This is a genomic window from Kitasatospora sp. NPDC087271, assembly GCF_044744605.1.
In the GTDB taxonomy this organism is placed as follows: Bacteria; Actinomycetota; Actinomycetes; order Streptomycetales; family Streptomycetaceae; genus Kitasatospora.
The window spans coordinates 172,416-285,191 of record NZ_JBIUYQ010000001.1 but is presented as its reverse complement, the minus strand read 5'-3'; the positions used below and the strand labels follow the sequence as shown (position 1 = coordinate 285,191).

100 protein-coding genes, 1 pseudogene and 1 riboswitch (2 of these 102 running past the window's edge) are annotated in these 112,776 nt (G+C 73.3%); of the genes and pseudogenes, 63 read left to right on the top strand and 38 right to left on the bottom strand.

Going from position 1 to position 112,776, the window contains the following annotated elements; all coding sequences use genetic code 11:
- The 3 genes in view from ACIO9K_RS01225 to ACIO9K_RS01215 are tightly spaced (each overlapping or abutting the next) and all read right to left on the bottom strand, a layout consistent with a single transcriptional unit that may run on beyond the window.
- Positions 1 to 656 carry the 5' portion of an ABC transporter ATP-binding protein gene (locus ACIO9K_RS01225; RefSeq protein ID WP_363579374.1) on the bottom strand. Its footprint begins 187 nt before the window's first position, so only the first 656 of its 843 coding nucleotides appear in the window; it begins with the start codon at positions 654 to 656; the stop codon falls past the left edge of the window.
- Complete coding sequence (locus ACIO9K_RS01220) at positions 656 to 1,690, bottom strand: FecCD family ABC transporter permease (RefSeq protein WP_400325863.1); 1,035 nt, start codon at positions 1,688 to 1,690, stop codon at positions 656 to 658. Before ACIO9K_RS01220 ends, ACIO9K_RS01225 begins: the two co-directional genes overlap by 1 nt.
- Entirely contained in the window at positions 1,687 to 2,652 is a 966-nt protein-coding gene (locus ACIO9K_RS01215; protein WP_400326624.1) for a FecCD family ABC transporter permease, read from the bottom strand. The genes ACIO9K_RS01220 and ACIO9K_RS01215 overlap by 4 nt, the downstream gene beginning before the upstream one ends.
- Before the next feature lie 299 nt (positions 2,653 to 2,951).
- Between ACIO9K_RS01215 and ACIO9K_RS01210 the strand changes: the two genes are divergently transcribed.
- The gene (locus ACIO9K_RS01210) at positions 2,952 to 3,752 is read left to right on the top strand and encodes a (2Fe-2S)-binding protein (RefSeq protein ID WP_363579372.1); all 801 of its coding nucleotides are present in this window, start codon (positions 2,952 to 2,954) and stop codon (positions 3,750 to 3,752) included.
- Between the two features lie 101 nt (positions 3,753 to 3,853).
- Complete coding sequence (locus tag ACIO9K_RS01205; protein WP_400325859.1) at positions 3,854 to 4,255, top strand: VOC family protein; 402 nt, start codon at positions 3,854 to 3,856, stop codon at positions 4,253 to 4,255.
- Here ACIO9K_RS01205 and ACIO9K_RS01200 read toward each other — a convergent pair.
- The gene (locus tag ACIO9K_RS01200) at positions 4,216 to 4,590 is read right to left on the bottom strand and encodes a DUF6191 domain-containing protein (RefSeq protein ID WP_363579368.1); all 375 of its coding nucleotides are present in this window, start codon (positions 4,588 to 4,590) and stop codon (positions 4,216 to 4,218) included. The genes ACIO9K_RS01205 and ACIO9K_RS01200 overlap by 40 nt on opposite strands.
- A 105-nt stretch (positions 4,591 to 4,695) precedes the next feature.
- Here ACIO9K_RS01200 and ACIO9K_RS01195 point away from each other — a divergent pair, with 105 nt between their 5' ends.
- The 5 genes from ACIO9K_RS01195 to ACIO9K_RS01175 all read left to right on the top strand — a co-directional run bounded on the left by ACIO9K_RS01195 (position 4,696) and on the right by ACIO9K_RS01175 (position 11,836).
- On the top strand, positions 4,696 to 5,454 hold the full coding sequence (locus ACIO9K_RS01195) for a dienelactone hydrolase family protein (RefSeq protein ID WP_363616653.1): 759 nt from the start codon (positions 4,696 to 4,698) through the stop codon (positions 5,452 to 5,454).
- A 436-nt stretch (positions 5,455 to 5,890) separates the two neighbouring features.
- The gene (locus tag ACIO9K_RS01190) at positions 5,891 to 6,760 is read left to right on the top strand and encodes an alpha/beta fold hydrolase (RefSeq protein WP_400325855.1); all 870 of its coding nucleotides are present in this window, start codon (positions 5,891 to 5,893) and stop codon (positions 6,758 to 6,760) included.
- A 115-nt stretch (positions 6,761 to 6,875) separates the two neighbouring features.
- A complete protein-coding gene (locus tag ACIO9K_RS01185) occupies positions 6,876 to 9,029 on the top strand; it encodes a protein kinase (RefSeq protein ID WP_400325852.1) in 2,154 nt (717 codons plus the stop codon).
- Positions 9,026 to 9,328, top strand: a complete 303-nt coding sequence (locus tag ACIO9K_RS01180; protein ID WP_363616659.1) for a glutaredoxin domain-containing protein — start codon at positions 9,026 to 9,028, stop codon at positions 9,326 to 9,328. Before ACIO9K_RS01185 ends, ACIO9K_RS01180 begins: the two co-directional genes overlap by 4 nt.
- An 870-nt stretch (positions 9,329 to 10,198) precedes the next feature.
- Entirely contained in the window at positions 10,199 to 11,836 is a 1,638-nt protein-coding gene (locus ACIO9K_RS01175; RefSeq protein ID WP_363579358.1) for a M4 family metallopeptidase, read from the top strand.
- 94 nt (positions 11,837 to 11,930) lie between these two features.
- On the opposite strand, the gene ACIO9K_RS01170 is transcribed toward ACIO9K_RS01175, so the two are convergent.
- Genes ACIO9K_RS01170 through ACIO9K_RS01160 form a run of 3 tightly spaced genes read right to left on the bottom strand, consistent with a single transcriptional unit; the run spans position 11,931 to position 14,315 of the window.
- The gene (locus ACIO9K_RS01170) at positions 11,931 to 12,440 is read right to left on the bottom strand and encodes a hypothetical protein (RefSeq protein WP_400325847.1); all 510 of its coding nucleotides are present in this window, start codon (positions 12,438 to 12,440) and stop codon (positions 11,931 to 11,933) included.
- A gap of 13 nt (positions 12,441 to 12,453) precedes the next feature.
- Complete coding sequence (locus ACIO9K_RS01165; protein ID WP_400325844.1) at positions 12,454 to 13,467, bottom strand: ABC transporter substrate-binding protein; 1,014 nt, start codon at positions 13,465 to 13,467, stop codon at positions 12,454 to 12,456.
- A gap of 59 nt (positions 13,468 to 13,526) precedes the next feature.
- Positions 13,527 to 14,315 (bottom strand): MerR family transcriptional regulator, encoded by a 789-nt coding sequence (locus ACIO9K_RS01160; protein ID WP_400325841.1) that lies wholly within the window; start codon positions 14,313 to 14,315, stop codon positions 13,527 to 13,529.
- Between the two features lie 357 nt (positions 14,316 to 14,672).
- On the opposite strand from ACIO9K_RS01160, the gene ACIO9K_RS01155 reads away from it, so the two are divergent.
- From ACIO9K_RS01155 to ACIO9K_RS01145, 3 genes are read left to right on the top strand one after another with little or no spacing between them, the layout of a single operon-like run.
- A complete protein-coding gene (locus ACIO9K_RS01155) occupies positions 14,673 to 16,235 on the top strand; it encodes a flavin-containing monooxygenase (RefSeq protein WP_400325838.1) in 1,563 nt (520 codons plus the stop codon).
- Positions 16,232 to 17,245 carry an alpha/beta fold hydrolase gene (locus tag ACIO9K_RS01150; RefSeq protein ID WP_400325835.1) on the top strand — a complete coding sequence of 338 codons (1,014 nt, stop codon included), beginning with the start codon at positions 16,232 to 16,234 and terminating at the stop codon, positions 17,243 to 17,245. Before ACIO9K_RS01155 ends, ACIO9K_RS01150 begins: the two co-directional genes overlap by 4 nt.
- Positions 17,242 to 18,147, top strand: coding sequence for an SDR family oxidoreductase (locus tag ACIO9K_RS01145; protein WP_400325832.1), 906 nt, complete (start codon positions 17,242 to 17,244; stop codon positions 18,145 to 18,147). The genes ACIO9K_RS01150 and ACIO9K_RS01145 overlap by 4 nt, the downstream gene beginning before the upstream one ends.
- Positions 18,148 to 18,272: 125 nt before the next feature.
- On the opposite strand, the gene ACIO9K_RS01140 is transcribed toward ACIO9K_RS01145, so the two are convergent.
- Positions 18,273 to 19,712 carry a PLP-dependent aminotransferase family protein gene (locus ACIO9K_RS01140; protein ID WP_400325829.1) on the bottom strand — a complete coding sequence of 480 codons (1,440 nt, stop codon included), beginning with the start codon at positions 19,710 to 19,712 and terminating at the stop codon, positions 18,273 to 18,275.
- Positions 19,713 to 19,915: 203 nt separating this feature from the next.
- On the opposite strand from ACIO9K_RS01140, the gene ACIO9K_RS01135 reads away from it, so the two are divergent.
- A complete protein-coding gene (locus tag ACIO9K_RS01135; RefSeq protein WP_400326621.1) occupies positions 19,916 to 20,512 on the top strand; it encodes a LysE family translocator in 597 nt (198 codons plus the stop codon).
- 100 nt (positions 20,513 to 20,612) lie between these two features.
- Here ACIO9K_RS01135 and ACIO9K_RS01130 read toward each other — a convergent pair whose 3' ends face one another.
- The 3 genes from ACIO9K_RS01130 to ACIO9K_RS01120 all read right to left on the bottom strand — a co-directional run bounded on the left by ACIO9K_RS01130 (position 20,613) and on the right by ACIO9K_RS01120 (position 22,956).
- A complete protein-coding gene (locus ACIO9K_RS01130) occupies positions 20,613 to 21,626 on the bottom strand; it encodes a serine hydrolase domain-containing protein (protein WP_400325826.1) in 1,014 nt (337 codons plus the stop codon).
- A complete protein-coding gene (locus ACIO9K_RS01125; RefSeq protein ID WP_400326618.1) occupies positions 21,623 to 22,375 on the bottom strand; it encodes a DUF6895 family protein in 753 nt (250 codons plus the stop codon). Before ACIO9K_RS01125 ends, ACIO9K_RS01130 begins: the two co-directional genes overlap by 4 nt.
- A gap of 353 nt (positions 22,376 to 22,728) precedes the next feature.
- Positions 22,729 to 22,956 (bottom strand): hypothetical protein, encoded by a 228-nt coding sequence (locus ACIO9K_RS01120; protein WP_400325823.1) that lies wholly within the window; start codon positions 22,954 to 22,956, stop codon positions 22,729 to 22,731.
- 155 nt (positions 22,957 to 23,111) lie between these two features.
- Here ACIO9K_RS01120 and ACIO9K_RS01115 point away from each other — a divergent pair, with 155 nt between their 5' ends.
- Entirely contained in the window at positions 23,112 to 23,885 is a 774-nt protein-coding gene (locus tag ACIO9K_RS01115) for an SDR family oxidoreductase (RefSeq protein WP_363579335.1), read from the top strand.
- A 151-nt stretch (positions 23,886 to 24,036) separates the two neighbouring features.
- Entirely contained in the window at positions 24,037 to 25,878 is a 1,842-nt protein-coding gene (locus ACIO9K_RS01110; protein WP_400325820.1) for an ABC transporter ATP-binding protein, read from the top strand.
- Between the two features lie 92 nt (positions 25,879 to 25,970).
- Here the strand turns inward: ACIO9K_RS01110 and ACIO9K_RS01105 are convergent, their stop codons facing one another.
- Positions 25,971 to 26,639 (bottom strand): lysophospholipid acyltransferase family protein, encoded by a 669-nt coding sequence (locus ACIO9K_RS01105; RefSeq protein WP_363579331.1) that lies wholly within the window; start codon positions 26,637 to 26,639, stop codon positions 25,971 to 25,973.
- 174 nt (positions 26,640 to 26,813) lie between these two features.
- Here ACIO9K_RS01105 and ACIO9K_RS01100 point away from each other — a divergent pair, with 174 nt between their 5' ends.
- The gene (locus tag ACIO9K_RS01100; protein ID WP_363579329.1) at positions 26,814 to 27,026 is read left to right on the top strand and encodes an EF-hand domain-containing protein; all 213 of its coding nucleotides are present in this window, start codon (positions 26,814 to 26,816) and stop codon (positions 27,024 to 27,026) included.
- A 118-nt stretch (positions 27,027 to 27,144) separates the two neighbouring features.
- Here ACIO9K_RS01100 and ACIO9K_RS01095 read toward each other — a convergent pair whose 3' ends face one another.
- Entirely contained in the window at positions 27,145 to 29,355 is a 2,211-nt protein-coding gene (locus ACIO9K_RS01095; protein ID WP_400325815.1) for a CDP-glycerol glycerophosphotransferase family protein, read from the bottom strand.
- Between the two features lie 798 nt (positions 29,356 to 30,153).
- On the opposite strand from ACIO9K_RS01095, the gene ACIO9K_RS01090 reads away from it, so the two are divergent.
- On the top strand, positions 30,154 to 30,420 hold the full coding sequence (locus tag ACIO9K_RS01090) for a hypothetical protein (protein WP_063349971.1): 267 nt from the start codon (positions 30,154 to 30,156) through the stop codon (positions 30,418 to 30,420).
- A gap of 241 nt (positions 30,421 to 30,661) precedes the next feature.
- A complete protein-coding gene (locus tag ACIO9K_RS01085) occupies positions 30,662 to 31,108 on the top strand; it encodes a YjbQ family protein (protein WP_350875241.1) in 447 nt (148 codons plus the stop codon).
- Between the two features lie 57 nt (positions 31,109 to 31,165).
- Here ACIO9K_RS01085 and ACIO9K_RS01080 read toward each other — a convergent pair whose 3' ends face one another.
- The gene (locus tag ACIO9K_RS01080; protein ID WP_363616685.1) at positions 31,166 to 31,756 is read right to left on the bottom strand and encodes a DUF1990 domain-containing protein; all 591 of its coding nucleotides are present in this window, start codon (positions 31,754 to 31,756) and stop codon (positions 31,166 to 31,168) included.
- Between the two features lie 138 nt (positions 31,757 to 31,894).
- On the opposite strand from ACIO9K_RS01080, the gene ACIO9K_RS01075 reads away from it, so the two are divergent.
- Entirely contained in the window at positions 31,895 to 32,113 is a 219-nt protein-coding gene (locus tag ACIO9K_RS01075) for a hypothetical protein (RefSeq protein ID WP_400325810.1), read from the top strand.
- Positions 32,114 to 32,246: 133 nt separating this feature from the next.
- On the opposite strand, the gene ACIO9K_RS01070 is transcribed toward ACIO9K_RS01075, so the two are convergent.
- Positions 32,247 to 35,300, bottom strand: coding sequence for an AAA family ATPase (locus ACIO9K_RS01070; RefSeq protein WP_400325807.1), 3,054 nt, complete (start codon positions 35,298 to 35,300; stop codon positions 32,247 to 32,249).
- Positions 35,297 to 36,466 carry an exonuclease SbcCD subunit D gene (locus ACIO9K_RS01065; RefSeq protein ID WP_363616691.1) on the bottom strand — a complete coding sequence of 390 codons (1,170 nt, stop codon included), beginning with the start codon at positions 36,464 to 36,466 and terminating at the stop codon, positions 35,297 to 35,299. The genes ACIO9K_RS01070 and ACIO9K_RS01065 overlap by 4 nt, the downstream gene beginning before the upstream one ends.
- Before the next feature lie 494 nt (positions 36,467 to 36,960).
- Here ACIO9K_RS01065 and ACIO9K_RS01060 point away from each other — a divergent pair, with 494 nt between their 5' ends.
- From ACIO9K_RS01060 to ACIO9K_RS01050, 3 genes are all read left to right on the top strand, one after another.
- Positions 36,961 to 37,845, top strand: coding sequence for a hypothetical protein (locus ACIO9K_RS01060; RefSeq protein WP_400325804.1), 885 nt, complete (start codon positions 36,961 to 36,963; stop codon positions 37,843 to 37,845).
- 205 nt (positions 37,846 to 38,050) lie between these two features.
- Entirely contained in the window at positions 38,051 to 38,749 is a 699-nt protein-coding gene (locus ACIO9K_RS01055) for a hypothetical protein (protein ID WP_363616695.1), read from the top strand.
- 516 nt (positions 38,750 to 39,265) lie between these two features.
- Complete coding sequence (locus ACIO9K_RS01050; RefSeq protein WP_400325800.1) at positions 39,266 to 40,063, top strand: SGNH/GDSL hydrolase family protein; 798 nt, start codon at positions 39,266 to 39,268, stop codon at positions 40,061 to 40,063.
- A 108-nt stretch (positions 40,064 to 40,171) separates the two neighbouring features.
- Here the strand turns inward: ACIO9K_RS01050 and ACIO9K_RS01045 are convergent, their stop codons facing one another.
- Positions 40,172 to 41,062, bottom strand: coding sequence for a nitroreductase/quinone reductase family protein (locus tag ACIO9K_RS01045; RefSeq protein WP_400325797.1), 891 nt, complete (start codon positions 41,060 to 41,062; stop codon positions 40,172 to 40,174).
- Positions 41,063 to 41,350: 288 nt separating this feature from the next.
- On the opposite strand from ACIO9K_RS01045, the gene ACIO9K_RS01040 reads away from it, so the two are divergent.
- Positions 41,351 to 41,737, top strand: coding sequence for a hypothetical protein (locus tag ACIO9K_RS01040; RefSeq protein WP_400325794.1), 387 nt, complete (start codon positions 41,351 to 41,353; stop codon positions 41,735 to 41,737).
- Between the two features lie 82 nt (positions 41,738 to 41,819).
- On the opposite strand, the gene ACIO9K_RS01035 is transcribed toward ACIO9K_RS01040, so the two are convergent.
- The gene (locus tag ACIO9K_RS01035; RefSeq protein ID WP_400326615.1) at positions 41,820 to 43,010 is read right to left on the bottom strand and encodes a polysaccharide deacetylase family protein; all 1,191 of its coding nucleotides are present in this window, start codon (positions 43,008 to 43,010) and stop codon (positions 41,820 to 41,822) included.
- Positions 43,011 to 43,268: 258 nt separating this feature from the next.
- Positions 43,269 to 45,167: an AMP-dependent synthetase/ligase gene (locus ACIO9K_RS01030; RefSeq protein WP_400325791.1), complete on the bottom strand. Its 1,899-nt coding sequence runs from the start codon at positions 45,165 to 45,167 to the stop codon at positions 43,269 to 43,271.
- A 536-nt stretch (positions 45,168 to 45,703) separates the two neighbouring features.
- Between ACIO9K_RS01030 and ACIO9K_RS01025 the strand changes: the two genes are divergently transcribed.
- The 5 genes from ACIO9K_RS01025 (at position 45,704) to ACIO9K_RS01005 (ending at position 51,923) form a co-directional block, all read left to right on the top strand.
- Entirely contained in the window at positions 45,704 to 48,580 is a 2,877-nt protein-coding gene (locus ACIO9K_RS01025; RefSeq protein ID WP_400325788.1) for a nitrate- and nitrite sensing domain-containing protein, read from the top strand.
- Positions 48,577 to 48,996 (top strand): roadblock/LC7 domain-containing protein, encoded by a 420-nt coding sequence (locus ACIO9K_RS01020; protein ID WP_063349983.1) that lies wholly within the window; start codon positions 48,577 to 48,579, stop codon positions 48,994 to 48,996. The genes ACIO9K_RS01025 and ACIO9K_RS01020 overlap by 4 nt, the downstream gene beginning before the upstream one ends.
- Before the next feature lie 8 nt (positions 48,997 to 49,004).
- A complete protein-coding gene (locus ACIO9K_RS01015; protein ID WP_363616705.1) occupies positions 49,005 to 49,526 on the top strand; it encodes a DUF742 domain-containing protein in 522 nt (173 codons plus the stop codon).
- A gap of 130 nt (positions 49,527 to 49,656) precedes the next feature.
- A complete protein-coding gene (locus tag ACIO9K_RS01010; protein WP_400326612.1) occupies positions 49,657 to 50,205 on the top strand; it encodes a GTP-binding protein in 549 nt (182 codons plus the stop codon).
- 887 nt (positions 50,206 to 51,092) lie between these two features.
- Positions 51,093 to 51,923 carry a winged helix-turn-helix domain-containing protein gene (locus tag ACIO9K_RS01005; RefSeq protein WP_400325783.1) on the top strand — a complete coding sequence of 277 codons (831 nt, stop codon included), beginning with the start codon at positions 51,093 to 51,095 and terminating at the stop codon, positions 51,921 to 51,923.
- An 81-nt stretch (positions 51,924 to 52,004) separates the two neighbouring features.
- Here the strand turns inward: ACIO9K_RS01005 and ACIO9K_RS01000 are convergent, their stop codons facing one another.
- Positions 52,005 to 52,787, bottom strand: a complete 783-nt coding sequence (locus ACIO9K_RS01000; RefSeq protein ID WP_363579304.1) for an IclR family transcriptional regulator — start codon at positions 52,785 to 52,787, stop codon at positions 52,005 to 52,007.
- Positions 52,788 to 53,282: 495 nt separating this feature from the next.
- On the opposite strand from ACIO9K_RS01000, the gene ACIO9K_RS00995 reads away from it, so the two are divergent.
- The 6 genes from ACIO9K_RS00995 to ACIO9K_RS00970 all read left to right on the top strand — a co-directional run bounded on the left by ACIO9K_RS00995 (position 53,283) and on the right by ACIO9K_RS00970 (position 59,131).
- A complete protein-coding gene (locus ACIO9K_RS00995) occupies positions 53,283 to 54,317 on the top strand; it encodes an ABC transporter substrate-binding protein (RefSeq protein ID WP_400325779.1) in 1,035 nt (344 codons plus the stop codon).
- Between the two features lie 112 nt (positions 54,318 to 54,429).
- Complete coding sequence (locus tag ACIO9K_RS00990) at positions 54,430 to 55,458, top strand: NrtA/SsuA/CpmA family ABC transporter substrate-binding protein (protein WP_363579300.1); 1,029 nt, start codon at positions 54,430 to 54,432, stop codon at positions 55,456 to 55,458.
- A complete protein-coding gene (locus ACIO9K_RS00985; protein WP_400325776.1) occupies positions 55,455 to 56,321 on the top strand; it encodes an ABC transporter permease in 867 nt (288 codons plus the stop codon). Before ACIO9K_RS00990 ends, ACIO9K_RS00985 begins: the two co-directional genes overlap by 4 nt.
- Complete coding sequence (locus ACIO9K_RS00980) at positions 56,318 to 57,085, top strand: ABC transporter ATP-binding protein (protein ID WP_400325773.1); 768 nt, start codon at positions 56,318 to 56,320, stop codon at positions 57,083 to 57,085. Before ACIO9K_RS00985 ends, ACIO9K_RS00980 begins: the two co-directional genes overlap by 4 nt.
- Positions 57,086 to 57,148: 63 nt before the next feature.
- Positions 57,149 to 58,054 carry an ABC transporter substrate-binding protein gene (locus tag ACIO9K_RS00975; RefSeq protein ID WP_400325771.1) on the top strand — a complete coding sequence of 302 codons (906 nt, stop codon included), beginning with the start codon at positions 57,149 to 57,151 and terminating at the stop codon, positions 58,052 to 58,054.
- Between the two features lie 3 nt (positions 58,055 to 58,057).
- Entirely contained in the window at positions 58,058 to 59,131 is a 1,074-nt protein-coding gene (locus ACIO9K_RS00970) for an LLM class flavin-dependent oxidoreductase (RefSeq protein ID WP_363616719.1), read from the top strand.
- Between the two features lie 107 nt (positions 59,132 to 59,238).
- Here ACIO9K_RS00970 and ACIO9K_RS00965 read toward each other — a convergent pair whose 3' ends face one another.
- On the bottom strand, positions 59,239 to 60,228 hold the full coding sequence (locus ACIO9K_RS00965) for an aldo/keto reductase (RefSeq protein ID WP_363579290.1): 990 nt from the start codon (positions 60,226 to 60,228) through the stop codon (positions 59,239 to 59,241).
- A 383-nt stretch (positions 60,229 to 60,611) separates the two neighbouring features.
- Between ACIO9K_RS00965 and ACIO9K_RS00960 the strand changes: the two genes are divergently transcribed.
- The 6 genes from ACIO9K_RS00960 (at position 60,612) to ACIO9K_RS00935 (ending at position 65,384) form a co-directional block, all read left to right on the top strand.
- A complete protein-coding gene (locus ACIO9K_RS00960) occupies positions 60,612 to 61,631 on the top strand; it encodes an LLM class flavin-dependent oxidoreductase (protein WP_400325767.1) in 1,020 nt (339 codons plus the stop codon).
- A gap of 270 nt (positions 61,632 to 61,901) precedes the next feature.
- The gene (locus ACIO9K_RS00955; RefSeq protein ID WP_400325764.1) at positions 61,902 to 62,468 is read left to right on the top strand and encodes a TetR/AcrR family transcriptional regulator; all 567 of its coding nucleotides are present in this window, start codon (positions 61,902 to 61,904) and stop codon (positions 62,466 to 62,468) included.
- A 126-nt stretch (positions 62,469 to 62,594) separates the two neighbouring features.
- Positions 62,595 to 63,233 carry a DUF4865 family protein gene (locus tag ACIO9K_RS00950; RefSeq protein WP_400325761.1) on the top strand — a complete coding sequence of 213 codons (639 nt, stop codon included), beginning with the start codon at positions 62,595 to 62,597 and terminating at the stop codon, positions 63,231 to 63,233.
- A 17-nt stretch (positions 63,234 to 63,250) separates the two neighbouring features.
- Positions 63,251 to 63,790, top strand: a complete 540-nt coding sequence (locus tag ACIO9K_RS00945) for a carboxymuconolactone decarboxylase family protein (protein WP_400325758.1) — start codon at positions 63,251 to 63,253, stop codon at positions 63,788 to 63,790.
- A complete protein-coding gene (locus ACIO9K_RS00940; protein WP_400325755.1) occupies positions 63,787 to 64,761 on the top strand; it encodes a phosphotriesterase in 975 nt (324 codons plus the stop codon). Before ACIO9K_RS00945 ends, ACIO9K_RS00940 begins: the two co-directional genes overlap by 4 nt.
- A 95-nt stretch (positions 64,762 to 64,856) precedes the next feature.
- On the top strand, positions 64,857 to 65,384 hold the full coding sequence (locus ACIO9K_RS00935) for a GNAT family N-acetyltransferase (RefSeq protein WP_400325752.1): 528 nt from the start codon (positions 64,857 to 64,859) through the stop codon (positions 65,382 to 65,384).
- Positions 65,385 to 65,764: 380 nt separating this feature from the next.
- Here the strand turns inward: ACIO9K_RS00935 and ACIO9K_RS00930 are convergent, their stop codons facing one another.
- A complete protein-coding gene (locus tag ACIO9K_RS00930) occupies positions 65,765 to 66,529 on the bottom strand; it encodes an SDR family NAD(P)-dependent oxidoreductase (protein WP_400325749.1) in 765 nt (254 codons plus the stop codon).
- A 142-nt stretch (positions 66,530 to 66,671) separates the two neighbouring features.
- Between ACIO9K_RS00930 and ACIO9K_RS00925 the strand changes: the two genes are divergently transcribed.
- Together ACIO9K_RS00925 and ACIO9K_RS00920 are read left to right on the top strand one after the other, a co-directional pair.
- Positions 66,672 to 67,292 carry a TetR family transcriptional regulator gene (locus ACIO9K_RS00925; RefSeq protein WP_400325746.1) on the top strand — a complete coding sequence of 207 codons (621 nt, stop codon included), beginning with the start codon at positions 66,672 to 66,674 and terminating at the stop codon, positions 67,290 to 67,292.
- Between the two features lie 232 nt (positions 67,293 to 67,524).
- Complete coding sequence (locus ACIO9K_RS00920; protein ID WP_363616739.1) at positions 67,525 to 68,667, top strand: alpha/beta hydrolase-fold protein; 1,143 nt, start codon at positions 67,525 to 67,527, stop codon at positions 68,665 to 68,667.
- A 93-nt stretch (positions 68,668 to 68,760) separates the two neighbouring features.
- Here the strand turns inward: ACIO9K_RS00920 and ACIO9K_RS00915 are convergent, their stop codons facing one another.
- Positions 68,761 to 69,090 carry a MoaF-related domain-containing protein gene (locus tag ACIO9K_RS00915; protein WP_063349998.1) on the bottom strand — a complete coding sequence of 110 codons (330 nt, stop codon included), beginning with the start codon at positions 69,088 to 69,090 and terminating at the stop codon, positions 68,761 to 68,763.
- Between the two features lie 209 nt (positions 69,091 to 69,299).
- Here ACIO9K_RS00915 and ACIO9K_RS00910 point away from each other — a divergent pair, with 209 nt between their 5' ends.
- Both ACIO9K_RS00910 and ACIO9K_RS00905 read left to right on the top strand, forming a co-directional pair.
- Positions 69,300 to 70,658 carry an esterase/lipase family protein gene (locus ACIO9K_RS00910; RefSeq protein WP_400325742.1) on the top strand — a complete coding sequence of 453 codons (1,359 nt, stop codon included), beginning with the start codon at positions 69,300 to 69,302 and terminating at the stop codon, positions 70,656 to 70,658.
- A gap of 266 nt (positions 70,659 to 70,924) precedes the next feature.
- Positions 70,925 to 71,091: riboswitch (cyclic di-AMP (ydaO/yuaA leader) on the top strand.
- A 2-nt stretch (positions 71,092 to 71,093) separates the two neighbouring features.
- Complete coding sequence (locus ACIO9K_RS00905; RefSeq protein WP_400325739.1) at positions 71,094 to 72,404, top strand: hypothetical protein; 1,311 nt, start codon at positions 71,094 to 71,096, stop codon at positions 72,402 to 72,404.
- A 19-nt stretch (positions 72,405 to 72,423) separates the two neighbouring features.
- Here ACIO9K_RS00905 and ACIO9K_RS00900 read toward each other — a convergent pair whose 3' ends face one another.
- The gene (locus tag ACIO9K_RS00900) at positions 72,424 to 73,059 is read right to left on the bottom strand and encodes a hypothetical protein (RefSeq protein ID WP_400325736.1); all 636 of its coding nucleotides are present in this window, start codon (positions 73,057 to 73,059) and stop codon (positions 72,424 to 72,426) included.
- 184 nt (positions 73,060 to 73,243) lie between these two features.
- Positions 73,244 to 74,041: an IclR family transcriptional regulator gene (locus ACIO9K_RS00895; RefSeq protein WP_363579268.1), complete on the bottom strand. Its 798-nt coding sequence runs from the start codon at positions 74,039 to 74,041 to the stop codon at positions 73,244 to 73,246.
- A 188-nt stretch (positions 74,042 to 74,229) separates the two neighbouring features.
- On the opposite strand from ACIO9K_RS00895, the gene aceB reads away from it, so the two are divergent.
- Together aceB and ACIO9K_RS00885 are read left to right on the top strand one after the other, a co-directional pair.
- Positions 74,230 to 75,882 (top strand): malate synthase A, encoded by a 1,653-nt coding sequence (gene aceB / locus ACIO9K_RS00890; RefSeq protein WP_400325732.1) that lies wholly within the window; start codon positions 74,230 to 74,232, stop codon positions 75,880 to 75,882.
- 154 nt (positions 75,883 to 76,036) lie between these two features.
- Positions 76,037 to 76,423: a gamma-glutamylcyclotransferase gene (locus ACIO9K_RS00885; RefSeq protein ID WP_363579264.1), complete on the top strand. Its 387-nt coding sequence runs from the start codon at positions 76,037 to 76,039 to the stop codon at positions 76,421 to 76,423.
- A 287-nt stretch (positions 76,424 to 76,710) separates the two neighbouring features.
- Here ACIO9K_RS00885 and ACIO9K_RS00880 read toward each other — a convergent pair whose 3' ends face one another.
- The 7 genes from ACIO9K_RS00880 to ACIO9K_RS00850 all read right to left on the bottom strand — a co-directional run bounded on the left by ACIO9K_RS00880 (position 76,711) and on the right by ACIO9K_RS00850 (position 82,672).
- Positions 76,711 to 78,096, bottom strand: a complete 1,386-nt coding sequence (locus tag ACIO9K_RS00880; protein ID WP_400325729.1) for an 8-oxoguanine deaminase — start codon at positions 78,094 to 78,096, stop codon at positions 76,711 to 76,713.
- A gap of 68 nt (positions 78,097 to 78,164) precedes the next feature.
- On the bottom strand, positions 78,165 to 79,628 hold the full coding sequence (locus ACIO9K_RS00875; protein ID WP_400325726.1) for a nucleobase:cation symporter-2 family protein: 1,464 nt from the start codon (positions 79,626 to 79,628) through the stop codon (positions 78,165 to 78,167).
- A gap of 274 nt (positions 79,629 to 79,902) precedes the next feature.
- The gene (pucL, locus tag ACIO9K_RS00870) at positions 79,903 to 80,823 is read right to left on the bottom strand and encodes a factor-independent urate hydroxylase (RefSeq protein ID WP_350875324.1); all 921 of its coding nucleotides are present in this window, start codon (positions 80,821 to 80,823) and stop codon (positions 79,903 to 79,905) included.
- 32 nt (positions 80,824 to 80,855) lie between these two features.
- Positions 80,856 to 81,191, bottom strand: coding sequence for a hydroxyisourate hydrolase (gene uraH / locus ACIO9K_RS00865; protein WP_363579258.1), 336 nt, complete (start codon positions 81,189 to 81,191; stop codon positions 80,856 to 80,858).
- 104 nt (positions 81,192 to 81,295) lie between these two features.
- Positions 81,296 to 81,799 (bottom strand): 2-oxo-4-hydroxy-4-carboxy-5-ureidoimidazoline decarboxylase, encoded by a 504-nt coding sequence (gene uraD, locus ACIO9K_RS00860; RefSeq protein WP_363616751.1) that lies wholly within the window; start codon positions 81,797 to 81,799, stop codon positions 81,296 to 81,298.
- A gap of 250 nt (positions 81,800 to 82,049) precedes the next feature.
- Positions 82,050 to 82,430: a helix-turn-helix domain-containing protein gene (locus tag ACIO9K_RS00855; RefSeq protein ID WP_363579254.1), complete on the bottom strand. Its 381-nt coding sequence runs from the start codon at positions 82,428 to 82,430 to the stop codon at positions 82,050 to 82,052.
- The gene (locus ACIO9K_RS00850) at positions 82,427 to 82,672 is read right to left on the bottom strand and encodes a thiamine-binding protein (RefSeq protein ID WP_079136014.1); all 246 of its coding nucleotides are present in this window, start codon (positions 82,670 to 82,672) and stop codon (positions 82,427 to 82,429) included. Before ACIO9K_RS00850 ends, ACIO9K_RS00855 begins: the two co-directional genes overlap by 4 nt.
- A gap of 224 nt (positions 82,673 to 82,896) precedes the next feature.
- Here ACIO9K_RS00850 and ACIO9K_RS00845 point away from each other — a divergent pair, with 224 nt between their 5' ends.
- From ACIO9K_RS00845 to ACIO9K_RS00785, 13 genes and pseudogenes are all read left to right on the top strand, one after another.
- On the top strand, positions 82,897 to 83,742 hold the full coding sequence (locus ACIO9K_RS00845) for a TIM barrel protein (RefSeq protein ID WP_363579252.1): 846 nt from the start codon (positions 82,897 to 82,899) through the stop codon (positions 83,740 to 83,742).
- A gap of 131 nt (positions 83,743 to 83,873) precedes the next feature.
- Positions 83,874 to 84,761 (top strand): 2-hydroxy-3-oxopropionate reductase, encoded by an 888-nt coding sequence (locus ACIO9K_RS00840; protein WP_400325719.1) that lies wholly within the window; start codon positions 83,874 to 83,876, stop codon positions 84,759 to 84,761.
- A gap of 424 nt (positions 84,762 to 85,185) precedes the next feature.
- Positions 85,186 to 86,328, top strand: coding sequence for a glycerate kinase (locus tag ACIO9K_RS00835; protein ID WP_363616755.1), 1,143 nt, complete (start codon positions 85,186 to 85,188; stop codon positions 86,326 to 86,328).
- 197 nt (positions 86,329 to 86,525) lie between these two features.
- A complete protein-coding gene (gene allB, locus ACIO9K_RS00830; RefSeq protein WP_400325706.1) occupies positions 86,526 to 87,923 on the top strand; it encodes an allantoinase AllB in 1,398 nt (465 codons plus the stop codon).
- Positions 87,924 to 87,932: 9 nt separating this feature from the next.
- Positions 87,933 to 88,979: pseudogene (gene alc, locus ACIO9K_RS00825) on the top strand (allantoicase); the annotation flags it as partial.
- A 315-nt stretch (positions 88,980 to 89,294) separates the two neighbouring features.
- Positions 89,295 to 90,755: a catalase gene (locus tag ACIO9K_RS00820; protein WP_363616761.1), complete on the top strand. Its 1,461-nt coding sequence runs from the start codon at positions 89,295 to 89,297 to the stop codon at positions 90,753 to 90,755.
- Between the two features lie 329 nt (positions 90,756 to 91,084).
- On the top strand, positions 91,085 to 91,864 hold the full coding sequence (locus ACIO9K_RS00815; RefSeq protein ID WP_400325683.1) for an IclR family transcriptional regulator: 780 nt from the start codon (positions 91,085 to 91,087) through the stop codon (positions 91,862 to 91,864).
- A gap of 276 nt (positions 91,865 to 92,140) precedes the next feature.
- On the top strand, positions 92,141 to 93,058 hold the full coding sequence (locus ACIO9K_RS00810) for a metal-dependent hydrolase (RefSeq protein WP_363616763.1): 918 nt from the start codon (positions 92,141 to 92,143) through the stop codon (positions 93,056 to 93,058).
- Positions 93,059 to 93,181: 123 nt separating this feature from the next.
- Positions 93,182 to 94,267: a PDR/VanB family oxidoreductase gene (locus ACIO9K_RS00805; RefSeq protein ID WP_363616765.1), complete on the top strand. Its 1,086-nt coding sequence runs from the start codon at positions 93,182 to 93,184 to the stop codon at positions 94,265 to 94,267.
- 27 nt (positions 94,268 to 94,294) lie between these two features.
- Positions 94,295 to 95,158: a M24 family metallopeptidase gene (locus ACIO9K_RS00800; RefSeq protein ID WP_363616767.1), complete on the top strand. Its 864-nt coding sequence runs from the start codon at positions 94,295 to 94,297 to the stop codon at positions 95,156 to 95,158.
- Positions 95,155 to 96,966, top strand: a complete 1,812-nt coding sequence (locus tag ACIO9K_RS00795; RefSeq protein ID WP_400325678.1) for an SDR family oxidoreductase — start codon at positions 95,155 to 95,157, stop codon at positions 96,964 to 96,966. Before ACIO9K_RS00800 ends, ACIO9K_RS00795 begins: the two co-directional genes overlap by 4 nt.
- 74 nt (positions 96,967 to 97,040) lie before the next feature.
- A complete protein-coding gene (locus ACIO9K_RS00790) occupies positions 97,041 to 97,379 on the top strand; it encodes a PIN domain nuclease (RefSeq protein ID WP_363616771.1) in 339 nt (112 codons plus the stop codon).
- Positions 97,380 to 97,413: 34 nt separating this feature from the next.
- Positions 97,414 to 98,034 carry a LysE family translocator gene (locus ACIO9K_RS00785; RefSeq protein WP_350875353.1) on the top strand — a complete coding sequence of 207 codons (621 nt, stop codon included), beginning with the start codon at positions 97,414 to 97,416 and terminating at the stop codon, positions 98,032 to 98,034.
- 9 nt (positions 98,035 to 98,043) lie between these two features.
- Here the strand turns inward: ACIO9K_RS00785 and ACIO9K_RS00780 are convergent, their stop codons facing one another.
- From ACIO9K_RS00780 to ACIO9K_RS00760, 5 genes are all read right to left on the bottom strand, one after another.
- Positions 98,044 to 99,300 carry an XdhC/CoxI family protein gene (locus ACIO9K_RS00780; RefSeq protein ID WP_363616774.1) on the bottom strand — a complete coding sequence of 419 codons (1,257 nt, stop codon included), beginning with the start codon at positions 99,298 to 99,300 and terminating at the stop codon, positions 98,044 to 98,046.
- 116 nt (positions 99,301 to 99,416) lie between these two features.
- Complete coding sequence (locus tag ACIO9K_RS00775) at positions 99,417 to 100,883, bottom strand: NCS2 family permease (RefSeq protein ID WP_400325674.1); 1,467 nt, start codon at positions 100,881 to 100,883, stop codon at positions 99,417 to 99,419.
- A 383-nt stretch (positions 100,884 to 101,266) separates the two neighbouring features.
- Entirely contained in the window at positions 101,267 to 103,636 is a 2,370-nt protein-coding gene (gene pucD / locus ACIO9K_RS00770) for a xanthine dehydrogenase subunit D (RefSeq protein ID WP_363616776.1), read from the bottom strand.
- On the bottom strand, positions 103,633 to 104,121 hold the full coding sequence (locus ACIO9K_RS00765; RefSeq protein WP_350875362.1) for a (2Fe-2S)-binding protein: 489 nt from the start codon (positions 104,119 to 104,121) through the stop codon (positions 103,633 to 103,635). The genes pucD and ACIO9K_RS00765 overlap by 4 nt, the downstream gene beginning before the upstream one ends.
- Positions 104,118 to 105,005 (bottom strand): FAD binding domain-containing protein, encoded by an 888-nt coding sequence (locus tag ACIO9K_RS00760; protein WP_363616778.1) that lies wholly within the window; start codon positions 105,003 to 105,005, stop codon positions 104,118 to 104,120. Before ACIO9K_RS00760 ends, ACIO9K_RS00765 begins: the two co-directional genes overlap by 4 nt.
- Positions 105,006 to 105,455: 450 nt before the next feature.
- Here ACIO9K_RS00760 and ACIO9K_RS00755 point away from each other — a divergent pair, with 450 nt between their 5' ends.
- Positions 105,456 to 107,048: a PucR family transcriptional regulator gene (locus ACIO9K_RS00755; protein WP_363616780.1), complete on the top strand. Its 1,593-nt coding sequence runs from the start codon at positions 105,456 to 105,458 to the stop codon at positions 107,046 to 107,048.
- Positions 107,049 to 107,152: 104 nt separating this feature from the next.
- On the opposite strand, the gene ACIO9K_RS00750 is transcribed toward ACIO9K_RS00755, so the two are convergent.
- Positions 107,153 to 108,298, bottom strand: coding sequence for an alpha/beta hydrolase-fold protein (locus ACIO9K_RS00750; protein WP_363616782.1), 1,146 nt, complete (start codon positions 108,296 to 108,298; stop codon positions 107,153 to 107,155).
- A 312-nt stretch (positions 108,299 to 108,610) separates the two neighbouring features.
- Between ACIO9K_RS00750 and ACIO9K_RS00745 the strand changes: the two genes are divergently transcribed.
- From ACIO9K_RS00745 to ggt, 5 genes are all read left to right on the top strand, one after another.
- Positions 108,611 to 109,630 carry a substrate-binding domain-containing protein gene (locus ACIO9K_RS00745; protein WP_400325669.1) on the top strand — a complete coding sequence of 340 codons (1,020 nt, stop codon included), beginning with the start codon at positions 108,611 to 108,613 and terminating at the stop codon, positions 109,628 to 109,630.
- Positions 109,627 to 110,658, top strand: coding sequence for an ABC transporter permease (locus tag ACIO9K_RS00740; RefSeq protein ID WP_363616784.1), 1,032 nt, complete (start codon positions 109,627 to 109,629; stop codon positions 110,656 to 110,658). The genes ACIO9K_RS00745 and ACIO9K_RS00740 overlap by 4 nt, the downstream gene beginning before the upstream one ends.
- Complete coding sequence (locus ACIO9K_RS00735) at positions 110,655 to 111,515, top strand: ATP-binding cassette domain-containing protein (RefSeq protein ID WP_400325665.1); 861 nt, start codon at positions 110,655 to 110,657, stop codon at positions 111,513 to 111,515. The genes ACIO9K_RS00740 and ACIO9K_RS00735 overlap by 4 nt, the downstream gene beginning before the upstream one ends.
- A 2-nt stretch (positions 111,516 to 111,517) precedes the next feature.
- Complete coding sequence (locus ACIO9K_RS00730) at positions 111,518 to 112,624, top strand: ROK family glucokinase (RefSeq protein WP_400325662.1); 1,107 nt, start codon at positions 111,518 to 111,520, stop codon at positions 112,622 to 112,624.
- A 114-nt stretch (positions 112,625 to 112,738) separates the two neighbouring features.
- On the top strand, positions 112,739 to 112,776 hold the start of the coding sequence (gene ggt, locus ACIO9K_RS00725) for a gamma-glutamyltransferase (RefSeq protein WP_363616788.1). The gene runs 1,756 nt beyond the window's last position; only the first 38 of its 1,794 coding nucleotides appear in the window; it begins with the start codon at positions 112,739 to 112,741; its stop codon lies off the right edge, out of view.

Genomic DNA, 112,776 nt, shown 5'->3' with positions numbered 1-112,776 from the left:
TACCGGGCGGCCTGCCCGAGGTCGTGCAGCACCATGACGACGGTGCGTCCGGCCTCGGCGTGCAGGTCGGCGACCAGGTCGAGGACGTCGAGCTGGTGGCGCAGGTCGAGGAAGGTGGTCGGCTCGTCGAGCAGCAGCAGTTCGGTGTCCTGGGCGAGTGCGAGCGCGATCCAGGCGCGTTGGCGCTGCCCGCCGGAGAGCCGGTCGACCTGCTGCTCGCGCAGTTCGGCGGTGCCGGTCCGGGCGAGGGCGTCCTCGACGGCGGCCTGGTCGGTCTTGGACCACGGGCTGAGCATCCGCTGGTGCGGGTACCGGCCGAGCCGTACCAGCGCCTCGACGGTGATCGCCTCGGGGGTGACGGGCTGCTGCGGCAGCAGGCCCATCCGCTTGGCGAGGGCCCGGGCGGACATCCGGTGGATGTCGGAGCCGTCCAGGGTGACGGTGCCGGCGGCGGGGTCGAGCAGCCGGACCAGTCCGCGCAGCAGGGTCGACTTGCCGCAGGCGTTGGGCCCGACGATGGCGGTGACGGCGCCGCCGGGCAGTTCGAGGTCGAGCCCGTCGACGATCGTGCGGTCGCCGTAGCGCAGGTCGAGGCCGTGCGCGGCGAGCCGGTTGGCGGTGGTGGTGACGGACTCGACGGTCGTCGTGGGCGTCATCAGTTGCTCCTCTGGGGAGGCCGGCCCTGGCGGATCATCAGCGCCAGGAGCCAGGGCGCGCCGAGCGTGGCGGTGACGGCACCGACCGGCAGGCCGTGGACGGGGATCACGTGGAGCACGAGGAGGTCGGCGGACAGCAGCAGGACGGCGCCGGTGAGCGCGGTGAGTCCGAGCGTGCCGAGGGTGGGCGGCCCGGCGAGCAGCCGGACCAGGTGCGGTACGGCGAGCGCGACGAACGCGACCGGGCCGGTGAGGGCGGCGGCCAGCGAGGCGAGGGTGATGCCGAGCAGCAGCAGCCAGAGCCGGTCCCGGCCGGGGTTGAGGCCGAGGCCGCCGGCCGAGTCGTCGCCGAGGTCGAGGACCGCGATCCGCCGCTGGCAGAGCAGTACGGCCAGGGCGGTCAGCGTGATGGCGGTGCCGCCGATCCACACCTCGGTCCAGTTGCGGCCGTAGAGCGAGCCGGTGGTCCACTGCATCGCGGAGGAGGCCAGCTCGGCCGGGAACCGTACGATCATCAGGTTCACGGCGGCGGCGAGGCCCTGCTGCACCGCCAGGCCGACCAGCACCAGCCGGGTGACGGCCATCTTCGACCGCCAGGCGAGGCCGCCGAGCAGCAGCGCCGCCAGCAGTCCGCCGCCGAGCGCGGCCAGCGGGATCAGCTGCTGGGAGGCGCCGGTGGCGAGCATCAGCACCGCGCCGAAGGACGCGCCGCCGGTGACACCGATGGTGTCGGGGGAGGCCAGCGGGTTGCGGAAGAGCCGCTGGAGCATCGAGCCGGCCATCGCCAGCCCGGCCCCGGCGATCAGCGCCGACACCACCCTGGGCGCCCGGAACTGCTGCACCACCAGGACGTTTCCGGGTTCGCCCTGCCCGACCAGGGCGCGCAGCGCGTCCCATCCGGACAGGCTCACCTGTCCGGTGCCGAGCGCGACGCCGGTCAGCACCACCAGGACGACGGCGGCCAGCGCCGACCACGCGGCGGTGCGGGCCCGGCGGCGGGCGAGCGTGCCGACGGGTACGGCGAGCGCGGTCACCGGGCCACCTTCCGGGCCAGTACGGCGAGAAGCGGCGCGCCGAGGAAGGCGGTCACGATGCCGACCTCGATCTCGGAGGGGCGCACCACGAGCCGTCCGAGCACGTCGGCGGCGAGCAGCAGCAGCGGACCGGCGATCAGGCAGCCCGGCAGCAGCCAGCGGTGGTCGTTGCCGAGCAGCGGGCGGACCAGGTGCGGCGCGGCCAGTCCGATGAACGCCACCGGCCCGGCGACGGCCACCGCACTGCCCGCGAGCAGGACGACGGCCAGCCCTCCGGCCAGTCGGATCCGGGCCACCGGCACGCCGAGCGACTGGGCGGTCTCGTCGCCGAGGGCCAGCGCGTTGAGGGCGGGCGAGATCGCGAACGCGCCCAGCAGGCCGAGCATCAGGAACGGCAGCACGGGGGTGAGGGTGTCCAGCTGCCGCCCGCCGATCGAGCCGGCCAACCAGAACCGGGCCTCGTCCAGGGTGCGGTGACTGGCCAGCATCAGCGCGGAGGTCCAGGAGGTGAGCACCACGGTGAGCACGGTGCCGCCGAGCGCGAGCCGGACCGGGTCGAGGTCGCCGCCGCGCCGGGACATCGCGTACGCGGCGACCGCGGCGACGGCCGCCCCGGCGAAGGCGAACCAGACGTACTCGACGGGCCGGGTGAGGTCCAGCGCGTAGATCGCGGCGACCACGGCGAGACTCGCGCCGGCGTTGACGCCGAGGGTGACCGGGGAGGCAAGCGGGTTGCGGGTGACGCCCTGGGCGACCGCCCCGGCGACGCCGAGCGCAGCCCCGACGGCCAGTCCGATCACCGTTCGCGGCAGGCGAAGGCCCGTCACCACATCGGCGTCGCCGCCGTGGGCGGCCCCGGTGAGCGCGTCGGCCACGGTGGACAGCGGGATGGATCGGGAGCCGAGCGCGAGGCTCAGCGCGGCGCACAGCACGAGCGCGCCCACACCGGCGACCAGCAGCAGGGGCCGCTGGACCGCAGACGATCGAGGCGTCGCCGGGGCCGTGGTGGCCGGCGGGTCGGTTCTCAACACGAGTCGACATCTTAGGTTAGGTTTGCCTAAGTTCGTCAATCTCGGGTCGTCTGATCCGATGTCGGACCGTTCGCCGCAACGTCACCCCGCCCAGGTGTCGCGGGTGTCGCCCCGCCCACGTGTCGCGGGTGTCGCGCCACCCGGCCCGGCCCCGGGTGGTGCACTCCCTGGGGCATTGTAAGGTGAGCCTCACCTTATTCGATCATGCGGAGTCGATCCACGGAGCGCCGATGATCCCCGGAACACCCCTGCCCGTCGCGCCGACGTCCACCCTGCCCGGCGACTACCGGCGCCTGCGCGAGCTCTGCCCGGTGCTGGAGCTGCGCCTGCTCGGCGCCGACGAACCCGACCCCCGTGCCGCCGACGGCTGGTACTCGGGGGCCGAACTCGCCGCCGACGAACGGGCCCTGGCCGCCGTTCTGGCCGGCGAGGAGGAGCGCATCGCCGCCGAACACGGCCGTGCCCCCCGCCCGCACGTCACCGCCTCCAGACTGCTGCACCACTACGTCTGGTCCGCGTGCCTGCTCATCGCGGGCCCCTGGCACCTCGCCCGGAAAGTCCCCCTCGTCGACCCCGCCGACCTCTGGCTGCACGCCCCCACCGGGGACCTCGCGCTGCGCCCGCGCGGCCACGTCACCCTCCCCGGCGACGACGAACTCCGCGCCGAACTGCGGGCCGCCGTGGTCGCCCACGTCGAGCCGGTGCTCGCTGCCTTCGCCGCCCCCAGCCGGCGCCGCGACCGCGCGCTCTGGGGCATGGTGACGGACGACCTCGCCTCCGCCGTCTGGTACCTCGGCCGGATGCTCGGCGAGGAGGACGCCGCGGTCGTCGCCGCCGGGGCGGTGCTGCCCGGCGGCACCCTCCCGCTGCCCGGCGCCGCCGACTTCCGCCGCCTGCACACCCCCGACGGGCGCGGCCACCACACCCGTACCCGGCTCGGCTGCTGCCTCTACTACGCCGTCAAGCCCGAGGCCGCCGCCTGCCTGACCTGCCCGCGCACCGGCGACGAGGAACGGCTGCGCCGGTTCTGAGGGGTCCGTCCGCGGATCGCCGGCGGGGATCGTCGACGGGATCGTGCGGGGGAACCGTCGGGGACGGTTCGCTGTCAGTGGCATCGGCTAGGGTCGCGGCCATGATCGATTCGACGACGCGGGTTCGCATCGCCCGGCCCTCGCGCGACCTCGCGGCGGCCGAGCGCTTCTACGTCGGCGGCCTCGGCCTCGACGTGCTGTGGCGCACCACCGAGCGGGTGCCCGGCGAGCACGACCTGCTGATGGTCGGTCCGCCCGGCGGATCCTGGCACTTCGAACTCACCCACGACCCGGAGAACCCGCTGGAGCCCACCCCGACGGTCGACGACCTGTTCGTCGTCTACCTCGGTGCGCCGGTGGACGACGCCCTGGTCGCCCGGCTGGAGGCCGCCGGCGGTACCCCGGTCCGGGCCCACAATCCCTACTGGGAGGAGTTCGGCGTGACGATATCCGACCCGGACGGCTACCGGCTGGTGCTCTGCTCCCGTGGCTGGGGAGCCTGACCGCCTGTCCGACCCCGTTCGGTCTCGCCGCCCGCCCCGTCCCTGCCGCGCAGCACCGCCACGCCCCGGTCCAGGTCCACGCCGAAGTGCGGCGGCGCTCCGACCTGGGCGTCGTCCCGCAGCGTCAGTTGTTCCCGCCGCTGTTCGACCTGTACCCGCTTGCCCGGGCTGAACAGCGCCTGCAACTCCTCCAGGCCGCCGCCCAGGCCCACCCCGGTGCTCCCGCCGCCGCGCCGCCAACGCCCCGACGACTCGCCCCGGATCTGCCACGCGATCAGGAGCATCAGCCCGATCACCGCCGCCGCCACGCACGCCACGTCTACGATCACACCCATGTACGCCCAACGCCGGGCGGCCGCACCCGCGTTCCCCGAGGGCGCCGCGCCGGTGGCGGCGTCCACCCGCTACCCTGCCGCGCGAACCGAAGGAGACTTCTCACCATGACCGTGCGCGGAACCACCGTGGACATCCCGACGGCGGACGGCACCGCCGATGCCTACCTCGCCCGTCCCGACGACGGGCGGGCCCACCCCGGCGTCATCCTCTATATGGATGCCTTCGGGCTCCGACCCCAGCTGAAGGACATGGCCGACCGGCTCGCCCGGGCCGGGTACGCCGTGCTGGTCCCCAACGCCTACTACCGGAACGGCCGCGCGCCGGTCGTCGAACTGCCGCCGCTGATCGACCTGGAGAAGGACCCGGCGATCTTCAAGCAGATCGGCCCGCTGCTCGCCACCCTCACCCCCGAGGTGACCGCCCGCGACGCGGACGCCTACCTGCGCTGGCTCGCCGAGTCCCCGCTCGTCGAGGACGGCCCGGTCGGCCTCACCGGCTACTGCCGCGGCGCGGTGCTCGCCCTGCGGACGGCCGCCAGCCACCCCGACCGGATCGCGGCCATGGCCGGTTTCCACGGCGGCAGCCTCGCCACCGAGGCGCCGGACAGTCCGCACCTGGGCGCCTCCCGGATCACCGCCGAGGTGTACTTCGGCCACGCCGACGAGGATCCGTCCATGCCCGCCGAGCAGATCGAACGGCTCGCCGGGGCCCTCGCCGCCGCCGGTGTCCGCCACCGGGAGGAGGTCTACCAGGGCGCCCCGCACGGCTACACCCAGGCCGACACCACCCGCTACGACGCCGTCGCCGACGCGCGCCACTGGGAGGCGCTGCTCGACCTGTTCAAGCGGACCCTGTCGGCCTGAGCCGCCGGAGGGCCGGGGCGGCCAGCGACGCCGCCCCGGCCTGGGCCGTGCGGGCGCGGGCCGGTGACGGCCTCACGCCACAGCACCTCCTCTTCGTCCTCCGGTCACACAACGGACGCGAGGTGTTCGGGCTTGCGTGGAGCCGGGCCGTCATGGTCTGGTGCCTGAAAGCGAGTCCGGGCCCGGCCGGGGGCCGACCCGCCGGGCGTCGGGGAGGCGCCCGGGACTCGTGGCAGTGGTGAGCAACGAACCCGCGTCACCCGGTACCACAGGCCGGGACCGGGCGGACGGATCCAGGGGGGAACCGAACGTGCAGAAGACGGAGAACAGGCAGAACGCGCAGGAACCGTGGGGCACGCGGGACACGCAGGGCGCACGGGGCATGGGGGGCGTAGAGGTAGTACGGGGCACCCGGGGCACGCGGGGCACGCGGGACGTGCAGGACGCCATCGCGCAGGCGCTGGCCGAGAGCGTCCCCGACGGGCTCCGGCAGGGCGAACTCGACCGTGGCGGGCGGGCATTGCGCTGGGTGGAGGCGGGGCACGGCGGCCCGCCGGTGGTCCTGCTCGCGGGCTGCGGCACTTCGTCGCTGACCTGGGCGCCGGTGCTGTCCGAACTGGCCGCGCACAGCCGGGTCGTGGCGTACGACCGGGCCGGGCTCGGTGCCAGTGACCCCGCTCCCGTCTCCGGTCCTTCGCTGGAGTCCCCGACCGGGGACCTGGCTGCCCTGGTGGAGCACCTCGGCGCCGGCCCGGCCATCCTGGTCGGGCACAGCTGGGGCGGCCAGCTGGCCCAACTCCTCGCCTGGCGGCACCCGGAACTGGTGGCCGGCCTGGTCCTGGTGGATCCGGCGCACGAGGAGTTCCAGCCACCGGCCATCCGCGCGGCCGAGGCCGTCCTGTTGCGGGTGGGGCTGCTCCGGGCGGCCATGACGCCCGCCGCACGCCGTGCCGGGGGAGCCGTCGCGAGGGCCGAGGCGGCCGTCGAGGCGCATCGCCACCAGCGGCGGACCATCCTCGACGAGAACCGGCTGACGGTCCTCGCGGTCTCCGAGATCCGGCGGCGGCGCGCGGCCGCGCGGCTGCCCGACGTGCCGGTGACGGTGCTGAGCGCGACCGACGGCCTGCCGGGGGCGATGCGCGCCCGCTGGACCGTCCTCCAGTCACACGTCGTCGCCGGCGCGGCCAAGGGGTCGCACATCGTGGTGCGCGGCGCCGGCCACCACGTCCACGCCGACCACCCGCAGGCCGTCGCCGCTGCCGTTCTGGAGGTGGTCGAGCACGCCCGGCAGGGCCGGGACAGCTGACGGCGGCGGCCCTCAACGCCTCGCCGGACAGCGCCTGCTGACCGTTCGACCCCCTCTGGCACACTGGGGGCCGAACGGCCCGCTGGGGAGGGTCATGACACATGGGGGCGGGAGTATGAGGGGTCCGGGCGCCGTGCTCGGCGGGCGGTACACGCTGGTCGAGCGGATCGGCGGCGGGGGGATGGGTACGGTCTGGCGGGCCGACGACACGGTGCTGGCGCGACCGGTGGCCGTCAAGATCCTGCACTCGGCGCTGTTCGAGGACGACACCTTCATCCAGCGCTTCCGCCGGGAGGCCCAGCTGGTCGCCGCGATCGACCACCCGGCCGTCGTGGACGTCCACGACTACGGTGAGAGCGGCGGCGGTGCCGAGGGCCGGGAGGGCGGCGAGGGCGGTGACGCCGGGGACCGCTGCGCCTACATCGTCATGGAGCTGGTCGACGGCCGGCCGTTGGACCGGGTGCTCGCAGAGGAGGGCCCGATGCCTCCCGAGCGCGCCCTCGGTCTGGTCGCCGCCGCGCTGGACGGCCTGCACGCCGCCCACCGCCGGGAGATCGTGCACCGGGACATCAAGCCGTCCAACCTGATGGTGCGCACGGACGGCCGGGTGACCATCACCGACTTCGGCATCGCCCGGGCGATCGCCAGTACCAAGATCACCGCCTCGCACGCGATCGTCGGCACCGCCCTCTACATGGCCCCCGAACAGGCCGAGGGCACGGGCACCGGGCCGGCCTCCGACCTCTACTCGATCGGCGTGGTCTGCTTCGAACTGCTCACCGGGAAGCCGCCGTTCGTCGGCGAGAGCGTGTTGGAGGTCGCGCTCAAGCACGTCCGCCAGCCGGCGCCGGAGCTGCCGGGGGCCTTCCCCGCGGCGGTCCGCGAGCTGGTCGCGAAGGCACTGGAGAAGAAGCCGGAGGACCGGTTCGCCGACGCCGCCGAGATGGCGGCCGCGGCCCGGGCGGCGATCGGTGCGAAGGACGCGGGCGCTGCGGCGGGTGCGGCCGGCGCCCCGGCCGACACCGGGACGGTCGACCTCAGGGCGGCGGCCGGGGGAGCGGCTGCGGGTGAAGGGGCCGGGGGTGGGGTGGCCGGGGGTGCCGGCGTGGCGAAGGCCGGTGCCCTGGTGCCGGTCGCGGACGGTGCCGACCAGCCCGCGTCGGGCGAGCGCCCGGCGTCGGGTGGCCCCGTGCCGGACGAGGACGAGGTCGCCAAGGTGGGGCCGCAGCCGGTGACCGAGCCGGGCAAGCGCCGGTCGCGGCGCGCACTGCTGGTGCCGGTGATCGTCCCCGTGGTCATCTCGATGGGCACGGCGACCGTCCTGCTGGTGGACCGCGGCCCCGGCCGGTCGGACGCGGCCGAGCCGCCCGCCGCCCAGCCGACCGTCGTCGTGACGGCCCCGGTGACCCCGGGCACGGGCACCCCGGCGGCCCCGGCCACGACTCCGCCCGCCACGCCGACACCCTCCGACACCCCGGTCGCGGCCCCGGCCGCCGACCAGCAGCCGAGCACCCCGAACCAGCCGGGCGCGCCCGTCCCGGCCCCCGCGCCGGGCGGCAACGGAGGCGCGGCTGGCCGGGGCACCGGCGCGGGCACGGCGGGCGGCGGCAACACGGCCGGTGGCGGCGGCGCTTCGGGCGGTTCCGCGGGCGGCTCCGGCGGCGGGGCTTCGGGCGGCCAGTCCAACCAGTCCGGCGGCGGGGGCGGCACCGCCAACCAGCCCGCCAACCCCAATCCCAATCCCAACCCGCAGCCCCCGGCCCAGAACGCGGCCGGTGGCTCCCCCGCCGGGGGCGGCTCCCCGTCCGGCGGCGGTTCGCCCTCGGGCGGCGGCAACCCGCCGGCTCCGCAGGCCCCCACCCGGCCGCCGTCGTGCGGCGGCACCTCCTGGACCACCATCGTCAACGTGAAGGACGGTCGCCCGATCGGGATGGCCCGCGACGAACTGAGCGGCGACAACCCGATCGTGGTCGGCGGTGCGTCCCAGTACGGCTGGGTGCGGGCGACCAACCCCGGCTCCTGGATCAGTCTCAACGCCTGCAACAGCGGCGGGCCGCTGCTCGTCCAGACCATGGACGGCAAGGTCACCCTGAGCGGAGGCTTGAGTTTCCTGACCAACTGGACGGTGCGCAGCGGGTCCTCCCAGGGCTCCTACACGCTGGCCGACTACCAGAACCAGCGCTGCATGACCGACAACGGCCCCGGGAACGCGGTCACCATGGTGACCTGCACCCCCGGCAACACGGCCCAGGAATGGCGGTTCCAGTGACAGCGACCGGCGGAGCCGACGACGGTGTGGTCCTCTACTGGCGGCCGCTGTGCACGTTCTGCATGAACCTGCGCCTGGCGCTGCTCTTCACCCGCCTGCGCTACAGCCGGCGGTTCACCATGGTGAACATCTGGAAGGACCCGGACGCCGCCGCCTTCGTCCGCTCGGTCGCGGACGGCAACGAGACCGTGCCGACCGTCACCGTGGCGGGGCGACCGATGGTGAACCCGTCGATCCGCCAACTGCTCGCCGCAGTGCGGGAGTACGCGCCGGACGTGCTCCCGGGGAGGCCTCGCTGACCGGTCCGGGCGAGGAGTGGTACCCCTTCGCTCTCCCGCTCCAGATCCCGATCCCGCCGTTGCCGTTGCCGTTGCCGTTTCGGCTGTCGCTGTCGCTGTCGCTGTCGCTGTCGCTGTCGCTGCCGCTGCCGCTTCTGCGACCGGACGGGCCCGGCGCGGGCGGCGGTTGAGCGCAAGTGCCGACCCGGCCCGGGTGTCCGTACGGGCAGGTCGCCCGGGGGCCGGGGCGGGCGAGCGGGGCGCGGCGGGAACCGGGCGTCATCACAGATGCCGGTGGAGGAGGGTCCGTTGTGGAGCGCGGGGTCTCCCCGGCTCCGGTGCGCCCCCAGGTGTCGCGCCCAACTCGCCGACTGCGCTGAGGAGTCGGGCGAACACGAGGTCCGGTGGCGCTAGCAGATGACCCGGCGGCGGGCAAGGGCGGCAGGTGGCGGGACCTCGCCAAGCGGATGTCAAGATTCCGTATTGGAAGTTCTACAGGGATGTAAAAGTCGATTCCGGCCCGCTCGGCTTCGCGCGCCGAATCGACGTTCGACGGTCGATCGGACATCGGTGCAGGCGGTCGGGCGTGGTTCGGGTGGGAACCCACTGCAAGGCGCGGTGAATTGCCCCGTTTTGCCCACCACTTGAGGGATCTGGCGAGCTGGCGGGACCTGGCCAATCGCTGAAGTAGACCTGTCAATTCACCTGCTGGATTGTCATGCTTCTGGACAGCCCCGGCGGTAGCCCCCACCCCCACCCCTTGGTGGCTCGCCGCTCGACCGCCCGGGGTTTCAGCACGTCAGCGCCCATTTCCGCCCCACAGGTGCCGACCCCGGCCCCCGGAACGCGGCGCGACCGCGTCCACACGCGGTTTCCCGGAAGGACTCGCACGTGAAGCGAAAGCTCGCAGCTGTCGCCGTACTGTCGGCCACCGCCCTGCTGACCGGTGTGATCCAGGTGAGCACCGCCGCCCAGGCCAGCCCCGTCGCCGGCCTCCAAGCCCAAGCCGACCACCAGCACGCGGCCGTGCTCGCGCTGGCCGGCGGCCAGTCCGGCCCGCTCGCCAAGGCCCTCGCCCTCGGCGAGAAGGAGCGGCTCGTCGCCAAGGACGCCGTGGTGGACAAGGACGGCACCCGGCACCTGCGCTTCGAGCGCACCTACGCCGGCCTGCCGGTGCTCGGCGGCGACCTGGTCGTCCACCAGAAGGCCAACGGCTCGGTCAAGTCGGTCGACAAGGCGGTCTCCGCCAAGCTCGCGCTGCCGAGCCTGACCCCGCAGATCCCGGCCGACCAGGCCGCCACGCAGGCCACCGGTGCGGTCAAGGCCACCGTCGGGGTCACCCTCGACGCCGACGAGTCCCCGCTGGCCGACGTGCACCAGACCGGCAAGGCCGAGCTGGTCGTCTGGGCGACCGACGGCAACCCGCGCCTGGCCTACCGGACCACCGTCGAGGGCGTGCGCGCCGACGGCACCCCGAGCAACCAGGTGCTCGTCACCGACGCCGCCACCGGCAAGGTGCTGTCCACCCACGAGAAGATCCAGACCGCCGCCGGCACCGGCAAGGGCGTCTTCGTCGGCCAGGTGCCGCTCACCACCGCGCAGAGCGGCTCCAGCTACTCGCTGAAGGACGACAGCCGCGGCGGCCAGTCCACCAGCGACATGAGCAACGGAACCGCCGGCAACGGCTCGCTGTTCGCCAACACCTCCAACAACTTCGGCGACGGCACCGCCTCCAACCGCGAATCCGCCGCCGTGGACGCCCAGTTCGGCGCGGCCACCACGTGGGACTTCTACAAGAGCACCTTCGGCCGCAACGGCATCCGCAACGACGGTGTCGGCGCCGCGAGCCGCGTCCACTACGGCTCCAACTACGTCAACGCCTTCTGGGACGACAGCTGCTTCTGCATGTCCTACGGCGACGGCAACGGCGACGCCGCCCCGCTCACCGAGATCGACGTGGCCGGCCACGAGATGAGCCACGGCGTCACCGCCGCCACGGCGAACCTCAACTACTCGGGTGAGTCCGGAGGCCTCAACGAGGCCACCTCCGACATCATGGGCACGATGGTCGAGTGGTACGCCAACCTGCCCTCCAACCCGCCGAACTACTGGATCGGCGAGCTGATCAACCTGAACGGCAACGGCACCCCGCTGCGCTACATGGACCAGCCCAGCAAGGACGGCCAGTCCGCCGACTCCTGGTCCGCCGGCGTGGGCAACCTCGACGTGCACTACTCGTCGGGCGTGGCCAACCACTTCTTCTACCTGCTGTCGGAGGGCAGCGGCGCGAAGAGCATCAACGGGTTCGACTACAACAGTCCGACGGCCGACGGCTCCTCGCTCGCGGGCATCGGCCGGGACAAGGCCGCGCAGATCTGGTACCGCGCGCTGACCGTCTACTTCACCTCCACCACCGACTACGCGGGCGCCCGGGCGGGCACCCTCAGCGCGGCGGCGGACCTGTACGGCAACGGCAGCGCCGAGTACAACGCGGTCGCGGCCACCTGGACGGCGGTCAACGTCAACTGACGACCGCCTGAGTGGGCCCTGCCGAACCGTGGGTGCCGGCGGGCGGGGCCGCACGGCGGGGGCGACGGTGTGCGGACCACCGTCGCCCCCGCCGTCATGTGCGCGGGGCGTGGCGCGCGGGCTCAGCGATGCGGGGTTGGACGCCGGAACCGTCAGTCCCACCGTCAGTCCCACCGACGGTCGGAGCGGTCGGAGCGGTCGGAGCGGTCGGAGCGGTCGGAGCGGTCGGAGCTGTCGGAGTGCGGCGGCGGTAGCGCTGTTCGGTCGCGGTGCACGCGGCGAGCAGCAAGGCCGCCGCCGCGGCCGCGGTGATCGCGAACGGCACGGCGGGCGCGAAGTGCGTGGTCGCCCAGCCGCCCAGGAAGGTGCCGGCCGATTGCGCCAGGATCAGCGCGCTGACCAGCGCCGCCATCGCCTCGCCCAGCCGGACGGCCGGCACCGTCCGCTCGACCAGGCCGAACATCGTGATCATCTGCGGTGCGACCGCCACCCCGAGGAGGCCCACGGCAGCGGTCGGGCTCCACGGGCTCCCGGTGGAGACGAGCAGGACGCTGGAGGCGGCGAACAGCAGTGCCATCCCGGCCAGCAGCAGGACGGAGGGCACGGTGAGCAGCCGCTCAGGGCGCGAGGTCCTTCCGGATCTGGTCCAGGATCAGGCCGGCTCCGGTGTAGCCGATCCCGAGCATCCACAGGCTGTCGTCGACCCGGAACACCCGGCCGGTGCGGACGGCGTCCAGGCTCTTCCACAGCGCGCCATCGGTGATCCTGCCCTGGTCGGACTTGGCCGCGTCCCCGTAGACCGAGTAGAAGATGACGTCGGCCGCCGCCTGGTCCACCTGCTCGGGGCTGATCTCGACCGAGAACCCGGGCTTGTCCTGGTTGGCGGGCCGGCCGAGCCCGAGGTCCTTGAACAGCGAGCCGACGAAGGTGTCGTTGAGGTACAGCCTGGTCGGTGCGCCGGCTAGGAAACGAGCCATCTCGACCCGGGTGGCGGCGGCCTTGGCCGGGCCGCCGAGTGCGGTGACGAGGTCCCGCGCCTTCGCCCGGTACGCCGTGTCGGCCGCTTCGGCTTCGGCCTGCCGGCCCGTCGCCTCGGCGTGCAACCGGACGTTCTCCTTCCAGCTGGGCCCGGTGGTCTTGGACAGCACGGTCGGCGCGATCTTCGCCAGTTCGTCGTACCGCTTGTCGTCGCGCACCTGGTTGCTCAGGATGAGGTCCGGCCGCAGCGCCGCGATCGCCTCCAGGTTGGGCTGCCCGATGGCGCCGACGGCCTTCGTCGTGGCCAGCCGTTCGGCGGGCAGGTAGGAGGGGAAGGGAGCGCCCTCGGTGACGGTGGTCGCGCCGACCGGCGTGAGCCCGAGGGTGACCACCGAGTCCAGCGCGTCGGTGTCGAGCGCCACCACCCGGGCGGCCCGGGCCGGTACGGTGCTCTCGCCGCGAGCGTGCCGGACGGTCCGGGGGCCGGCCCCGCTGGACCCGCCGGAACCGCCCGGCGCGCCGGGCTCACCGGTCGCGCCGGTCGAACCGGCGGACGGTGCCGGGGAGTTCGGTCCGCAGGCGGCGAGCGCGAGGCCCGGGGTGAGCCCGGCGGCGAGGCCGAGCGCGGCGCGGCGACTGAGGGGTCTGGGCATCGGCGGTTCCTCCAACGGGTGGGCAGGGCGCGGGAATCCCTGCCCTCCCGTCGGAGGGGTTACGCCTCGGTGTCGTTCTCCCGTCGCTGGCGCAGCAGTTCGTCGTACTCGGCGGGCACCCGCCGGTCCATCGCGAGGGCGAACTGCGCGTCGACGACCGTACGGGCCAGCGGCCGCACCCGCAGGATGCGTTCGGTGAGCCGGGCCGCCTCGCCGGGCGGCAGCGGGGCGTCGGCGGCGAGGGCGCCGAGCAGGTGCTCGCCGACCACGTCGATGAAGATCTCGGCGATGGCTTCCACGTGCTCCTGGGTGCGCCGGCTGGCGTCCAGCACCACGGAGAGCGGTACGCCCTCGGCGACGAGTGCGGTGGTGGCGTCCATCAGGCGGCGGCTGATGTGGGTGATCCCGTCGTCGTCGATCGTGATGTAGCCCTGGGCGATCGACTCGGCGGTGTTCTCCTCGGTGAGCTGGTCGTTGAAGACGGTCCTGAGTTCGTCCCAGTCCAGGCGCACCGGGGTCTCGTCCGACCAGGGGGCGACGATCGCGGCCTCCAGCCCGATCAGCTCGGCGACGTCCCGCCCGCTCTCGCCGGCGCCGATCAGTTCGGCGATGCCGCCCAGGGTGTGGCCGCGGTCCAGCAGTTCGCCGATCATCCGCAGTCGGGCCAGATGCTCCTCGCTGTACCAGGCGATCCGGCCCTCCTTGCGGGGCGGCTGGAGCAGTTTGCGCTCGCGGTAGAAGCGCAGCGTCCGGCTGGTGATGCCGGCCGCCTCGGCCAGTTCCTCCACCCGGTACTCGCGTTTTCCGTCACCCGCAGCAGCTCTGACCTTGTCCACGGCGATCAGCATAGGTCCGTCACCTCCGAAGGCTCCCGGAATCCGGGTGGCCGCGCTTCTTCCATCCGGTGTCAGCAAGGGCTACCCTGCCAATCATGCCAGTAATTACTGGCGCGATTAGCGGGGCTCCGACGCCGGTCGTCGGGGAGCCCGAGGCAGTGCGCACAGCACCATGCGGAGCAGCACCAGAGCGACACCGCGGCTTCACCCGGGCGCATCAGGGCAACATCAGGGCAGCGCCAGGGCGGTACGAGAGCAGTCGAGCACGGCACGAGCACGGCGTCGTCGGCGCGCCAGGAGGCGCGGCACGAGCGGGCGCCACGGTACGGCAGCGCGAAGATCATCGCCCCACCCTCAGGAGGAGGCCGCATGGCATCCAGCAGCAAGCGCCCCCGCTCCGGCACGTCCGGTGCCCCCGCGGCGGACGAGGCCGTCCCGCACGTGCGGGTGGCGGTGATCGGCTCCGGCTTCGGCGGTCTCGGCGCCGCGGTCCGGCTGCGCCGCGCCGGGATCACCGACTTCGTCGTCCTGGAGCGCGCGGACTCGGTCGGCGGCACCTGGCGCGACAACAGCTACCCCGGCTGCGCCTGCGACGTGCCCTCGCATCTCTACTCCTTCTCCTTCGCGCCCAACCCCGCGTGGCCGCGGAGCTTCTCCGGCCAGCCGGACATCCGCGCCTACCTGGAGAAGGTCGCCACCGTCTTCGGCCTCCGCCCGCACCTTCGGTTCAACACCGAAGTGCTGGAAGCGCGTTGGGAGGCCGAGCAGGTCCGCTGGCGGATCACCACCTCGGCCGGTCAGTGGACCGCGGACGCGGTGGTCTCCGCCGCCGGACCACTGGCGGACCCGCAGATCCCCGACCTGCCGGGGCTCGGCGCCTTCCCCGGCAAGGTGTTCCACTCCTCCCGCTGGGACCACGACTACGACCTGACCGGCAAGCGGGTCGCGATCGTCGGCACCGGAGCCTCCGCCGCCCAGATCATCCCGTCGATCCAGCCGAAGGTCGGCAGGTTGACGGTCTTCCAGCGCACGCCCGCCTGGGTCCTGCCGCGCCGGGACCGCGAGATCAGCCAGCTGGAGAAGTGGCTGCACGACCGAGTGCCGGTCACCGGGAAGATCCGCCGCGGCACCCTGTTCGCCCTCCGAGAGCTCCAGGTGGACGCCTTCGTGCGCCGCCCGGGCATGCTGCGCGTGGTCCAGCAACTCGCCGAACGCCACCTCGCCCAGGGCGTTCCCGACCCGGCCCTGCGCGCCAAGCTGACCCCGGACTACCGGATCGGCTGCAAGCGCATCCTGCTCAGCAACACCTACTACCCGGCGCTCGCCGCGGCCAACACCGAGGTCGTCGCCTCCGGCCTGCGCGAACTGCGCGGCTCCACCCTGGTCGCCGCCGACGGCAGCGAGCACGAGGTCGACGCCATCGTCTTCGGCACCGGCTTCCACGTCACCGACATGCCCATCGGGGCCCGGGTGTTCGGCGCCAACGGCACCAGCCTGGCGGAGGAGTGGAAGGACGGCATGGAGGCGCTGCGCGGCTCGGCGGTGCACGGCTTCCCGAACCTGTTCTTCGTGATCGGCCCCAACACCGGCCTCGGCAACAGCTCGATGATCCTGATGATCGAGTCCCAACTGAACTACCTGATCGACGCGTTGACCACGCTCGAATCGATCGGTGCCACCGCGATGCAGCCCACCGCCCGGGCCCAGCGGCAGTGGAACCTCGAACTCCAGCACCGGATGGACCGCACCGTCTGGACCACCGGCGGCTGCCGCAGCTGGTACCTGGATCCGAACGGCAAGAACACCGTGCTCTGGCCCGGCTCCACCACCGCGTTCCGCCGAGCCACCCGCAAGGTCGACCTCGGCGAGTACGAACTGATCATGCGCGCTGGCCAGGACGCCGCCCGTACCGCGCAGGAGGTGTCCGCATGAACGCCGCCGAGCTGCCCGCCGAGTACGTCCCGCCCGTTCCCGTCGAGGAGTTGAGCATCCGATCGGCGGACGGGATCCGGCTGCACGTCGAGGTCCACGGCCAACCCGGGGCGCCGACCGTCGTGCTCGCCCACGGCTGGACCTGCTCAACCGCCTTCTGGGCTCCGGTGATTCGCCAACTCGCCGACCGCTACCGAGTGGTGGCCTACGACCAGCGCGGCCATGGGCACAGCGAGATCCCGCCGAGCCGGGTCCGCTACTCCACCCGGGCACTGGCCGAGGACCTCTCCGCCGTCCTCGCCCGGACCGTCCCGGCGGGGGAGAAGGCCGTGCTCGCCGGGCACAGCATGGGTGGGATGACCATCATGGCCGCCGGTGGCCGCCCCGAGATCGCCGACCGGACCGCCGCCGCCGTCCTGGTCTCCACCGGGCCGGGGGAGCTGGTGGCCGAACTCGCCGTGCTGCCCGAGGCGGTGCGTTCCCCGGGGCTGCGCCGCTTTCTGAACCGCCTGCTGCTGCGCTCCCGGCTGCCGCTCGGGCCGGTCTCGCCGGTCAGCCGTGTCGCGCTCAAGTACGCGACCATGGGCCCGGGTTCGTCCGCCGGGCAGGTGGAGGCGACGGCCCGGATCGTGCACGCCTGCCCGACCGCCGTACGCGCCAACTGGGCGGGCGTCCTCGACCGCCTGGACGTCCGCGTCGGACTCGCCCGGCTCGCCGTACCGACCGCGGTCGTGGTCGGCACCGCGGACCGGTTGACCCCACCGGTGCACGCGCACCGGATCGTCGCCGAACTCGTAGACCCACAAGGGCTGTTGCTGCTTCCTGGGGTCGGGCACATGGCGCCGCTGGAGCGGCCGGTGGAGGTCGCGGCCGAGATCCACCGCTTGGCCGCCGCGTACCTGTCTGCCGCGCCCGCTTCCGTCTCCGCTCCTGCCGACTCCGCTCCTGCCCCCTCCACCTCCGCCTCCTCCGCCTCTGCGCCCGTCTCCGAGAGGACCGCCGCCGCATGAACGCCATCCCGCCGTTGTCCGCGCAGGTCGTCGTCGTCACCGGGGCCGCCCGCGGGGTCGGGGCTTCGCTCGCCCGCACGCTCGCCCGGCGCGGGGCTAAGGTCGCCCTCCTGGGGCTGGAGCCGGACGAGCTCAAGGCCGTCGCGGCGCAGTGCGGCGCGGCCGCGACCAGTTGGGAGGTGGACGTCACCGACCTCGACGCGCTCGGCGACGCCGCCCGTCGGATCAAGGAGCACTACGGCCGGATCGACACCGTGGTCGCCAACGCCGGCATCGCCATCGGCGGGCCGGTGGCGGACAGCGATCACCGGGCGTTCAGCCGGGTGATCGAGGTCAACCTGCTCGGCAGCGTCGCCACGGCCAGGGCATTCCTGCCCGCCCTCGCCGAGAGCCGGGGCTACCTGCTGCAGATCGCCTCGCTCGCCGCGCTCACTCCCGCGCCGCTGATGAGCGCGTACTGCGCCAGCAAGTCCGGGGTGGAGGCCTTCGCCCACTCGCTCCGCGCCGAGGTCGCCTACCAGGGGGTCAAGGTCGGCGTGGGATACCTGAGTTGGACCGACACCGACATGGTGCGCGGCGCCGACGAGGACGCCGTGCTCAAGCAGATGCGCACCAGGCTGCCGTGGCCGGCCAACAAGACCTACCCGCTGGAGCCCGCAGTGGAGCGGATCGTCGCCGGCATCGCCCGGAGGTCCGCCCACGTCTACGCGCAGGCCTGGCTGCGCGGCATGCAGCCGGTCCGCTGGCTGCTGCCGAGCCTGATCGCGGCGGTCGGCTCCCGCGACGTCGCCCGGATCGCGCCCCAGCTCGCCGCCACGGCCGCCTCCCGGTTGCGTGCCGTCGGCGCCGGCGGAGCTGCGGACACGGCGGTGCGGGGCGGCCGAAGCGGCGCCGTCGACTGACGGCCGTCGACTGACAACTGACAACTGACAGATTTCAACTGACGGATAACAGATAACAGATTTCAACAGCTGTTATCTGTTATCCGTCAGTTGTCCGTCGGTCCGCCTGGCCGCCCGGCCGCCCGTCACTCCATCCACTCCTCCGCCGTCCCCCGCGCGATCCGCGCCAGCGTCTCCAGCGCTCGCGTCAGCACGGGCAGCGGCGGCGAGGCCAGGGCGACCCGGACGGCGGACGGGGAACGCCGGGGGTCGGCGGCGAACGCCGCCGCGGGTGTGACGGCGATGCCCGCCCGCGCCGCCGCCGCGACGAACGTCTCCGCCCGCCAGGCCGCCGGCAGCTCCCACCACAGGTAGTACGAGCAGGGGTCGGCCCGGATGTCCTGCCCCGCCAGCACCTCGCGCGCCAGCAGCTGACGCGCGACGGCGTCGGCGCGCTTGGCTGCCGCGACCTCGGCCACGGTGCCGTCCCCGATCCAGCGCACGGCCGCCTCCAGGGCGAACCCGCTGGGCGTCCAGCCACCCGAGCGCAGTGCGCCCGCGATCCGCTCGCGCAGCGCGGCGGGGACGACCGCGAACCCGGTGGTCAGCCCGGGCGCGAGCCGCTTGGAGAGGCTGTCGACGAGGACGGTGCGTTCCGGTGCGAGGCTGGCGAGGGCGGTCAGCTCCGGGCGGAGGAAGGACCAGATCGCGTCCTCGACGACCGGCAGGTCGAGGCGGCGCAGCTCCTCGGCGAGGGCGGCCGTCCGCTCGTACGGCAGGCTCCCGCCGAGCGGGTTCTGCAGCCTCGGCTGGACGTAGACGGCGCGCAGCGGCGCGGCCCGGTGGGCGGTGGCCACGGCGTCGGGCAGCAGCCCGTGCTCGTCGACGGCCAGTGGCACGAGTGTGATGCCCAGCCGCTGGGTGACGGCCTTGACCACCGGGTAGGTCAGCGCCTCCACCCCCAGCCGGTAGCCGGGCGGCACCAGCGCGGACAGCGTCGCGGCGATGGCCTGCCGGCCGTTGCCCGCGAACAGCAATTCCTCCCCGGCGATCTCCGGGTTGACCTCCTGATCCCCGCCCGAAGGGCCCCCGCCCGACAGGTCCCCGCCCGACCGGACACCGTCCATCCGATCCCCACCCGTCCGGCGTTCGTCCGACAGCAGTGCCGCGAACGCCTGCCGGGCCGCACCCGTCCCGGCCGCGCCCACCGGTGCGAGCGCGGCACCCAGCGCGTCGGCCCGGAGCAGCGGCGCCAGTCCGGTGGCCAGCAGTCCGGCCTGCTCGGGGGCGGCGGGGTAGTTGAGTTCCAGGTCCACCGGTGCGCCGGCCGGTTCGGCGAGTGCCACCTGCCCGCCGGTTGCCCCGCCGCCGGCCCCCTGCCCGGCCCGGACGAAGGTGCCGCGCCCGACCTCCCCGGTGGTCAGTCCGCGCCGGGTCAGTTCCCGGTAGACGCGCCCGGCCGTGGAGTTGGCGATGCCCCGGCTGCGGGCGAAGGCACGCTGGGTGGGCAGTTGCCGGCCCGGTCGCAGCCGCCCGTCGGTGATGGCGCCGGCGATCTCGTCGGCGATCCGGCGGTAGTCGTCCATCGGGGGACCCCTCCACACGAGTTGACGGCATTGCATGGCATCGCACCGGTATTGCACCGAGTGCAAAGTCATCATTGCATTGAGATCGACGCCGGGCCTAGCCTCCTCGCATGGAAGCACTGACCTCCACCGCTCCCGCCGCATCCGCCCTGTCCGCTGTGGGCGGGCACGCCGTACTCGGGATCGCCGCCGTGGCGCTCGGGATGGTGCTGACACCGGGGCCCAACATGATCTACCTGGTCTCCCGGTCGATCGCCCAGGGCCGCCGCGCCGGGCTGCTGTCGCTGATCGGGGTGGCGGCCGGCTTCCTGGTCTACCTGGCCGCGGTGACGGCGGGCGTGGCCGCCGTGTTCTCGGTGGTGCCCGCCCTCTACACCGCGATCAAGCTGGCCGGCGCCGGCTACCTGCTGTGGCTGGCCTGGAAGGCCGTCCGTCCGGGCGGTACGGCGGTGTTCGCCCCGCAGCAGCTGCCGCCGGATCCGCCGCGCCGGCTGTTCGCGATGGGCTTTCTGACCTGCCTGCTCAACCCCAAGATCGCCATCATGTACATCTCGCTGCTGCCCCAGTTCGTGGCGCCCGAGCGCGGTCACGTCGCGGTGCAGAGCCTGGTGCTGGGGCTGACCCAGATCGTGGTGGCGGTCACCGTCAACGGGCTGATCGCGGTGAGCGCGGGAGGCATCGCGTCCTTCCTCAACCGCCGTCCCGCCTGGCTGCGGATCCAGCGCTACGCGATGGGGACGGTCCTCGGCGGCCTCGCCGTCCACCTCGCCGCCGACCGCGCCAAAGCCGTGGCAGCCTAGGCCCGTCGCCTCGGCCCGCAGTGCCGCAGTGCCGCAGTGCCGCAGTGCCGCGATGCCGCAATGCCGCGATGCCGCAGCGCCGCACTCCCCAGATCGGGTCCTAAGCCGCCCGTAGCACCTCGTACGCCGCCTGTAGGAAACGCCCGTCCAGCGCCGGCCCGGTGTTGGCCAGGGCCGCCACCGCGGCCGACGCCTGGGGCGAGAACCCGACGAAGGCGGTGAACCCCCGGGTCGCCCCGGCGTGGAAGTACAGGTCGCGCCCGCCCGGGCGGCGGTGGTTCCACACCAGGCACAGCTCGTCCGTCGAGCGCGGCAGCCGCAGCCGCGGCCGCTGGACCTCGCGCAGCGCGGCCGCCAGCTCGCCGTGGCCACCGCCGAGATGCGCCCTCAGGTAGCGCAACAGGTCGGCCCCGCTCGCCCGGAGCGCGCCGGCCCCCGGCAGTCCGGGGATGTGCCAGGGCGGCAGTTCCTGCCCGCGCCGGTACCCGACCGCCCGCCCCGGCGGGTCCGCCGTACAGGTGGTGGCACCGAGGCCCAGCGGTCGGAGGACCCGTTCGGCGAGCAGTTCCCCATAGGGCGAGCCGCCCGTCTCGGCGAGCACCCGACCGAGCAGCGCGACGCCGTAGTTGGAGTACCGGTACCGGCTGCCGGGCCTGCACCGTACGGTGGTTCGGGCCACCCCGGCCCTCAACTGCTCGTCCCCGAACGCGACGTACGGATTGGTGAACCAGGTCGGCACGGCGCGCGCGGCCAGTCCGGGCGGCAGCCGGGGCAGGCCCGAGGTGTGGGTGGCCAGGTGCAGCAGCCGGATCGGCTCGGGGGAGCGGACGGTCACCGGGCGCCAGCAGTCCGGCAGACGGCGTTCCACCGTGTCGTCCAGGGAGACGTCTCCGCGCGCGGCCATCTGTGCCAGCAACAGCGCGGTGAAGGTCTTGCTGACCGAACCGAGTTCGAAGACGGTGTCCGGCGAGCACGCGGCCGTCCGCCCGTGCCCGAGCCGCCCGTGGCAGCGCACCTCCTCCGCGTCCCCGCGCGTGACGGCGACCGTGACGGCGCTGGCGTACGGCCCGGCCGCGCGCACCACCTCCGCGACCGCCGGGCCAAGCCCGTTCACGCGACCGCCGTGGTGGCCCCGAGCGCCCGGGCGAGCGTGATGCCACCGGCCACCACCGCGACGACGGCGGTGTGCTGGTGGTCCTGGAACGCCTGCTCGCGGTCCTCGTCGACCGGTTCGGCGTCGCGCGGCAGCAGGCCGTCCTCGTGCTGGACGGCGGCCAGCGCGTCCCAGCCCTGCCGCCCGGTGGCCGGCTCACCGATGCACGCGTCGACCGCGAGGAGTTCGGCGGCGAGGTCCCACTGGCCGATCTCCAGCCAGATGTCGAGCCAGGCCGGCAGCCAGTCGCGCACGTGGTCGCGCATCGGCTCCGGCAGGCCGTCCGGGCGGGCGCCCCAGTCCGTGAGGTGGAAGACGGTGTGGGTGATGTCGTAGCCGGTCGTCCAGTTGACGGCCCACGGCTCGGGCGTGGCGCCCAGCCAGGTGCCGGCGGCGAGTGCGGCCCAGTCCGGCTGGTGGGCGAGCCCGATGACCCGTCGGGCGTTGGCGACCCCCAGACGCCGGTTGGGGTGGATCTCCTCGGCGTGCGTGGCCCGCAACCGGCTGAGCGAATCGAGCAGTTCCTCCAGCGCCGGGTGGCGGTAGCCGGCCCGGGCGAAGTGGGCGTAGGTCTCCAGCGGGTCGGTCATGGTGAAGTGGCGCAGCTGCCGCTCGTACAGCAGGTCGCCCTCGCGCAGTTGCGCCCAGGCGCGGTCGAGCAGCTCGCGTGCGGTGCGGGCCTCGGTGGGCCCGGTGACGCCGTCGCGCAGGATCAGCGAAGCGGCCAGCGCGCCACCCGTTCGACGGCTGCGGCGTACTCGTCGCGCAGTGGCGTCTCGGCGAAGGGCATCGGTGGTGTTCCTCCTGGTCGGGGAGCCCCCGGCGGGCGGCCTCGCGGGCGTGGGTTCGCGCGGAAGGGCTCACGGGCGCGAGTTCACGCGGACGGGCTCACGAGCGTGGGCTCACGAGCGCGGGTTCGCGCGGACGGTTCACGAACTCGGGCTCACGAGCCCTCGTCAGGCCCGCCGAGGAGCCGGGGAAGGGGTGGGCCGGTCCACGTCGGTGGACCGGCCCCGCGATCGGGCCGCCCGGCTACCGGGTCGGTGATCGGGTCGCCCGGCTGCTAGCGGGTCGACTTCTCCTTCGGCGGCTTCGGCGACAGCAACAGCGCCAGCAGCAGGAGTCCGAGGGCTTCGGGCGAGTACGTGGGCGCGTCGGACACGACGGCCTCGTCCTCCACCATCAGGCTCGCGAGTGTGTCCGTCTCGGCGCGCGTCGCGGTCGTCGCGGTCGTCGCGGTCGTGGCGGTCGGCGTGGTCGTGGCCTTGTGGGTCCGGCAGTGAGTAAGCATCAGAAGTGCCTCCTCAGTTGAGCGTCACCGCCCGTTCGGGCGATGCCCCCGTCCGAACGGTACGGGTGCGGCCCGGTACCTGCATCCGCAGATGGCCGGCAGGGATAGTCCGTTCGGAGTGGGCGCGGCCGCGGTGAGTCGGTACCGTCGGGGGCATGACCACAGCCTTGATCACCGGCGCGACCGCCGGCATCGGAGCCGCGTTCGCCCGCCGGCTCGCCCGCAGCGGCTACCAGCTCGTCCTGGTGGCCCGGGACACCGGGCGCCTGGAGCGTGCGAGCGCCGACCTGCACGCCGAGCACGGAATCGAGGTGGAGGTGCTGACCGCCGACCTCGCCACCGACGAGGGCATCGCGGCCGTCGAGGCCCGGCTCGCCGACTCCGCCCGCCCGGTGGACCTGCTCGTCAACAACGCCGGTTTCGGCAACAAGGGCGCGTTCGGGACCGTCCCGCTCCAGGACGAGCTGGACATGCTGAAGGTGCACATCGAGGCGATCCTGCGGCTGACCACGGCGGCCCTGCCGGGGATGCGCGAGCGCGGTCGCGGCGCGGTCGTGAACGTCGCCTCGGTGGCGGCGTTCCTGCCGCGCGGCACGTACGGGGCGAGCAAGGCGTGGGTGGTGAGTTTCACCCAGGGCGTGCTGCGCGACCTCGGTGGCACCGGGGTGCGGATGATGGCGCTGTGCCCGGGCTTCACCCGCACCGAGTTCCACCAGCGGGCCGGCATGGGCACCGGCAACATCCCGGCCTGGTCCTGGCTCTCGGCCGAGCGGGTGGTGGCGGAGGCGATGCGCGACCTGGCCCGGGGCCGCTCGTTGTCCGTGCCGGGCAAGCGCTACAAGGCGGTGGTGGCCCTCGCCCGCCTGTTGCCCTCCGGTCGGCTGGGCGGCCTGTCCTCGAAGGCGGCGCGCAGCTACCGGACGAACTGACGCGGTCGGGGCAGCCGGAGCGGTCGGACGGTAGGCCGGGCGGTCGCGGCGCCGTGGGAATAGATCCAGCCTCACTATTAGCTAGTCTAACTATGAGCTATTCTCGCTATGCTGGCGGCCGTCCGACCGCCCCACCCACGGAGGTTTGCCCTTGAGACCCACCACCATCAACTGGACCCCGCCCGAACGCGCCCAGGGCGAGCCCCGCCCGCCGGCCCAGTGGCGGCGCATCCTCGGCCTCTTCCGCCCGTACACGGGCCGCCTCACCGTCGTCGGGCTGCTGGTGGCCGCCTCCGCCGTGGTGTCGGTGGTCTCGCCGTTCCTGCTCAAGGCGGTCCTGGACACCGCGATCCCGCAGGGCCGCACCGGGCTGCTCAGCCTGCTCGCGCTCGGCATGGTTCTCGCGGCCGTGGTGAACAGCATCTTCAACGTCCTCCAGACGCTGATCTCCACCACCGTCGGCCAGCGCGTCATGCACGACCTGCGCACCGCCGTCTACAGCCACCTGCAACGGCAGTCGCTGGCGTTCTTCACCCGCACCCGCACCGGCGAGGTGCAGTCCCGGATCGCCAACGACATCGGCGGCATGCAGTCCACCGTGACGTCCACCGCGACCAGCCTGGTCTCCAACTTCACCGCGGTGATCGCCTCCGTGGTCGCCATGGTCGCGCTCGACTGGCGGCTCACCGTCGTCTCGCTGCTGCTGCTCCCGCTGTTCGTCTGGATCAGCCGGCGGGTCGGCAACGAGCGCAAGAAGATCACCACCGAGCGGCAGAAGCAGCTGGCCGCGATGAGTTCGGCGGTCCAGGAGTCGCTGTCGGTCAGCGGCATCCTGCTCGGCCGCACGATGGGCCGTTCCGACTCGCTCGCCCGTGAGTTCACCGGGCAGTCCGACCAGTTGGCCGACCTCGAAGTGCGGGCCAGCATGGCCGGGCGCTGGCGGATGAACACCATCCAGATCGTCATGGCCGCGATGCCCGCGGTCATCTACTGGGCGGCGGGGCTGTCCGCGGCGGGCGGCGCGCCGATCGTCTCGGTCGGCACCCTGGTCGCCTTCGTCACCCTCCAGCAGGGCCTGTTCCGCCCGACCGTCAGCCTGCTCTCCACCGGCGTGGACGTGCAGACCTCGCTCGCGCTCTTCCAGCGCATCTTCGAGTACCTCGACCTGCCGGTGGAGATCGCCGAGCCGCCGAAGCCGCGGAGCCTGACCGACATCCGCGGCGAGGTCCGCTTCGAGGACGTCGACTTCCGCTACGACCCCGCGCAGGAGCGGCCGACGCTCTCCGGGGTCGAACTCAAGGTCCCGGCCGGGAGCTCGCTGGCCGTGGTCGGTGAGACGGGCTCCGGCAAGACCACGCTCAGCTACCTCGTCCCGCGTCTGTACGACGTCACCGGCGGCCGGGTCACCATCGACGGCGTGGACGTGCGCGAACTGTCCTTCGACACGCTGGCCCGCGCGGTCGGCGTGGTCTCCCAGGAGACCTACCTCTTCCACGCCTCGGTCGCCGAGAACCTGCGCTTCGCCAAGCCGGAGGCCACCGACGCCGAACTGGTCGAAGCCGCCCGGGCCGCGCAGGTCCACGAGACCATCGCCGCCCTGCCGGACGGCTACGACACCCTGGTCGGCGAGCGCGGCTACCGCTTCTCCGGCGGCGAGAAGCAGCGCCTCGCGCTCGCCCGGACGATCCTGCGCAACCCGCCGGTGCTGATCCTCGACGAGGCCACCAGCGCGCTCGACAACCGCACCGAGCAGGCCGTCCAGCAGGCCGTGGACACCCTGGCCGCCGGCCGCACCACCATCACCATCGCGCACCGGCTCTCCACCGTCCGGGGCGCCGACCAGATCGCCGTCCTCGACCACGGTGAGGTGGTCGAACTCGGCACCCATGACGAACTGGTGGAGCTGGACGGCCGCTACGCGGCACTGCTGCGCCGGGAGGCGCCGGAGCCGGCCGCCGTCGTACCGGGGCCGGCCGCGCTCGGACACGTGTGAGCGCCCGAGCGGGTGCGGCGCGACGTGATGTGGCGGGGTGTGACGTAGCGAGGTGTGGCGGGGTGTGATGCGGCGCGGCGCGCGGCCGGGGCCTACGCGGCCTTCGGCGCCTCGTTGTAGCTCTCCGCGACCTCCTGGCCGGAGAGCCGCTGGATCGCCGCCATCACCTCGTCGGTCACCTGCCGACGGGCCTTCAGCGAGCGGGCCTGCCCGTGCAGCTCGTCGAAGTGCAGCGGCTCGCCGAACCGGACGGTCACCTTCTTGATCCGCGGCACCCGCTTGCCGACCGGCAGGATCTGCTCCGGCCCCTCCAGCGCCACCGGCACCACCGGTACGCCCGCGGTCAGCGCCAGCCAGGCGACGCCCGTCTTGCCCCGGTAGAGCCGGCCGTCCAGCGACCGGGTGCCCTCGGGGTAGATGCCGAAGGCCTTGCCGTCCTCCAGGATCTCCAGCGCCGACTCCAGCGAGGCCTGAGCGGAACGGTAGGTGCCGCGCTCGACCGGCACCGCGCCGATCGCCTCGAAGAAGTCCTTGGAGAGCCGGCCCTTGAGCCCCGTTCCGGTGAAGTACTCGGCCTTGGCGAGGAAGTGGACCCGGCGCGGGGCGGTGAGCGGGATCACCACGCTGTCGATGAAGGACAGGTGGTTGCTGGCCAGGATGACCCCGCCCTTGCGCGGCACGTTCTCGATGCCCTCGATGGTCGGCCGCCAGATGCCGCGTGAGACGGGTTTCAGCACCAGCCTGGTGGCGAGATCGAGCATGGTCCCTCCCTGGACGAACGATCGCCCGGGAGGAGCCCGGGCCTGCAATCAGATCCGCAGACTACGACAACCACCCCCGCGGCCGTCCACTCCCGGCGACCGTGGCGCGCACCACGGCCGGGTAGGGTACGCCCGTCCGAACAGAGCACGACCCCGCAGTACCAGGAGGGCACGATGGAGACCACCGAGGCGATCAAGGCCATGTTCGACCGTTTCGACAAGAACGGCGACGGCAAGATCACTCCGGCCGAATACGCGCTGGTCGCGAACGAGATGGGCGACCACGACGTGACGCTGTCGATGGCCGAGGCCCTGATCCACGCCATGGACACCCACCACCAGGGCTTCCTGACCTTCGACGAGTTCCTGGCCGCCCGCCAGCGCTGAGCGTGCCGACGGGTCCGGTCGCCGTACCGGCGGCGCCGGGCCCGGTGCGACACGGCTCCTCAGGGCTCCTCAGGGCTTGTCAGGGCTTGTCAGGGCTCCGGGAGCGCCGCGGAACGCCTCAGGACTCCACCGGGAACACCCGGCGCACCACCCGCTCCGCCGCCCCGCCGTCGTCCCACGGGCAGAACCGCGCCCGGAAGCGCGCCCGCGCGGCCGGCTCCGGATCGCCCGCCAGCAGCGCCTTCGCCAGCCCGTCCGGGTCCACCGTGACGGCCCCCGGCGGCTGCTCGAACAGGTCGAAGTAGACGCCGCGCACCCGCTGGTACTCCTCCCAGTCCGGCGCGAAGATCACGACCGGCCGGTCCAGCACCGCGTAGTCGAACATCATCGACGAGTAGTCCGTCACCAGCGCGTCCGCCGCGAGGTAGAGGTCCTCCACGGTCGGGTGGGCCGAGACGTCGACGATCGCGGCCGAACCCTCGCCCGCCGCCAGGTCGCCCGGGCCGCCGGTGTGGAAGTAGTGCGTGCGCACCAGCAGGGTGAAGTCCGGGCCCAGCCGCCGGGCCAGCTCCCGGACGTCCAGCAGCGGCACGTAGCCGCCCTGGTCGCCGCGGTGGGTCGGGGCGTACAGCACGGCCGTGGTGTCCGGCCGCAGCCCGAACCGCTCGCGCACGGCCCGCACTTCGTCCGGTGTGGTGTTGGCCAGCCGGTCGTTGCGCGGGTAGCCGGTGTCCAGCATCTCGTACCGGCCGGGGAAGGCGCGGGTGAAGTGCTCGCTGGTGTGCGGGTTAGAGGAGACCAGGAAGTCCCAGCGGTCGACGGCCTCCTGGAGCCGGTCGAAGTCCATCCCCTCGGCGGCTTCGGGGCGTTCGCGCAGGTCCATGCCCATCGCCTTGAGCGGGGTGCCGTGTTGGGTCTGCACGTGCACGGTGCCCGCCCGCTTCGCCATCGTGCGCGGGAAGTTGACGTTGTTGACGAAGTACTTGGCGGTCGCCATCGCCTTGAGGTAGGCCGGGGTGTTGACGATCACGTACGGCACGCCGGGCGGCATGGCCGCGGCCTGCTTGCGGTTCTCCACCACCCACACGCCCCGGATCTGCGGCGCCAGCTCCCTGGCCTTCTCGTAGATCGCCGCCGGGCTGCACGCGTAACCCCGGTGCCAGTACGCCGCGTAGACCGCCAGGTGCTCGTCCAGCGGCAGCCGGCGGAAGGCGTTGTACGCGGTGAACCGGGCGCCGCTGCGCACGCCCTTCTTCACGGCCGGGGCCACCGCCCGTGCCCCGCGCTTGAGTTCGCGCGGCAACTGCCCGGTGCGGCGCAGCTCCGCGTACGCGATCCGGGCGCCGCGCGCGGCCAGCCGGTACTGCACTCCGCGCACGCCGCCGGGGTAGCGGTAGCCGGTCGGGCGGTGCCGGGCGAAGTGCCGGGCGATCTGGCGGAAGAAGTCCTTGCGCCGGTCGGCGGGGACCAGTCCGGGGGTGTCGTAGACGTTCAGCGCCTGCCGGACGGTCCGGTCGAAGACCAGGGTGCGCAGCGCGTCGGGGACGGGCCGGCCGGGGCGGTCCGGGCGGTCCAGGAAGGCGAAGATCGCGTCGTACTGGGCGAACACGTCGGCGTGCTTGGGGGAGGCGGTGGCGGTGATCGCGCCGTCCCGGCCGCGCCGGTAGAAGTAGCAGGGGCGGTCGAGGTAGCGCAGCCGCTCGGCGGCCAGTAGCGCGGGGTAGGTGACCGAGATGTCCTCGTAGTAGCCGCGGCCGAAGGAGACGCCGAGGCCCTCCAGGAAGGCGCGGCGGAACACCTTGTTCCAGACCGACATCACGGTCTGGAACAGCGCCGGGTGCTCGGCCAGCGTGCACCCCTCGACCAGCGGGGAGTCGGCCAGCACGTGGCGCCAGGGGTTCGGCTCGGTCCCGCCGTCCGGGTAGACGTGGGTGAAGCCGGTGAGCAGGACGTCGGCGGGCGCCCCGGTCCCGCGCTGCCGCTCCTGCTCCCGCTCCAGTTCGTCCAGGATCGCGCCCACCGTCCGCTCGGGCAGCCAGTCGTCGCTGTCCACGAACCAGACGTACTCGCCGCGCACCTGCGCCAAGGCGGCGGTGCGGGCGCCGCCGAGGCCCTGGTTCTCGGTGAGGTGCAGGACCCGAAGTCGGGGGTCGCGGGCCGCGTAGGCGTCCAGGATCGCGCCGGAGCCGTCGGGGGAGAGGTCGTCGACCGCGATCACCTCGAAACGGGACTCCGTGGCGGGGGTGTCGCCGAGGATCGAGTCGAGGCAGCGCGGCAGGAACCGCTCCACGCCGTGGACCGGGAGCACGATGCTGAGGAGGAGGGGCACGCTGGCCGAGTCTACCGATCCACCGGGTGCGACCTGCGGGGACGTCCGGCCGGAGTGATCGGCCGAGGTGACCGGCCGGGCTGACCGGTGCCGTGGAGCCGTGGCCACGGTCGGCCCTGGGCCCGGAACCGCCGGTGCCGGGCCCTGAACGGGGCGGCACCGGCAGCCTGGCGGCGACCCGGCCGACCCTCTACGGCCGGCCGCCTTTCCGGGCACCTCGCGAGCCTGGCCACCGCAGCGTCGAGGCGGCCGGGCAGTGGCTCGCGGGAGCCGGAGTTCTTCATCACTCGAACACGCACCCGGGTGCGATGCGGGCGCGCACGTGTTCTCACAGATATTGCTTGGAGGATTGCCGGGAGTCAATCCCTCGAATGTGTTCACTTCATGAAGCCTGGAGGTGTCGACCGGTCGCTTTGTCGACGGCCCCGGCTGTCCCCTATATCCACCGCAGCATCCGCGTCGTGTCCACCGCCGCATCCCTCATGGCTCTCGGGCGGTCCGGCGGGCCGCCCGCGGGACCGCCGGCAGGACCGTCCGCACGGACGCGTGCGGGGTCGCGTGCGCCCGGCGTGCGCCGCGGGGCCGGGCGCCGGGCCCATGCCCCGGGTACTGCTGACAGATGGCCGGTCGTGCACCATCATTGATGCCTAGTCGTGATCGGCCTGGTGGCCCCTGGTGCATCGTCAGTTGACGCCGCACGATACGGTGGCACAACACCAAGGACGGTTGCGCGAAGGCCGTCCATCGCGGATAGTCTTCGCCTCACGGCCCTGGCGCCTCGTAGGGGTGGGAAAACTGATGGAACACATGCAAGTGCGGACTCGGCCCCGCGTGCCGGCGATCCAGTGCGGTGTCGGCACGACCGGCCGTCGGATCGACCGACACCTGGCCGTGCTCGGCGCGCCCGCGCTCCCGGCGGTGGACACCGCCGAGGCGCTCGGGTTGATAAGGGAGCTGACGCCGCGCGGCGCGGACGCCCCGACGGCCAAGCGTCGTCACGCGCGGATCTCGCTGCTGACGCCACTGCGCCGGCTGCGGCGAAGCCTCTTCGGCGGGCGCGGCTAGCACCCGTCGGCTCGGGGCCCACGGCTCCGCGGCCCGGGGCCTCCCGGGCCACCCGATGCGGATCGGGACCCCGACCCGGCGGACCACACGGACCGTCGGGTCTTCGGCGTACCCGGCTCCGGGACCGCCTCGGCTGGGCCGGTGTGGTCTAAACCTTTCACCCTAGTGCACCTCGCCGCCCCCACAGGCGGAGTCGGCGAGGTGCTGCGCGAGGCCCGCCGAGGTGGGTCAGGATGGCGCCATGGCGGACAACATCCACTCCACCCACCAGGGCCTCTTCCAGACCACCACCTTCGAGATCACCACCGGCAGCCGAGAGGTCGCGCTCGACATCACCGACCGCTGTGCCGCGTTCCTCACCGAACGGGCCGCCGGCCGCGACGGCCTGCTCAACGTCTTCGTCCCGCACGCCACCGCCGGAATCGCCGTCCTGGAGACCGGATCCGGCAGCGACGACGACTTCCTCGCCACCCTGCGCGAACTGCTCCCCGCCGACGACCGCTGGCGCCACCGGCACGGCAGCCCCGGCCACGGCCGGGACCACGTGGTACCCGGCCTGGTCGCCCCGCACGCCACCCTGCCGGTGATCGGCGGCCAGCTGGCGCTCGGCATCTGGCAGTCCGTGGTGCTGATCGACACCAACGGTGACAATCCACGCCGGACCGTGCGGCTCTCCTTCTTCGGCTGATCCGGCTCCCTCGGCCGACACTCCTTCGGCCAGGACTTCTTCGGCTGACTCGACGCCCTACTCGACGGCGGGACCGGCCGGGCCCGCGGGCCCGGCCGGCTCGGCCACGGCGGCGGCCACCGCGGCCAGGTAGCGCTCGATCGCCAGGTGCTGGCAGAGCAGCGCGACCGGCCGGCCCAGCCGCGCGTACCAGGCGGTCAGCCGGGAGAACGCCGACACCTCGAACCACACCTCGCCGGCGGCGTCCATGGACACCAGGAACGCCTCTTCGCCGCACTCCGGGTGCCCGGGGAGCGTGCCGTACGCGAAGCCGATCCGGTCCGGCTCCTCGACCGTCCACACCACCCGGCACGGGATCACCAGCCGGGGCCACCGGCCGCCCGGCAGGCTCAGCCGCAGCAGCACCGTCGATCCCGGCTCGGCCGGCGCGTGCGGGTACACGGCGAAGCCGGTGCCCAGCTGGCTTCCCCAGCCGAGCACGTACCGCCCGGCCCGGGCCAGCACCTGCGGCCCGCGGCCCAGGTGCACCCGCCGCCGCAGGTGCGCGTAGCCGTCCGGCAGCGGGCCGCCGCGGGTGGCGCCGACCTCGGGGTAGGAGGGCGCGGTGGCGCGGGCGGCGAGCAGGCGCCGCTGGAGGTCGGTGGCCATGCGGTCACCGTAGCCGGGCGTCGCGGGCCCGCCGCCGGCGGGTCGCCCGGGGGCGGGGGCGGGGCGGCCTGGCGCTCGGGTCGGGCTCGGGCCGGCGGCGCCTTGCGGCGGGGGCCGGGGGCGGAGTAGGAAGGCGGCATGAGCGACAGCGCGAGGAACGAGGACACGGCGGTCTGCGAGTTCGCCCCCGACGGCGGGGTGCAGGCGGCGCTGGTGCGCGATCCGGCGTCGACCGGGCCGCGGGCCGACTGCGTCCTGTGCGGGGAGCCGACCGAACTGCCCGCCGACCACCCGGGTAGCACGCTCTGCCCGGTCTGCACCTGGCAGCAGGCCCAGCGGGTGGCCTGTTCGGGCTGATGCGACGCATCGTGCCCTAGCCGTGATGCCACCGGCTTGACAGTGCCCGCAAGCCGTTGACCTGCGGCGATGCTGGGCCCAGAAGGTACCGGAAGGCCGCCTCAGGACCGCTGGCAGTGCCCCTGAGCGGTCCCTAGGCGTCCTCCCGCCCGGCCAGGGCCAGGGTCGAGCCGCGTCGCCCCTTGCGGACCAGGAGCTGGGCGGGGATGCGGGTGCGCAGGTCGGCGACGTGGCTGACGATGCCGACCGCCCGGTCGCGTTCGCGCAGGCCGTCGAGGACGTCCATCACCTCCTCCAGGGACTGCTCGTCGAGCGTGCCGAAGCCCTCGTCGATGAACAGGGTGTCCAGCGGCATGCCGCCGGCCTCGTCGGTGACCACGTCGGCCAGGCCCAGGGCCAGGGCGAGGGAGGCGAAGAAGCTCTCGCCCCCGGAGAGCGTCGCGGTGTCCCGCTCGGTGCCCGTCCAGGCGTCGACCACCCGCAGGGCCAGGCCCGAGCGCTTGTTGCCTGTGCCCCGGTCGTCGCTGTGCACCAGGGTGTAGCGACCGCCGGACATCCGGACCAGCCGGTCGCTGGCCGCCGCCGCGACCTGCTCCAGGCGGGCCGCCAGGACGTAGGACTCCAGGCGCATCCGGAGCCGGTTCTCGGTGGAGGTGCCGGCGGCCAGCGCCGCGAGCCGGTTGATCCGCCCGTACCGGGCCAGCGCCGGGGCCAGCTCGGCTGCGAGGTCCGCCAGTTGCCGACCGATCGAGGCCAGTGCCGCGCACCGTTCGGCGGCCGCCGAACGGGCGGCGTGGGCCCGGCCCAGCCGGTCGGTGGCGGCGTCGAGCGCGGCCGCGGCGGCGGACAGGTCGACCGGCGGACGGGCCGCGGCCTCGGCCAGATCGGGCAGCGCGAGTTCGTGCCGGACGGCGGCGGACTCCGTTCGGTGCCGCTCCAGCCGGGCCGCCAGCCGCTCGCGCTCCGCGCGGGGGAGCAGTACGGCGAGGGCCTCCTCGGGGCTCGGGAAGCCCGCTGCGGCGGCGGCCTCGGCGAGCTCGTCCTCGGCGTCCCCGAGCCGGGCCAGCGTCTGCGCGCAGGCCCGCGAGGCCTCGGCCACGGCGGCGACCCGCTCGACCAGCCGCTCCAGCGCGGCCGCCCGCGCGGCGACGGAGGCCGCCTCGCCCCGGGCCGCGGCCACCCGCGCGGCGAGTTCGTGCTGCTCGTGCTGGAGCGCCTGGAGCCGGTCGGTACGGACGGCGGCGCGCTCCCGGGCTTCGCGCAGCTCGGCGAGCCGGCGGTCCTGGTCGGCCGACAAGCGGGCGATCTCCTGCTCGACCCGGCCGAGCGCCTCTGCCGAGTGCAGCGCCTCGCGGTGCTCGCGGTCCAGCTCGGCGAGGGCCTGCGCGAGCGCGTCGGCACCCTCCGGCCCGGCCGCGCCGGTGGCGGTCGCCTCGCGGACCCGCAGCGCGGTGAGGGCCTGGTCCGCTGCCGTCCAGGCCTGTTCGGCGACGGCCTGGGCCCGGCGGGCACGCTCCTCGTCGTCGGCGCCGACCCGGCCGTCGGCGGTCTCGGCGGGTGCCGGGTGTTCGGGCGAGCCGCAGACCCGGCACGCCTCGCCCGCGCGCAGTTGCTCGGCCAGCTCGGCGGCCATGCCCGCCAGCCGCCGCTCGCGCAGGCCGAGGCCGTACTCGCGGGCGTCCAGCGCGGCGGTGCGCAGGGCGGCAGCGCGCGGCTCGGCGGCGGCGATCTCGGCCCGCAGGCCGTCGCGCTCCCGGGCGGCGTCCAGGCGGGTGCTCAACTCGACCCGTCGTCCGTCGAGTTGCTCGACCAGCGCGCCCGCCGACCGGGCCCGGTTCTGCTCCTCCTGGAGGCCGCCGAGCCGCTCGTCATACTCGGCCAGCCAGTCCTCGGCCTCCTCGGCGAGCTCGTCGGCCCGCCGGCGCTCCTCGTCCAGGCTCCGCTGCTCGCGGGCGAGTTCGGCGCAGCGCCGCTCCTCCGCCCCGGCGGCCTCCAGCCGGACCAGCCCGGCCCGCAGGCCCCGTTCGGCCTCGGCCAGCTCGGCGGCCCCCGCTTCGGCCAACGCCGGGCCCCCGGCGGCCGCGCCGCCCGCGCCGCCGTCGCCGGCCAGCACCTCGCGGTGCCGGCGCTCGGCCTCCCGGGCCCGCCGGTGCGCCTCGGCCGCGCCCTCGTGCAGCCGCAGCGCGGACTCCACCCCGACGGCCGCCTGCGCCGCCGCCAGCCGCCGGCCGTCCCGGGCCGCCTCGGGCTCGAACGCGGCCAGCCGGTCGGCCTGGAGCAGCGCCTGCCGGTGGCGGTGCTGCCGCCCGGCCAGCTCCTCGGCGGCCGCGCGCTCGCCCTGGGCGGCGCGTTGCGCCTCCTCGGCGCCCGCCAGCGCCTCCCCGGCGACGGTGAACTGTTCGGCTGCGCCGCTGCGCAGGATCGCCGCCCAGCCGAGCACCCCGGCGGTCAGGTCGGCGGCGTCCTCCTCGGCCGGCACCCAGCCCTCGGCGGGCTCGGCGCCGGGGCCGGCCGCCTGCTCGGCCTTGCTGGCGAGATCCCGCAGGCGGCGCCGGCCGGCCTGGACGGCGGCCTCCTGGACGCGCCGCTGCTCCGCGAGCCACCCCTCGACGTGCTGGAACCGCTCGGTGTCGAACAGGCGCCGCAGCAGCTTGCCGCGCTCCTCCGAGTCGCCCTTGAGGAAGCGGGCGAAGTCGCCCTGCGGCAGCAGCACCACCTGGCAGAACTGCTCCCGGTTCATGCCGATCAGCCGGTGGATCTCCTCCCCGGCCTCCTGGTGCGACTTGCTCACCGCCCGCCAGCCGGGCGTGCCGTCCCCCGCGTCGGCGGCCCACTCGCGCAGCAGGGTCTGCGGCCGCTCGACGGTGGTGCCGGTGCCGACCTTCTTCGGCCGCCGCTGCTCCGGCAGCCGGGTGATCTGCAGCCGCCGCCCGCCGAGCGTCAGCTCCAGCCGGACCTCGGTCAGCCTGCGCGCCTCGGCGTGGTCGCTGCGCAGCCGGTTGGCCCGCCGGGTGCCGGGGACGTCGCCGTAGAGGGCGAAGCAGACCGCGTCCAGCACGCTGCTCTTGCCCGCGCCCGTGGCGCCGCGCAGCAGGAACAGGCCGCCGGCGGCGAGCGCGTCGAAGTCGACGCTCTCGCTGCCCGCGAACGGGCCGAACGCGCTGACGGTGAGCCGGTGCAGCCTCATCGGGGCAGGTCCGCCTTCCGGTCGGTGGTCTCCCGGACGCTCTCGAACCCGGCGCGCAGCCAGCCCAGCTCGTCCGGTTCCGGCTCGGCACCCGGGCGCACGTGCCGCAGGAAGCCCTCCGCGATCTCCAGGTCGGCCCGGCCGCTGACCCGGGCCGCGTACGACCGGGAGGGCTCGGCCTCGCTCTCCTCGGGGTCGAAGAGCAGCTGGAGGGTGTGCGGGAAGCGGCGGCGCAGCTTCTCCATCGGCTCGCTCGGGCGGGCCGCGTCGGTGAGCGTCGCCTGCACCCAGGCCTGCTCGTACGGCGCGTACTCGTCCTTGGTGAGCAGCGCGTCGAGGCTGTCGCGCAGGGTGGCGAGCGGGCGCGGGCGCGGGCAGTCGACGCGCTCGGCGGCGACCGAGCCGTCGGCCGCGAGGTCGACCAGCCACATGGTCTTGCGCTGGTCCACCTCGGAGAAGGAGTAGGCGAGCGGCGAGCCGCTGTAGCGCAGGTGCGGGGCCAGGGTCTGGCAGCCGTGCAGGTGGCCGAGCGCGGCGTAGTGCACGCCGTCGAAGACGGAGGCGGGCACCGAGGCGACGCCGCCGACCGCGATGTCCCGCTCGCTGTCGCTCGCCGTGCCGCCGGTGACGAAGGCGTGCGCCAGCACCACCGCGCGGGTGCCGGCCGGGCGGGCCGCGAGATCGGCCCGGACCTGGTCCATCGCCGCGCCGAGCACCGCCGCGTGCCCGCCGCGCTCCAGCCCGAACCGCTCGCGCACCAGCGTCGGCTCCAGGTACGGCAGCCCGTAGACCGCCACCGGCCCGTGCTCGTCCGCCAGCAGCACCGGGGCGGCGCACTCGCCCGGGTCGGTGCGCAGGTGGATGCCCGCCCGGCCGATCAGCCCGGCGCCGACGCCGAGGCGGCGGGCCGAGTCGTGGTTGCCGCTGATGAACACCGTCGGCACGCCCAGCCCGGCCAGCCGGTGCAGCACGTCGTCGAACAGGGCGACCGCGTCCAGGCCCGGCAGCGCCCGGTCGTACACGTCCCCGGCGACGAGCACGGCGTCCACGCGCTCGGCCCGGACCACGTCCACCAGGTGGTCCAGGAACGCGCGCTGGGCGTCGTGCAGGCTCTCCCGGTGGAAGGAGCGGCCCAGATGCCAGTCGGAGGTATGCAGCAGTCGCATGGTTCCCGACCTTAACGTCCGGTACTGACAGTCCCGTCCGGATCAGGAGACCGGAGGGTCTCGGGAGATGCGCGTTCGATTACTCGGGGTGGATTGTCAGTGGCTCTGTGTATGTTCCTCGACGTCGGCGGTTCCGGGGTCGGGGCCGTCGGCGGTGTCCGGTGCTGGGCTAGTCGGTGGGAGGAACCATGCGGGTGTGGTCGTCGGGTCGTGAGGGCTCCGGGGTTGCGGAGCGTTGTGCGGGGCGTTGTGGTGGCCCCAGGGGTTCCGAGTGTTCCGGGTGTTCCGGGGCCGTGGATGTCTTCGGGCGGTCGCGGGTCCGCCGGCGGGTGCTGCTGCGCGCCGGGCGGCGGGCCGGGGCGGACGGTGGTCCGGGTGCTCCCGGTGGGGCCCGGCCGTCCGGTGGTGACCGCCCGCCGGGAGGGCGTGCGGGCGGGGCAGGTGTGCGGGGGCGCCGCGGCGGGCGGGCCCGGGGTGCTCCGCCGCCGCAGCCGGTGGCGGTCGCGCTGGCGGCGGCTGCGGCCGACTTCGCCGGCCTCGCGCGGTACGGGTTGTTCGGCCGGCTCGCCCACCAGAAGTACCTGCGGCGCTCGGAGGAGCAGCTGAGGGCCCTGCACGCGCAGGGCCTGGAGGTGCACTTGCGGGTCCTGGAGGCGGGTGACTACGAGGACTACTGCACGGCGCTCGGCCTCGACCCCCGGACGCCCGCCGCCCGGGTCGCGTACGCGGGCGATCCGGAGCTGGCCGGGGAGCCCTTCGTCTACGCGGGGGAGCGGCTGGCCGAGCTGCTCCCGGTCCTGCTGGACGACCACCGGGCGCGGGTGCGGATGTCCGTCGCGGGCGTGGCCCTGCTGGAGGCGGTCGGCGACGACCGGGACGGGCAGCGGCGGCTGGCGGCGGTGATGGGGTACGTGACGTCGGCCTACCTCGCGCTGGCCGAGGGCGCGGGGGAGGGCTGCCACCTGCTGACGCTGCGCTGCCACGGCCCGGAGGACGGCGAGCAGCTCAGCTCGGCGGTGGAGGTCTGTGTGGAGGCGGGCGGCCTCCACCCCGCCGGGCGGGACGCCGAGGCGTTCTGCGTCACGCTGGCGGCGGGGGTCGCCGGTGGTGGGGCGGGGGCGTTGCTGCTGCACGGCGATCCGGGCGTCCCGGCGCCCGGGGCCCCGGCCTCGGACGGGCCGTGGGTGCGCGGTTGGGCGCTGGCCGGCGGGCGGTTGCGGCCGATGACGGTGCACGAGGTGTTCGACGAGCTGGCCGACGACGCGGCGCGCGGGCTGCCGTTCCCGCCCGGGGTGGTCCCGCGACCGGGCTTCCCGCTGCCGGGCTTCCCGGAGCCCGGCTCGGCTGGGCCGGGGGAGGGGGGTGGGCCGCTGGGGTGATCAGGGGGTTTCCACCCCTGCCATCCACCATGCGGCGCTGGGGACTGTTCATCGACCGCCTGTTCGGGGAAGATTCGGAGAAGATCAACAGCAGGAGCGTGCGGTGCCCCACGCCGCCGCTCCGGCCGCTCCGCTCCGTACCGTGCTCCGCAGGTCCGTCCCGCGCACTGCCGGTCCGGCGAGCCCGACAGCGAGAGGGGGACGCATGAGCCGGATCGAGTACAGCGCGGAGATCGCCGAGCTGCTCGGCAGGGTGCGCCGGCGTCCCACGGCGGGGTGGCCGTGGCGGCCGGGCGAGCAGGTGCCCGAGGGGCTGCCGGTGAAGCAGTCCTGGGGGTGGCTGTTCGCTCCGGACGGGCGGGTGCTGACCCTGGTCAACCCCAGGGACGGGATCTGCTCGCTCCCCGGCGGATCGCTGGAGCCGGAGGACGTCGGGGATCCGGCCTCCGCGCTGGCCCGGGAGGCGGCCGAGGAGGCCCAGGCCGTGATCGGCCGACCGTACTACCTCGGTTACCTCTACGACCGGGTCGGCTCGGCCAACGGCGGGCACGAGTGCGCGCGGGTCCGGATGGCGGCGGCGCTGCGCGCGGTCGGTCCGAGCGCGGCCGACCCGGCCTCCGGCCGGCACTACCGGCGGCTGCTGGTCGCGCCCGGACTCGCCGTCGAACTGCTCGGCTGGGGCGCGCCCGGGCTGCGCCAGGCCCGGGTGGCGGTCGCCACCGCTGCCCGCCGGCTCGGCGTGCCGGTCGCCGCGAACGAGGCGATCGAGGAGCTGCCGGTGGAGGGCTGCGTGGTCTTCCCCGGCGCCGTCTATCCGGATGCGGTGTGTTCGGACGCCGGTTACTCGGATGCCGTCCACCCGGATGCGGTGTGCCCGAGCGAGCCTCACCCGGGCCTCGCGTAGTCCGAGGAGGGGCTGCCGGGTGCCGGCGCCGTCCGTCTGATCCGTGGTCAGGGTTTCGAGCCGGAGTCGCGTGCGTCGGAGTCCGCGTGCGCTGACGCCCTTGCGCCCGGGGTCGGTTCGCCCGGGGTCGGTTCGCCCGGGGTCGGTTCGTGCGGGGTCGGGTCGTGTCGCGCCGGTTCGCGCCGGTTCTCGGCACGCTGTGCTGTGGCGAGCCCCGGCACCCCGCGACGCGTCGTACGGCGAGGTGGCCCGTCGGTGGCCGGGTCGTAACGGTGTCCTGGCCGTGCCCTGACTACCAACTGACCACTCGCTGACTTTTTCACCGACCACTGTCTACGCGCGATGACCGACGCCGGTCGGCGTACACCGGCGCTGACCAGCGCCAACTCACGCCCTGTGGCCGGTGGTTCACTTCTGCGTTGTCGGACAGCCCGTCAATGTCCTTGGCATGACCGCTTCCCGGTTCACCTACTGCCTGGTATCACTTCTGTGACCCATACCACACCAGGAGGTGCCATGCTCCGTCCAGCTCGCGCCATGTCCGTTGCCGCGATAGCGGCTCTGCTCACTCTGACCACGTTGTTCACCGCGTCATCCGCGAACGCGGCGAGCGTCAACTACGTCGCTCTCGGGGACTCCTACTCCGCCGGTGTCGGTGCCGGCAGCTACCTGAGCGACAGCGGCAACTGCAAGCGAAGCACCAACGCCTACCCGTACCTGTGGAAGAACGCGCACTCGCCGTCGTCCTTCTCGTTCGTCGCGTGTTCCGGCGCCAGAACCGGAGACGTCCTCAGCAACCAGATCTCCGCGCTGAGCTCCAGCACCACGCTGGTCAGCCTGTCGGTCGGCGGCAACGACGCCGGCTTCGCCGACACCATGAAGACCTGCGTGCTGGAGTCGGACAGCACCTGCCTCAGCGCCGTCAGCACGGCCCAGAACTACGCCCGCAACACCCTGCCCGCCCAGCTGGACAAGGTGTACTCGACGATCCACGCCAAGGCGCCGAACGCCCACGTGGTGGTGCTGGGTTACCCGCACCTCTACAAGATCGGCGGCAGCTGCATCCTCGGCATCAGTGACACCAAGCGCGCCGCGATCAACGGCGCCGCCGACACGCTGGACGAGGTCATCGCCAAGCGGGTCGCCAACGCCGGCTTCAGCTTCGGCGACGTGCGCAGCATCTTCACCGAGCACGAGATCTGCGGCTCGCAGACCACCTGGCTGAACAGCGCCACCCTGCCGGTCGACGAGAGCTACCACCCGAAGGCCGCCGGCCAGTCCGGTGGCTACCTCCCGGTCTTCACCCAGTCGTAACGGCTTCGCGCCGGTAGGCCGTCGCTTCAGGGCGCCGCCGAACCGGCACACGGGCCGTCGGCCCCTCTCCCCGAGCGCGGGGAGAGGGGCCGACGGCATTCGTGCGTCTCAGTCCCGGGCCGGACCGGGCCGCAGCGGCGGGAACGGGATCCCGGCGAGCGTCGGCAGCAGTTCCGCTTCCTCGTAGTCGAGGTGCGCCTCCAGCTCGGCCGACAGCCGGTCCAACTCGGCCCGGAGCCGGTCCGGTTCGGTGACCTCGATCCCGGCCAGCAACGCCACCAGCTCCTCCCTGATCCGCCCGATCACCAGGTGCTGTTCGCCCAGCTGTTCCAGCACCCCGGCCAGTTCCGGGTGGTTGCGCGCGAGCGCGGGGAAGATCGCGGCGCCCTCGCCGGTGTGGTGGTGCGTCAGCCCCTCGCAGAAGGCGAGGCAGTGCTGGCGCAGTTGGAGCCCGAGGCCGGCCGGTCGGCCCGCGACGTGCGAGTGCGCCTCCTCCCGGACGTGGCGCAGCTGCGCACGCAGCCAGGTGTGCGCCTCCAACAGCTTGTCGGCGAGGCTGCGCACCTCGCGCGCGGGTGTCTCGGGCCGCTCCAGGACGACCACCGGTAGTTCCCGGTCGGTGTTCGCCTGGTAGTCGCCGTACCCGGGCGCCTGCCGGACGACGGCTGCGAACAGCCGCTCCCGTCGGGCGCCTTCGGCGGGTACGGCGATCACGTCGAACGCCTCGGAGCCGAGTTCTACCCGGGCCACCGGTCGGGCGAGCAGGTTGCGGTACCACTGCGGGTGGTCCGGCGCCCCGGCGGCGGAGGCGACGACCAGGAGCAGCCCCTCGGCCCGGACGTATCCGAGCGGCACGGTGTGCGGCTTGCCCGAGCCGGCCCCGGCCGTGGTGAGCAGCAGCAGGTCGCCGCCCTCGAACGGGCCGCCCACCCGCCCGCCGTTGGCGCGGAACTCCTCGATGACGCTCTGGTTGAACTGGTGGACATGGTTCGTGGACATGGGTGTGGGTGAAGTCTCCTGCAGGGATTGGGAGTCACGGCCACACGCGGTGCATGGGCGCGCACGCGGACACCGCGGTGACCGCCTACGTCAGATCAGGGCAGCGGAGAAAGTACTCATCGCGCATCGTCCCTCGGATAAAAGGTGCTCGCCCGGCGGCCGGCCGGCCCACTACTCTGTGGCCGGCGCCACGCTGCACGCCCCCATTAGAGCCACGCCGCGGACGCCCTGTCAACGAGCAAGATCGCCGACGAAAGTTCCCTGACCGGGATCGTCGACGAAAGGGGAGTGAACGCCGTCGTGGAGCGCATCGTCGACCTCGACCACGCCGCCGAGCGGATCGCCGCCCGGGCCGTACGCTGGCGGGCCGCCGGTCTGACGGTCGGCGCGCTCACCTGGCGCGACGCCCTGGCCCCGTGGCCGCAGCCGCTGGAGACGGACCGCGCCCGCGTCACGGACCCGGACTCCGTCGGCGTCCAGGTCGTGGACCCGCTGTCCGGCGGCGAACTGCACGTGGTGCTGTTCCGGGGCGGCTGGGCCGACGTCGACTACCTCGCCGCCGGCTGGGAGGAGCAGGAAGACGCCGAGGGCGGAGTGATCCCGGCCAACGACTTCACCGGCGCCGCCGACTTCGACGAGCGCCTGCGCGGCTGGATGGCGCACGTCTTCGGCTGAGACCGGCCGCCGGTGGACGGGAGCCCCGTGAGTGGGTGCCCCCGTCGGCGGGCGCCCTGGGGAGCCCGCCGACGGCGACGCGTCAGCGCAGGTAGTCGACCAGGCCGGCCGGCTTGAGCCCGGCCGCGTCAGCGGCGGCGAGGGCTCGCTGGAGGTCGGCGGCGAGGGTGTCGGTCCAGTGCATCAGGACGACGTCGCCCGGCTGCAACAGGCCCGGGTGCCAGATGTTGGACGCGCCCCAGCTGAAGTCCGCGTCGGCGGTGAGCACGGTGCGGATGCCGCAGTTGGCGGCGGCCTGGAGGGTGTCGGCGTTCCAGGCGAAGTACGGCGGGCGGAAGGCCACCGGCGTGGTGCCGAACTGGCTGGTCATGGCGTCGCGGGCGTCGCAGATCTCGATCTGCTGCTGCTCCAGTGGCAGTTTGCTGAGGTCGGAGTGGGAGACGCTGTGGTCCTGGATGGAGGAGCCGGGCACGGCCGTGACGCGCCGGAAGAAGTCGGGGTCGGTGCCGGCCGGCATCGGCAGCGGGAAGGCGGTGATCGGCAGCCGGTGGTCGGCGATGAACTTCTCCGCCTCGGGGGTGCGCTGCCAGCCGTCGTCGACAGTGAAGAAGACGACCTTGTCGCTGGTGGGCACAGATCCGGCGGCCACGGCCGGGGCGGGCGCGGGGCCGTCCACCCGGACGTCGTCGACCGAGAACGGGCCCTGCTGGTACCAGCCGTGGACGTAGAGCCGGACGCTGTGCGCGTTCGGGCCGGTGGTGAACCGGGTGGTGAGCTGCTGCCAGCCGCCGCCGGTGGTCTCGGTCCAGGCCGGGGCGACGTCCCGGCCGGTGCCGGTGGCGCCCAGGTAGACGAAGGCGCCGCGGACCCAGGCCGAGGCGGTGTAGGTGGTGTTGGGCTGGACGGCCACGGTCTGCGCGCACTCGCCGGTGGAGTCGGCGGTGGCCGGCGTGACGGTGAGCGCGGAGGCGCCGGAGTGCGCGGCGGTGGCGGTGACGGCGGCCTCGGCCGGGCCGCCGGTGCACTTCCAGCCGGGGACGGCGCCCCAGTCGGAGAGGTCGGGGGCGGGCAGTTCGAAGCCGGGGTTGGTGGCCAGGTTGACGGTCGGGCCGCTCGGGGTGCTCGGACCGCTCGGGGCGCCGGCCGGGGCGGGCCCGGGGGTGGCGGAGGCCGCCGGGGCGGCGAAGGCGGCGAGCAGCGCGACGGAGGCGGCCAGCGCGGACAGGCGCGTGGACGGGCGCGTGAACTGGCGCGCGGACAGGCGCGTGGACATCGACACGAGAGGACTCCTGCAGGTGGGGGACACGCCCGTGGGGAGGGCGTGGCGGAATCGGAACCCTGGAACCGGGGCCTTGGGTCGGGCCCCTGGAACCGGGCTCGCGGGACCTGGGTGCTCCCGGAGGGGCGGGAGCGGATGGTGCGCCGCACTCGGACCGAGGAGAAACAATGGACTGGACCAATCGGCCCGTCAAGGGAACGGCCGGTGAACCGAAGCCCACCGCGCCTGCCACAAAAGGGACAAGACGACCCGTCAGGGGACGTACAACTCCGCGATGTCATCGGCGTAGTACTCGACGATCGCCGCCCGGCGCAGCTTCAGGGAGGGTGTCAGCAGCCCCTGGTCCTGGCTGAACTCGCGGGGCAGCAGCCGGAACGCGCGGATCGACTCGGCCCGCGACACCGCCGTGTTCGCCGCCGCCACCGCGCGCTGGACCTCGGTGTGCAGCTGCTCGTCCGCGAGCACCGCCCACGGGTCCAGCTGCTCCAGCCCGTGCGTCTTCAACCAGTGCGCCAGCGCCGCCGGGTCGAGCGTGATCAGCGCGGCCACGTACGGGCGGTCGTCGCCCACCACCAGGCACTGGGAGACCAGCGGATGCGCGGCCACCCGCTCCTCCAGCGCCGACGGGGCCAGGTTCTTGCCGCTGCTGGTGACGATCAGGTCCTTCTTGCGGCCGGTGATGGTCAGGTAGCCGTCCTCGTCCAGCCGGCCCAGGTCGCCCGTCCCGAACCAGCCGTCGATCAGGGACTCCGCCGTGCACTGCGGGTGGTTGAGGTAGCCGCCGAAGACCGAGCCGCCGCGCACCCAGACCTCGCCGTCGTCGGCGAGGGCCACCGACGAGCCCGGCAGCGGGTGCCCGACCGTGCCCAGCTTCTGCCGCCCGATCGGGTTGGCGGTGATCGCGGCGGACGTCTCGGTCAGCCCGTAGCCCTCGTACAGGTGCAGGCCGGCGCCGGTGAAGAAGAGGCCGAGTTCGCGGCGCAGCGCGGAGCCGCCGCACATCACGCTGCGCACCCGGCCGCCGAGTACGGCCCGCAGCCGCTGGTAGACGGTCCGCTCGTAGGCGAGGTGCCGCAGCCGCAGCTTGGGGCTGGGCCCGGGTCCGCGCCCGAACGCCTTCTGCTCCCGGGCGGCGGCCCAGTCGACGGCCACCTGCCGGGCCTGTTCGAAGAGTTCGCCGCGCCCGGCGTCCTCGGAGGCCCGCCGGGCCTGCTGGAAGACCTTCTCGAAGACGTACGGGACGACGTGCAGGAAGGTCGGCCGGAAGGACTCCATCGCGGGCAGCAGGGCGTCGGTGGAGACCTCGGGGACGTGTCCGATCCGGAAGCCGCCGCGGAACGCCGCGACCTGCACGGCCCGCCCGTAGACGTGTGCCAGCGGCAGGAACAGCAGGGTGGACGGCTGTCCGCCGCCGGTGTCGTGGAAGGCCTCCCGCCAGCCGCCGAGCAGTGCGTCGGCCTCGGCGGCCAGGTTGGCGTGGGTGATCAGGCAGCCCTTGGGGCGGCCGGTGGTGCCCGAGGTGTAGACGACGGTGGCGACGTTCCCGGCCGTGACGCCGAGCCGCTGGCGGTGGACGAGCGAGTCGGGCACGTCACGGCCGTCCTCGGTGATCGCGGCGACGCAGTCGCGATCCAGCTGCCAGATGCCGGTGAGGTCGGGCAGCGCGTCGCAGACCGCGCCGACCGTCATCGCGGCGTCCTCGTCCTCGACCAGGCAGGCCACCGCCTGGGTCTCGGCGAGGATCCAGCGCACCTGCTCGGCCGCCGCGGTGGGGTAGACCGGGACGGTGATCGCGCCGATCGACCAGAGCGCGTAGTCGAACAGCGTCCACTCGTAGCGGGTGCGGGACATCAGGGCGACCCGGTCGCCGTAGCGCACGCCCCGGGTGAGCAGGCCCTTGGCGAGGGCGAGCACCTCGTCGCGGAACTCCCGTGCGGTGACGCCCCGCCACTCGTCCCGGTGCCCGTCCCGGTGCTCGGCGCGGTGCTCGGCGGGGCCGGCGGGGCCGGCGGAGTCAGCGGGGCCCGGCGGGCCGACGCGGCGGGCCAGCTGCACCAGGTCCGGTGTGCGTTCGGCGGTGTCGTACAGCGAGTCGGCGAGTCCTCCGGTGGCCTCGGGCCCGGCCACGGCGGGGGTGGTGAACTCGCGCACATTCCCCCCGTTGGCGTCTCGCGGCGGCACTGCCCGCGCCGGAACCGGTGTCGGCGCCGGAGGCCGTGGCGGCGGTGCCGGGCCGCGCAGGTGGAGCGAAACTATCGGATCGACCTGTCACTGCCCAGGGTTGTGACCGTGACGCGACGAGATCGGCACCGGTCCCTGCGGAAGGTGTCGCCGCCGGGGAGGAACCGCGTGCGTTCGGTGATCGGGCAAACCGGGCGGCGGCGGATGATCCGGACGCGAGCCCGCAGTGACCGGGACCCGATCCTGACGTGTGCGGGGCAAGCCGGGGAAGTGGACTGGTTCGACCCTCGAACGAGTGGTCAGGGCGTAGTAGGCTCTCGCAGACCTGCGACCGGGGGCCTCCCGGCCAGGCCCGATCCGACGACGCACCATCCACGCCGACCAGCCCCGAAGCCGATCTCCGAAGCCCGCACCCGAAGCCCTTACCCAAGCCTTTTCCGGCCGAGCCCCGCGGCTCCTCCGAACCGCTCCCCGTCCGCGCCTGGCACTTCCCGACCGAGGACTCCATGCGTCTGCGCAGCAGCTCGATCCGCGCGAAGATCATCGCGCTGCTCCTGGTGCCCATCGTCGCGCTCACCGCGCTGTGGGTGTACGCGACCTTCGCCACCACCGGAGACGTCTGGGGCCAGCTGGAGATCAGCCGTACGTACGAGGAGTTCGGGACCCCGGTCGACCAGTACGCCGACGATCTGCAGAACGAGCGCCGCGCGGCCGTCCAGCGACTGGCCGTCCCGAACTCGCAGGTCGCCACGGACGCCTACGAACACGCCAAGGCCGCCACCGATCGTAGCCTCGACGTCCTGCGGCAGAAGAAGGACCACGCGGGCGGCAAGCTCTCCAGCTCCCAGCGCGGCCGCTTCCTGCAGATCATCGCCGCCGCCGACCAGATCGGACCGCTGCGCGCGCAGGTCGGCCGCTCCGCGCTTAACTGGGAGTTCGCGCTGGGGCAGTACAGCGACCTGGTCAAGCCGGTGTTCGGCTTCCGGTCCGCCTACGTCGCCCGGCAGACCGGCCAACTCCCGCGCCAGGGAACCATCCTGATCGAGCTGGTGCGCGCCCGCGAGTACCTGGCGCAGGAGGACGCGGCGATGGAGGGCCTGCGCGGCGGCGCCGCCAAGCCCACCGCCGAGCAGTACCAGATCGCCCTGGACGCCCTGCACAACCAGCAGGCCCTGTTCACCGTCTACATCGCCGAACTCGAACCCGCCGACCAGTCCGACTACATCGCCCTGCGCGGTGGCGAGGCCTGGGCCGCGCTGGCCCGCGCCGAAGCGGACTTCGTCGGCGCCGGCGGCCCCGAGCGGGTCGCCCAGGCGATCAACGGCGACTCCTGGCGGGAGACCGCCGACCGGGCGCTCGGCGACCTCACCTCGATCAACACCCGGATCGCCAACGGGATCGGCGAGCGCGAACGGTCCGCCGCGATCGGGATGCTCTGGCGGGGCGGCATCGCCGGCGCGATCGGCCTGGTCGCGGTCGTCCTGTCGGTGCTGATCTCCTTCCGGATCGGGCGAGGCCTCGCCCGCGAACTGATCGGGCTGCGCAACGCGGCCAACGAACTGGCCGGCGCCCGGCTGCCCTCCGTCATGCTGCGGCTGCGCCGGGGCGAGGCGGTGGACGTCGCGGCCGAGGCGCCCGAACTAAGCTTCGGGGCAGCCGAGATAGGCCAGGTCGGCCAGGCCTTCAACGCCGTCCAGCGGGCCGCCGTCGAGGCGGCCGTCGAACAGGCCGAACTGCGGCGCGGCGTCTCGGCGGTGTTCGTCAACCTGGCCCGGCGCAGTCAGGTGCTGCTGCACCGCCAGCTCACCCTGCTCGATACCATGGAGCGCCGCACCGAGAACCCGACCGAGTTGGCCGACCTCTTCAAGGTCGACCACCTCACCACGCGCATGCGGCGGCACGCCGAGGGCCTGATCATCCTCGCCGGCGGCTCGCCCGGGCGCGCCTGGCGCAAGCCGGTCCGGATGGTGGACGTGGTCCGTGCGGCGGTCGGCGAGGTCGAGGACTACGCCCGGGTGATCGTCCGGCCGTTCCCCGGCACCGGCCTGCTCGGCAGCGCCGTCGCGGACGTCACCCACCTGATCGCCGAACTCGTCGAGAACGCCGCGGTGTTCTCCCCGCCGACCACCCAAGTCACCGTCCAGGGCGAGGTGGTGGCACACGGATTCGCGCTGGAGATCGACGACCGCGGGCTCGGGCTGAGCGATCAACTCCTCGCCGACATCAACGAACGCCTCGCCGTGGAGCAGGAGTTCGACCTCGCCGACACCGACCGACTGGGCCTGTTCGTGGTCAGCCGGCTGGCCCGGCGGCACGGCATCCGGGTCCACCTGCGCCCGTCCCCGTACGGCGGGACGACGGCGGTCGTGCTGATCCCGCGCGAACTGCTCGCCGAGGCGCCGGAGGGCCTGCCCGAGCCGCCGCCCACCGGTCGGCGCTCCGCCCCGGTCCGGCGCGGACAGCGCGACCTGGTCGCCGTGCCCGCGCTCGGTGGCGGTGGCGGTACGGCGGAGGGCTCGGCTCGGGCCGCTGCCGCTGCCGCTGCCGGGGCCGGGGCCGGGGCCGGTTCCGTTGCGGGGGAGGACGAGCGACACCGGGGCAGCGGCGGTCCCCGGCCGTCCACGTCCGAGCCGGCCCGGACGCCGGGCGGGCTGCCACGACGGGCCTCGCGGACCAAGGGCGGGCCGGTGCTGGTGCCCGCGCCGCCCAGGGACACCGAGGACGGTGCGGGGACGGGGCGCCACCGTCGGGACGAGCCGACCACGGCCGCTCCCGTCCTCGACGGGCCCGCGGACCCGCCGTTGGTCGCAGGCCTGCGGACCGAGGGCGGGCTGCCCCGGCGGGTCCGGCAGGCGAACCTCGCGCCGCAGCTCAAGGAACAGCTGAAGGAGCGCCTCCGGGACCGGACCGACCACGGGCCCGAGGACGAGGCCGCGCTCGCCGCCCGCCGGGCCCGGGAGGCCCAGGAGGCCGAGCGGGCGCGTGAGCGCTCGCCCGAGGAGGCGCGGGCCACCTTCGCCTCGTTCCAGCGCGGCTTCACCCGGGGGCGCGGCGCCGCCACGTCCGGGTCGGCCCCGGCGAGTGCCCGACCCGCCGCCGTACCCGTCTGGCAGCCGCCGGACTCCACCCGGCGGGCGATCAGTCCGGCACCCGCCCCGGCGGCGCTGTCCGCGCCGTCGGACGGTGCCCGGGCGCCGCTCGCCCGTCGGGTGCCGTCCGGCCCGCCCGTCCGGCGGAACCCGGCGCCCGCACCCACGGCACGACCCGTGCCACCTGCATCAAGGGCAACACCTGAACCATGGGCAATACCTGCACCATCGGCAGCACCTGTACCAACAGCACCACCTGCACCACCCGCTCCATCGGAAGGAACTGATTCATGACCACTTCGACGCAGCCGTCCGGGGACCTCAACTGGCTCCTGGACGACCTGGTGGGGCGCGTCGCGGCCCTGCGGCACGCCGTGATCCTCTCCAGCGACGGCCTGGCCACCGGCGCCTCCCGCGACCTCGACCGCGAGGACGCCGAGCACCTGGCGGCCGTCGCGGCCGGATTCCACAGCCTGGCCAAGGGCGCCGGCGGGCACTTCAAGGTCGGCGGGGTCCGCCAGACGATGGTGGAACTGGACGAGGCGTTCCTGTTCATCACGGCGGCCGGTGACGGCAGCTGCCTGGCCGTGCTGAGCGAGGCCGAGGCCGACATCGGCCAGATCGCCTACGAGATGGCGCTGCTGGTCAAGCGGGTCGGCGAGCACCTGGCCGCCGAGCCGCGCACCGAAGCCGCGCCGCCGGGGAGATGAGCGGTCCGATGGCGGATCCGAAGGCTGAGGCGGCGGGGCGGCCCGGGCCGGGCGGCTCGGCCGGGACGGCCGGGACGGGAGGGGAGGTGGCGGAGCAGATGGGCCAGGACGGGGCCGAGTCCGACCTGCTCCACCCGCGTGCCCCTGCCGACGACCGCTGGTTCGACGACGAGGCCGGCCCGGTCGTGCGGCTCTACTCGATGACCCGCGGCCGCACCCGGCCGGTCGAGGACGGCCTGTTCGACCTGATCTCGCTGATCACCGCCGCCGAGCCCGGGCCGAACGCGGGGGCCGTGCCGGCGCACGTCCTCGACCCGGAGCACCAGACCCTCCTGGCCTGGTGCCGCCGCGAGCCGCTGTCCGTCGCCGAACTCGGCTCCTACACCGACCTGCCGGTCAGCGTCGTCCGGGTGCTGCTCGGCGACCTCTACGACGCCGAGCTGATCAGCGTCACCCGACCCGTTCCGCTCGCCGAGCTGCCGGACGAGCGCCTGCTGCGAGACGTGATCAATGGACTCCGTGCGCTCTGACCACGACGGCCGCGCCGCCGCCGGCGGTACCTCTGGTGGCGGCACTCCCGGCACTCCCGGCACCCCCGTCGGCCACGGCTCCGGCGGTCGCGCCAACGACCCGCGCTGGCGCGGCGGCCCGGCCGTCGCGGTGAAGATCCTCGTCGCGGGCGGCTTCGGCGCGGGCAAGACCACGCTGGTCGGCTCGGTGAGCGAGATCCGGCCGCTGCGCACCGAGGAGGAGCTCAGCGAGCTGGGCCGCCCGGTGGACGACACCTCGGGCGTGGAGGCGAAACGCACCACCACCGTGGCGATGGACTTCGGTCGGATCGACCTGCGGCCCGGACTCGCGCTGTACCTGTTCGGCACGCCCGGGCAGGACCGGTTCTGGTTCGTCTGGGACGAGTTGGCCCGCGGCGCGCTCGGCGCACTGGTGCTCGCGGACACCCGGCGGCTGGCCGACTGCTTCCCCTCGGTCGACTTCTTCGAGCAGCGCGGCATCCCGTTCGTGGTCGCGGTGAACTGCTTCGACGGCACCGAGCGGTTCTCCCCGGACGAGGTCCGCGACGCGCTCGACCTCGACCCGGACATTCCCGTGCTGCTGTGTGACGCACGCCTGCGGGAGGACGGGAAGGAACTCCTGGTCGCGCTCGTCGAGCACGCCGCCGCCCGTCGCCACCCCGCCCCGGCCCGGACCTGACGCCGCCGTACCCCGGGCCCGGCGCCGCCGCGACCCGGTCTGACGACACCGTGCCCCCGGTTCGGCACTGCACCCGCACAGAGGCTTCACAGAGCCTCCGAGCCACCCGACGTCTCATTCGGTTGTCCGCATCCCGGACGTTCGGTGTGCCGAAGGTTGCCTAGACCGGCCCGGCGTGGAAGGCTCTGGGCACGAAAGCCGCCCGGCCATGCCGTCGGGAGGGCCGGAAACGTTCCGTTCACGAAGGCGCGCATCGACGACGACGCGCCATTGTGCAGAGCAAGGGGGAGGGCAGCAGGATGACCGTCGGCCAGCGACGCGCCACGACCGATCCCGCCCCCGTCACGCCGGTGCTCACCGTCCGCCGCTACATCGACCAGGCGCTGATCTGCAGCGCCTGTTGTCGGTGACCGGCCGGCCCCTTCCCGGTACGTCCCCGACGATCCCGGCCCACCCGGCCGCCGTCTGACGCACCGCCAATCCCGTCGACCAGGCCGTAGCGGACCCGCCCCATCCGGCGTGCCCGCGACCGCCGATCCGGACCCGCCTCGCGGAGAGACCACCAGTGAACATCGCCTGCACCAGCCCCGCCCCCGGCATCGCCGGCCGTCCCCGTTCGACCGGGGCGGCCTCCGCGCTGTGCGACGGTGGACCGGCCAGGTGGTGGAACGGGCGCGCGAACCGCGCCGGGGACAGCCACCAGGGCCGCCTCGACCTTGAGCCGTTCTGGCCGTCCCGGCAGCCGCACCTGTTCGATCAGACGTGTCCGGGCTCGCCCAGCGCGTCCCGGCCCTCCGCAGGCTGATTCCGGATCAGCCCGGCAGTACGCCCGGTCGACGCGCAGACGACTCCACCCCGTCCGTCACGCGCGAAATGAGCGGCACACCATGTCTTCTTCATCCACGGCCACCCTGCCCCTGCCTTCCGCGACCCCGCACCTGCGCGCGGTCCGCTCCGTCCCCGGCGTCGTCCCGGCCGGGTCCGGCCTCTCCGGCGCGCCGGGTTCCTCCGCCTCCCCGCTGTCGCACGGCTCGCCGGCCGCCGAGCGATGGCCCGGGGGAGCGGTCCGGTCCTCCCACGTGGCCCCGTCCCGTCCGGCGGGCGCGGGCGCCGCACCCCAGCCGGGCGCGGTCCTCCCGGCCGCGCCGGCTGCCCTGCTCGCCGCGCTGCCCGAGGGCGCGACCGTCGTCGCGGCCCTGCCGCAGGGCGCGCTGCCGCAGGGTCTGCTCGCCCAGTACGGCACGCAGTTCGGCGCCGGTACCGGGAACCCGATGGTCGGGTACCTGGTGCTCGTGCCGGCTGACAGTCCGGTGGCGGCGGTGCCCGGCGCGTCCCTCGGCGGGCCCTCGGCTGCGCAGCACGCCGGTGCGCACGCCGGTGCGCCCGTCAGTGTGCCCGCACAGGCCGGTGTCCGTCCGGTCCGTCAGGCCGGGCGCGGCATCGCCGTCGACGCCGAGCGGCGCAACGCCTACGTCGACGGGCGGCTGCTCGACCTCACCTACCTGGAGTTCGAGCTGCTCGCCCACCTCACCGAGCACCCGCAGCGGGTGCACACCCGGGACCACCTGGTCTCGGCGGTCTGGGGTTACGGCCACGTCGGCGACGGCCGCACGGTCGACGTGCACGTCGCCCGGCTGCGCCGCAAGCTCGGACCGGGCTACCGCGACACGATCGTGACGGTCCGTCGGGTCGGCTACAAGTATACCCCGGCCGGCTGATCGGCCACTGAACCTCCTGCCGCGGCGGGTTGCCCGTGACCTCGTGGAACGGGCAGCCCGCTGAGGCATTGTGACGTGACGTCAGGCGCGCTGGTCGGGCGGCAGCAGCAGGACGGCGAGCGCGTCGGCGCAGGTGCGGGCGTGGCCCAGGAACCAGTCCAGGCGGTCGTCGGTCAGGTGCGCCGGGGTCGAGCGGACGGCCAGCGCGAACCGGGCCTGCCCGGTGCCGTCCAGGACGGGCACGGCCACCGTCCGCACCCCGGCGGCCGACTCGCCGTCGTTGAGCGCGTACCCGGAGCTCCGGACCTTCGCCAACTCCTCGTCGAGCAGCGCCGGTTCGGTGATCGTCCGGTCGGTGAACGACGGCAGCGGGCCGAGCGCCGACACCGCCGGCTCGCCCGGGCGCGGCCAGGCCAGCAGCACCTTGCCGAGCGCCGTGGAGTGCAGCGGCCGGCGCAGCCCGAGGCCGGTGTCCGGGCGGACGGAGGCCCCCACCAGGATGACCGCGTGCGGACCGCTGCGGATCGCGAGGTCCGCGGTCGCACCGGTGCGTCGGGACAGCCTGTCCAACTCGGGTGCGGCCAGGTGCAGTCCGCGCTGGTGGAAGGTGAGTTGGCCGAGTTCGGCGACCGCCGGGCCGAGCCGGTAGCGCGCGGTCTGCTCGTCCTGCTCCAGGAAGCCGGCGCTGACCAGCGTCCGGGCCAGCCGGTGCGCGGTGGAGACCGAGAGGTCCATCCGGCGGGCCAGGTCGGAGGCGCTCAGGTCGGGGCCGTTGTCGTGGAAGCAGTGCAGCAGCCCCAGCGCACGCTGGACGGCCTGCGCACCGGCCGGCGGGCCCTGGACGGCGGTGGCGGCCTCGGCCATGGCACCTCGCGTTTCGGTTCGGGAATCCGGCTGGATCACCGGGAGGAGTCTCAGCGTAGGGCAGCGAGTGCTGCGGGATTGTGTCGACGACGTTGCAATGGAATGGCGTTGATGAACAAGTGATCCCACCATGTGGCAAAACCTTGCCTCCGGCTCGATCGTCGTGGAACGCTCCTCACATCGCGCCGGACGCCCGCCGCCCGGCGCACCACCCGCAACCCCGACCCGCAGGAAGGAGCGACGCCGTGACGATCCACCGGTGCCCCGCCTCCTGCGCGTGTTGTCGCTGACGCTTCCCTCGCGCCGCACCGTCCGGCGTTCCCCGCCTCGCGCGACTCACGGCCTCGCCCGACACGCCCGTCTCGCCCGACCCGCCCGCCTCGCCATCTCGTACAACTCCCCTACGCCGTGGGCCTCGTGACCCGCGCGGCGTGCCCAGACCCGTAGCCTTCCGGCGCCCGCCGAACCCGCCCCCTCCGCAGAGGACCACACCCCGTGCCCAGCCTTTCCCCCAGGCTTTCCCCCAGTGCCCCCGACACCCTCTGGTTCACCCGCTGCCCGGTGCCCACCGCCACCGGGATCGCCGCCGACCAGGGTTGGCTCGCCCGCGAGTTCGCAGCCGACGGGATCGCCGTCCGCTCGCTCCAGGACGCCCCGCCGGAGGTGGCCGCAGACCACCACTACACCCACGCGCTCACCGGACTGTTCCGCGAGGGCGGCAACGTCCCGGCGCTGTGGGCCCGTTCGCGCGGCGAGCGGACCCGGCTGGTCGGCCTCACCTGGATCGAGGAGCGCCAGGTGGTCCTGGTCCGGGCCGGCAGCGGCATCACCGGCCCCGGCGACCTGCGCGGGTTGCGGCTGGCGGTCCCACATCATGACATCGGCATCGACTTCTGGCGGGCGATGGCCCTGGCCGGCTTCCGTGGCGCCCTCGGCCTCGCCGGGCTCACGCTGGACGACGCCGAGCTGGTCGACGTCCCGGGCCTGCCCGGCGGCGGGCAGTGGGCCGGCGAGCTGGCCGCGCTGCGGGACGGTGCGGTGGACGCCGTGTACGTGAAGGGGGCGCTCGCCGTCGAGGCGGCCCGCCGGGTCGGGTCGGAGGTGGCCGTGGAGCTGGACGCGGTGCCGGACCGCCGGGCCCGGGTCAACAACGGGACGCCCCGGCCGGTCACCGTCCACCAGCAACTGCTGGACGAGCAGCCGGAGCTGGTCGCCCGCTTCCTCGCCGTTCTGCTGGAGGCCGCCGACTGGGCGGCCGAGCACCCGGCGGAGGTGGTGCGGATCCTGCGGGCCGAGACCGGCGCGGGCGCCGAGGGCGTGGCCGGGGCGTACGCGCCGGGCAGCCACCGCACCCTGCACCTGGACCTCTCGGCGGAGCGCCTGGAGCTGCTTGCGCAGCAGGAACGTTTCCTCGGGGAACGGGGATTCCTCGCCTCCCCGGTCGACATCCCCGGCTGGGCCGACCCGGAACCACTGCGCGCCGCCCACGAGCTGCTGCGCGAACGGCGCCGCGCCGCGGTGGGCGGCTGAGCGCCGTCGGCCGCCGGCTGACAGATCACAACTAACAGATTTCAGCAGACAGATTTCAGATAACAGATTTCGAAAGTTGTCACTTGTCAGCTGTCCTTCGTTTGGAGACCCCGTGAAGACCCCCCGCTTCGCCCTCGCCGCCACCGCGCTGCTCGCCTCCACCGCACTGGCCGCCTGCGGCTCGTCCGCCGACGGGGCCAAGGCCTCCGCCGATGGCGGGGCCGGTGGAAAGGCCGACGTGGTGCTCCGCCTGCCCGACCCCGGAAACAACGGGTTCCTCGCCCGCGGCAAGAAGGACGGTTCGCTGGACAAGGCTCTGGCCGCCGTCCACGCCAAGGTCGCCTGGACCGGCAGCGCGGGCCCGTTCGCCCCGGCCGCACAGGCCCTGTCCGCCGACCAACTGGACGTCGCCCAGGGCTCGATCACCTCGGCCGTCGCCGCGCTCGCCCAGAAGCCCGGCTTCAAGCTGTTCGCCCAGACCGCGCCCGACGGCGTCGGCGAAGGGATCCTGGTGAAGAACGACTCGCCCATCAAGTCCGTCCAGGACCTGGTCGGCCGCAAGGTCGCCGTCTCCCAGGGCGGCACCAGTGAGTACCTGCTGCTCAAGGCGCTGGAGAAGAACGGCGTCCCGGCCGACAAGGTCGAACGGGTCTACCTGCGCGCCGACCAGACGGCAGGTGTCTTCAACTCCGGCCAGGTGGACGCCTGGGCGACCTGGAACACCTTCTCCACGCCCACCATTGCCAACGCCGGGGCGCACTTCCTGGCCAACGGCAAGGAGGTCGGCTCCGACAACTACGCCGTCTGGGCCGTCCGCAACGGCTTCGCCGACAAGCACCCCGAGGTGGTCAAGACCTTCTACACCTACCTGCGCGAGAACGGCCTCAAGGAGAAGGCGGACCCGGCCGCCTACCTCAACGTCTTCACCGACTCCGGGCCGACCGCCGTCACCCCCGCCGAGAAGGACATCGCGGTGAACGTCAGCGGGCAGGGCGCTGCCGCGGAGGCCATCTCCGACGCCGACACCGCCCGCTTCGGCACCGTCGCCCGGTTCTTCGCCGACCAGAAGGTCACCAAGCAACTCGTGGACGTCAAGCCGTACCTGATCGACATCAACAAGCTCGGGGACGGTGCCAAGTGACCACCGCCGCCCCCGAACGCGCCACCGACGAGACCCGAACCGCCCTCGACTCCGGACTCGTCACCCCGCACACCAGGCGGCAGCGACCCCGCCCGCGCGCCCTGGCCGTGATCCTGCGCACCCTGGGCCCGCTCGCCCTGCTCGGCGGCTGGGCGCTCGCCTCCGCCACCGGCGCCCTCACCCAGGACGTCCTCGCCTCACCCGCCCAGGTCGCCGAGGCCGTCGGCGAGTTGTGGGGCAACGGCCAGCTCACCGATGCCCTCGGGGTCTCCCTCACCCGGGCCGGCCTCGGCCTGTTCTTCGGCGCGACCACCGGTCTGGTGCTCGGCGTGGTCACCGGCTTCACCCGGCTCGGCGAGGAACTGCTCGACTCCGCGATCCAGGTGCTGCGCACCGTCCCGTTCCTGGCGCTGGTCCCGCTGTTCATGGTGTGGTTCGGCATCACCGAGACCGCGAAGGTCGCCCTGATCGGTGTCGCCACCAGCTTCCCGATGTACGTGTCCGCCTCCGGCGGCGTCCGCAACACCGACCGCAAGCTGGTCGAGGCGATGCGAAGCTTCGGGCTCGGTCGCTGGGCCATCGTGCGCACCGTCGTCCTGCCCGGCGCGCTGCCCGCCCTGCTGTCCGGCCTGCGGCTGTCGATGACGCTCAGCGTGATCGCCCTGATCGCCGCCGAGGAGATCAACTCCACCGAGGGGATCGGATACTTGATGGCCCAGGCACAGAACTACTCGCGCACCGACATCCTCGCCGTCTGCATCCTGATCTACGGGTTGCTCGGCCTCACCGCCGACGCGGTCGTCCGGGTCCTGGAACGCCTCCTGATGCCGTGGCGCCAGGCCGTCCAGGGGGCAGCCCGATGAGCACCGCTACCTCCGCTACCTCCGCTACCTCCGAGACCTCCGCGCCTGCGACTGCCGCGCCCGCGACCGCCGCTCCGGCCGTCCACCTGCGGGGCCTGCGGCGGGTGTTCGGCACCCGGGCCGTCCTCGACGGCGTCGACCTCTCCATCGCCCGGGGCGAGTTCGTCGCGCTGCTGGGCGCCAGCGGCACCGGCAAGACCACCCTGCTGCGCATCCTCGGCGCGCTCGACCGGGCCGACGAGGGCACCGTACTCGTCCCGCCGGTGCGTACGGTGGTCTTCCAGGAGCCCCGACTCGTGCCGTCCAAGCGGGTGTTGGCCAACGTCACGGTCGGCCTGCCACGCGGCGCCGCCACCCGGGAGACCGGACTCAAGGCGCTCGCCGAGGTCGGCCTGGACAAGCACGCCGACGCCTGGCCGGCCACCCTCTCGGGCGGCGAGGCGCAGCGCGTCGCCCTCGCCAGGGCCCTCGTCCGTGAACCCCAACTGCTGCTGCTCGACGAGCCGTTCGCCGCACTGGACGCACTCACCCGACTGCGCATGCAGGACCTGGTCGGTGACCTCGTCCGCCGCCACCGCCCCGCCGTGCTGCTGGTCACCCACGACGTGGAGGAGGCCGTCCGGCTCGCCGACCGCGTCGCCGTCCTGCGCGACGGCCTGCTCGTGCGCGACGAGCCGGTCGCCGTCGACCACCCCCGCGACCCCGCAGACCCGGCCTTCGCCGACCTGCGCCGCCGACTGCTGGCCGACCTCGGCGTCCACTGACCCGTAATCGGCCCCACCGAACCGTCCTCGATAACGCCAGCCCGCACCACCGGAGTTGAACAGATGACCGTGACCCTCGGCGTCCACGCCAGCAACCCCTCGCTCTACTACCTCGCCCGACTGCCCTACCTGGACGAGGAACTGGCCCCGCTCGGCGAGACCGGCGCCTTCCACCACTACGCCGACGGCACCCGCACCGGTGCGCTGCTCGCCGACGGCACCATCGACTTCGGCGGGACGGGCTCGACCCCGCCGGTCACCGCCCAGGCGGCCGGCCACGACCTGGTGTACGCGGCGGTCTCCGCACCCCGGCCCGACCACGGCGCTCTGCTGGTGCTGGACGGCGGCCCGGTCCAGGCGGTGGCGGACCTCAAGGGCGGCACCGTCGTGCTGGGCATCGGATCCTGGCAGACCCATCTGCTCGCCAAGGCCCTGCACGCGCAGGGACTTTCGTACGCCGAGGACGTCACCCCGGTGCGCCCGGCGGCCGGCGAGGACCAGGCCCAGCGGCTGCGCGACGGCGAGATCGCGGGGTGGATCGCCCAGGGCGCCGAACTGGCCGCCGCCCGCCGGAGCGGGGGCTTCCGGGAGCTGGTCCGCACCGGCGACGTCATCACCGACCGCTCGGTGTTCTTCACCCGCCGGGACTTCGCGGCCGAGCGCCCCGAGGTGGTCGCCGCGATCGCCGCCGCGCTGCGCCGGGCCGACGCCTGGGTTGCCGCCCACCCGGCCGAGGCGGCTGCGATCGCGGCGGAGCAGCTGGGCGGCTCGGCCGTCGACTGGCAGGCGGCGCTGGCCGCACTGCCGTGGCAACTGGAGCCCGCCACCGCCGGGTTCATCGCCGAGCAGCAGGAGGCCGCGGACATCTTCCACGGGGTCGGGTTCATCGACCGAGCACTGACCGTCTCCGACGCCCATCTGCCCGAGCTGGAGGCCCCGGTGGCCGCCGCGCTCGCCAAGGCGGTCTGAACCATGGCCTCCGAAGTCCTCTGGTACATCATCCCGCGCGAGGGCCACTACCCGTGGGAGCCGGCCGGACGCCGCCCGGTGGATCTCCGCTACCTGCAGCAACTGGCTGGAAGCGTCGAGCGGTTGGGCTACACCGGCGCCCTGCTCGCGACCGACCTCTACGACGTGTGGACGCTCGGCAGCGCGCTCGCGGCCGCCACCACCCCGGCGTTCAAGCCGCTGCTGGCCGTCCACCCGGGGCTGGTCTCGCCCACCCTGCTGGCCAAGATGGCGCTCAGCTTCGACCGGATGCACGGCGGCCGACTGCGGTTCAACGTGGTCAACGGCTCGACCGCGCAACTGCGCGAGTACGGACTGGACGTCGAGCACGACGACCGCTACCGGCTCAGCGCCGAGTACTGGTCGATCGTCAAGCGCCTGACCGCCGGCGAAGTCTTCGACCACAAGGGCGAGTTCTACGATCTGAAGAACGCGGGCGCGAGCCTGAGGGAGCTGGCGCCGGTCCAGCCCGGCGGCATCCCGCTCTGGTTCGGCGGCAGTTCGGCGGCCGGCATCGAGATGGCGGCCGAGCACGTGGACGTCTACCTGACCTGGGGCGAGCCGCCGCACCTGCTCAAGGAGAAGCTGGACCTGGTCCGGGCGCGGGCCGCCGCCCACGGCCGGACCCTGCGGATCGGGCTGCGGCTGCACCTGATCGTCCGCGACACCGAGGATGAGGCCTGGGCGGCCGCCGACCGCCTGCTCGACGTCACGAGCGAGGCCACGTACGCCCGTCAACTGGGCGGCGCCAAGGGGGAGGACGGGGTCGGCTGGCAGCGGCAGTTCCGCCAGCACGGCGGCAAGGTGCCCGCACGGGCCCGGGAGTTGGAGGCCTACCCGAACCTCTGGCCGGGAATGAGCCTGTTCCGCCCCGGCCCCGGTACGGCGGTGGTCGGCTCGACTGCCCAGGTGGTCGAGCGGTTGCAGGAGTTCGAGTCGTTGGGCGTCGACACCTTCATCCTCTCCGGCAACCCCCTGCTGGAGGAGGCCCACCGGGTTGCAGAAACGGTACTGCCCGCCTTGGGCATCCGCCGCTGACAGCTGACAGCCGACAACTGACAGCTGACAGCTGACAGACGATGAAATCTGTCAGCTGTCAGTTGTTCGCCCGTTCCGCCGGCAAGCCCCGCCCGCCCCCTCCCCGCTCAGAGGCTGAGTCGGTCGATCTCCGCCAGCTCCTCCGCGGTCAGCGGACCGCCCGCGAGCGCGTCGATGTTCTGGTCCAGCTGGGCGACGCTGCTCGCCCCGATGATCACCGAGACCACCCGCGGGTCCCGCAGGACCCAGCACAGCGCGAGCTGCGCCAGCGTCTGCCCGCGCCGCTCGGCGACCTTGTTGAGTGCCCGCAGCTGCTCCAGCTTCGGCCCGCTGAGCGCCTCCTCGGTCAGGAACCGCCCGACCGACATCCGCGAACCTGCCGGCACCTCACCCGACAGGTAGCGATCCGTCAGCAGGCCCTGGGCGAGCGGCGAGTAGGCGATGAGGCTGGTCCGGGTCTCGCCCACCGCGTCCAGCACGCCCTCCTCCACGTACCGGTTGAGGATCGAGTACGCCGACTGGTTCAGCAGCACCGGCGTGCCCAGCTCGCGCAGGATCGCCACCGCCTCCCGGTGCTGCTCCGCCGGGTAGTTGGAGATCGCCGCGTACAGCGCCTTGCCCGAGCGCACCGCGCTGTCCAGCGCGCCCATCGTCTCCTCGAGCGGGGTGTCCGGGTCGTAGCGGTGGGAGTAGAAGACGTCGACGTAGTCCAGCCCCATCCGGCCCAGCGACTGGTCCAGGCTGGCCAGCAGGTACTTGCGGCTGCCGCCGTTGCCGTACGGGCCGGGCCACATGTCCCAGCCGGCCTTACTGGCGATGAACAGCTCGTCGCGGTACGGGCGGAAGTCCTGGGCGAACAGGTAGCCGAAGTTGCGCTCGGCGCTGCCGTACGGCGGACCGTAGTTGTTCGCGAGGTCGAAGTGGGTGATCCCCCGGTCGAAGGCGCGGCGCAGTACCGCCCGCTGGACCTCCAGCGGCTGGGCGTCACCGAAGTTGTGCCAGAGGCCGAGGGAGACGGCCGGCAGCTGAACGCCGCTGCGGCCGGCCTTGCGGTAGGTCATCGAGGCATAGCGGTCATCCGCGGCGAGGTAGCTCATGCCGGACATCTTGCCAGTCGCCGCGGGCGGATCAAGCCCTTGCCCCGTTTCTGACCGGTGCTTATGCTCGCGGAGGATCGTACGCGTGCGAGGCGAAGGGGGAGTCGCGATGACCGTCCAGGCTGTGACCGCACCCGCGACCCCAACCGCGACCGCACCCGTGACCGCCGCGCCCCGCTGTTGTCGTCGCCGCCGCCGCACCTCGCGCTGACGCCGCCCCAGAGCCGCTCCGCCGCGATCCCCTCCCGGTGCCGCCCGCGTGAGCGCAGCCCGTACCGGGGCGTTCCGCGCGGGCCGCCGCCACCCCTCCTCGGCAGCCCTGCCCGCGCCTCGGGTCGGGGCGTCGCGCCGAGGCCCCATCGAGCGCCCCCAAGGAGACCGCCGTGCGGTTCACCGTCTCGTCCCTCGTCGCCAACGGCCCCGATCCCGTGACCGGCGTCCAGCGCACCCCGCAGGAGAAGCTGTGGAACGTCATCGACCAGGCGGTCGTGGCCGAGCAACTCGGTTACGACGGCTACGGCGTGGGGGAGCGGCACGGTGAACCGTTCCTCTCCCCGGCGCCGCCGGTGTTGCTCAGCGCGATAGCGGCCCGCACCTCCACCATCCGGCTGTTCACCACGGTGACGGTGCTGAGCATCCTGGATCCGGTCCGGGTCGCCGAGGACTACGCCCTGCTCGACCAGCTCTCCGGAGGCAGGGTCGAGTTGATCATCGGCAAGGGCAACGACCCGCGGCACTTCGACCTGTTCGGCCTGCCCGAGGAGCGCCAGTGGGACGCGCTCGCCGAGAACTACGACCTGTTGCGCCGGCTCTGGCGCGAGGAGACGGTGACCTGGGAGGGCTCGACCCGCCCGCCGCTCAAGGACGCGGCCGTCGCGCCGCGCCCGTTGCAGGACCCGATCCCGGTGTGGCACGGCAGCGCGACCAGCACCCAGTCCACCGACCTGGCCGCCCGCTACGGTGATCCGCTCTTCTCCGCCAACTGCTTCCACCCGCTGGCCAAGTACCGCTCCCTGGTGGAGCACTACCGCGAGCGCTGGGCGCACTACGGGCGCGACCCGAGGGAGGCCAGGGTGGGCGCGAGCTTCGGCGGGCTGTACGTCGCCAAGCGCTCGCAGGACGCGGTAGAGGGTTTCCGTCCGTACTGGGACGCGATGTTCGGTTCGGCGGCCGGCCGGCACAACAAGTCGCCGTTCACCTCGCTGGAGGACGCGCTGGAGCACGGTTCGGCCCTGGTCGGAAGCCCGCAGCAGGTGATCGAGAAGATCCACCGCTATCACGAGGCCTTCGGCAACGAGGTGGTCGGGATCGGAGTCGACGCTCTGACGGAAGGGGCGCAGCGGGAGCAGTTGGAGCTGTTCGCGGCGGAGGTAGCCCCGGTGGTCAGGCGCGAGCTTCCGTGAGCGCCCGCCCGACGTGACGCGCGCCACCGGCCGCGGTGGAGTGCCGCCGGTCGGGGAGGGGGAGACGAGCGGGCGAGGGGCCGTGGCCGCCGGGGGGCGGCGCACGGCCCTCAGTCGTCCCCGGCGCGGACCCGTCCGCCCGCCTCGTCCACGGCGCGGACCCGTCCGCCCGCCTCGTCCACGGCGCGGACCGCGTCGGTCCGTCTCGCGTCCGCGTCGGGCCGGGCAATCCCTGGCCTTCTGTACCTACTGGTATGTACAGTGGTTCGCATGACCACCCAGGACCGCCTCATCGAGAGCACCCAGGCACTCCTCTGGGAGCGCGGCTACGTCGGCACCAGCCCCAAGGCCATCCAGCGGCACGCCGGCGTCGGCCAGGGCAGCATGTACCACCACTTCGCCGGCAAGCCCGACCTCGCCGCCGCCGCACTGCGCCGCAGTGCCGAGGAGCTGCGGGGAGTCGCCGCCGCCGACCTGTCCGCCCCCGGCAGCGCGTACGACCGCATCGCCGCCTACCTGCGCCGCGACCGCGACGTGCTGCGCGGCTGCCGGATCGGCCGGATGGCCCAGGACCCGGACGTCATCGCCGACCCCGAACTGCGCGCCCCCGTCGAGGAGACCTTCGACTGGCTGCGCGCCCGGATCGCCGAGCTGGTGGCCGAGGGCCAGGCGGCGGGCGAGCTCGCCCCCGGTGTCGACCCGGCCGACACCGCCGCTGCCGTGGTCGCCGTCGTCCAGGGCGGCTACGTTCTGGCCCGCGCGGCCGGCCGGGCCGAGCCGTTTGATCAGGCCGTACGCGGCGCCCTCGGCCTGCTCGCCGCCCAACGCACCGCCTGACCCGCGCCGCGCACGGCTGAGCGGCCGCGTGACCGACTGACCGAGTGACCGCGTGACCGCGTGACCGAGCGCGTGACCGCGTGGCCGAGCGACGCCCGCTCGACGATCCGACCGAGGAGACCCGCCGTGCACGCCATGCAGTACGAGATCACCCTCCCCGCCGACTACGACCTGGGGATCATCCGCAAGCGCGTCGCCGACAAGGGCCATCTGCTCGATGCACACCCGGGCCTCGGGCTCAAGGCGTACCTGGTCCGTGAGCGGGGCCGCGACGGGTCGCCCGTCAACCAGTACGCGCCGTTCTACCTCTGGCGCACCGTCGAGGGCATGAACAGCTTCCTCTGGGGACCGGGCTTCCGCGGCCTGAGCGCCGACTTCGGCCGCCCGGTCGTCCGTCACTGGCTCGGCGCCGGTCTGGCCCACGGCGCCGTGCCGGACGCTCCGGCGACTTCGACTTCGACTTCGACTTCGATCGTGACCACGACCACGACCACGACCACGACCACGACCACGGCTACCCGCCACACCGTCAGGCTCCCCGAGTCCGACGATCCCGCCGAGGCGGTCGAACGGGCCCTCGCCGAGTTCCCCGCGCACCCCGCTCTGCACACCGCCGCCGTCGCGGTGGACCCGAGCCGCTGGGAACTGGTCCGCTTCGCCCTCTGGCACGGCCCGGCCCCGGACGACGTGCCGGGCAGCCGCTACCAGGTGCTGCACCTGTCCCGTCCCGAACTCGACCGGCTGCCTGGCGGCCGGCACTGGTGAAAGGTTTCGCCACTCCCATGACCAGCCCCACGCCCGCCTCCGCGACCGCCCCCGTCACCCCCGCGACCGACCCCGCCGTCCCGGCCCCCGCCCCGATGACACCGGCCGACCTGACCCCCGCGCCGCTCGACCGCGAAGCCGGCTACGCCCTGCTCGCCGACCTCGCCGGCCCGGTCGCCGCCGCGACCCTCGGTGGCCTGGACGGCCTCGCACCCGGTTTCCCCGACTGGATCGTCACCAGTCTCTTCGGCGGCACCTACCAGCGCCCCGGTCTCGCCCTGCGCGACCGGCAGGTGGCCAACCTGGCCGCGCTCACCGCCCTCGGCGGCGTGGAGCCGCAGCTCGCCGACCACGTCCGCAACAGTCTGCGGATCGGCCTGACCAGGGAGGAGATCACCGAGGTCATCGTCCACCTCGCCCCCTACGTCGGCGTCCCCAAGGCTCTGGCCGGTCTGCGGGTCGCCACCGCCACCTTCGCCGAGGTATCCCCGACCGAGGTATCCCCGACCCCCGCAACCCCGACCCCCGCAACCCCGACCGAGGCGGACCGGGCATGACCCCCACGATCCGTACCGTCCTCGGCGACCTCGACCCCGCGGAACTCGGTGCCACCGACTCCCACGACCACCTCTTCATCCGTAGCCCCCTGCTCCCCGGCGAGGAACTGGACGACCCGGCCGCCGCCGAGGGTGTCCTGCGCGCCTTCGCGGCGGCCGGCGGACGGTCGTTCGTCCAGTGGACCCCGTACGGCATGGGTCGCGGAGCGGACTCCCTCGCGAAGCTCTCCCGTGCGACCGGAGTCCACGTCGTCGTCGCCACCGGCCTGCACCAGGCGGCCCACTACGACCCGGACACCCTCCCTGCCGTGTACGACGGGCTGGCCGAGCGCTTCACCGCCGAACTCACCACCGGGCTGACGGCCGAACCGGCCACCGAGCTGCCTGGACCGCCCGTAGCCGCCGAGGCCCCCGAAGCACCCGCGTCGCCCGAGGCCGTCCGGGCGGGCCTGATCAAGATCGCCTGCGACCCCGGGGCCACCACGGCGCACACCCGCCGGGTGATGGCCGCGGCCGCCGACGCGCACCACGCCACCGGTGCCCCGATCGCCGTCCACCTCGAACCCCGAGCCGACCCGCACCTCGTCCTGAACCGGCTGCACGTTCGACACGGCGTCCCGCCCCACCGGATCATCCTCGGTCACCTCACCCGGCTGCCGGATGTGCGGGTGCACCGCGAACTCGCCGCGGAAGGCGTCTACTTCGCGCTGGACAGCCCCTCCCGGGCCGGCTACCCGGCCGACCACCAGGCCTTCGACGTCATCGCCGACCTCGTCGAGGCCGGCCACGCCTCCCGGCTCCTCCTCGGCGCCGACACCACCACCCGCACCGCCCGTCGGGCCGACGGCCCGACCGCACTGCTCAACGACCTCGCCCCACGGCTCGCCCGCACCTTCGGCCCCGAACTGCCCGGCCTCCTCCTCACCGCCAACCCGGCCGCCGCCTTCGCCACCGAGTGGCGCACGCCCTGAGCTGTCCCCGCTCGGCCCGCCCCGGTCTCGACCGGCCGCAGGCCGAACCCGGGTCCTCGGTGAAGGCCCGCCGCCCACGCCCTACCGTGACGGCCATGGTGACCCTGCGCATCCTCACGACCGACGACTGGCCGCTCTGGCGCGACCTGCGCCTCGCCGCCCTCTCCGACGCGCCGCACGCCTTCAAGGCCCGCCTGGCGGACTGGCGCCACGGCGGTGAGGAACGGTGGCGCGCCCGGTTGCACCTTCCGGGCGCCCACCACGTCGCGGCGCTGCTGGACGGTCCGGACGGTCCGGACGCCACGCCCGTCGGCCTGGCTGACGGTCTCCCCGGGGCCGGCGGCGTACGGGAGTTGCGCTCGGTGTGGGTCGGACCGAAGGCACGCGGCAGGGGCGTCGCCGACCGCCTGCTGGAGGAGGTCGAGCGCTGGGCCCGCGCATCCGGCGGCAGCACGCTGCGCCTCGCGGTGCTCCCAGGCAACGAACCCGCGATCACGCTCTACCGCCGGCACGGCTTCACCGCGCTCACCGCGCTCACCGCGCTCACCGAGCCCGGCGGGCCCGGCGGGCCGCTCGCCGGCGGGGTCTCCCGGGAGCTCGTGATGGCGAAGCCGCTGCGCTGACGGTTGCAACTGACGGCCGGACGGACCGGTCACCCGCCGATCCACCCCGCCACCTGCTCGACGGCCGCGAACGCGCCGAAGGCGAGCAGTTGCCACCCGGCACCGACCCGGCCGAGTTCATCAAGAACCTCGCCGCGCCGCTGTACTTCCGGGTCCTGATTACGGCCGAGCGGGTGGACGGCGGCACCGCCGACCGAGCCCCGCCGCCGCCGTTCTCGCCGCGGCCCGCAACGGCGGCCTCTGCTGACCCGGGCGGCCTTCGCGAGCCCGGCCCCGCCGCCACGAGCCCGGCCCCGCCGTCCGCGACGCGACGGCGAGGCCCGTGTCACGGGGGGGGGGGGAGTGACCGGGTCCCCGCCGTCGCGCGGCCGTCCGGCGGCTCACATGTGAGTGCCGCCGTCGATGCGGAGCTCGGTGCCGGTGACGAACGCGCCGTCGTCGGAGGCCAGCATCGCGATCACCCCGGCCACCGTCTCCGGACCCGCGAAGCCCTGGCCGAGGGCCGGGGCGAGCTTGGCGAGCAGGCTGAAGTCGGCGTCGGCGGGCAGCCCGGGGTTGTGGGTCATGCCGCTGTCGATGCTGCCCGGCGCGACGCAGACCGCACGCAGGCCCTGCTTCGCGTACTCGGAGGCGATGGCGTGGGTGAAGGACTGGATGCCGCCCTTGGTCGCGGCGTACGCGGCCATGTAGGGGTGGGCGAAGCTCGCCGAGGTGGAGCTGAAGTTGACCACCACACCCCTGCCGCCCGCGAGCAGCGCGGGGAGCGCCTCGCGGGTCATCAGGAAGGTGCCGGTCAGGTTGACCGCGAGGAGCTTGTTCCAGAACTCCAGGCTGGTCTCGTGGGTGTGCGAGGAGCGGAGGATGCCGGCCGCGTTGACCAGGGCGTCCAGCCCGCCGAGGTCCGTGATCGCCGCCGCGACGCCGGCGACGACGGCCGCCTCGTCCGAGATGTCCAGGACCTGGATGGCCAGGCGGTCCGCGGTGCCGTCGGCGGTCGCGCGGTCCAGGGTCGTCTTCAGGCCGTCCTCGTCGACGTCGACGGCGACGACCTTCCCTCCCTCGGCGAGGATCCGGTGCACGGTGGCCTGGCCGATGCCAGAGCCGCCGCCGGTGATCAGGACGTTCCGTCCGCTGAAGCGCTCCATGGTGGTACTCCGTTCGTTCGTGCGTGGCCTCTCGACCTCAAGAGGCACGGTACGCCCTCATGGCATAACGTGCCAATAAGTCCTCTGTGTGTCACTTCGGCGCAACGCGCCACAGTGGCACCGGCCCGCGTACGCTGACCCTGTGACCGGACGCCCCACCCTGAATCAGCGCCGCCGCGACGCCACCCGGCTGGACATCGCCCGTACCGCCGCCGCACTCTTCGCCGAGCGCGGGGCCGAGGCGACCACCGCCGAGGAGATCGCCCTCGCGGCCGGCATCTCGCTGCGCACCTTCTACCGGTACTTCTCCGTCAAGGAGGACGCCGTCGCGCCGCTGCTGGCGGCCGGCGGGCGTCGCTGGGTCGACCAGCTCGCCGAGGCCCCGGCCGACCTGCCGCTGCGCGAGGCGCTGGAGCGCTCGGCGGTCGCCTCGCTGACCCCGCCCGACGAGGAGGCGGTCGAGGCGATGGAGTGGACGCGAAGCCTGCTGCGCGACCCGCGCCTCGACGGCACGTGGCAGCGCGTCCACGCCGACTCCGAGGAGCGGCTGCGGGTGGTCCTCGCGGCGCGTTGCCCGGGCGGCACCAGCCCGCTGGAGATCCGACTGGCCGCCGCTGCGGCGACGGCCGCGATCCGGGTCGCGCTGGAGGAATGGGCCGCCTCGGACGCGCCCACGACCGGCCCGGGCTCCCCGCGGGAGCTCGGTGCGCGCTGCATGCGCGAACTCACGGCGGGGCTGCGGCTCTACGGGCGGGAGGGCTGAGCCCGCCCGGCCGCGAACAGATAACAGATAACAGCTGACAGATTTCGTTATCTGTTATCTGTTATCTGTTATCTGTTATCTGTTATCTGTCGGCTGTCATCTGTCACCTGTTCCTCCTCCCCGGCCCCGTTAGGGTGGGTGATCGCGCGCCCCGGTGGGGGAACCGGGGTGACCACCTCGGATGTCCTGGACGGAGGGGGCGGGGAGTTCGAGGCGTGGGAGCAAGTAGGACATGGGTCTGACGAGCCACAAGGTGTTGGCGCTGGCCGTATTGATCGCCGTCGTGATGACGGCCGGCACGGTCTGGCTGTGGCCAAGACTCGCCAAGCAGACCTGGCAGGCGGTGCTCGGCCGGATCGGCTCCCTGCTCGCCACCCAGCTCGCGGTGCTGGCCGCGCTCGGCCTGGTGGCGAACAACTACTTCGCCTTCTACAGCAGTTGGGACGACCTGCTGGGCACCGGTGACACCGGCCCGGTGGTGATCCACAACAAGGCGGACGCGTCCGGCCGGCTGCTCGTGGAGACGATCGGCCACGCCTCCGTCAAGGGCGGCGGCGCGATGGGCCGCGAGCCCAGCCAGTCCGGTGAGATCCGCAAGGTGCGGATCGACGGCGCGGCCAGCCGGCTGTCCACCGAGGGGTACGTCTTCCTGCCGCCGCAGTACTTCCAACCGGAGTACGCGCAGCGGCAGTTCCCGGCGGTGATCGTCAGCACCGGCTTCCCCGGGATCGCCGAGAACCTGATCACCCGGTTCAACTACCCGGGCGCAGCGCTCAAGTTGCTCCAGGACGGCAAGATGCAGCCGACCGTCATGGTGCTGATGCGCCCCTCGCCGGCCCTGCCGCAGGACACCGAGTGCGAGGACATCCCGGGCGGCGCGCAGTCCGACACGTACTTCACCAAGGACGTCCCCTCAGCGATCCAGGCGAGCTTCCGGGTCTCGTCCGACCCGCAGGCCTGGGCCTTCATGGGCAACTCGACCGGCGGCTACTGCGCCCTCAAGCTGGCCATGCGCCACCCGGACGTCTTTCCGACCGCCGTCGCGCTCTCCGCCTACTACGACGCCGCCGACGACCCGACCACGGGCGACCTGTTCGGCGGCAGCAAGCAGCGTCGTGACGAGGCCAACCTGATGTGGCGGTTGAAGAACCTGCCGCAGCCCAAGGTGTCCGTGCTGCTGGCCGGCACCAAGAAGGGCGACGGCGACTACCGGCGCGACACCGAGGCCTTCGTCGACGCCGTGCAGTCCCCGATGAAGGTCTCCTACAGCATGTTGGAGAACGGCGGCCACAACTTCGAGACCTGGAGCGCGCTGCTGCCGTCCTCGCTGGAGTGGCTGTCCCAGCACCTCAAGGTCCCGAACCAGGCTGCCTGAGCAGGCCGCCCGAGCAGACTGTCTGAGCAGGCAGTCTGCTCAGACGGCCTGAGTAAGCCGACGGACAGCGAGGGGGCGCGGGAGCGGTGAGGCTCAGGCCACCCGCTCCAGCGTCCCGGTGTGCAGCTCGCCGACCCGGCCGCCCTCGCCCTCGTACGTCCAGAAGGCGCGCACCGTCAGCCGGCCGAGGTCCATCACGTGGCTGACGGTGATCCCGCTCTCCTCGGTCCAGCTGATGAAGTAGATCTCCGGCGCCACCTCGGCGACGTGCAGCCGCACGTCCTCCCACTGGCCCGCCGACTCGCCGAGGCCCTCCCAGCGCAGCCGCCTGCCGTCGGCCGAGTAGGTGTTGCGGAAGGCCGCGCCGTTGTCGGCCCGGAAGAGGTAGGTGCGGCCGGCGAAGGCGGGCAGGGGCGCGGTCATGGTGGGGCGGTACCTCGTTCCTGTGGGGCCGTGCACGGCGGTCTTGTGCACTGCGGAAGATGTCGGACCTCCAATTTATCCGACCCGGTGAGCCGGGTGGGCGCACCCGTGGACGGTGCGCCACGGCACCGGCCGCCACCGCGCAGGCCGGCGCGGTGTGCGGCGGGCACCTGGGCGCCCGCCGGCGGCCGGTCCTACCGTCCACCCCCATGAGACGCACCCCCACCCCCATGAGACGCACCCCCACTCCCGTGCGGCACACCCCCACCGCCGTCAGACGCACCCCCACCGCGTTGTCCGCCCTCCTGCTCACCCTCGCCGCGCTGCTCCTCGGCACCCCCACTCCCGCCCAGGCCACCGTCGCCCAGACCGCCACTGCCCAGACCGCCGCCGAGGCGGCCACCGCCCCGCTCGCCCTCGAAGCCGCCTTCCCCGCCCCCGGCAACGGCTGGGCCAAGGTCGAGCGCTACCTCGACACCACCCCCGGCTTCCGCACCGAGCAGTACCCGGCCGACGGCCGCGGCGACCAGGACGGCGCCCGCCGGACGTACTTCGGCGGCACCGGCCAGCCCTCCTCCAGCCGCTTCCTGCTGTACTCGGCGACCGGCTGGGACACCGGCAGCCGTCCGACCCCCGTGCTGCTGGTCCACGGCGCCAACGACAACGCCGACCGCGCCTGGGCGAACCCGGGGGAGAGCGGCACCTGCGGTGCCTCCACCTGCCCGTCCACCGGCCTCGCCCAGTACCTCGCCGGCACCGGCCACCGGGTGTTCGCCATCGGCTTCGCCCACAAGCAGGGCGACAACCTGCTCCAGGCGCAGGCCGTCGGCGACGCCGTCGCGCTGATCCGGGCCCGCCTCGGCGTCCCCCAGGTGGACGTGGTGGCCTGGAGCAAGGGCGAGGTCGCCGCCCGGGCGTACGTGTCCTCGGTGCGCCCGTCCTGGGGGCGGGCCTACGCGGGCGACGTGCGCCGCCTGATCACCCTCGGGGGCCCGAACGGCGGGCTCGACTACGTGTACGCGCACGGCTGGTCGTTCGACCTCGCGAGCTGGCCGGCCTGCGGCGGCACCGCCAACGCGCCGTCCCCGCACCTCTACATGACCTGCTACGGCACCTACACGGCGCAGCCCTGCCTCGGCGTGCTGCCCACCGGCGGTTACGACTGCTACCCGGGCCAGCGCCAGCTGCTCGCCCGCTGGGACGGCCGGTACGGGGTGGACGGCACCGCCCAGGACTGGTGGACCACCTACTACGGCGGCCAGGGCTTCTACACCTCCGGCCAGGGCATCCAGGCGGCGATCGACGCCGGTTCGCTGATCGCGCCGCTGCAACAGGCGGGCGTCCCCGCGTCGGTGCGCACCTATCTGCTCGCGGGCGGGTCCGCCGACATCCCGGGCGTGCTCAACGAGAACCGGGGGCCCAGCGACGGCATCGTGTTCACCGCGAGCGCCCTGGACACCACCGGCATCGCGACGATCGGCGGCACCCGGCTGCTCACCGGCCTCAACCACCTGGAACTCGCCTGGGCGCCGGAGGCCGAGAGCCAGGTCGACAACTGGCTCGCTTGACCCGTGGACCCGTGGACCCGTGGACCCGTGGACCCGTGGACCCGTGACCCGTCGATTCGCCGATCCGTCGTTCGGCAGCTCGACGGCTCCGCTGATCCGTCCCAACTGATCCACCACGCAGCGTCGTTGATCGACACCACTGTGACCTGTGCGACAACCGGCCCGGGCAGGTTGTCCGTTCACGGACGGCCCGCCTAGCCTGCAACCGTCGTCCGCCCTCGCGGACCCCCGCCGCCGGGACGCCGAGTCCTGTCCACCCGCCGGCCGGCAACCGAGCACCACAGCGGACGGGAGCGGGGGAACCAAGGTCAGCGCCCGGCCCGTACGCTCCCGCGTGCGGGCCGTGGCTAGGGGTGAAGCCGCTTCCACCGGCGGCCGGGCTGCCTCAGCCCGAATCCGACAGCTCACCTCGCAGGCGTCGCAGAGGACACTGCCATGCACCAGCCTGCCCGGCGCCGCGCGCCGCGCCACGCCCGCCCCTCCCACCGGGGCCGCAACGCCGCCCTCGCCGTCACCGGAGCGCTCGCCGTCACCGGCGCCGGACTGCTCGGCCTGCCGGCCGTCTCCGGCGCCCAGGCCGCCACCGCCCCGACCGTCACCCAGGACCGGCTCGCCCCGGCGACCATGGTCGCCAACCAGGCCGCCACCGCCTCGCTGACCCTCCACTCCTCGGCCTGCTTCACCGCGAAGACCGTCGGCGTGGGCGTCCGGAACGCGGCCGGTGCGAACCTCGACTTCCCGGGCAACGCCTCCAACGTGCAGATCTGCCCGAGCGGCCTGTCCTTCACCAGCGGCGCACGCGCCCTGCCGGCCGGGACGTACACCCAGTTCGGCTTCTGGCAGGACCTCGGCGGGGCCTGGCACAACCTGGCCTCGCAGCAGCTGGTGGTCTCCAGCACTCCGGCGCCGACTCCGCCCCCGACCCCGGCGCCCACCACGAAGCCGACTCCCGCCCCGACCCCGACGGCGACCCCCACCGCGAAGCCGACCCCGACGAGCAGCCCGAGCAGCCCGAGCGCCACCGCCAGCCCGTCGGCCGGCACCCCCGCATCCCCGGTCGCCGGCAAGTCGCTGACCTGGTCCGACGAGTTCAACGGCCCGATCAGCTGGGGCTCGCGCTGGGTCGGCGACAAGAGCACCGCGTACAAGTACGGAAACCACAACCCGGACGACAACAAGCTCGACCTGCTGAACAGGAACAACGTCAGCGTCGCGAACGGGGTCGCCACCTTCACCGCCGCGCCCGGCACCACCACGCTGGAGAACGGCAAGCAGGCCTGGAACACCGGCTTCCTGACCACCGAGGGCTCCAGCGAGGGCTTCCGGGTCAGGACCGGCGACTACGCCGAGACCCGGGTCAAGCTGCCGTCCGGCTCCGGCGCCTGGCCGGCCTTCTGGACCTGGAAGAACGGCAACGGGGAGGTCGACTCCTTCGAGTACCACCCCGACAACCCGAACCTGCTGGAGCTGACCAACCACGTCAACCCCGGCAACCCCAAGTACTACACCGACGCCGGTGCCGTCGCGAAGGACCAGTGGGTGACCATCGGCACCTATTACGGCGCCACCTCGGTGGACTGGTACGTCAACGGCGCCAAGGTGTTCTCGGACGGCAAGGGTGTCGGCGCCAACTGGTCGGCGTACCTGATCCTCAACCTGTCGGTCGGCGCGGGGAAGTACCACCCGGCGCCGCAGGGCACCGCCCCGATCACCTTCGCCGCCGACTACGTCCGCGTGTACCGGTAGGGCCTTCGGGGCTTCCGGGTCAGGAACCGGGAGCCGTCTCGACCACCGTGATGTCGAACGGCTGCCGGTTGTTCCCCTCGTCCGGGTCGTCCACGCCGCGCACCGCGACCGAGCCGCCGGTGAGCTTGCCGATCCGCAGGTCCGGGGAGAGGCGCACCGGCACCAGCGCGGTCGCGCTGCGCAGCGGGGGCAGTCCGGCCGGGAAGGCACAGCGCACCTGCCGGCCGTTGAGCCGCACCTCGCAGTCCTCGGGGAAGTACGGGCCCTCCGGGGAGACCCCGGGAGGCAGCGTCACCAGCACGGTGAACGGTGCGGCGGTGGTGTCCGGGCCTCGGTTGGCGATGAAGGCGTGGACGGTGGTGGTGCCGCCGGGCGGGGCGGCGTCCGGGTCGAGCCTGACCACCTCCAGATCGGAGCGGGACGCCGTGGTGGCTGCCGTGTCCACCGCCGGCCGGGGATCGGGCCGCCGCAGCGCCCAGGACGGGCCGGCGGTAAGCGTCGCCACCGAACAGCCGGCCGCCATCGCGGCGACGAGCGAGGCCGCGCGGAATCCGCAGAGCCTGCTGGCCTGCCCGGACCCGCCCTGCCCGGACCCGCCCTGCCCGGACCCGCCCTGCCCGGACCCGCCCCGCATTGTCGAACGCCTGTACGTCATCGTCGTCCACCCTGTCCCGGGGCCCCGGCCGCCCGCGCCGTTGCGGGCCGCGTCCGCACCAGGGTGGCGGAGCCTGCGCCGGGGGCCGGTACAACCCGCTCGGCGTCCGCCCGAACGGGGGAGCGCACGTGCGGGAAGTCGACCGGATCGACTTCCCGTACGTGAAGCGGGCGGTGGCGACGGGTCAGGGGGCGAGGACCTGCCCCAGCCGGGTCGCGATGTGGTGCATCACCGGCACCAGCGAGGACGTGCCGGCCTGCTCCTCCAGGGCCCGGATGCGGGCCTCCGGGCCGGACACCGACAGGGCGGTGGGCGTCGGCGCGCCCGGTACGGCGAGCGCGATGCAGCGGACGCCGATCTCCTGCTCCTGGTCGTCGACCACGTAGCCGCGCTCGCGCGCCTCGGCGAGCTGGTGCAGCAGTTCCTGCGGGTCGGTGACGGTGTACTCGGTGTGCGCGGGCAGCGGGTTGGGGCCCAGGACGGCGCGCGCCTCGTCCTCGGGGAGCTGGGCCAGCAGCGCCTTGCCGACGCCCGTGCAGTGCGGCTGCACCCGTCGGCCGACCTCGGTGAACATCCGCATCGAGCGCCGCGACTGCACCTGCCCGACGTACACCACCTCGCCGCCCTCCAGCACCGCCAGGTTGGCGGTCTCGCCGGTGGCCTCCATGAGTTCGGCCAGGTAGGGGCGGGCCCAGCTGCCGAGCAGCCGGCCGGCCGTCTCGCCGAGGCGGATCAGCCGGGGGCCGAGGGTGTAGCGACGTGCGGTGTCCTGGCGTACATAGCCCTGCTGGACGAGGGTACGAACCAGGCGGTGGATGGTCGGCATCGGCAGGCCGGAGCTGGCGGAGAGCTCGCTGAGGGTGGCCACGCCGCCGGAGTCGGCCAGCGCCTCCAGGAGTTGGAAGGCGCGCTCGACGGATTGCACGCCGCCGGTCGCGCGGTCCGGGCTGGTCGTCGATGCTGTGTCGGGGGTCGAAACCACCGGCGTTCCCTTCGCTGTCGGGGAGGAGTAGAGTCCCGGCGATCACATCAACAAACCGTTGAAATTCTGTATCGCGGAAACTAGTCTCCACCTTACAGAATCGAATCCGCCGGCAGGCGGGTTCCGATCAAGGAAGTTCCCACCGGAGCTCCCTTCGCCAGGCTCAACCGCTTAGGAGTGTCCTGCCCATGGCTACAGAACAGGGACCCGTCGGCGCCTCCCCCGCTGCTCCGGTCGTCACTGTCGCCGGTCCGCGCGTTCACCGGGCGGAGGAGGTGCTCACTCCGGAGGCGGTCGCCTTCGTCGTCGGCCTCCATCGCGCTTTCGAAGGGCGCCGACAGGACCTCCTGGCCGGGCGGAAGGCCCGCCGGGCGGAGATCGCCAGAGCCGGCACGCTGGACTTCCTCCCCGACACCGCCGACGTCCGGGCCGGCGACTGGAAGGTCGCCGAGGCGCCCCGCGCGCTCCAGGACCGCCGGGTCGAGATCACCGGCCCCACCGACCGCAAGATGGTCATCAACGCCCTCAACTCCGGCGCACGGATCTGGCTCGCCGACTTCGAGGACGCCACCTCCCCGACCTGGGAGAACGTGGTCAGCGGCCAGATCAACCTGATCGACGCCTTCGAGGGCCGGATCGACTTCACCACCTCCGCCGGAAAGGCGTACGCCCTCAAGCCCGCCGCCGAACTCGCCACCGTCGTGGTCCGCCCGCGCGGCTGGCACCTGGACGAGAACCACCTGCTCGTCGACGGCACCCCGGTCGCCGGAGCCTTCCTCGACTTCGGTCTGTACTTCTTCCACAACGCCGCCCGGCTGCTCGCCAAGGGCGCCGAGGACCCCAACTCCGGCCCGTACTTCTACCTGCCGAAGACCGAGAGCCACCTCGAAGCCCGGCTCTGGAACGACGTGTTCACCCACGCCCAGGCCGCGCTCGGCATCCCGCACGGCACCGTCCGCGCCACCGTGCTGATCGAGACCATCACCGCCGCGTTCGAGATGGACGAGATCCTCTACGAGCTGCGCGACCACGCGGCCGGCCTCAACGCCGGGCGCTGGGACTACCTGTTCTCGATCGTCAAGAACTTCCGCGACGCCGGCGAGCAGTACGTCCTGCCGGACCGCAACAGCGTCACCATGGCCTCGCCGTTCATGGCCGCCTACACCCGCCTGCTGGTGCAGACCTGCCACAGGCGCGGCGCCCACGCGATCGGCGGCATGGCCGCGTTCATCCCCAGCCGCAGGGACCCGGAGGTCAACGCCGCCGCCCTGGAGAAGGTCAAGGCGGACAAGGACCGCGAGGCCGGCAACGGCTTCGACGGCTCCTGGGTCGCCCACCCGGACCTGGTGCCGGTCGCCCGCGCCTCCTTCGACGCGGTGCTCGGCGGGCGCCCCCACCAGAAGGACCACCCCGGGCCCTCCGAGCCGGTCACCGCGACCCAGCTGCTCGACATCGCCGGCGCGGGCGGCAGCTGCACCCACGCGGGGCTGCACAACGCCGTCCAGGTCGGCATCCGCTACATCGAGGCCTGGCTGCGCGGCCTCGGTGCGGTCGGCATCTTCAACATGATGGAGGACGCCGCCACCGCGGAGATCTCCCGCTCGCAGATCTGGCAGTGGATCCACAACGGCGTCGTCCTGTCCGACACCGGCGAGAAGGCCACCGCGGACCTCGTCCGCGCCCTGGTCGCCGCGGAGTTGGCCGAACTCCTGGCCGAGCTGGGTGCGGACGCGTACGCCGGCGGCCGCTGGCGCGAGGCCGCCCAGCTCTTCGAACAGGTCGCCCTGGCCGAGGAGTTCGCGGACTTCCTGACCCTCCCCGCGCTTCCCCTGCTGGGCTGAGCCCCCAATCCATCCGCCGGCGCCGCCGCTGCCGCCTGCCAGGCTGTAGCGGTCCCGCCGGCCCATTGCTCCGTTCCGTGCGGCGACGATTCCACCTGTCCTCCCGTCGCCGTGCGGAACGGCTTTTTCCCGGTACCCGGTAAGGAGTTCAACCGTGCCCCGCATCTTCTTCAACGGCCAGGCCATGGTCGGCGGACCGTTCCACGCCAAGGTCGCCGACTCGCTGGTCGGCCCGGCCCGGACGGCCCCCGGCTACCGCTTCTTCTCGATCGACGACGTCTGCCCGGGCCTGCTCGCCGATCCGGCGGTCGACACCGCCATCGAGGGCGAGCTCTACGAGATCACCCTGGAGCACCTGCGCGACGTCATCCTCCCCGGCGAGCCGCGGGAGTTGGAGCTCGGCGTCATCAAGCTCGACGACGGCTCCGCCTGCCTGTCGATGCTGCTCGCCCGCGGCGAGGTGGAGCGGGGGGTGCACCGCGAGATCACCCACCACGGGGGCTGGCGCGCCTACCTCGGCTCGCTCGGGCGCACCGCCTGAGACCGGGCGCGTAGCGGCGGACGCACCACGGCGAACGGATCACAGCAAGCGAATCACGGCGAACAGATTTCAGCGAACAGATAACAGATGACAACTTTCGTCAGCTGTTATCTGTTCGCTGTTATCCGTCACTCGTCACCCGCCCCCGGGCACGCCGCAGCCCCGGACCCTCGCCGTGGGTCCGGGGCTGCGGTCCGCGCGCCGGCCGGGAAGGCCGGGTTGCGGAGTCCGGGTCACGCACCGTCCCTGGGCGGCCCGGAGTTCAGGGGTGGAGGAGGAGCGGCGCGTCAGAGCGGCCGGGCGGCGAGCTCCTTGGCGGCGCGGGCGCAGGCGCGGGCGATCCGGTCCTCGTCGACGGTGGTCAGCTGGCCCTTCTCGACGACGGCGTTGCCGTTGACGAACAGCACGGCCAGCGGCGGCAGGGCGCCGAAGGTGAGGGCGGCGACCGGGTCGGCGATGGAGGAGTGCAGGACGCCGTCGATCTTCCACAGCGCGAGGTCGGCGAGCTTGCCGACCTCGATCGAGCCGATCTCGTCCTGGCGGCCGAGCACCCGGGCGCCGCCCATGGTGCCCAGCCGCAGCGCCTGGCGGCCGGTGAGGGCGGCCGGGGACCCGTGCAGACGGTTGATCAGCAGGGCGTTGCGCAACTCGGTGCCGAGTTCGCCGGACTCGTTGGAGGCGGTGCCGTCGACGCCGAGGCCGACCGGGACGCCGGCCCTGAGCATGTCGGGGACGCGGGCGATCCCGGCGGCCAGCCGGGCGTTGGAGGAGGGGCAGTGGGCCACGCCGGTGCCGGTCTCGGCGAACTTGGCGATGTCGGAGTCGTTCATGTGGACGCAGTGCGCCATCCAGACGTCCTCGCCGAGCCAGCCGACGGACTCGAAGTAGTCGGTCGGGCCCATGCCGAACAGTTCCTTGCAGAACTGCTCCTCCTCGGCGGTCTCCGAGCCGTGGGTGTGCAGCCGGACGCCCTTGCGGCGGGCGAGTTCGGCGGACTGGCGGAGCAGGTCGGTGGAGACCGAGAACGGCGAGCAGGGCGCGATGGCGATGTGCAGCATCGAGCCGAAGGAGGAGTCGTGGTAGGTGTCCACGGCGGCCTCGGAGGCGGTGAGGATGTCGTCGAGCGCCTCGACCGCGTGGTCCGGCGGGAGGCCGCCGTCCTTCTTGCCGCGGTCCATGGAGCCGCGCAGCGCCGTGAACCGCAGGCCGAGCTCCCGGACGGCCTCGATGGAGGCGCCGAGGACGTCGCCGCCGTCCTCGGGGAAGACGTAGTGGTGGTCGGAGGCGGTGGTGCAGCCGGACTTGAGGAGGGCGGCGGCGGAGCCCTGGCTGGCGGCGTGGACGAGCTTCTCGTCGATCCGGGCCCAGGTCGGGTAGAGGGCGACGAGCCAGTCGAACAGGATGTCGTCCTGGGCGAGGCCGCGGGTGATCCACTGGTAGAAGTGGTGGTGGGTGTTGACCAGGCCGGGGGTGATCAGGTGGCCCTCGCCGTTGATCCGGCGCACCACGTTGTCCAGCCACTGCGGGGCGGGTCCGTCGCCGACCGACTCGATCGTGTTGCCGAGGACGACCACGTGGCCGCGGGCGTACTCGGTGTCGTCGGCGTCGACGGTGGCGATCGCGACGTTCTCGATGACGATCCGCTGGTCGGCGGGTGGGGGCTGGACTGCCATGGTGTCACTCCTATGGGGGAGGGCCGGGAGGGGCGTGCGCCGCGCGGCGTGTGCCCCTCCCGGGCCGGTCAGGACGGTGTCGCCGTCGGCACCGTCGCGCCGGAGGTCTTGCCGGACCTGGTCCGGCGGGCGGCTCCGGCGTGGTGGAAGAGCAGGTTGAGCAGGACGGCCATCACGCAGCCGACCGATATCCCGGAGTGCATCAGGGTCCGGACGGCCTCCGGGAAGGAGTCGTAGAAGGTCGGTACCGCGATGGGGATGATGCCGACGCCGAGCGACACGGACACCAGGATGGTGTTCGAGCTGGACTCCATCCCAGCCTCCGCGAGGGTGCGGATGCCACTCGCCGCGACGGTGCCGAAGAGCACGATCCCGGCGCCGCCCAGGACGGGCTGCGGTACCAGGGAGACGAGCGACCCGAGCACGGGGAAGAGCCCGAGCAGGATCAGGATGCCGCCGCCGGCCGCGACCACGAAGCGGCTGCGGATCTTGGTCAGCGCCACGAGCCCGATGTTCTGGGCGAAGGCGCTGGCGGCGAAGCCGTTGAAGACGGGGCTGAGCGCGGTGGCCAGTCCGTCGGCCCGCAGGCCGGCGGCGAGCGTGGGTTCGTCGGCCTCGCGCTCGACGATCTTGCCCAGGGCGAGCATGTCGGCGGTGGACTCGGTCATGGCGACCACCATGACGATGCACATCGAGACGATCGCGGCGGCGTCGAAGACGGGCGCGCCGAAGTGGAACGGGGAGGGGAGCGCGAAGACCTTCGCGTCCTTGACCGCGCCGAAGTCGGCCAGGCCCAGCGGGAAGGCGATCAGGGTGCCGAGCGCCAGGCCGATGAGCAACGAGAGCTGCTGCCAGAAGCCGCGCAGCAGCCGGTTGCAGAGCACCACCGCGACGAGGGTGATCGCGGCGAGCCCGACGGCCCGCATGGAGCCGTATCCGGGGGCGCCCGGCGAGCCGCCGCGCGCCCAGTTGACCGCCACCGGAAGCAGGGACACCCCGATGAGGGTGATCACGGTGCCCTGGACGACCGGGGGGAAGAACCGGATGAGCTTGCAGAAGTACGGTGCCGCGAGGAAGCACAGGATCCCCGCGACGATCACCGCTCCGAAGATCACCGGGAGGGCGTCCTTCGGGCTGTGCTCCTTGGCTATGGCGATCATGGGCGCGACTCCCGCGAAGGAGACGCCGTTGACGAACGGCAGTCGCGCGCCGATCTTCCAGATGCCGAGGGTCTGGAGCAGGGTGGCCAGTCCGGCGGTGAACAGGCTGGCCGAGATGAGCAGGGCGAGTTCGGCGGGGGAGAGCCCGACGCCGGCGCCGACGATGAGCGGGGGTGCGACGACTCCCGCGTACATCGCGGCGACGTGCTGGAGTCCGGTGGAGAAGAGCTTCACCGGGGGCAGCAACTCGTCCACGGGGTGGATTCCGGGCCCGGACGGCTCACCGGGGAGGTGCGCCGACGTGCCGTCCGGGCCAGAGGTTCTTTCCGGGGTGGAACCGCCGTCTTTACTGCTGGTGTCGCTGGGTGCCATGTCGAGCCCCTCTTGTGCCCGTGACTCCCGGCGCGCCCGCGGCGCTGGAGGTGCCCCGAGGGCGGGACGGCGGTGCAGGAGTCCCTCGGGGCGCTTCTCCAGTGCCCCGGGCCGGCCGCCGCGAGGCAGACACGAACTCCGGTGGGTGGGGGTGGAGAAACTGGTGGAACCGGTGGTGCTGGTGGTGCGGGTACTGCTGTCCGCCCGGACGCGGCCGGCGTTCGGGGGCCGGCGGGTGCGGCGACTCCGGGCGGTGCCCATTGGGGTGGGGCGGTCAGGCGACGGGGATGACCGGGACGACGCCCTCGCGGTGCACGGTGCCCTCGATGAGGCCGTACATCCGGTCGGCGGCGTAGTAGACCTCGTTGTCGTTCTTGAGGCCGAAGGGCTCCAGGTCGACGAGGAAGTGGTGCTTGTTGGGCAGCTCCAGGCGGACTTCGTCCACCTCGGCGCGGTTGTTGAGGACCCGGGTGCCCATCGAGTGCAGGGTCTGCTGCAGCGAGTAGGAGTAGGTCTCGGCGAAGGCCTCCAGCAGGTGCCGCCGCACGTGGGTGTAGGAGCGGTTCCAGTTGGGCTGGGCCTCGCCGTCCCGGCCGTCGTAGCCGTACTTCCAGCGGGCGGTGACCTGGGTGGCGAGGATGCGGTCGTACGCCTCTTGCAGGGTGGTGTACTTGTCCTTGATGTAGCCCCAGAACTCCGAGTTGGTGGAGTTCATGACGACGAGGTCCTTGAGGCCGGAGATGACCTGGACGGTCTCGCCGTCGTAGACGATCTCGGTGGTGCGGGTCTCCTGGCCGTTGCGGACGAAGGAGTGGCCGACCTCCTCCGAGCCGATGAAGCGGGCCGAGTTGTCCGGCGTCTTGATCCGGTCCCAGGCGTACTCCTCGATCCGGATCCGGGCGCTGTGCACGACGCCGCGCTCGGTGTCGTCGACGAAGTGGCGGGCCAGGATGATGCCGAAGGCCTCGGCCGACTCGATCCCGTGCTCCTTGGCGAAGGCGTACACGGTGTTCTTGGTGGTGTCGGTGGGGAGGCAGTTGGCGTTCGACCCGGTGAGGTGGACGTCCTCGAACTCGCCCCGGAGGGAGACCGAGACGTTCAGGTCCTTGATCTCGTGCCGGGTGGAGTCGCGGTAGACCCGCACGATGCGGTTCTCCGCCTTGCCGTACTGGTTCTGACCGAGCACGTGGGCCATGACGTGGCTCCTAGGGCTTCCAGGTCGGTCTACTAGCTTCCGCGGTAGACCGAGTATCCGAACGGGTTGAGCAGCAGCGGCACGTGGTAGTGGTGCTGCGCGGGCGCGACCGTGAAGACGATCGAGACCTCGGGGAAGAACGGCGGCTCCGCGGACTTGAGCGCGTGGTAGGCGCGGGTGTCGAAGAGCAGCCGGACGACCGAGCCCGCCTCCACGGCCGGCAGGTCCTTGACCCGGCCGTCGGAGTCCGTGGCGGAGGTGCCGAGCACCTGCCAGCCACCCTCGGTGTGCAGTGCGAGCTCGACCGGGACGCCCTCGGCCGGGCGGCCGAGGCTGGTGTCGAGCACGTGGGTGGAGATGCCAGTCATGGGTGAAGTGACCTTACTGATGGCAGAAGTGATCATTCGTCAACATATGCTAACGATCCGTCAGGATCTGCCCGTCGGGGCCCGCCAGGACCCGCCAGGGCCTGTCAGGACGCGTCGAGCAGACGATTGAGCCGAATGTCGTTGATCTTGCGCAGTTCGCCCCGGACGATCTCCGCCTCGGTGGCGGCGTCGTTGGGGTGGCGCTCGCGCAGGGCGGCGAGCATGGTGGCCGCGGTGCGGCCGGTCGCGCAGATCAGGAACACGTGGCCGAACTTGGCCTCGTAGGCGGCGTTGGCCTCGTGCAGTTCGTCGAGGAGGGCTTGGTCCACGCCCCGGATGCCGGCCTGCTCCCGCTGCGAGGTGGTGTCGCCGGTCCTGGGCTTGCCGATCCGGGCGTGGCCGGCCATCGCGTCGTGCAGGTCGGCGACCGTCAGCCCGGCCACGGCCGCCGCGTTGGCGGTGAGCAGGGACTCCCGGTCGGGCCAGGGCCTGGCCCGCGCGACGTCGGCGGCCCAGTGGGGGCTGGAGCAGACCTCCAGCAGAACGGCTTCCAGGTCCGCGGTGTCGGCCGCGGCCAGGGCGTCAAGGGTGTGGGGGTGGTTGGTCACGGGTGGACCTCCTGAAGAGTGGTGCCACCCGCACAAGCTAGATCCGCCCCACCCGGCCGTCAACACTTTGTTGAACGGTTGGTGGTTACGTTTTGAACCGGCCGCCGTTGCCGGCGCGATTCGTGTGCGATTCGCCAAGTGCGCCCCGCCGGGGGCTGGTTCGGACTGGCCGCGCCGGCGGGGTCCGCCCGTCCGGAAGGTTTTCGCAGGGAGGAGGTCCTGGAGGAGTCGACCGGGGGATCGACCGGGGTCAGGAGGGCTTCGAGCCGTCCTGGCGGTTGAGGTAGTTGTACACCGTGAACCGGCTGACGCCGAGCGCCGAGGCGACCGTCTCGACCCCGTGGCGGACGGTGAAGGCGCCGCGCTCCTCCAGGAGGGCGACGACCCGTTGCTTCTCCCCGCGGTCCAGCTCGGCCAGCGGGCGGCCGTCGAACTGGCGGGCCATCTCGGCCAGCAGGCGGTCCAGGGCGCTGCTCAGGTGCGGCAGCCGGACGGCGAGCGCCGGGGTGCCCTCCCACTCCAGGACGACGTCCTCGGACTTCGCCTCGTCCAGTCGGACGGGCGTCGCGCCGACGGCGTCCAGCAGCGGCTTGATCGCCAGGGCGAGCGGGTGTTCCACGTGCTCGGTCACGGCGTGCCGCCCTCCTCGCCGAGCACGCTGACCTGGACCGAGATCCGGGTCGCACCCGCGGTCAGGGTTTCCCGGAGCAGCTTGGTCACCGCGGCGAGCACCTGGTCGGCCTCGCCCTCGGCGCCGGTCCCGAAGGGGCCGACCGAGACGGCCAGGCCGGCCTCGTCGACGACCTGGCGGGCCGCCGCGGCGTGCTCGGGGAACGTGTCCAGTTCGAACGGTTCTGTCGTGAACTCCACCATCAATCGCACGTGCTCACTGTAGCGAGCGCCGGGGCGGGCGGGCGGGGGTCGGTCGATCCTGCGGCCGCGGTGCCGGCGGGAGGGGGGTCCGGGTTCACGCCCGGACTTCTTCAACAAAACGTTGTGGCGGTCTTGACACCCGCTCGCCGAGCCGGAGATGCTTCCACCACGCAGAATCCCTCTTCCGGATCGTGGAAGTTGCGGATCTCGGAAGAGAGTGAGAGGTGAGTGACGTGACGGCCGCTTCCCGGCACAGCTTCACGGTCAACCTGTCGATCCTGTTCGGCGAACTGCCGCTGCTGGAGCGTCCCGCCGCGGCCGCTGCCGCCGGTTTCACCGCCGCCGAGCTGTGGTGGCCCTTCGGCGCCGAGCCCACCCCGTCCGAGGCCGAGCTGGACACCCTCCGCAAGGCCTTCGGCGACGCGGGCGTACGGCTCACCGGCCTCAACTTCCTGGACGACCTCACCCTCGGGGCCCGCGGCACCGTCTCGGTGCCCTCCGAGCAGGACCGCTTCCGGGCCAACGTCCCGGTCGCCGCGGGGCTCGCCGCCTCGCTCGGTGCCAAGGCGCTCAACGCGCTGTACGGCAACCGGATCGAAGGCGTCGAGGCCGCCGAGCAGGACGCCCTCGCGCTGGAGAACCTGGTGCTCGCCGCCGGGGCCGCGCACGAGATCGGCGCGATCCTGCTGATCGAGGCCCTCAACGCGGCGGAGTCCCCGGACTACCCGCTGGTCTCCGCGGCCGCCGCGGTCGAGGTGGTCGACAAGGTCAACGCGGCCACCGGCCTGGGCAACGCGAAGTTCCTCTGCGACCTGTACCACCTGGCCAGGAACGGCGAGGACCTGCCGGCCGTCATCGACGCCTACGCCGACCGGTTCGGCCACGTGCAGATCGCCGACAACCCGGGCCGCAACGAGCCCGGCACCGGTGGACTGGACTTCGAGGACCTCTTCGCCCGGCTCACCGCCGCCGGCTACACCGGCCCGATCGGCCTGGAGTACCGCCCCTCCACCGGCGTCAGCGCCGACAGCTTCGGGTGGCTGCCGCGCGAGCACCGCGCCGCCGAGTAGCCGCTGAGCAGGCGCTGGGCAGGCGCCGAGCAGGCGGGCCCTGCGCTGCCGCCGAGCAGGCGGGCCGCACGCCGCCGAGCAAAGCCCGGCCCACCACCCCCCACCCCACGAACGACGTAAGGAACGACGCGATGAGCCGCAAGATCGCCTTCATCGGCCTCGGCATCATGGGCAGCCCGATGGCCGCCAACCTGGTCAAGGCCGGCCACCACGTCACCGGCTACAACCTCACCCGGCCGCCGATCGACGCCCTGGTCGCGGCCGGCGGTCACGGCGCCACCAGCATCGCGGACGCGGTGAAGGACGCCGAGGTCGTCATCACCATGGTCCCGGCCGACCCGCACGTCGAGCAGGCCATCCTGGGCGAGGGCGGCGTGCTGGAGAACGCCAGGCCCGGCACCCTCGTGATCGACATGTCCTCGATCACCCCGCAGACCTCCCAGAAGGTCGAGGCGGCCGCCAAGGAGAAGGGCGTGCGCACCCTGGACGCCCCGGTCTCCGGTGGTGAGGCCGGCGCCGTCGAGGCGGTGCTGTCGATCATGGTCGGCGGTGCCGCCGAGGACTTCGCCGAGGCCAAGCCGCTGTTCGACGTCCTGGGCACCACGGTCATCCACGTCGGGCCGTCCGGCGCCGGCCAGACCGTCAAGGCCGCCAACCAGCTGATCGTCGCCGTCAACATCCAGGTGCTCGCCGAGGCCGTGGTGTTCCTGGAGAACGCCGGCGTCGACCTGCCCGCCGCGCTGGACGTGCTCGGTGGCGGCCTGGCCGGTTCGACCGTGCTGAACCGCAAGAAGGCGAACATGGTCGACCGCGAGTTCGCCCCCGGCTTCCGGATCGACCTGCACCACAAGGACATGGGCATCGTCACCGAGGCCGCCCGCGCCGTGGGCGCCGCGCTGCCGGTCGGCGCCGTGGTGGCCCAGCTGGTCGCCTCCGCCCGCGCCAACGGCGACGGCTCGCTCGACCACTCGGCGCTGCTGCGCGGCGTCGAGCGCCTCTCGGGCCGCGAGGTCAAGTAGGCCCCGGGGCTCCTCGGGCCCCCGTGAACTCCTCCTGGTGGCGTGTACCTCATCCGGTCGTGCCCGCGCCACCAGGAGGCCAGACCCGACCGGCGGGCGGGCCGGGGCTCATCCGCCCGCCCGCCGGTCGATCCAGCCGGTGATGCGTACTCCCCTGCCGGGGGCACTTCGGTCGTGCCGGTACGCCTCGCCTGGCCCCCTCCCCGCCGAGGGGAGCCTCTCGTACGTCGGAAGCGGGACGAGGGGAACGGCGGGGAGGGGGCCGCACCTCCCGGCGGGAGTCGCACCCTCCCGGCGGGAGGCGCATCTCCCGGCCGGGGGCGTTTCTCCTGACGGGGGGTCGCACCCCAGGTGCACCCGGGCCCATGCTTGGCACAGGCTGTCGAAACATCGCCAGACCCCGTACGGAAGTGAGGACCGCACCATGCCCGTCACCCCCCACCAGGGCCATGTGGTCGTAGCTCCCGACAAGTTCAAGGGCACCCTGGAGGGTGCCGAGGTCGCCGCCCGGATCGCCGCCGGCGTCCGGCGCGCCGCGCCCGGCGTCGAGGTGCGCGAACTGCCCGTCGCCGACGGCGGCGAGGGCACCCTGGCCGCCGCGCTCGCGGCCGGCTTCACCCGCGTCCCGGCCAAGGTGGCCGGCCCGACCGGCCTGCCGGTGGACGCCGCGCTGGCCGTGCGGGGCGACACCGCCGTGGTCGAGCTGGCGCAGTCCTCCGGTCTCGCCCGGCTCCCGGGCGGACGCACCGCCCCGCTCGCGGCCGGCTCCTACGGCGTCGGCCAGCTGATCGGCCGGGCCGTGGCGCTCGGCGCCAAGCGGATCGTGCTCGGCCTCGGCGGCAGCGCCTGCACCGACGGCGGCGCGGGCATGGTCCAGGCCCTCGGGGCCCGCCTGCTCGACGCGGATGGCGCCGAACTGCCCCCCGGCGGAGCCGCGTTGCGCAGGCTCGACCGGATCGAGCTCGGCCCGCTGGCCGACGTACTGGCAGGCGTCGAGATCGTCGTGGCCTGCGACGTGGACAACCCGCTGCTCGGCCCGCGCGGCGCCACCGCCGTCTACGGCCCGCAGAAGGGCGCCGACGGCGACGACCTGGTGATCCTGGAGGAGGGCCTGACCCGCTTCGCCGACCAGGTCGCCCTGGCCACCGGACGGGACGTGCGCGACGCCCCCGGCGCCGGGGCCGCCGGCGGGGTGGGCTTCGCCGCCCTCGCGCTGCTCGGCGCCACCATGCGACCCGGTATCGAGCTGCTGCTCGAACTGCTGGGTTTCGACGAGGCCGTGCGTGGGGCACGCCTCGTCGTGACCGGCGAGGGCTGTCTGGACGCGCAGACGCTCCACGGCAAGGCCCCCGCCGGCGTTGCCTCGGCGGCCGCCCGGGCGGGGGTTCGGGTGGCTGCCGTGGCGGGGCGGCTGGAGCTGTCCGAGCCCGAGTGGCGGGCCGCCGGGTTCGCCGCCGCGATCGCCCTCACCGACCTTGCGGAGCAGCCGGGGGACAGCATGACCAAGGCCGGCGAGCTGGCCGAGGTCGCGGGGGAACGGCTGGCGGGCGAGCTGCTGTCCGGCTGATCTCGGGCCGATCCCCCGTGCCGACGGGGCGCGCGGATCCCCCGTGCGTTTCCCTCGTACGTTCCTCCATTGACGTTTTGTTGAAGGCGGGCCTAGGCTCCCGGCAATCCTTCGCTTCCCCGCCCGGTTCTCTCCCGGTTCCCCTCCCGGTTCCTGCCCGGCGCCCACCCCCAACTTCCAGGTTTCGGAGGTCTCCCATGCCTTTCAGCCAGCCAGCGGTGATCCGCTCCCGACGGGTGGTCCTGCCCGACGGTGAGCGCCCCGCCGACGTGCTGATCCGGGACGGGAAGATCGAGCAGGTCGCCGCGTACGGCTCGCTCCTCGCGGGCGACCGGCCCGACGGCGACGGCGGCCTCGCCGACCTCGGCGACACCGCCCTGCTGCCCGGCCTGGTCGACACCCACGTGCACATCAACGAGCCCGGCCGCACCGAGTGGGAGGGCTTCGCCACCGCCACCCGGGCCGCCGCGGCCGGCGGCGTCACCACGATCATCGACATGCCGCTCAACTCCGTCCCGCCCACCACCACGCTGGAGGGCCTGGCCGCCAAGCGGAAGACCGCGGACGGCCAGGCCTGGGTCGACCTCGGTTTCTGGGGCGGCGCCGTCCCCGGCAACGTCCCGGACCTCGCGCCGCTGCACGAGGCCGGCGTGTTCGGCTTCAAGAGCTTCCTCGCCCCCTCCGGCGTCGACGAGTTCCCGCACGTCGAGGCCGCGGACCTGGAGGCCGCGCTGGCCGAGCAGGCCCGGCTCGGGGCGCTGGCGATCATCCACGCCGAGGACCCGGCCGTGCTGGCCGCCGCCCCGCAGCAACCCGGCGTCCACTACCGCGACTTCCTCGCCTCCCGCCCCGCCGACGCGGAGACCGTCGCCGTCGCCGTCCTGCTCGACACCGCCCGGCGCACCGGCGCCCGCGTCCACATCCTGCACGTCTCCTCCGCCGCCGTGCTGCCGCTGCTGCGCCAGGCCCGCGAGGACGGCGTCCAGGTCACCGCCGAGACCTGCCCGCACTACCTGACCCTGGCGGCCGAGCAGGTGCCGGACGGCGGCACCGCCTTCAAGTGCTGCCCGCCGATCCGCGACGAGACCAACCGCGACCTGCTCTGGCAGGCCCTGGCGGACGGCGAGTTCATCGCCGTGGTCTCCGACCACTCGCCCTCCACCCCTGACCTCAAGCTGCTGCCCGAGTACGGCGGCAGCGGTGACTTCGCGGCCGCCTGGGGCGGCATCGCCTCCCTGCAGCTGGGCCTGCCGGCGATCTGGACCGAAGCCCGCCGCCGCGGCCACGGCCTCGCCGACGTGGTCCGCTGGATGTCCGCCGGACCGGCCGAACTCGTCGGCCTCACCGGGGTCAAGGGCGCCATCGCGGCGGGCTGCGACGCCGACCTGGTCGCCTTCGACCCCGACGGCGAATTCGCCGTCCACCCCCGCGAGTTGCACCACCGCAACCCCGTGACCCCGTACGCGGGCCGGACGCTGACCGGCGCGGTCCGCACCACCTGGCTGCGCGGCCGCGCGGTGGACGTCTCGGCCGAGCCCTTCGGCCGCCGGCTCACCCGGCCCGCCGCCGCCACCCCGTCCGATCGCCCGTCCTGAGGAGACTTCGTGACCACTGCCGACACCCCGAGCGCTCCCTTCACCGAGCTGGTCAACCTGGCCTCGCGGCTGCTCGGCGCGGGCGTCGTCGCCACCAACGAGGACACCTTCGCCGACGCCGAGAACCTCCTGGTCGCCAAGCCCGCCGAGTTCCGCCCGCACACCTTCGGCCACAAGGGCCAGATCATGGACGGCTGGGAGTCCAAGCGCCGCCGCGGCGTCTCCGCCGACGAGCCCCACCCCACCGACCAGGACCACGACTGGGCGATCGTCCGGCTCGGTGCCGGCGGTGTGGTCCGCGGCCTGGTGGTGGACACCGCCCACTTCACCGGCAACTACCCGGAGAGCGCCTCCGTCGAGGCCGCCTCCGTGCCCGGCCACCCCTCGCCCGAGGAAGTGGCGGACGCCGAGTGGACCACGCTGGTGCCGCGCACCCCGCTCCAGGGCGACACCGCCCACGGGTTCGCCGTCGACGATGCCAACCGCTACACCCACATCCGCCTCAACATCTTCCCGGACGGCGGTGTCGCCCGGCTGCGCGTCCACGGCGAGGTGCTGCCCGACCCGCGCGAACTGGACGGCCTCACCTTCGACCTGGCCGCCCAGGAGTACGGCGGCGTGGCCGAGGCGGCGTCCGACCGCTACTTCTCCTCCCCGCACAACCTGAACGCTCCCGGTCGCGCCTCCGTCATGGGCGAGGGCTGGGAGACCCGGCGTCGGCGCGACAAGGCCAACGACTGGGTGCAGATCGCCCTGGCCGGGGGCGGTGAGGCCCTGGCCGCCGAGGTGGACACCACCCACTTCGTCGCCAATGCCCCCGGCTGGGCCGACCTCGTCGGCTTCGACGCCTCGACCGGGGCGGACCCGGCCGACGGCGAGTGGTTCGAGATCCTGCCCCGCACCCGCCTGCAACCCGACACCCGGCACCGCTTCCTGCTCGACGCGGGCCGCCCGGTGACCCACGTGCGCATCAACGTCCACCCGGACGGCGGCCTCGCCCGCCTCCGGCTCACCGGCCGCCTCACCGAGGCGGGCCGCGCGGCCCTCGCGCTGCGCTGGTTCAACGCCGTCCCGGCCGCCGAGGCCGCCGCGGCCCTCACCGAGGCCGGCCTGACCGCCGACGAGGCCGCCGCGCTGACCGCCGCCCGCCCGCTGGCGGACCAGGCCGCGGCCGCCGGCGCCGTCGCTGCCCTCCGGCCCGCCGACGGCCCCGACGGCGAGCACTCCTCCCGCCGCCGCTCGGCGGTCCGGCGCCTGCTGGGCGTCTGACGCCCGTTCGGTGATCCGGCGGAGCCCCGTGCACGCCATGAACTGACGACACGTCACCTCACTCTCCACGCAACGCTTTTATCGACACCTGAAGGACCCTCCATGTCCAAGATCCTGACCACGGAGTCCGGCGCCCCGGTCGCCGACAACCAGAACTCGGCCTCGGCCGGCGAGTACGGCCCGCTGCTGATCCAGGACCAGCAGCTGCTGGAGAAGCTGGCCCGCTTCAACCGCGAGCGCATCCCGGAGCGCGTCGTGCACGCCCGCGGCTCCGGCGCGTACGGCTACTTCGAGGTCACCGACGAGGTGTCGCAGTACACCCGCGCGGACTTCCTCGCCGAGGTCGGCAAGCGCACCGAGGTCTTCCTGCGGTTCTCCACCGTGGCAGGCAACCTGGGCTCCAGCGACGCGGTGCGCGACCCGCGCGGCTTCGCGCTGAAGTTCTACACCGCGCAGGGCAATTACGACCTGGTCGGCAACAACACCCCGGTGTTCTTCATCAAGGACCCGCTCAAGTTCCCCGACTTCATCCACTCGCAGAAGCGCGACCCGTACACCGGCGTGCAGGAGGCGGACAACGTCTGGGACTTCTGGGCCCACTCGCCCGCCTCGACCCACCAGATCACCTGGCTGTTCGGCGACCGCGGCATCCCGGCCTCCTACCGCCACATGAACGGCTACGGCTCGCACACCTACCAGTGGGTCAGCGCCGACGGCGACGCCTACTGGGTCAAGTACCACTTCAAGACCAACCAGGGCATCCGCTCGCTGGACGGCGACCAGTCCGCCGAGGTGCTCGGCGCCGACGCCGACTCGCACCAGCGCGACCTGCACCAGGCCATCGAGCGCGGCGTGTTCCCGTCTTGGACCCTCTACGTCCAGCTGATGCCGGTGGCCGAGGCCGCGGACTACCGCTTCAACCCGTTCGACCTCACCAAGGTGTGGCCGCACGCCGACTACCCGCTGGTCAAGGTCGGCCGTCTGGTGCTCAACAGGAACCCGGAGAACGTCTTCGCCGACGTCGAGCAGTCCGCGTTCTCGCCGAACAACTTCGTGCCCGGCATCGGCCCCTCCCCGGACAAGATGCTCCAGGGCCGCCTGTTCGCCTACGCCGACGCCCAGCGCTACCGCCTCGGCGTCAACCACACCCAGCTGCCGGTGAACGCCCCGCGCGCCACCGAGGCGGACAACTACGGCCGCGACGGCCTCCACGCCGTCAACAAGTCCGGCCGCGGCAAGAACTATGAGCCCAACTCGTACGACGGCCCCGCCCAGACCGACACCGCGCTCGCCGCGCCGGTCCGGCTGGACGGCTACACCGGCACCTACACCACGCCGGCCCACACCAAGGACGACGACTTCTTCCAGGCCGGCGAGCTGTACCGGCTGATGTCCGCGGGCGAGAAGACCCGGCTGATCGACAACATCGCGGGCTTCCTCGCCCAGGTGAGCCGCGACGACGTGGTCGAGAAGAACCTCGCCCACTTCCACGCCGCGGACGAGGAGTACGGCGCCCGCCTGGAGGCGGCCGTCGCCAAGCTGCGGGCGGGCGACGAGGGCTGAGTCGCTCCGCCATGACGCGCCACACGCAACGAGGGCCGAGCCACCCCGCCGTGGCGCGCCGCGCGTGACGCCCCGCTGACCGGCTGACCCGCCCTCACCGGCCGCCGGGGCCCCGCAACCCGGCGGCCGCGGGACGGTTCCCTCCGCCCCCCGGGGCAGTGGGGGAGGGGACCGTCGCGCTGTCCTCCACTACCGTTCCTCCAGGCGATCGGTGGGTGCTCCACGGAATGTTCACGGATATTCACGGACGGCAGTCGCCGGGCTCGCCGGGTCGATAGGCTGGAGGGCGCCCGCGGTCGCTCCGTGGGGGGACATCGGAAGGGGACGACATGTCGACACCAGCCCCGGGTCGCCACGCCGCGCTGGACCAGGGCCTCGCCGGCCCGTTCACCTCCTTGCAGCACGCCCTCAGACTGCTGGAGGCCGTCGACCGGCACCCTGACGGTGCCACCCTGGTCGCCCTCGCGCGGGAGACCTCGCTCGGCCTGCCGACCGTCCGGCAGCTCGCCGAGATCCTTGAGATCGAGGGCTACCTCCAGTGCCAGGACGGCGGTTGGGTGCTCGGCGGCACCTTCGCCCTGCTCGGCCAGCACAACCGGGAGCAGCTGGTGAAGGCCCGGCTGAACCGCAAACTCGCCGAGCTGCGGGACGAGTTGGGCGCGGCAGTGTACTTCACCCGCTACCACGACGGCGAGTTGTCGGTGGAGGCGGTGTCCGCGGCCGAGTACGCGCCGGCCGTGCAGGAGCGGGTGGACTTCCGGGCCACCGCGCACGCCAGCGCGATCGGCAAGTGCCTGCTCGGCCAGCTCGACGCGGACGCCCGCTGGGACCACCTCTCCCGCCACCCGGTGGCCCGGCTCACCTCCCGGACCGTCACCGACGCCGACCAGCTGATGCACCGGCTGGAGCGGCAGCCGGCCACCGTGCCGGTGCTGGACATCCAGGAGTACGCGCTCGGCACGGTGTGCGCGGCCGTCCCGATCACGGCGGGCAGCACGGTCGGCTGCCTGGCCACGTCGATGCCGGTGGACAACGTGCACAAGCTGAAGGCCGCCGCCGAGCTGCTGGCGGCCCGGGCGGCGCCGCTGATGCTGGCGATGGCGGTCTGACGGCCGGTCGTTCCCGTGGGCCCCGCCGGATCCGAGTGATCCGGCGGGGCCCGCCTGTTTGTTCCTGGGCGTGTCGGCTCGCATCGGCTCGCATCGGCTCGCAGGCGTGTTCGTTCACGGGTGCGTCCGTTCGCAAGCGTTTCCGGTGACGGTCCCGGAGGGTGTCACTTATTAGACTCGATGTCGATAAGAGTCGCCGAACCCCTTGTCCCAGCCGCTACCCGCGAGTACGTTTCCCTGAGTCGAGCCGCCGCCCCGAGGTCAGGAGGGCCTGCCGTGCCCCGCTCCACCCCCGTACCCGCCCTTGCCGTCCCCGCCGCGCGCGTCCACGACAGCCTCGTCCTCGAACCCCGGGACGTCCGCTTCGACTGGGACCGGCTGCCGCTGCACTGGATCCCCGACGAGCCGATGGCCACCCACGTCATCAACGTGCTGCACCTGCTGCTGCCCGAGGGCGAGCGCTGGTTCGTCAAGGTCTTCAAGGAGGCGCTGCCGCTCATCCGCGACGAGCAACTGCGCGAGGAGGTCCTCGGGTTCATCGGCCAGGAGGCCATCCACGCCGAGGCGCACCAGGAAGTCCTCGACCACCTGCTCGGCCAGGGGCTCGACCCGCGTCCGTACGTCCGGCAGATCGCCTGGCTGTTCCAGCGGGTCCTCGGCGACAAGCCCGGGCTCAGCCCCGCGCGGCGACGCGAGAACATCATCGAGCGGGTCGCCTTCGTGGCGGCGATCGAGCACTTCACCGCCTTCCTCGGCAACTGGGCGCTCAACTCCCCGGGCCTGGACCGCGCCAAGGCCGACCCGACGATGCTCGACCTGCTGCGCTGGCACGGCGCCGAGGAGGTCGAACACCGCAGCGTCGCCTTCGACCTGATGGTCCACCTCGACCCCGGCTACCTGCGCCGGGTCCGCGGCATGGCGGTCTCCGGGCCGCTGCTGGTCCACCTCTGGGTGCGCGGCGCCCGCTTCCTGCTCGCCGCCGACCCCACCCTCGACGGACGGCTCAAGCCCACCTGGAGCGAGGCCGGCAGGATCGCCAGGCGCGGACTGCTGCCCGACCCGGTCCGGTCGATCCGCTCCGGCCTGCGCTACCTGCGGCCCGGCTACCACCCCACCCAGGAGGGCTCCTCCAGCCAGGCCCTCGGCTACCTCGCCGCCTCCCCGGCCGCCCGCGCGGCAGCAGTGAGCCACTGACAAGGGGTCAAGTAACGGAGTTCAGATAACAGATAACAGAAGACGTTATCTGTTATCTGAACTTTGAAATCCGAAACTTGTCACCTGCCGCTCGCGCCCCTCCCAGACGCCAAGGACCGCCGGATGGACCTGCTCAACCCGCCCCCCGACCTCTACGGCCGCCCCCGCGCCGACGCGTTCATGCGCCGGCTCACCGCCTTCGGCGACCGCTACACCCCGGCCCTCGGCAGCCCCCTGCTGCGCCGCAACCCCCGCCGCCCGCTCAGCTGCCCCACCCCGCCGCTCCAGCTGGTCGTCGCCGCCCGCCGCCAACTCACCCCCGAAGTCGTCGAATTGCGGCTCACCGACCCCTCCGGCGGCCCGCTCCCCGGCTGGCAGCCCGGCGCCCACCTGCGCCTCGCCCTGCCCTCCGGCCGCGAACGCCACTACTCGCTCTGCGGCGACCCCGCCGACCGCGCCGCCTACCGGATCGCCATACGGCGACTGCCCGAGGGCGGCGGCGGCTCCGTCGAGATCCACGACACCCTGCACCCCGGCAGCAGGCTCACCGCCCGCCGCCCGCGCAACGGCTTCGCCTTCTGCGCCGAGCCCGCCGTCCTGCTGCTCGCCGGCGGCATCGGCATCACCCCGCTGCTCCCGATGGCCCGCGAGGCGCAGCGGCACGGCCTGGACTGGCGCCTGGTGCACGTCGGCCGCAGCGCCGACACCCTCCCGTACGCGGACGAGCTGCGCGCCCTGGACCCGAGCCGGGTGGTGCTGCGCACCGACGACGAGCACGGCGTGCCGACCGGCGCCGACCTGCTCGCGCACGCCCCGCGCGGCGCCGCCGTCTACTGCTGCGGCCCGGCCCCGATGCTCACCGCCGTGCAGCGCTCCCTGGGTGAATCCCCCTCCACCGCGCTGCACTTCGAGCGCTTCGGCGCCGCCCCGATCATCGGTGGCGCGCCCTTCGCCCTGCGCCTGGGCGCCGACGGCCCGGCGCTGGACGTCCCCGCCGACCGCTCCGCCCTGGACGTGTTGCGCGAAGCCCGTCCCGACCTCCCGTACTCCTGCCACCAGGGCTTCTGCGGCACCTGCGAGGTCCGCCTGCTGGCCGGCACGCCCGAGCACCGGGACCGCCGGCTCACCCCCGAGCAGCGTGCCGCCGGCGCCGTGCTGCCCTGCGTCTCCCGGGCCGCCGAGGGCGAGACCCTGGTGCTCGACCTGTAGCGTGCTCGACCTGTAGAAGGAGCCCCGATGGCGAAACCCCCGACCTTCCCCTACGACGAGCGCGACCTCGCCCGCTTCCGCGAGACCCAGCAACTCGCCTACCACTGCGCCGAACAGGTCGCCGCCTGGATCGAACCGGGCGTCACCGAGCGCCAGGCCACGGCCGAGCTGCGCCGCCGCCTGGTCGCCGCCGGGGTGCAGGACTTCTTCCACGTCCCGTTCGCCTGGTTCGGCGACCGCACGGCCTTCCGGCACTTCCACACCCCGCTCCAGTTCTTCGCCGGCAACCGCCGCCTGGAGGAGGGCATGCCGTACGTCCTGGACTGCGCGCCCATCGTCGACGGATACACCGCCGACATCGGCTACGGCGGCAAGGTCGGCGAGAACCGGGTCTGGGACCGCCTGGCCGCCGACCTCCAGGTGTACCGCGAGCTGATCCTCGCCGAGGTGCGCGCCCGCCGTCCGCTCAACGAGGTGTACGCGGCCGTGGACGCGCAGATCGCCGCACACGGCTACGACAACCGCCACCAGGTCTACCCGGGCCGGGTGATCGGCCATCAGGTCACCCGTACCACCGTGCGCGGCCCGGCCGGGGTCAACGTCTTCGGCTTCGGCGTGCGCACCCTGCAGACCCTCGGACGCGAACTGATCTCCGAGCGCCTGCACGGCCGTTCACCGCTCTGGGCGGACGGCCGGTCCTCCCGGCACGCGCCCACCCCGGGCCTGTGGGCGGTCGAGCCGCACATCGGCTTCCGCGGCGTGGGCATCAAGTTCGAGGAACTGCTGGTGGTCACCGAGGACGACGCCCACTGGCTCGACGACGACCTGCCGCACGTCCGCCGCTGGACGGCGGGCGCCGCCCACGACGTTGCCCTGGAGGCCGCCCGATGACCACCCCCGCCGCAGACGCCCCGGACGCCCCGGCTGCCTCGCAGGCCCCGGACGCCGCAGCTGCCCCGAAGGCGCTGGCCGCCCCGCCCGTGCGCCGCCGCACCGTGCACTCCGACGGCCTCCCGCTCGCCGTCTTCGAACAGGGCGACCCGGCCGCACCCACCGTCCTCCTGGTGCACGGCTACCCGGACACCCACGCGGTCTGGGACGATGTCGCCGCCGACCTCGCCCGCGACCACCACGTGGTCCGCTACGACGTGCGCGGCGCCGGCCGGTCCGGAGTGCCCGCCACCCGGGACGGCTACCGGCTGGAGCGCCTGGCCGCCGACCTGTTCGCGGTCGCCGACGCCGTCAGCCCCGACCGCCCGGTGCACGTGGTCGCCCACGACTGGGGCTCGCTGCAGTCCTGGGAGGCCGTCACCGCGCCCGGCTCCGAGCGGCGGATCGCCTCGTACACCACCATGTCCGGCCCCTGCCTGGACCACGTGGGGTACTGGCTGCGCCACCGGATGCGCCGGCCCACCCCGCGCCACCTGCGCCAACTCCTCCACCAGGGCCTGCACTCCTGGTACATCACCGCCTTCCACCTGCCCTTCCTCGCCCCCGGCGTGTGGCGCCTGGGCCTGGCCCGGGCCTGGCCGCGGGTGCTGCGCGACCTGGAGCAGGTCACCCCGCGGCCCGACCACCCGCAGCCCGGCCTGCGCCGCGATGCCGTCCGCGGCATCGAGCTGTACCGGGCCAACTTCCGCCCCACGCTGCGCAGTCCGCGCGAGCGGCCGACGCAGGTGCCGGTCCAGCTGATCACCCTCACCCGGGACCGCTACGTCGCCCCGTTCCTCTCCGAGGGGCTGGAACGCTGGGTGCCCGAGCTGACCCGACGGACGCTGCACGCCGGCCACTGGTCGGCGCTGCTGGAGAAGGGAGCCACCGTGGCCGAGATGGTCCGCGAGTTCACCACCCGCATCGAACGCGGAAGCGCCGAGCCGACCCGGGAGCAGGGCGACGGCCGGCTGGTCGTCGTCACCGGCGGCGGCAGCGGCATCGGCCGGGCCACCGCGCTCGCCTTCGCCGAGGACGGCGCCCGCGTCGTGGTCTGCGACCTCGACCTCGCCGCCGCCGAGCGCACCGCCGAACTCGCCTCGCTGATCGGCTCGCAGGCGCACGCCTACCGGGTGGACGTCGCCGACGGCGCGGCGGTGGACGCCTTCGCACAGGCGGTCGCGGAGGAGCACGGGGTGCCCGACGTGGTGGTCAACAACGCCGGCATCGGCCACTCCGGGACGTTCCTGCAGACCACCGAGAAGGAGTGGCAGCGCGTCCTGGACGTCAACCTCTGGGGCGTCATCCACGGCTGCCGCGCCTTCGGCACGCTGATGGCCGACCGCGGCCAGGGCGGTCACCTGGTCAATGTCTCCTCGGCCGCCGCCTACCTGCCGTCCAAGGCGCTCACCGCGTACGCGACCAGCAAGGCCGCGGTGTTCATGCTCTCGGACTGCCTGCGCGCCGAACTCGCCGGGCACGGCATCGGCGTCTCCACCATCTGCCCGGGCATCGTCAACACCAACATCACCCGCACCTCCACCTTCTCCGCGACCACCGCCGACCAGCAGGCCGCCAAGCGGGCCCGCGCCGCCAGGCTCTACGCCCGCCGCGGCTTCCCCCCGGAGAAGGTCGCCACCGCCATCCTCACCGCCGTCCGCACCGGCAAGCCGGTCGTCCCCGTCACCCCAGAGGCCAAGGCCGCCCGCTTCCTCTCCCGCCTCAGCCCCGGCCTCCTGCGCCTGGCCGCTCGCCTCAACGTCACCTGAGCGGCCCCTGCGGGTCTGCGATATCGGACAGCCTTTGATACTCCAAGTCGGCGGTTCAGGCCGAGATCGACCGGTTGTTCAACGAGGGGCGGCTCGCGCTCTGTGGAGCCGTCGAGCTGGGGATCATGCACAGCGCCCGGTCGAAGGCCGACGCCGATCGCATCCGGGAGGGCTTGCGTGGCTTCGACTGGCTGACTACGCCCGATGAGGTGTGGGACCGCGCCATCGAAGTGCAGGCACTCCTCACCGCCGCCGGAAACCGGCGGGTGCTGTCCGTGGCGGACCTCGTCATCGCCGCCACCGCCGAGCGCCACAGCGTCACCGTCCTGCACTACGACGGGGACTACGACATGATCGCCGCCGTCACCGGCCAGCCGACCGAGTGGGTCGTCCCGCCGGGGACGGCGGACTGAGGGCCCCATCGGGCCTGTGAGAGCATCGAGGCCCATGGAGATGACAACGGCTCTGTGGTCCTTCGCCCTCGTCGTGGGGCTGCTCACGCTCACGCCCGGGCTCGACACCGCGCTGGTGCTGCGCACGTCCGCGCTCGGGCGGCGGCGCCAGGCGTGGGGGGTGGTGCTGGGGATCCAGACCGGAACGCTGGTCTGGGGGACGCTGACCTCGGCCGGGGTGACGGCGCTGCTGACCGCCTCGCAGGTGGCGTACGAGGTGCTGCGCTGGGGCGGGGCCGCGTACCTGGTGTGGATGGGCGTCGGCATGCTGCGCAGCCGGGGAGGGGAGGCGGCGGTCGAGGAGGAGCCGGCCGAGGGCGGCTTCGGGTACGGCTGGCGGCGCGGCACGCTGACCAATCTGCTGAACCCCAAGGTCGGGGTGTTCTACGTGGCCGTGCTGCCGCAGTTCATCCCCGCCGGGGCTCCGCACTTCGCCGCCGGGGTGGCGCTCACCTGCGTCCACGTGGTGGAGGGCGTGCTGTGGTCGACCGTCCTGGTCGGCTTCGCCCGGGCGCTGCGCGGCTGGCTGCGCCGCCCGGCCGCCCGGAGGCTGATGGACAGGGTGACCGGCGCGGTGGTGGTGGGCTTCGGCGTGAAGCTGGCGCTGAGCGACTGACCGCCGGCCTCAGGCGGCGTGCGTCCGTCGCGTGCGTCGTGCCCGGGGCTCCTCGGGGGTGGCCGGTGCCTCGTGGTGGATCGGGCCGTCCCCGGCGTTGAGCGGCAGGCAGCTGCCGCCGCGCCGGTGGGCGATGATCTCGGCGGCGACGGACACCGCCGTCTCCTCGGGGGTGCGGGCGCCGAGGTCGAGGCCGATGGGGGAGCGCAGCCGGCCGATCTCGGCCTCGGTGAGCCCGACCTCGCGCAGCCGCGCCTCGCGGTCGCGGTGGGTGCGGCGCGAGCCCATCGCGCCGACGTAGCCGACCGGCAGCCGCAGTGCGCGTTCCAGCAGCGGGATGTCGAACTTGGCGTCGTGGGTGAGCACGCAGAGCACGGTGCGCCCGTCGATCCGGTCGAGCTGGGAGTCGAGGTAGCGGTGCGGCCAGTCGACGACGACCTCGTCGGCCTCGGGGAAGCGCCGCTTCGTGGCGAAGACGGGCCGGGCGTCGCAGACGGTGACGCGGTAGCCGAGGAAGCGGCCGATCCGGACGACGGCGGCGGCGAAGTCGATGGCGCCGAAGACGAGCATCCGCGGCGCGGGCACGTAGGACTCGACGAAGCAGGTGACGGTGCCCTGGTCGCGGTCGTCGCAGGGGCGGCCGTCGAGGCCGAGCACGATCCGGCCGGTGCGTCCGGCGTCGAGCATGGCCCGGGCCTCGGTGACGACTGCCCGTTCCAGCGCGGTCAGGAGGTGTCGCGGGGGGCGCGTCGCCGGAAGGGGGGCGGCGGGCGACGGCTGGGCCGTCGAGGGGGCGGGGGGGAGGGCGGGGGAGAGGGCGCCGTGGTGGGTGTCGGCGGTGACGGCGACGGTGGCGCCGACGAGCCCGCCGGGCCCGGCGATCACCCGGGCGAGCGCGACCGGGGTGCCGGAGGAGATGTAGGCGATGCCGGCGTCGAGTCCGTCGTCGGCCCCGGGCCGGATCGGCTGGACGAACACGTCGAGGACGCCGCCGCAGGTCAGGCCGACGGCGAAGGCGTCCTCGTCGCTGTAGCCGAACCGTTCCAGCACGGGTTCGCCGGACTCGATGGCAGCCTGGCACAGCTCGTAGACCGCGCCCTCGACGCAGCCCCCGGAGACGCTGCCGATCGCCTCGCCGGCCGCGTCGACGGCCAGGGCCGCCCCCGGGTCGCGGGGCGCGCTGCCGGAGACGCCGACGACGGTGGCCACGGCGAAGGAGCGCCCGGCCGCGTGCCAGGCCTGCAACTGCTCGGCGATGTCCTGCATGTCGGGGAGCTCCTTACACAAGCGAGGGTAGACGGGAGGTGCCGCCGTACGGGAAACGATTCCCGCACGGCGGCGGTGCGGACAGGTCCTCTCCGGCCGAGAGGGTCAGACACGTCCTAGTGCACGCCCAGCCAGGATTTGATCGGGGTGAGCGCGAAGTAGACCACGAAGACCCCGGTGAGGATCCACATCAGCGGGCCGGGCTCGCGCCACTTGCCGGTGCCCGCCTTGATGACCGTGTACGAGATGACGCCCGCGGCGACACCGGCGGTGATGCTGTAGGTGAACGGCATCAGGGTGCAGGTGAGGAAGGCCGGGATGGCGACCTCGCGGTCGGACCAGTCGATGTGCCGGGCCTGGCTCATCATCATCGAGCCGATCACGACGAGGGCGGCGGAGGCCACCTCGGTCGGGACGATCGCGGCGAGCGGCGAGAAGAACAGCATCAGCGCGAACACGCCGCCGGTGACGGTCGAGGCGAGGCCGGTGCGGGCGCCGTCGCCGACACCGGTGGCGGACTCGACGAACACGGTCTGGCCGGAGGCGCCGGACAGGCCGCCGACGGCGCCGCCGGCCCCGTCGATGAACAGGGCCTTGGAGAGGCCGGGCATCCGGCCCTGCTTGTCGGCCAGCCCGGCCTCGGTGCCGACGCCGATGATGGTGGCCATCGCGTCGAAGAAGCCGGCCAGCACCAGGGTGAAGACGGCGACCGAGGCGCTGATGGCGCCCAGGCCGTGGCTGCCGAAGGCGCCGAAGAGGTCGACGTGGCCGAAGAGGCCGAAGTCGGGCGCGGAGACCGGGCTGCCCGGCCACACCGGGGCGGAGCTGACCCAGGTCTTCGCGGGGAGGTCGGCGACCGCGTTGATGACGAAGGCCACCACGGTGCCGCCGGCGATGCCGATCAGGATCGCGCCGCGGACGTTGCGGGCCAGCAGGACGAAGATCGCCAGCACGGTGAGGCAGAAGACCAGGACGGGCCAGCCGGCCAGCTCGCCGAAGGGGCCGAGCGCGAGCGGCGTGGGGCCGCCGGTGTGCACGAAGCCGGCCTTGACCAGGCCGATCAGCGAGACGAAGAGGCCGATGCCGATGGTGATGGCGTGCTTGAGCGGCAGCGGGATGCCGTTCATGATCTTCTCGCGGAGCCCGGACACGACCAGCAGGACGATCAGCAGGCCGTAGATCACGCACAGCCCCATGGCCTGGGGCCAGGTGGTGTGCGGCACCACCAGTGCGGAGATCACGCCGGAGACGGAGAGCCCGGCGGCGACCGCCAGGGGGACGTTGCCGACCACGCCCATCAGGATCGTGGTGACGGCGGCGGCGAGCGCGGTCGCGGTGGTGAGCTGCGCGTGGTCCAGCTTGAGGCCGTTGACGTCGGCGCCGCTCAGGATGATCGGGTTGAGCAGCACGATGTAGGCCATCGCCATGAAGGTGGTGAGGCCGCCGCGGATCTCATTGCCGAAGGTCGATCCCCGGGCCGTGATCTTGAAGTACGCGTCCAGTGCGTTCTTCGGTGCGGGGGCCGGGGCCGGCGTGGCGGTGTCGTCCTCGGCGGGTCTTTCTTCCGTGGGGCCGGGTTCCATGGGGCTGTGTTCCGTGGGGATCCGGGTCATGTCCACTCCCAAGTGTCAAAGGGGGTTGGGGTGGGCGAGCCGACCTGATTGCCAGTCAACGAGGTTGGCGCAGGGGGACTGCTCGACTCACTGGGCGCACTGTGGCGGTGCCTGCGGTGCGTGGGTGGTGCGCACCGCTGCAGAACCCCGGCGTGGGAGAGGCAGCGGGATGGTGTGGTCGCGTGCCGTTGGGCGGTGCACGCGAGTGGGGGGGCGGTGGAGCGGCCCCGGGGCGGCGGGGAAGACGGTCGCCGCCCCGGGGAGGTTCTCCTGCTCCCCGTCGCTGGAGCCCGGGGAGGTTCTCCTGCTCCCCGGGGCCTGAAGCCCGGGGGAGCTCGCGGGCTCCGGGGGCGTCAGGCCCCGGGGGCCTCCGTGGTGAGGTGCTCGGGCCGGACCGGGATCCGGTTGAGGGCCAGGCCGGTGGCGTTGCGGATGGCGGCCACGATCGACGGCGTCGCCGAGACGGTCGGGGCCTCGCCGACGCCGCGCAGCCCGTACGGGGCGTGCGGGTCGGGCAGTTCGAGGATCTCCACCGGGATCGGCGGGGTGTCGAGGATGGTGGGGATCAGGTAGTCGGTGAAGGAGGCGTTGCGCACCTTCCCGTCCCGCACGATGATCTCCTCCATCACGGCGAGGCCGAGCGCCTGGGTGCAGCCGCCCTGGATCTGGCCGACGACGGAGAGCGGGTTGAGCGCCTTGCCGACGTCCTGGACGGCGGTGAGCTCGACGACCTTGACCAGGCCCAGTTCGACGTCCACGTCGACCACCGCGCGGTTGGCGCAGAAGGTGTACTGGACGTGGCCGAAGCCCTGCCCGGTCTCCTTGTCGAAGGGGACGGTCGGGCGGTGGTGGTGTTCGCGGGTGAGGTCGATGGCCTCGTCACCGAGCAGGTCGACCATGGGGACCAGCACGCCGGCGCTCTCCGAGACGACCTTCCCGGCGATCAGCGTGATGTCGCCGTGGGTCCAGCCGTAGCGGCGGCGGCCCTTCTCGATCAGCGCCCGCCTGACCGCCTCGGCGGCCAGCTTCACGGCGCCGCCGGTCATGTACGTCTGGCGCGAGGCGGAGGTCGAACCGGCCGAGCCGACCTCGGTGTTGGCCGGGTGGATGGTGACCAGCTCGACGCCCAGCTCGGTGCGGGCGATCTGGGCGTGCACGGTGACGCCGCCCTGGCCGACCTCCGCCATCGCGGTGTGGACCATGGCGACGGGCTCGCCGCCGATCACCTCCAGGCGCACCCGGGCGGTGGAGTAGTCGTCGAAGCCCTCGGAGAAGCCGACGTTCTTGATGCCGACCGAGTAGCCGACGCCGCGCACGATGCCCTCGCCGTGCGAGGTGTTGGACAGCGCCCCGGGGAGCTGGCGCACGTCCGGGTGCTCGGTGTCCAGCGGTGGCGGCAGCGGCATCTCCTTGGCGCGCCGCAGCAGTTCGGCGACCGGGGCGGGCGAGTCGATCTGCTGGCCGGTGGGCATGCGGTCGCCCTCCGACATGGCGTTGAGCTGCCTCAACTCGACCGGGTCCATGCCGAGTTCGCCGGCCAGCTTGTCCATCTGCGACTCGTAGCCGAACGCGGCCTGGACGGCGCCGAAGCCGCGCATGGCGCCGCAGGAGGGATTGTTGCTGTAGAGCGCGATGGCGTGCATCCGCACGTTCGGGATCACGTACGGGCCGTGCCCGAGCGAGGCCGCGTTGCCGACCACGGCGGGCGAGGCGGAGGCGTACGCGCCGCCGTCGAGCACGATCCGGCAGTCGGCGAAGACCAGTTTGCCGTCACGGGTGGCGCCGTGCTCGTAGTGCATCCTGGCGGGGTGGCGGTGCACGTGGCCGAAGAAGGACTCGTCGCGGGCGTAGACGATCTTGACCGGCTTGCCGGTGTGCTGGGCCAGCAGGCAGGCGTGGATCTGCATCGACAGGTCCTCGCGGCCGCCGAAGGCGCCGCCGACGCCGGCCAGGGTGAGCCGGACCTTCTCCTCGGGCAGGTCGAGGACCGGGGCCATCTGCTGGCGGTCGACGTGCAGCCACTGGGTGGCGATGTAGAGGTCGATGCCGCCGTCCTCGGCGGGCACCGCGAGGCCGGACTCGGGGCCGAGGAAGGCCTGGTCCTGCATGCCGACCTCGTAGTCGCCGCTGACGATGACGTCCGCGAGCGCGCGGACCTCGTCGGTGACGCCGAGGCCGGAGACCAGCCGCTGCTCGTGGCAGATGTTGCCGTACCCGTGCGACTTGTACTCGTGCGGCTCGTGCACGTAGCCGTGGGTGGCGGGGTCGAGGCACTGCTCCTCGGTGACGATCGGGGTGAGCACCTCGTACTCGACCTTGATCCTCTTCACCGCGCGGCGGGCGGTCTCCGGGTGGTCGGCCGCGACCAGGGCGATCGCCTCGCCGTGGTAGCGGACCTTGTCGATGGCCAGGGCCGGCTGGTCCTGGATCTCCAGCCCGTAGTACTTCGCGCCGGGGATGTCCTGGTGGGTGAGGACGGCGTAGACGCCGGGCACCTTGAGCGCCTCGGAGATGTCCACCGACAGGATGGTGGCGCGCGGGTGCGGCGAGCGCAGCGCCATGCCCCAGAGCATGTCCTCGTGCCACATGTCGGAGGAGTACGCGAACTCGCCCTTGACCTTGAGGTGGCCGTCCGGGCGCAGCGGCGAGCCGCCGATCCCGTCCTTGCTGGCCTGCCGGATGTCCTGGAGGTTCTTCTGACCCTGGATGGTGCGGGTGGTCATTGCGACACGGCCTTTCCGGCGCACGTGCGGGCGGACGCCAGCCGCACCGCGTCCATGATCTTCTCGTAGCCGGTGCAGCGGCAGAGGTTGCCCGACAGCGCCTCGCGGATGTCGTTGTCGCTCGGCTGGGCGTCCCGCTCCAGCAGCGCGTCGGTCTGCACCAGCAGGCCGGGGGTGCAGAAGCCGCACTGGACGGCGCCGGCATCGATGAACGCCTGCTGGACGAGGCCCAGTTCGCCGTTCTCCCCGGTCAGGCCCTCGACCGTGCGCACCTCGCGGTCCTGCACCTGGCCGGCCGCGACCAGACAGCTGCAGACCGGCACGCCGTCCAGGTAGACCGTGCAGGAGCCGCACTCGCCCTGCTCGCAGGCGTTCTTCGAGCCCGGCAGGCCGACCCGCTCGCGCAGCACGTACAGGAGGCTCTCGCCCTCCCAGACGTCGTCCGCCTCGACCGGCTTGCCGTTGGCGGTGAAAGTCACCCTCATGCCGCGCTCCTGATCTGCTTGCTGTAGTCGTTCCAGGTCCAGGTGAGGGTGCGGCGGGCCATCACGGCCAGCGCGTGCCGGCGGTAGTCGGCGGTGCCCCGGACGTCGTCGATCGGCGAGGCGGCGGCCTTGACCAGCTCGCCGAAGCGCTGGACCACCTCGGCGCCCAGCAGGTCGCCGGACTCCCAGAGGCCGCGCTCGGCGAGCACGCCCGCCAGGTACTCCTCGGCCTCGACGGCGCGGCGCGGCGTGGGGGCGGCCGAGCCGATGCCGGTGCCGACGGTGCCGTTCTTCGGGTGGAGGGCGAAACCGAAGGCGCAGACCGCGATCACCATGGCGTTGCGGGTGCCGATCTTCGAGAACTGCTGCGGGCCGTCCGCCACCGGGATGCGCACCGCCCGGATCAGCTCGTCGGCCTCCAGGCTGTTGCGCTTCACGCCGACGTAGAAGTCGTCGATCGGGATCAGCCGGGTGCCGCGCACGGAGGCGGCCTCGACCAGGACGTCCCGGCCGGCCGCCAGCAGCGCCGGGTGGGAGTCGCCGGCCGGGGAGGCCGCGCCGAGGTTGCCGCCGACGCCGCCGCGGTTGCGGATCTGCGGGGAGCCGACGGTGTGGGCCGCCAGCGCCAGCCCGGGCAGCGGCCCGGACAGCTCGTCGATGATCCGGGAGTAGGGGACGGAGGCGCCGAGCCTGACGACGCCGCCGTCGTTCGACCACTGGGTGAGCTCGGTGATGCGGTTCAGATCGAGAATCGCGGATGGCCGGTGCACGTCGAAGTTCAGCTCGACCATGACGTCCGTACCGCCCGCGATGGGCAGCGCGGTCGGGTACTCGGCCTTCGCCGCGAGTGCCTCGTCCCAGGTAGCGGGCCGAAGGAACTCCATGCGGGTGTCTCCTCAAGTCGTCGCCTGCCGGACGGGTGGGCACAGTGCCCGGAACTCGGTGTTCGGACCTCTCAACCGACCGCTTCGTCGCCTCCGCGTCGGGCCCCGGTCACCGGGCTGCGTCCGGCGGCGTGTCGCCCAGTGAACCGCCGGGACGGGGCCCACTGGCAGTCACCGATGGCATGAAGCCCCGGCTGTGCTCCCGCCCGGCATCCTGTACGTTCCTCTAAGGAGAGGAATGCGCAGCCCAGGTGTTCACCAGGTGCTACCTACGACCGTAATCCGGCCGTGATTCGCAAGCGACGGGCCCGTGATCCGGTCGCCCGTCCGGACGTGACGACAAGTACGGATGTTCGGGCACACTGTGACCCCCGACCGAACGCCCGGGCCTCCCCCGTTCGGCCCACCTCCAGCCCCGTCCCACCCTCAGCCCCCGTTAGGAGTCCGCGGATGCGTGTCCGTGACCTGCTCGCCCCCGGCGCCCCGCGACTGCGCCTGCTCGCGGCCGAGGACGAGCTGGACCGGCAGGTCAGCGGCGTCATGACCACGGACCTGCACGACCCCGGCCGCTACCTGCACGGCGGCGAGCTGGTGCTCACCGGCATGCTGTGGCGCACCGCCCCGGCCGACTCCGAGCGGTTCGTGCGGACGATCGTGGCCGGCGGCGCGGTCGCCCTGGCGGCCGGCGAGGCCGAGGTCGGTCCGGTGCCCGAGGACCTGGTGGAGGCCTGCCGGCGGCACCGGATGCCGCTGCTGGCCGTCCCCGACGACATCGCCTTCGGCACCGTCACCGAGTTCATCGGCCGCCAGGTCTCCGCCGACCGCGCCGCCGACCTCGCCGCCCTCGTCGACCGGCACCGCCTGCTGGTCTCGGCGGCCGGCGGCGGCGGCCTGGACGCGGTGCTGGACCTGCTCGGCGGCGACCTCGACCTCGACTGCTGGGTGCTCACCCCCACCGGCGCGGTGATCGCCGGCCCCGCCGACCGCCTCCCGGCCGAGGACCGCGACCAGCTGGTCCGCGCCCACCTCGGCGCCCAGCGCCAGCGCCGCCGCCCCCCGCACCGGGCCCGCCTGGCCGGCGGCTCCTACTCGCTGCTGCCCGCCCCGGCCTCGGCCGACCACCAGGCGCCGCTGGCCGACTGGGTGCTCGCGGTGGCCGGCGACGTCACCGAGTGGACCACCAAGCGCCAGCAGCTCGCCGAGAACCTGGCCCGGCTGGTCGCCGCCGAGCGCCACCGCCGCGACGAGGGCCGTCGGCTGCGCCGTCGCCTCGCCGACGAGGTGCTGGCCCTGCTCCAGCGCGACGCCGATCCGGCCGAGATCAGCCGCACCCTGTACGCCTCCTCGGCGATGGCCGCCCGCTACGAGAGCGTCGATCCCAAACCCCAGGCCCAGGACGGGTCCTGGCTGGTGCTCAGCGCCGAGGGCACCGGCCTGCCCGAGGGTGTGGTGCGCGCCGTCCTGGAGGAGGCGCTGGGCGGCACCACCGACCGCGCGCTGGTCGCCGGGGCCGGCTCCGGCGCCGTCGTGGTGCTGCCCGCCCTGGACGGCCCGGTGCCCGCCGAGACCCTGCGCGACCTGCTCGCCCCGCTGGAGGCGGGCCTCGGCTCGGAGGGCCGGATCACCCTCGGCGTCTCCGCCCCCGCCTCCGAGGCCGGCGGCCTGCGCGGCGCCCTGGAGGAGGCCCGGCACGCCCGCCGGATCGCCGCCGCCCGGGTCGGCCGGGTCTGCGTGGCGGGCCCCGAGGAGCTGGCCTCGCACGTGCTGCTGCTGGCGGCCGTCCCGGACGAGGTCCGCCGCGCCTTCCGCGGCCGGCTGCTGGACAAGGTGATCGCGTACGACATCGAGCACCAGGCGGACCTGGTCCGCACCCTGGAGGCGTTCCTGCGCTCGGACGGCTCCTGGACGCGCTGCGCCGCGCAGCTGCACGTCCACGTCAACACCCTGCGCTACCGGATCGGCCGGATCGAGGAGCTGACCGGCCGTGACCTCTCCCGGCTGGAGGACCGGGTGGACTTCTACCTGGCGCTCGAACTGGCCTGACGGCCGGGCCTGAGAGCCGTGCCCCACGCAGGAGGGGCCCGCCGCGAGTGCTCGCGACGGGCCCCTCCTGCATGATCGTTACTGCTTGGGACTACTGCTTGGGACTACTGCGGCGGGATGACCGAGGTCATCCACTCGAAGATGCTCGGCACCATGGTCTTCCACAGCTCGGTGGTGTGCGGGCCGTTGCTCTCCTGGACCTGGACCTTGGTCGGCTCCTTGGCAGCCGCCGCGATCGCCTGGCCGTCCTCCAGGCCGTCGCCCTTCTTGCCGCTGATGTAGAGGCTGACCTTCGGCGGCTGCTGGGCGCTCTTGAGGATGTTGACCGGGTTGTTGGCCTCGCGCAGCTTCGGGTCCTTGCCGACCAGGGAGTCGCTCTCGGACGCCGGGTCGTTGTAGCCGGACATCGAGATCGCGGCCCGGTACCGGTTGGGGTGCGCCAGGGACAGCTTGGCCGCGCAGTGGGCGCCGGCCGAGTAGCCGGCGATGCCCCAGCGGTCCGGGGACGGGTCGGCGCGGAAGTTGTCCATGATCATCTGCGGGACGTCCCGGGTGAGCCAGGCGTCGGCGTTGATCTTGCCGGGGATGTCGGTGCAGCCGGCGTCCTGGTGGTTGCCGAGGAGCAGGGTGCGCGGCGAGACCAGGATGAACGGGGAGACCTTGCCCTGCTGCATCAGCGGCTTGAGCTGCTCGGAGACCTTGAGGGTGCCGTACCAGGTGGAGGAGGAGCCCGGGTAGCCCGGGATCAGCTCGACCACCGGGAACTTCTTGTCCTTGAACGCCGGGTCGTTGTACTGCGGCGGCAGCCAGACCAGCACCTCGCCGTCGACCCCGGACACCTGGCCCTTGAGCTCGGTCTTCTGGACGTCGCCGGGCACCGCCGGGTCGCCCACGCCGGCGAACTTCTGGAGCGCCTTCGGCGGCTGCTTGGCCGCGTCGCCACCGCCCTGGCCGGCGCCCTCCTTGCCCGAAGCGCCCTGGTCGGCCGGCGCCACCTGCGGCACGGCCCGGACGTGGTCACCGGTGCCGAGCAGGTCGTCCCAGTTGCCGTAGATCAGGTTGGCGTTGTTGACCATCACGAAGACCATCAGCACGGCCGTGATCTGGCAGAACATGATCATGACGAGCCTGGACAGGATCCGCACCGGGTTCGGCCCGCGGACCTTGCCCCAGTACAGGAGCGCCACCGCGATGGACACCGGCACCAGGATGACGGTGAGGATGAAGAATGGCGTACCTGTCAGTTGCATCGAGTTCTCGTATCCGGGTTGCTGGCCGCCCGAGCCCCACTCGCCCGAACGCACTCCAATGGCATTGGACGGCGCTGAACCGATGATCGGTTGCCATCCGAATCTGTGCGGAACCTGAGAGGAACATCACGTTTCCTGTGATGTTCCTGTTTCGGGTCGGCGCTAAGTCTGCCACCCGGACGGCCGTCGTCCGGACGAGATGTCCAGCGAACTTCCAGGAAGGTCCCCCGGGGCACCTTACCTCCCGCGTCGCGGGCGCCGCCGGGCGAGGCGGTGTCATCCACGTGCCGCCCGGCCAGAGAGACTATGGGGATGAGCACAACCCGCTTTCGCCCGTCCCGCCGTTTCTGGCCCGTCTGCGCCCTCCTGGCACTCGCGGTCACAGCGGCCGGTTGCAGCAGTACCGGAGGCCGCCGCGCCGAGGAGGCCCGCGCCAAGGCGTCGGCCGCCGGCGGCAGCGCCGTCACCACCCCGCGCTGGAAGGTCGCCATGGTGACCCACGCCGGGGCCGGCGACGCCTTCTGGGACAGCGTGCGCAAGGGTGCCGAGCAGGCCGCCGCCAAGGACAACATCACCTTCCTGTACTCCAACGACGCGCAGACCCAGAACCAGGTCCAGCTCGTCCAGGCCGCCATCGACCAGAAGGTCGACGGCCTGCTGGTCACCCTCGCCAAGGGCGACGCCATGGCCGACGTCCTCGGCAAGGCCAAGGCCGCCGGCATCCCCGTGATCACCGTCAACTCCGGCCAGGAGTACTCCGCCAAGTTCGGCGCGCTCACCCACATCGGCCAGGACGAGTCCACCGCCGGCCAGGCGGCCGGCACCGAGCTGGCCGGCCGCGGCCGCACGAACGTGCTCTGCGTCATCCACGAGCAGGGCAACATCGGCCAGGAGCAGCGCTGCTCCGGCGCCCAGTCCAAGGCCGGCGGCGCCTTCCAGGTGCTGTACGTGGACGGCGTCAACATGCCCGACGCCCGCGCCGCGATCTCCGCCAAGCTCCAGGCCGACCCGGCCATCGACACCGTGCTCACCCTCTCCGGCCCGATGGCCGCCACCGGCCTCCAGGCCGTCCAGGACGTCCACCGCGCCGTCGAGCTCGACACCTTCGACCTGGGGCCGCAGGTGGTGGCCGGCCTCAAGTCCGGCTCCGTCGGCTTCGCCGTCGACCAGCAGCCTTACCTCCAGGGCTACGAGGGCGTCGACCTGCTCTGGCTGTACAAGTCCAACCTGGACATGCTCGGCGGCGGCAAGCCCGTCGCGACCGGCCCGCAGATCCTGACCAAGGACGACGCCGACGCGCTCGCCGAGTACGTCGCGAGGGGGACCAGGTGAGCACCACCGACGTCCTCGCCCAGGACCGCCCGGCCGCGCTGCGCCGCCTCCTCGCCCGCCCCGAGCTCGGCTCGCTGATCGCCGCCGTCGCGGTGTTCACCGTCTTCGCGGTGGCCGCCGAACCCTTCCTGCGGGTCTCCTCGCTGGGCACCGTGCTCTACGCGGCGTCCACCATCGGGATCATGGCCGTCCCGGTCTCGCTGCTGATGATCGGCGGCGAGTTCGACCTGTCGGCGGGCGTGCTGGTCACCACCGCCGCGCTGACCTCCTCGATGGTCTCCTACCAGTTCACCGCGGTGACCTGGGTCGGCACTCTGGTCTCGCTCGCCGTCACCCTGGCCGTCGGCGCCTTCAACGGCTGGATGCTCGGCCGCACCCGGCTGCCCAGCTTCATCGTCACCCTCGGCACCTTCCTGATGCTGACCGGTGCCAACCTCGGCGTCACCAAGCTGGTCTCCGGCACCGTCTCCACCAAGCCGATCTCCGACATGGAGGGCTTCGCCTCCTGCCGCTGGCTGTTCGCCTCCGAGGTCACGGTCGGCGGACTGACGATCAAGGCGACCGTCTGGTGGTGGCTCGGCCTGCTCGCGGTCGGCAGCTGGGTGCTGCTGCGCACCCGCTTCGGCAACTGGATCTTCGCCGTCGGCGGCGACGCGGACGCCGCCCGCGCGGTCGGCGTGCCGGTCGCCCGCACCAAGACCCTGCTCTACCTCGGTGTCGGCTTCGGCGCCTGGGTGCTCGGCCAGCACCTGCTGTTCTCCTTCGACACCGTGCAGTCCGGCGAGGGCGTCGGCAACGAGCTGATCTACATCGTCGCGGCCGTCATCGGCGGCTGCCTGATCACCGGCGGCTACGGCTCGGTGGTCGGCTCCGCGCTCGGCGCGCTGATCTTCGGCATGGCCAGCAAGGGGATCATCTACGCCCAGTGGAACCCGGACTGGTTCAAGTTCTTCCTCGGCGCGATGCTGCTGCTCGCCGCCCTGCTGAACGCGTACGTCAAGCGCCAGGCCGAACGGGGGCCCCGATGAAGACCGAACTGCTCGCCCTGGAGGGCGTCGGCAAGAGCTACGGCACCGTCCGCGCCCTCCAGGACGTCTCGCTCACCCTGCACGCCGGCGAGATCAGCTGCGTGCTCGGCGACAACGGCGCCGGCAAGTCCACCCTGATCAAGATCATCTCCGGGCTGCACCAGCACGACGAGGGCACCTACACCGTCGGCGGCGAGGAGGTCCGGCTCGACTCCCCGCGCCAGGCCCTGGACCGCGGCATCGCCACCGTCTACCAGGACCTCGCCGTCGTCCCGCTGATGCCGGTCTGGCGCAACTTCTTCCTCGGCTCCGAGCAGGGCCACCGCCGCTGGGGCGGCCTGCGCCTGGACGCCGAGGCGATGCGCGCCACCACCCGCGAGGCGCTCGCCCGGATGGGCATCGACCTGCACGACGTGGACCGCCCGATCGGCACCCTCTCCGGCGGCCAGCGCCAGTGCGTGGCGATCGCCCGGGCCGTGCACTTCGGCGCCAAGGTGCTCATCCTGGACGAGCCGACCGCGGCGCTCGGCGTCAAGCAGTCCGGAGTGGTGCTCAAGTACGTCACCGCCGCCCGCGACGCCGGGCTCGGGGTCGTCCTGATCACCCACAACCCGCACCACGCGTACCTGGTCGGCGACCACTTCACCCTGCTCAAGCGGGGCCGGATGGCCGGCAGCCACCCGCGCGCCGAGATCGGCCTCGAACAGCTCACCACCGAGATGGCCGGCGGCTCCGACCTCGCCGAGCTCTCGCACGAGCTGGCCCGGCCCACCGAACCCCAGCCCCGCACCGAACCCCAGCCCCGCACCGACCCCCAGCCCCGTCCTGACCCCGAGCCCCGTGAGGAGCGTCCGTAGCCGTGACCAGCCCCCAAGGCAGCACCCGGCCGGCCGTCCTGCCCACCCTGCTCGGCCTCGGCCCCCGCGCCGAGCGCCGCCGCCGCGCCCTGCCCGCCGGGATACTGCGACTGCCCACCATCGGCGTCGACATCGGCGGCACCAAGGTGGTCGCCGGAGTGGTGGACGGCGAGGGCAAGGTGCTGGAGAAGCTGCGCACCGACACCCCCGACAAGAGCAAGAGCGCCAAGGTCGTCGAGAACGTCATCGTCGACCTGGTGCTGGAGCTCGCCGACCGGCACGACGTCCACGCCGTCGGCATCGGCGCGGCCGGCTGGGTCGACGCCGACCGTTCCACGGTGCTGTTCGCCCCGCACCTGAACTGGCGGGGCGAGCCGCTCCAGCAGGCGCTCAGCGAGCGGCTGCGCTTCCCGGTGATCGTCGAGAACGACGCCAACGCCGCCGCCTGGGCCGAATGGCGCTTCGGCGCCGGGCGCGGCGAGGACCACATGGTGATGCTCACCCTGGGCACCGGCATCGGCGGCGCCGTCGTCCGCGACGGCTACGTCGACCGCGGCAAGTACGGCCTGGCGGGCGAGTTCGGCCACATGCAGGTGCTGCCCGGCGGCCACCGCTGCCCGTGCGGCAACCGCGGCTGCTGGGAGCAGTACTCCTCCGGCAACGCGCTGGTGCGCGACGCCCGCGAACTCGTCGCCGAGGAGTCCCCGGTGGTGCAGCCGCTGCTCGCCCGGGCCGGCGGCACCGTCGAGGGCATCACCGGACCGCTGGTCACCGAGGCCGCCCGGGCCGGCGACCCGACCGCCACCGAACTGCTCTACGAGGTCGGCACCTGGCTCGGCGTCGGCATCGCCAACCTGGCCGCCGCGCTCGACCCGGGCCGCTTCGTCATCGGCGGCGGCGTCTCCGAGGCCGGCGACCTGCTGCTCGGCCCGGCCCGGGACACCTTCCGCCGTACCCTCACCGGGCGCGGCTTCCGGCCCGAGGCCAGCATCGTGCACGCCGCACTCGGCAACGAGGCCGGCCTGGTCGGCGCCGCCGACCTCGCCCGGCAGGTCGCCCGCCGGTTCCGCACCATCAAGCGGCGCAGGGTCGAGCGCAGCGGCGTCTGAGCCCTTTCGCCTGATTCGGTTCCGTCAACTACCGGTTGGTAGCGGTGCGGTGTGATTGTCGGGATCATGCCTCCTGTGAGACAACGGAGTTGACGTCGACTCAGGAGGACTCGGATGAGGGCTCTGGCCCGGATCGCACCACCGCTGCTGCT

Coding starts and splice junctions, on each gene's coding strand:
- ACIO9K_RS01210 (WP_363579372.1), top strand. CDS start 2,952: ATGATCCCCGGAACACCCCTGCCCGTCGCGCCGACGTCCACCCTGCCC.
- ACIO9K_RS01205 (WP_400325859.1), top strand. CDS start 3,854: ATGATCGATTCGACGACGCGGGTTCGCATCGCCCGGCCCTCGCGCGAC.
- ACIO9K_RS01200 (WP_363579368.1), bottom strand. CDS start 4,590: ATGGGTGTGATCGTAGACGTGGCGTGCGTGGCGGCGGCGGTGATCGGG.
- ACIO9K_RS01195 (WP_363616653.1), top strand. CDS start 4,696: ATGACCGTGCGCGGAACCACCGTGGACATCCCGACGGCGGACGGCACC.
- ACIO9K_RS01185 (WP_400325852.1), top strand. CDS start 6,876: ATGAGGGGTCCGGGCGCCGTGCTCGGCGGGCGGTACACGCTGGTCGAG.
- ACIO9K_RS01165 (WP_400325844.1), bottom strand. CDS start 13,467: ATGCCCAGACCCCTCAGTCGCCGCGCCGCGCTCGGCCTCGCCGCCGGG.
- ACIO9K_RS01160 (WP_400325841.1), bottom strand. CDS start 14,315: ATGCTGATCGCCGTGGACAAGGTCAGAGCTGCTGCGGGTGACGGAAAA.
- ACIO9K_RS01155 (WP_400325838.1), top strand. CDS start 14,673: ATGGCATCCAGCAGCAAGCGCCCCCGCTCCGGCACGTCCGGTGCCCCC.
- ACIO9K_RS01150 (WP_400325835.1), top strand. CDS start 16,232: ATGAACGCCGCCGAGCTGCCCGCCGAGTACGTCCCGCCCGTTCCCGTC.
- ACIO9K_RS01145 (WP_400325832.1), top strand. CDS start 17,242: ATGAACGCCATCCCGCCGTTGTCCGCGCAGGTCGTCGTCGTCACCGGG.
- ACIO9K_RS01140 (WP_400325829.1), bottom strand. CDS start 19,712: ATGGACGACTACCGCCGGATCGCCGACGAGATCGCCGGCGCCATCACC.
- ACIO9K_RS01135 (WP_400326621.1), top strand. CDS start 19,916: ATGGTGCTGACACCGGGGCCCAACATGATCTACCTGGTCTCCCGGTCG.
- ACIO9K_RS01120 (WP_400325823.1), bottom strand. CDS start 22,956: ATGCTTACTCACTGCCGGACCCACAAGGCCACGACCACGCCGACCGCC.
- ACIO9K_RS01115 (WP_363579335.1), top strand. CDS start 23,112: ATGACCACAGCCTTGATCACCGGCGCGACCGCCGGCATCGGAGCCGCG.
- ACIO9K_RS01105 (WP_363579331.1), bottom strand. CDS start 26,639: ATGCTCGATCTCGCCACCAGGCTGGTGCTGAAACCCGTCTCACGCGGC.
- ACIO9K_RS01100 (WP_363579329.1), top strand. CDS start 26,814: ATGGAGACCACCGAGGCGATCAAGGCCATGTTCGACCGTTTCGACAAG.
- ACIO9K_RS01090 (WP_063349971.1), top strand. CDS start 30,154: ATGGAACACATGCAAGTGCGGACTCGGCCCCGCGTGCCGGCGATCCAG.
- ACIO9K_RS01085 (WP_350875241.1), top strand. CDS start 30,662: ATGGCGGACAACATCCACTCCACCCACCAGGGCCTCTTCCAGACCACC.
- ACIO9K_RS01080 (WP_363616685.1), bottom strand. CDS start 31,756: ATGGCCACCGACCTCCAGCGGCGCCTGCTCGCCGCCCGCGCCACCGCG.
- ACIO9K_RS01075 (WP_400325810.1), top strand. CDS start 31,895: ATGAGCGACAGCGCGAGGAACGAGGACACGGCGGTCTGCGAGTTCGCC.
- ACIO9K_RS01070 (WP_400325807.1), bottom strand. CDS start 35,300: ATGAGGCTGCACCGGCTCACCGTCAGCGCGTTCGGCCCGTTCGCGGGC.
- ACIO9K_RS01065 (WP_363616691.1), bottom strand. CDS start 36,466: ATGCGACTGCTGCATACCTCCGACTGGCATCTGGGCCGCTCCTTCCAC.
- ACIO9K_RS01055 (WP_363616695.1), top strand. CDS start 38,051: ATGAGCCGGATCGAGTACAGCGCGGAGATCGCCGAGCTGCTCGGCAGG.
- ACIO9K_RS01050 (WP_400325800.1), top strand. CDS start 39,266: ATGCTCCGTCCAGCTCGCGCCATGTCCGTTGCCGCGATAGCGGCTCTG.
- ACIO9K_RS01045 (WP_400325797.1), bottom strand. CDS start 41,062: ATGTCCACGAACCATGTCCACCAGTTCAACCAGAGCGTCATCGAGGAG.
- ACIO9K_RS01035 (WP_400326615.1), bottom strand. CDS start 43,010: ATGTCCACGCGCCTGTCCGCGCGCCAGTTCACGCGCCCGTCCACGCGC.
- ACIO9K_RS01025 (WP_400325788.1), top strand. CDS start 45,704: ATGCGTCTGCGCAGCAGCTCGATCCGCGCGAAGATCATCGCGCTGCTC.
- ACIO9K_RS01020 (WP_063349983.1), top strand. CDS start 48,577: ATGACCACTTCGACGCAGCCGTCCGGGGACCTCAACTGGCTCCTGGAC.
- ACIO9K_RS01015 (WP_363616705.1), top strand. CDS start 49,005: ATGGCGGATCCGAAGGCTGAGGCGGCGGGGCGGCCCGGGCCGGGCGGC.
- ACIO9K_RS01005 (WP_400325783.1), top strand. CDS start 51,093: ATGTCTTCTTCATCCACGGCCACCCTGCCCCTGCCTTCCGCGACCCCG.
- ACIO9K_RS01000 (WP_363579304.1), bottom strand. CDS start 52,787: ATGGCCGAGGCCGCCACCGCCGTCCAGGGCCCGCCGGCCGGTGCGCAG.
- ACIO9K_RS00980 (WP_400325773.1), top strand. CDS start 56,318: ATGAGCACCGCTACCTCCGCTACCTCCGCTACCTCCGAGACCTCCGCG.
- ACIO9K_RS00975 (WP_400325771.1), top strand. CDS start 57,149: ATGACCGTGACCCTCGGCGTCCACGCCAGCAACCCCTCGCTCTACTAC.
- ACIO9K_RS00970 (WP_363616719.1), top strand. CDS start 58,058: ATGGCCTCCGAAGTCCTCTGGTACATCATCCCGCGCGAGGGCCACTAC.
- ACIO9K_RS00965 (WP_363579290.1), bottom strand. CDS start 60,228: ATGAGCTACCTCGCCGCGGATGACCGCTATGCCTCGATGACCTACCGC.
- ACIO9K_RS00955 (WP_400325764.1), top strand. CDS start 61,902: ATGACCACCCAGGACCGCCTCATCGAGAGCACCCAGGCACTCCTCTGG.
- ACIO9K_RS00945 (WP_400325758.1), top strand. CDS start 63,251: ATGACCAGCCCCACGCCCGCCTCCGCGACCGCCCCCGTCACCCCCGCG.
- ACIO9K_RS00940 (WP_400325755.1), top strand. CDS start 63,787: ATGACCCCCACGATCCGTACCGTCCTCGGCGACCTCGACCCCGCGGAA.
- ACIO9K_RS00935 (WP_400325752.1), top strand. CDS start 64,857: ATGGTGACCCTGCGCATCCTCACGACCGACGACTGGCCGCTCTGGCGC.
- ACIO9K_RS00930 (WP_400325749.1), bottom strand. CDS start 66,529: ATGGAGCGCTTCAGCGGACGGAACGTCCTGATCACCGGCGGCGGCTCT.
- ACIO9K_RS00920 (WP_363616739.1), top strand. CDS start 67,525: ATGGGTCTGACGAGCCACAAGGTGTTGGCGCTGGCCGTATTGATCGCC.
- ACIO9K_RS00915 (WP_063349998.1), bottom strand. CDS start 69,090: ATGACCGCGCCCCTGCCCGCCTTCGCCGGCCGCACCTACCTCTTCCGG.
- ACIO9K_RS00910 (WP_400325742.1), top strand. CDS start 69,300: ATGAGACGCACCCCCACCCCCATGAGACGCACCCCCACTCCCGTGCGG.
- ACIO9K_RS00905 (WP_400325739.1), top strand. CDS start 71,094: ATGCACCAGCCTGCCCGGCGCCGCGCGCCGCGCCACGCCCGCCCCTCC.
- ACIO9K_RS00900 (WP_400325736.1), bottom strand. CDS start 73,059: ATGACGTACAGGCGTTCGACAATGCGGGGCGGGTCCGGGCAGGGCGGG.
- aceB (WP_400325732.1), top strand. CDS start 74,230: ATGGCTACAGAACAGGGACCCGTCGGCGCCTCCCCCGCTGCTCCGGTC.
- ACIO9K_RS00880 (WP_400325729.1), bottom strand. CDS start 78,096: ATGGCAGTCCAGCCCCCACCCGCCGACCAGCGGATCGTCATCGAGAAC.
- ACIO9K_RS00875 (WP_400325726.1), bottom strand. CDS start 79,628: ATGGCACCCAGCGACACCAGCAGTAAAGACGGCGGTTCCACCCCGGAA.
- pucL (WP_350875324.1), bottom strand. CDS start 80,823: ATGGCCCACGTGCTCGGTCAGAACCAGTACGGCAAGGCGGAGAACCGC.
- uraH (WP_363579258.1), bottom strand. CDS start 81,191: ATGACTGGCATCTCCACCCACGTGCTCGACACCAGCCTCGGCCGCCCG.
- ACIO9K_RS00850 (WP_079136014.1), bottom strand. CDS start 82,672: ATGGTGGAGTTCACGACAGAACCGTTCGAACTGGACACGTTCCCCGAG.
- ACIO9K_RS00840 (WP_400325719.1), top strand. CDS start 83,874: ATGAGCCGCAAGATCGCCTTCATCGGCCTCGGCATCATGGGCAGCCCG.
- ACIO9K_RS00835 (WP_363616755.1), top strand. CDS start 85,186: ATGCCCGTCACCCCCCACCAGGGCCATGTGGTCGTAGCTCCCGACAAG.
- allB (WP_400325706.1), top strand. CDS start 86,526: ATGCCTTTCAGCCAGCCAGCGGTGATCCGCTCCCGACGGGTGGTCCTG.
- ACIO9K_RS00820 (WP_363616761.1), top strand. CDS start 89,295: ATGTCCAAGATCCTGACCACGGAGTCCGGCGCCCCGGTCGCCGACAAC.
- ACIO9K_RS00815 (WP_400325683.1), top strand. CDS start 91,085: ATGTCGACACCAGCCCCGGGTCGCCACGCCGCGCTGGACCAGGGCCTC.
- ACIO9K_RS00805 (WP_363616765.1), top strand. CDS start 93,182: ATGGACCTGCTCAACCCGCCCCCCGACCTCTACGGCCGCCCCCGCGCC.
- ACIO9K_RS00800 (WP_363616767.1), top strand. CDS start 94,295: ATGGCGAAACCCCCGACCTTCCCCTACGACGAGCGCGACCTCGCCCGC.
- ACIO9K_RS00795 (WP_400325678.1), top strand. CDS start 95,155: ATGACCACCCCCGCCGCAGACGCCCCGGACGCCCCGGCTGCCTCGCAG.
- ACIO9K_RS00785 (WP_350875353.1), top strand. CDS start 97,414: ATGGAGATGACAACGGCTCTGTGGTCCTTCGCCCTCGTCGTGGGGCTG.
- ACIO9K_RS00780 (WP_363616774.1), bottom strand. CDS start 99,300: ATGCAGGACATCGCCGAGCAGTTGCAGGCCTGGCACGCGGCCGGGCGC.
- ACIO9K_RS00775 (WP_400325674.1), bottom strand. CDS start 100,883: ATGGAACCCGGCCCCACGGAAGAAAGACCCGCCGAGGACGACACCGCC.
- pucD (WP_363616776.1), bottom strand. CDS start 103,636: ATGACCACCCGCACCATCCAGGGTCAGAAGAACCTCCAGGACATCCGG.
- ACIO9K_RS00765 (WP_350875362.1), bottom strand. CDS start 104,121: ATGAGGGTGACTTTCACCGCCAACGGCAAGCCGGTCGAGGCGGACGAC.
- ACIO9K_RS00760 (WP_363616778.1), bottom strand. CDS start 105,005: ATGGAGTTCCTTCGGCCCGCTACCTGGGACGAGGCACTCGCGGCGAAG.
- ACIO9K_RS00755 (WP_363616780.1), top strand. CDS start 105,456: ATGCGTGTCCGTGACCTGCTCGCCCCCGGCGCCCCGCGACTGCGCCTG.
- ACIO9K_RS00750 (WP_363616782.1), bottom strand. CDS start 108,298: ATGCAACTGACAGGTACGCCATTCTTCATCCTCACCGTCATCCTGGTG.
- ACIO9K_RS00745 (WP_400325669.1), top strand. CDS start 108,611: ATGAGCACAACCCGCTTTCGCCCGTCCCGCCGTTTCTGGCCCGTCTGC.
- ACIO9K_RS00735 (WP_400325665.1), top strand. CDS start 110,655: ATGAAGACCGAACTGCTCGCCCTGGAGGGCGTCGGCAAGAGCTACGGC.